The sequence below is a fragment of the Enterococcus sp. S86.2 genome (assembly GCF_059834485.2).
On sequence record NZ_CM206813.1, the window covers coordinates 1209757 to 1325099 of the forward strand.

Consider the following 115343-nt stretch of genomic DNA (forward strand, 5'->3'; position numbering starts at 1 on the left):
TTTTTGCAGGATTGCCTGAAAGATTTGAAGTTATGCGCTACCATTCATTACTTTTAAACAGTTTGCCTTTAAAACTTGAGGTTCACGGTTGTAGTGATGGCTTAATTATGGCGATTAAACATCGAGACTATCCAATTTTTGGCTTGCAGTTTCATCCGGAATCTATCGGCAGCCAATTTGGGCAAGAATTGATAAAAAACTTTATTACAGTTTTGGAGGAAGTAAAATGAAGCAGCTTTTTGAAAAATTATATCAACAAAAAAATTTAGCTGAAGGTGAGATGAAACAAGTAGCACAAGCCATGTTTAGTGGTCAGCTAAGGGAAAGTCAAATCAGTGCCTTTTTAATTGCGCTAAAACTAAAAGGTGTAACCTCTTATGAGATGGCCGCATTGGCTCAAGTGTTGCAACAAGCAGCGTTAAAAATTGACAATACTCCTGTGACGGCAATGGATAATTGCGGTACAGGAGGTGATAACTTACAGACTTTTAATATTAGTACAACGGCAGCCTTTGTTTTGGCAGCAGGCGGTATTCCCATGGCAAAGCACGGTAACCGTAGTATTTCGAGTCGCTCTGGTAGTGCCGATGTTTTAGAAGCGTTAGGAGTGAAGCTTGCTTTGTCAAAACAAGCGCTAAGTTATTTGCTAAATGAAATTGGTATTGCCTTTCTTTTTGCACCAGCGATGCATAAAAATATGTGTTATGTCAGTAAAATACGGCAAGAATTGGCGACACCGACGATATTAAATTTAATTGGTCCGCTTACAAATCCCGTTACATTACAAACCCAATTAATGGGGACATGTGCGGGTGATTTAATCAAAGAAACTTGTGAAACATTAATGCACTTAGGTCGTAAAAGAGCGATTGTCCTTCATGGTTTTGGCGGGATGGATGAAGCAAATTTAAGCGGGGATACCCAATATGCGCTTTTTGATGGTGAGAATGTAACGCAACACGTTGTTAGTTCAAAAGAATTGGGATTACCAACTTATGAAATAGCAGCAATTTCAGGAGGAGATGCCAAAGAAAATAGCGAAATTCTTTTAAGCGTCTTGCAAAACAAAACTTCCCCCTATCTAGATACAGTAATTTTAAATGCTGCTTTTGGTTTTTATGCTAATGGTAAAGTTTTAAGTCTCACAAAAGGCATTGAATATGCACGAAGTATTATTGCATCAGGAGCCGCTTATGACAAATTGCAACAGTTAATTAAATTACAGGAGGTAGCCTGATGGATTTTTTAGCCAATATTTTAGCACAAAAAGAAATTGAAGTTGCAAAAATGCAGGTAGAACCGATCATCTTACGCCAAGACTTAGTCAGCTTTATAAAAATTGTGAAAGAAAATCCCCAGAGAATGCATGTGATTGGTGAGATTAAGCGAGCATCGCCATCAAAAGGTGATATTAATTTAACAGCTGATATCTTAGTACAAGCAAAAACTTATGAGTTAGCGAAAGTTAGCGCCATTTCTGTTTTAACAGATCCAATTTTTTTTAAAGGTAGTGTCACTGATCTAAAAAAAATAGCAAAAACAGTTCAAGTACCGATTCTTTGTAAAGACTTCATCATTTCCAAAAAACAAATCAATCGTGCTTATAATGCGGGGGCTAGCTTGGTCTTACTAATCGTAGCAGCATTATCACAAGTTAATCTAAAAGAATTATTTGACTATGCTAAATCACTCCAATTAGAAGTACTGGTAGAATGTCACAATGCTGGTGAAATCACACGAGCAAAAGCCCTTGGTGCTGACTTAATTGGTGTCAACAATCGTAATTTAACGACATTTGAAGTTAGTATAGATGTTAGCATTGCTTGTGATATAGCAGATGAAGGTATTTATATTAGCGAATCAGGTTTTAAAACGCAAGCAAATGTCAATTTAATCAAGGATAAATTTCATGGTGTTTTAGTTGGCGAGACATTAATGCGCAGTAGTAATCCTAGTGAGAAAATACAAGAATTGCAGGTGAGCTGTCAATGACGAAGGTGAAAATTTGCGGCATTACCGATAAAGAAACGTTACTAAAAATATGTCAATTAAAAGTAGACTACGTTGGTTTTGTTTTTGCCAAAAGTCCCCGCCAAATAACGCCAGAAAAAGCAGCCGCAATAAGCGAAGTGGTACCTAAAACGATAAAAAAAGTCGGTGTATTTGTTTCACCAACAATAGCTGAGGTAATACAAATTGCTACTACCGCAAAATTAGATGTTATTCAAATTCACGGCAAAGTGCCGAAAGGTTCATTACCACTACCTGTCATTATTGCCCAAAGCCCTGACAAAAAAGATTTTAATTGTTGTGCTAATTACTTACTTTTGGATGCTCCAGCTGGAAAATATGCCGGTGGTAATGGTACTATTTTTGATTGGAAAAAAATTGAGGTAGCAAAAATCGACAAAACAAACTTATTTATAGCAGGTGGTTTAAACAGTCAAAATGTAACAGCGGCCATTGCATATTTTTCACCATTTGCTGTCGATGTTTCAAGTGGCGTTGAAACTGGAGGAAAAAAAGATTTAGCAAAAATTACTGCATTTATTCAAAAAGTTAAAACTAATTAAAATTTTTTAGGAGGAATTATATGTATAAAATGCCAAATGAAAAGGGTTTTTATGGTTCTTTCGGGGGACAGTTTGTCCCGGAAACATTGATGTATGCTGTTAAAGAACTGACTAAAACCTATGAAGCATCAAAAAAAGACGAAGCCTTTCAAGCAGAGCTAAGCTATTATTTAAAAGATTATGTTGGACGTAAAACGCCTTTGTTTTTTGCCGAACGTTTAACAAATTATTGTGGCGGTGGCAAAATTTATTTAAAAAGAGAAGATTTAAATCATACGGGTGCTCATAAGATCAATAACGCTTTAGGCCAAGTTTTGCTAGCGAAAAAAATGGGCAAAACTAAAATAGTTGCTGAAACGGGTGCTGGTCAACATGGGGTAGCAACGGCGACAGCAGCAGCGCTATTTGGAATGGAATGCATTATTTTTATGGGAGAAGTAGATGTTAGCCGCCAAGAATTGAATGTTTTTCGGATGGAGCTTTTGGGGGCAAAAGTTGTTAGTGTAACTTCTGGAAGTAAAACCTTAAAAGATGCGGTGAATGAGGCATTACGCTATTGGGTTGCGCAGGTGGAAGATACGCATTACGTGATGGGATCAGTTTTAGGTCCCCATCCGTTTCCTGAAATTGTACGGGACTATCAAAGTGTTATTGGTCAAGAAGCCCGGGAACAATATTTTGCAAAAGAAAAAAAACTACCAGAAATTGCCCTTGCCTGTGTTGGTGGTGGCAGCAATGCTATGGGGCTGTTTTATCCATTTATAAATGATGAATCGGTAAAATTAATTGGGGTAGAAGCCTCGGGTAAAGGACTTGATACCTCACAGCACGCAGCTTCAATAACTAAAGGGGCAGTTGGTGTTTTACATGGTAGCAAAATGTTCTTATTACAAGATGCGGATGGTCAAGTCGAAGAAGCTTTTTCTATTTCTGCTGGACTAGATTATCCGGGGATTGGACCAGAACATTCTTATCTACATGAAATAAAGAGAGCTGAATATGTAAGTGTAACAGATGAGGAGGCAGTAGCTGCTTTTCACTTGCTTTCCAAGTTAGAAGGGATTATTCCTGCTTTGGAAAGTTCCCATGCTATTGCGTATGCTCTAAAACTTGCTCCAAATTTAGCTAAAGATGAAGGAATGGTAATTTGTTTATCTGGTCGTGGCGATAAAGATGTAGCCCAAATCAAAGAAAGAGAGGGAAAATAAGATGAAATCACTAACAGTTTTTTTACAAAAGAAAAGAGAAACCGGAAAAACATTGTTTGTTCCCTATCTCATGGCCGGTGCCAACGGATTAGAAAATTTAGCCCAAGAAATTCATATGTTAGCCGAGTGTGGTGCAGATGCAATTGAAATTGGTATTCCTTTTTCTGACCCAGTTGCAGATGGTCCGACAATTCAAAAAGCGGGCCTAAAAGCATTACAAAAAAAAGTAACACTGGCAAAAATTATCGCTGCCTTAAAAGAGATACACGCACCAGTGCCTTTAATCATGATGGGCTATACAAATTCTTTTTTTCGTTATGGTCTTGAAAAGTTCGTTGAAGATATCGCGCAAACGGATGTAAAAGGAATGATCATTCCCGATTTACCCTTTGAACATCGTGATTTAGTCAAACCAGTATTGGATGAAGATGATATTGCATTATTACAATTGATTTCTTTGACTAGTTCAAAAAAACGTATCACCGAACTTTTAAGTGTAGCAGAAGGCTTTGTCTATGCTGTAACACTTAACGGCATCACAGGAAGTAAGAATGATTATGAAAAAAAATTAGACGACCACTTGGCCTATATCACCAAGCAAAGCAGTATCCCGGTTTTGGCTGGTTTTGGTATTAGTCAAAAAGAACATGTGACACGTTTTAAAGCCAATTGCGATGGCGTTGTCATTGGCAGTAAAATCGTTTCGACTTTGGAAAATGAAGGAATAGCAGCAACCAGGAAAATGATTTCTCAAATTATGCAATAATGAACCCTAACATTCGTTATGAATGACAAAATATTAGAGTTGAGATAGCATAATTAATAAGTAGTGTTAGAATAATCAGTTTATCGCAAATTTTTTGGGAAAAACAGCAAACAATTTTCTGAACAATAAAGAAAGAAAATAAAAAAAATTCTGAAAATTCATTGACTTTACTTAGTGAACACGATATATTTAACAAAATTAATTGAAAATAAGCCTTTTTAAGAATAGGAGAATCCTGTATGTGCAAATTCGACTTGAATCATGAAATCGTCATTTTAATTATCAAGTCCTGGACTTAGAACACGGAAGATGAGTAAAAATCCGGTTGTTTGAGTCCTATTTGCGCTAGCGAGAGGGATTCTTACTAAAGCATCCCAAAACATTGGGATGCTTTTTTTCTTAAATCGATAAAAATGGGAGCTGATGAAATGAGAAGTGATCAAATAAAAAAAGGAATCGATGCGGCGCCAGCTCGCAGTTTATTGTATGCAACTGGACAAGTTAAAAATATTCAAGATATGAATAAACCTTTTATTGCCATCTGCAATTCTTATATCGATATTGTTCCCGGTCACGTTCATTTAAGAGAGCTTGCTGAAGTAGCTAAAGAAGCGATTCGCGAAGCTGGTGGCATTCCTTTTGAGTTTAATACAATTGGTGTTGATGATGGGATTGCGATGGGACATATTGGGATGCGCTATTCATTGCCTAGTCGTGAACTAATTGCTGATGCAGCTGAAACGGTGATAAACGCGCACTGGTTTGACGGTGTTTTTTATATGCCGAATTGCGACAAGATTACACCGGGAATGATCATGGCTTCAGTTAGAACTGATGTCCCTTCAATTTTTTGTTCTGGCGGTCCCATGAAAGCAGGAATTGATCCCAAAGGACACAAAGCGACGTTATCTTCAATGTTTGAAGCTGTTGGTGCTTACAAGGAAGGTCAGATGTCAGAAGCTGATTTTAATTTTTTAGAACAAAATGCCTGCCCGACTTGTGGTTCTTGTGCTGGAATGTTTACCGCCAATTCTATGAACTGTTTGTTAGAGATTTTAGGATTAGCATTACCAGGTAATGGGACGATTTTAGCCGTTTCCAAAGAACGAAAAGAATTAGTCCGAAAATCGGCTCATCATTTAATGGATCTTGTGAAAAAACAAATAAAGCCTCGTGAAATTGTAACAAAAGAAGCAATCGATGATGCTTTTGCTTTGGATATGGCGATGGGCGGTTCAACCAATACGGTGTTACATACCTTAGCGATCGCCAATGAAGCACAAATTAATTACAATTTGGAAGAAGTTAATGCAATTGCTAAACGTGTTCCTTATTTAGCTAAAATTGCCCCATCCTCTGCTTATTCAATGCATGATATCCACAAAGCAGGTGGTGTTTCTGCCATCATTAATGAATTAGTTCACATTGAAGGAGCGATTCATTCCGATCGGATTACAGTGACGGGTAAAACAATTCGAGAAAATGTGGCCCATGCTACAATTCAAAATGAAGCGGTTATTCATCCAAAAGAAAATCCTTATAGTCCAGTGGGTGGACTATCAATTTTATATGGCAATATCGCACCAGAAGGTAGTGTCATTAAAGTTGGTGGGGTAGATCCTAGTGTTAAAGTCTTCACAGGAAAAGCAATTTGTTTTAATTCTCACGATGAAGCAGTTAATGCAATTGACAATCATATTGTTCAAAAAGGTCATGTGGTCGTAATTCGTTATGAAGGGCCAAAAGGCGGACCAGGAATGCCTGAAATGCTGGCCCCAACATCTAGCATTGTTGGACGTGGTTTAGGCAAAGACGTGGCGTTAATTACAGATGGACGTTTTTCTGGGGCAACAAGAGGAATTGCAGTTGGTCATATTTCCCCTGAAGCTGCTAGTGGTGGGCCCATAGCGCTCATTTGTGATGGTGATGAAATCACAATTGACTTAGTAAAACGAACCATTAACGTAGCTTTATCCCAAGAAGAAATGACTTTTCGTGCAGAAGGGTTACCGCAATTTAAACGTAAAGTCAAAAAGGGTTGGTTAGCCCGCTATTCAGCTTTAGTTACCTCGGCTCATACCGGTGGGATCATGAAATTACCAGAAGAAATGGAGTGATATAAATGGCAAGTACGCAAAAAAATGCAAGCGTCGCAGAACAATTTTCAGGTGCAAAATTATTATTAGACTGTCTAGCAAAACAAGACGTTGAAATTATTTTTGGGTATCCCGGCGGCTCGGTCTTGCCATTATATGACGCGCTTTACCACGAAGATATTCCCAATATTTTAACCAGACACGAACAAGGAGCTGTTCATGCCGCACAAGGATATGCTAAGTCAACCGGAAAACCGGGGGTTGTTGTTGTTACGAGCGGTCCGGGAGCAACAAATGTTGTAACAGGGATTGCTGATGCGATGAGTGATTCAGTCCCCTTAGTTGTTATTACCGGGCAAGTGGTGACGCAAGGAATTGGTAAAGATGCTTTTCAAGAAGCTGATATTTTAGGTATCACGCTACCGATTACAAAAAATAATTATCAAGTCCGTAATATCAATGATTTACCCCAAATTTTAAACGAAGCGTTTCATATTGCCACTACAGGTCGTAAAGGTCCAGTAGTAGTTGATTTGCCTAAAGATATGACAGTTTGTCAAACTGATGCGCAACCAGCAAATGAAGTTCACCTAGAAAGCTATCATCCCAATACGCAGCCTTCTGCACTGCAGATAAATCGGTTGATGGAAAAATTAGCAGAAGCAAAACGACCTGTAGTTTTAGCTGGTGGAGGAGTTGTGGCCGCAAATGCAGCAATGGAACTTACGCGTTTTGTTGAAAAATATCAGATTCCCACAATTTCAAGTTTGCTGGGTTTGGGCGTTCTTAAAAGCGATCATGAATTATTCTTAGGCATGGCAGGTATGCACGGATCTTATGCAGCTAATATGGCGTTAGTGGACTGTGATTTATTGATTAACTTTGGTTGTCGTTTTTCAGACCGTTTGGCAACTTCTCCAAAAGATTTTGCCCAAAACGCAACAGTAGCTCACGTTGATATTGATCCTGCAGAAATTGGGAAAATCATTCCAACTGCGATTCCCATCGTAGCAGACGTAAAAAAAGCTCTTTTGAGTATGTTGAATAAAGAAATTAAAGTCCAAGATACTAGAAAATGGCAATCTTTATGCCTGCAGCGTCATCAAGAAAAACCATTTACTTACGATCGTGATAGCACTACAGAAATTAAACCACAAAAAGTAATTGAACTTGTGGGAAAATTGACGAAAGGTAATGCTTACGTGGTAACTGATGTTGGCCAACATCAAATGTGGGTTGCGCAGTATTATCCTTTCAAATTTGCCAATCAATTGGTTACAAGCGGTGGATTAGGGACTATGGGTTATGGTATTCCCGCTGGTATTGGTGCTAAATTTGGAAATCCCGATAGTCAAATTGTTGTTTTTGTGGGGGATGGCGGTTTCCAAATGACCAATCAAGAGTTCGCTATTTTAAATGAACACCAATTAGATATTAAATTTATTTTGCTAAATAATAATTCTTTGGGAATGGTACGACAATGGCAGGAAGTTTTCTATGAGAATCGTCGTTCCCAATCAGTTTTTGCAAGCTCACCAGACTTTGTCATGTTAGCAAAAGCTTACGGCATAAATGGCGTCAAAATTGAAAATCCAGCAACGATGGAAGCTGATTTTACTAAGGCATTTAACAAGCCAGGACCAGGCTTAATTGAAGTTGTTATTTCCCCCACCGAACATGTCTTACCGATGATTCCTCCGGGAAAAGCCAATGATCAAATGATAGGGGTGGACTAAAATGAAACGGATGATTACTGCGATGGTCTACAATCACGTTGGCGTTTTAAGTCGGATTAGTAGTGTTTTGTATCGCCGACAAGTGAATATTGAAAGTATTTCCGTTGGAGAAACTGAAGATAAAGAAATTTCTCGCATGACCTTTGTTATTAATGTTGCGACCTTAGCTGAAGTTGAACAAGTCACCAAACAGCTCAATAAACAAATTGCGGTCGTAAAAGTTTCTGATATTACCGATGAGCCACACCTTGAGCGGGAATTGGCACTGGTCAAGGTGAATGCGCCAGCTGCTACGAGAACAGAGATTAAAACAATGATCGAACCCTTTCGAGCAGACATTGTCGACGTGGGTATCAAAACTATTGCCGTTCAAATTGCCGGCTCATCTGAAAAAGTTGATGCGTGTATTGATATTTTAAGACCATACGGAATTAAAGAAATGGCACGTACAGGCATTACTGGCTTTACTAGAGGTTAATCGCAAAAAATTGCTGTTAATATAATTTTGAATATTTGGAGGGACTTTAATATGGTAAAAGTTTATTACGAAAATAGTGTAGAACAAGATGCATTGCAAGACAAAACGATTACAATTGTAGGTTATGGTTCACAAGGACATGCTCATGCGCAAAATCTGCGAGATACAGGACACAACGTTATTATTGGTATTCGTGAAGGCAAATCAGCTGACGCAGCCCGTGAAGACGGTTTTACCGTTAAGTCAGTAGCCCAAGCAACAAAAGAAAGTGACGTTGTAATGATTTTGGCACCAGATGAAATTCAAGGTGAACTTTACGACAATGAAATCGCCCCGAACCTTGCTGCTGGTAATGCATTAGCTTTTGCCCATGGATTTAATATCCATTTTGATGTTATCACACCTCCGGCAGATGTTGATGTTTTCTTAGTTGCACCAAAAGGACCAGGACACTTGGTTCGCCGTACTTTCACAGAAGGATTTGCTGTCCCAGCGTTGTTTGCAGTGTATCAAGATGCTAGTGGAAAAGCACAAGATATTGCGCTATCTTATGCAAAAGGAATCGGAGCCACCCGCGTTGGTGTATTGGAAACAACTTTCAAAGAAGAAACTGAAACAGATCTATTTGGTGAACAGGCTGTTTTATGTGGCGGTCTAACTTCAATGATCGAAGCAGGTTTTGAAACCTTAGTCGAAGCTGGATACCAACCAGAACTTGCCTATTTTGAAGTATGTCATGAAATGAAATTAATCATCGATTTGATTTATGAAGGTGGTTTTTCTAAGATGCGTCATTCTATTTCAAATACAGCTGAATATGGGGACTATGTTTCTGGACCACGTGTGATCACAGCCGAAACAAAAAAACATATGAAAGAAGTTTTAACTGATATTCAAAACGGTAACTTTGCCAAAGGTTTTATTGATGATAATAAAGCTGGTTTTCCTGAGTTTAAGCAAATGCGAAAAGAAAACGCCGGACATCAAATTGAACAAGTTGGTAATGAACTACGAAAAATGATGCCTTTTGTAACGAAAAAAGATTAGTTTTGGAGGTGAGCACCTTGGATTTGACGACGGATGTACAAATCAAAAGGGCATACAAAGTATTAAAAGAGGCAGTTAGCCATACGCCATTACAATACGATCGCTACTTATCTGAAAAGTATGAGGCAACGATTTTATTAAAGCGGGAAGATTTGCAAAAAGTTCGTTCCTTCAAGTTAAGAGGTGCTTATTATGCCATAAAAAAACTACCCCATGAACAATTAGTTAATGGGGTAGTTTGTGCTAGTGCTGGTAATCATGCCCAAGGAGTTGCTTATACTAGTCACGAAATGAATATTTCTGCTGTTATCTTTATGCCCACAACGACACCACACCAAAAAATTGCACAGGTAGAATTTTTTGGTGGCAAGAAAGTTTCAATCAGATTAGTTGGCGATACTTTTGATGCTTCAGCAAAAGCGGCAAAAGAATTCGCAGTAAAACAAAAAATGGCATTTATTGATCCTTTTAATGATCCAGATATTATTGCTGGACAAGGTACACTAGCGCTTGAAATGATGACCGATGCCCAAAAAGAAGGATTTAAGCCTGATTATATTTTAGCTGCCATTGGTGGCGGCGGGTTAATCAGCGGGATTGCCTCTTATGTAAAAAATACGAGTCCAGCAACAAAAATTATTGGAGTTGAGCCAAAAGGAGCACCTTCTATGCAGGCAGCTTTTGATCATGGTGGTCCAGTTTCATTAAATGAAATTGACAAGTTTGTTGACGGCGCTGCGGTTAAAGAAGTGGGGTTATTAACGTATTTTCATGCCAAAGCTTACCTAGACGCGTTAGCAGTGGTAGATGAAGGTTTAGTTTGTTCGACTATTTTAGAATTATATACCAAGCAAGCGATTGTGGCCGAGCCGGCTGGTGCTGTGAGTGTGGCAGCATTAGAAGTTTTAAAAGATGAAATTAAAGGAAAAACCATCATTTGCGTTATCAGTGGTGGGAATAATGATATTAGTCGCATGGCAGAAATTGAGGAACGTTCTCTTGTTTATGAAGGCTTGCAGCATTATTTTGTGGTGAATTTTCCACAACGTCCTGGTGCTTTAAAGGAATTTGTGAGTGAAGTTTTAGGTCCAAAGGATGATATTACGCGTTTTGAATATACAAAAAAAATTAATCGGGGGACAGGTCCAGTCGTGTTAGGTGTCCTGCTTAAAGAAACCGCTGATTTAACGGCGTTATTAACGCGCTTGGAGCAATTTGATCCAACATATATTAACTTACAAGCAGAACCTTCGCTTTACTCATTATTAGTTTAATTAAGTTTTAAAAATAAAGGAAATAGCAGGCAATCGTTACATTTAATTAAATAGAAATATATCTATTATTTTATGACTATAAAAAATAGCTTTAGCTAAAACTACTAAAAGCAAAAGGTAGAGTAGGGTTAGTTGAAGCTTTTTTTGACATGTAGAATGTATTTGATCCTTCTAAGCTAAGTTATTTGCGGCAAAAGGAAAAACGTGCTATATTAACAAAGCGTAAATATTACGTTTTAAATGCTCAAATAATTGTCTGCTGGCTAAAAAAAGAAAGGACAGCAAAATGGCAAAAAAATCAAAAATTGCAAAATCAAAAAAACAAGAAGCGATGATTGCGCGTTATGCGGCGATTCGCTATGAATTAAAACAAGCCCACGATTATGAAGCGTTGGCGAAATTACCCAAAGATTCTAATCCTAACCGCTTGAAAAATCGTGACCGGATTGACGGACGTCCAAGAGGTTATATGCGCAAGTTTGGCATGTCACGGGTGAAATTCAGAGAATTGGCCCATGAAGGCAAAATTCCTGGTGTAAAAAAAGCAAGTTGGTAATTTAATTGGTCGTAGGAAACTTCTCATTAAAAGTGGGAAGTTTTTTTCTTTTTTTTGAAGGAGAAAATGATGGCGAAATCTTTTGGTTCTCTGCCTTTTAATGATAAACTTATACTAGGAGGAGCTTATGGAGAAGAGCTATCAAAAAGACCAATTAACCACACAGATATTTTATGGCGAAACATTAAATAAAAGTATCAATCCTGCTGCTAGCGATAATTTACACGTGATTATTTTAACAAATCAGAAATATTATGATCGTTCTTTTGAAAAAGTCAGTCAGCTTTTCAAAAATGCCTATGACATTGACTGGTATGTTTGTCGCAATCAAACATATTGTAATAATTTAGAAGAACTAATGAATTTACTCCACTTTTTAGAACGATTTCCGTCAAATCGCAATTATCTATTTTGTGGTTATGGAAATGAAGGTGTTATGCAGTTAACTGGCTTTTTAGCACAGACCACGGTTTTGCCCGGGCATTACTGGTGTCTCCCGGTTTCGGTTCGTTCTTTAGCCAAAGCCTTAATCACAGAACAAGCCGTAATGAAACAAAATAGCCAAGTGTTACTGCAGGTTAAAAATTTGCCACAGGCAGTATATTTTGATCAAACTTTGACAGAAGCACAAACAGAGGGAAAATTAGTTGATCTACTAGTTTTCATACGAATAGGTCTAGTTTGTGACTACGATTTCTTGCAAAATTTATATCAGAATTTTCCTAATCAACAACTAGTATATCGCCGTTCTTTTGCTGCATTAATAACAGAGTTGATTGATTATTATGCTGAATCAGCTGAAATTGAAACCTTCGGGCAGTTATTTGAAGCGGCTTTTTACCAAACCGAAAATGGGCATTTGCTATCTTCTAATATGAAACGTTTATTTGGAATTTTATTCCATTTATTCTGGAGCGATGCCAATGACAAACTGCACTTTAATTTGAAAAATTTTTTAATTTGGTTTCAACGACTAGGCTATCCTATTTATTTACCAAAACAGATTTCTTTAACCGATTACCAGTTGCAAGTTTTAGCTCAAGCGCAAAAAGAGGCACCAATTTTCGTGTTAGCAAAAATCGGCAAAGTTGGTAAGAAAACAAAGGTTACCGTTCAATCATTGCAACAAGCAATTGAAAAATATCAAGCTATCATAAAGGAGATTCGTGAAAGTTAATGGAAAAATCATATAGTGAACAAATGCTAGAAGCCTTAGAAAATGAAGATTTGGTGAGTGCTAATTTAGCATTTAATCAAGCGTTAGCTAAAGATGGTGATAGTCAATTACACGAATTGGCACAATATTTGTTACAGATTGGTTTTTTAGAAGAATCGGAACAGACTTTTTTACATCTATTGGAGAAATATCCTAATAATGAAGAATTATATTTAGGCTTAGCTGAAGTGGCCATTGAAAATGATAATAGTGATCAAGCGTTGAATTTCATTGAAAAAGTTCCCAAAAATAGTGATTATTATGTACAAGCACTACTATTAGCTGCGGATCTTTATCAAATGATTGGTATTCCAGAAGTTAGTGAAGCAAAATTGACTGAAGCTGCAAAAATTTTGCCAGACGAACCTTTAATTCAATTTGCTTTAGCGGAGTTATTTTTCACAACCGAGCGTTTTGGTGAGGCTGCGACGATTTACCAAATTTTATTAAATTCCAATATAACAGAAATGGCAGATATCTTATTAGAGGAACGCTTAGGCACGGCGTTAAGCATGGAGGGCCAATTTGAAGAGGCTGTACTTCATTTGCGTCGCGCACTCGAAACGCAAGTAACCGATGATCGCCTTTTTCAAATTGCTTTTGTGTACCGTCAATTAAAAGAAAATGAACAAGTTATTCAATATCTTGAGCAATTACGCAGTTTAAACCCACAATATCAATCCTTGTATTTGTATTTAGCAGAAGCAATGCAAGATGAAGAGCAGTTAGAAGAAGCCCAAGAAGTAATTGAAGCGGGGATTAAAGAAAATCCTTTTAATGTTGATTTTTATCAATTTGCCTCTGAGAATGTTTACCGACTTCACGATGATAAAAAAGCTGAAGAATATTTGCAAAAAGCATTGGAAACCGGTGATAAATTAGACCAAACACTATTTATGTTGAGTAATCTATACTTAAAACAAGAAGAATACGAAGCGGTTATTACGACGATTGACCAAATGGAAAATCCCGATGACGCCTATGCCCAGTGGAATTTGGCTCAGGCCTATAATCAATTAGAAGACTTTAGCCAAGCAGCAATTCATTACGAAAAAGCTAATATTGAATTGCATCACGAACCAGAATTTATGAAAGAATATGGGATTTTCTTACGAGAAGAAGGTCAGATTCAAGCTGCAAAAGAATTATTGGAACACTATCTGGCTCATGAGCCTGGTGATTTAGAAGTACAGTCGATTTTGGAGGCTTTATCATAAAGAAAAGAAGGTGAGGACGATGTTTATCGATGTCAAAGAAAAGAAAAATTTTCTCAATTGGTTTGTTACCCATGCCTCTTTTAGCCGTCGGGAAGTTTGTTGGATTTTAAATTACTTAGCAAATCATGAAGCAATTTTAAACAATGTTCATTTTGTTGAAAATGCAGATACGACCAGCCGGGGGTTACAGATTCGTGATTTAACAGTCCAAGGTGATCCTATCAAATTGTTTATTTCAGGAAAAGTTTTTGACGACAGCGACCAAATTTTTCATGAAATCCGTTTGAATTGGAAAGATGCGTTATATATTGAATGCCTCTTTGACAATGCGTGGGATAATCCTGGCTATTTGTCGATTTTAGAGGATAATCCTTTCATGAAGTGGAATGAAAACATCGATCCTGATGTAATTGACAGTATTGATCAATTCCTCTTTGAAGAAGAGCAAACGGCACGGATTAAGCAATTGTACCAAGAAATTGATGCAGCGTTAGAAAAAGGTGATGAAGAGACATTTTTACGTTTATCAGAAGCTGTGAACAAAGAGTTAGAGCAATATAAAGGACAAAAAACAGTTGATTAAAATGGCGGTAAAATTTTATTCCTAAGTATTTTAGGATAAGATTTTACCGCCTTTTTTATGAGAGGTTAACTATGATTTTTGACCTTTTTAAAAAAGTTATTTTTGGGGCGTTTGTAAGTGAAGCCTTCACCTGCCACTTCATGGACATTGATAACGGAAATAAAAGCTTGTTCATCAAATTCAGCAATAATGCGTTTTACTTCCATAACTTCTCTGGAAGTAACCACCATGTACAAAATATTTTTATCTGTACCAGAATAGGCGCCCTCGCCTTTTAAAAAGCTCGTACCCCGTCCGGTTATTTCCATTAAGACAGGTGCCATTTGTTTTGTCTCATTGGAAATAACGAGAATGCCTTTAGCTGAATAGCCGCCGTCTAAAATGGTATCTACGATGTTGGCAAAGACATAAGAGAAAATTAACGTATACATCATTCTTTTTAAATCAATATAAGTTAAGGAAGCCAATAAAATTAAAATATCAAAGAAAAATAAAGAGCGACCGACTGAAATCCCCTGTTTTTTTTCTAAAATGCGGGCGATAACATCACTACCACCGGTGGTACCACCGACACGGTAAACGATCCCGCTACCAAAACCGGCGATAATACCGGCTAGTAAAGCTGAAATAAGCAAATCATGTTCCAAGTTAATCGCCAAAGGAACTTTCTGCCAAATAAAAAGCCATACAGACAAGCTGGTGGTGCCAAAAATAGTGTAGTAAAAAGAACGTTTTCCCAAGATTTTACCGCCTAAAATAATAATTGGGATATTTAAAACAAAGGTACTATAGGCTGGGTTAATGCCAAATAATGCCCGTAAAATCAAGGTAATCCCAGTTACGCCCCCTTCAGCGAGGCTGTTTGGGATGTTGATATAAATTAAACCAAATGCATAAATACAGGTGCCAATCAGAATTAAAATTAGATCTTTTAATAAAGGAGTATATTTGTTTGTATTCATGGTCTCACCTTCTTTTTTTATCAATTAGAAACTAAGGAAGATAACGCCTGTTTTCTGCCTTCTCAAATGTAGCACGAAAAAATGACACTGACAATTGGCGCATACTTTGAATTGCAGAATTATTTTGATAAGATAATGACAGGAGTGATCACATGAGTAAAAAAACATTGCAACAGATGCAACATGAAGTAGATGATTATATCGACCAATTTAAAGTAGGATATTTTTCTCCGCTAGCCCAACTTGCGCGTATGACAGAAGAAGTGGGGGAATTAGCTAGAGAGGTAAATCATTACTACGGTGAAAAACAAAAAAAGGCAGAAGAAGCCCCAAATACAGTTGCTGAAGAACTAGGGGATGTATTTTTTGTCTTATTATTAATGGCGAATTCTTTAGAAATTGATTTAACAGAAGTTTTTGATCAAAATATGGCGAAATTTAATCAGCGGGATTATTACCGCTTTGAAAGAAAAGACGGCAAGCGTGCCCCGGAGGATGAAAATGCGATTAGCTAAATTACCTGAAGAATTCCAACGTGCTTTACCGGTAACCAATCAAATTGAGGCAGCTGGTTTTGAAGCTTACTTTGTAGGCGGTAGTGTGAGAGATATTTTGTTGGGACATAAAATTCATGATGTTGACATCGCTACTAGTGCATTTCCGGCAGAGATTAAAGAGATCTTCCCCCGCACAATTGATATCGGCATCGAGCATGGCACGGTTTTAGTTTTGCAGCAAGAGGAACAATATGAAGTGACCACTTTTCGGACAGAGTCGACGTATCAGGATTTTAGACGTCCTGATCAAGTGGAGTTCGTCCGGTCTTTAACAGAGGATTTAAAACGTCGGGATTTCACGATTAATGCCTTTGCGTTAAAAGATGATGGCGAAATCATTGATTTATTTGATGGTTTAATGGATTTAGAAGAACACGTCTTAAAGGCAGTAGGAGATCCTCATGAACGCTTTCATGAAGATGCGCTGCGCATGATGAGAGGCTTACGTTTTGTTAGCCAACTAGGTTTTGCTTTTGAGGTTGAAACTTTTGATGCAATTTTGGAAAACCATGCACTACTCGACAAGATTTCAGTTGAACGCATTTATGTTGAGTTTAGTAAACTTTTGTTAGGTGAATTTCGCAATCAAGCAATTTCATTTCTCGTGGAAACAGAATGTTATTTGTATTGTCCAGGGTTGCGGCATTACGGCGAGGCTTTATTGCGCTTTGCCGACATGAAACCTTTGACTTTCTCCTCAAAAGAACAAGCGTGGACAGTGCTCATTGAGCAAATGGGGATGGGGCAAACATTAATTCGTCCATTTTTAAAACAATGGAAGGCGTCAAATGAGTTAATTCAAAATGTCCAAGCACTTCATTGGGGATTGAAAATACGGCAGGAAAAACCATTAACAAATTGGGAAATTTATCAATTAGGTTTAGAAAATAGTTTGACAGTAGAAGCTTTGGCACCATTTTACAACTTGACTGCTGATTTAAAAAAAATAGAAATGCAATATGAAAAATTGCCGATTAAACAATTACGGGATTTAGCAGTTAACGGTAACGACTTATTACAAACTTTTGATCGAAAGCCTGGTAAATGGTTAAAAGAAATCTTAAGTCAATTGGAATATCAAGTAGTAACACAAGTCTTGGAAAATGATGCTAAAATTTTGTTAAAGACAGCACAAGAAATACTACAAGCAGGTGAGCAGTAATGAGACAAAAACAATTCACAGTCACCAAAGATTTGACAGCAGAAAAAATGGGTTCAGGTGGCTTGGCGGTGTTAGCTACGCCAGCTGTTGTACAAATGGTAGAAAATACCTGTTTTGAATACTTGCAAGAAAAACTAGACAGCACTAAGACAACGGTTGGTGTAAAGTTTGAGCTGGTGCATCTAAAGCCTTCTAAAGTTGGTGCAACAATAACAGTTGAAGTGGATATTGAATTAAGTCAGTCAGGCAAAACGCTCTTTTTGTTTCAGTGTTATGAAGGAAATGTTGTGATTGCAAAAGGGAAACATCAACGCGTCGAAGTGAAGACCGCTGACTTTTTGAATCAGCTGTAAGCATTTTCTTATCCTGCATTTTAAAGTTGTGCTAAACTAATGAGTGGAGTGAAACAAATTGTTAAAGTCACAATTATTGTGTTATCAATCACAAAGGTTGTTGACAATCTGAGGAGGAAGTCAAATGGCTAGAGAAATGACAGCTTTGAAATTTTATTTCCGTAATGGAGAAACTTGGACGATTAACCGTCGCTTTATTGGCGATTTGTGGATTAAACAAATTACCACAAGTTTTGGTCGAATTAATGGCAGTGAATTTGTTGAAATTCATCCATGTGCGGGCTTTAAAATTGAAATTTATCCAGAAGGTGATCATGTTGCAACCCATGATATTAACTTGGGTGGTTTAGAATTGGGGATGTTTGCCCGTGCTTTGAAATATCAAGATATCGAACGGATGGAAATTTTATTTAAAGCCGGCAAACCAGATATGGTCTACTTCCCATATAAAGACAAAGATACAGAAGGTTTGGATAATGTTTACCAAACAACTAAAGTAAGCGAAGAGACAAAGAGCCTTTATATCGTAATTAACCCAGAACAAACAGTAGATGATGTCTACGGTGAATTTTTCGAATAAAAAAAAGAATACAAAGTCTCCCACAAAAATTTTAATTTTGTGGGAGACTTTTATCATAACCATCTGTATTTTTCAATCGTAAGATCGCCATATTGAAAAATACAAGTGATTTTATTGTCATCATCTACCACTCTTTATCGTCAAGTAAAACTACTTAACAAAAATCACTTAAAAGACTAGCATTCAGAGAAAAAACATGCTATCATATTCAAGTCTGAGAGAAATCTTAGAGTACGAATGAGGATATGGGAGGGAAAAACATGCGCGTAAACATCACATTAGAATGCACTTCTTGCAAAGAACGCAACTATTTGACAAGCAAAAACAAACGTAACAACCCTGACCGCTTGGAAAAAAATAAATATTGCCCACGCGAAAGAAAAGTTACTTTACACCGCGAAACTAAATAATCGTTTCAGAAACCCTTTAAGACCAGTGTTTTAGAGGGTTTCTTTTTTTAGCGGAAATCAAAGCTATTGCTTATGATTTTTCTTGTTTATTTTTTCTTTCAACCATTTACCTTCCATAACACTTCCCCAAGCAGCAAAACCAATTATTGCAAAAGTGCCTACTATAACAATGATATCACGCATAGGCTTGTCAGCTCCTTTTTCATATTATATCTTAGTCAAAAGCCAATCGTTTTAATAAAAGACTTTCTTTAGACTAAATATTAGTGAAAGACTTGTATTAACCAACTTAATTTTTTTAAGACCAACAGTTAAGTAACAGTTGAAATCTACTCTTAGTTATTTTTTCTTCCGATTTTTGTTAAAATCTATCAGATTTCATAAAAGTACAGGTTAGAAAAGGGCTGAAGGTGTGTTGTTGAAAAATAATGCACCAAAGTGTTTTCTAACGTGTTAAAAGTTGTACTATTGCGCTATAAGAGGGGAAATGTTTCTTAGAGTTTAATTATTTTACTCAAGTTTCTGAATGCGGAATTTTTTTGACTTTCATAACATCTAAGAAGAAAGTAAAAATTGGGATGCCAACAATTAAGCCCCAAATTCCAAAAAGGCGCTCTGCCACTAAGAGAATCACAAAGGTGTAAAAGATGGGTAATTCTGTACGGCTTGACATGAATTTGGGATTTAAGACATAGGCTTCTAGAATATGGATGCCAAGAATCATGAATAAGATAAAAATTAAGTCCCACATTCCCCCTTGTGAATAGGCAATAAATGACAGCGGAATACTTGAAATAATGGCTCCAGCAACAGGGATGAGACTAAATAAGAAGACCATTAAGCCCAAACTTGGTAGTTGATGAAATCCCATAATGGCTAAGCCGATAACCGTAATGACGGTGTTTACGATAGCAATAAAAAATTGTGCTTCTAAAACGACGCCAAAAGTGTTAATAAATTTTTGGGCAAAGTAAAATATATCTTGAAAAAACCAGCCAAAATCACTAGTAAAAAATAATTTTGAGAAATCTTTTACTTTCTTTAATTCAACGGTAAAAAAGAAGCTCAGTAAAAAAGATAAAGCTAGCGAAACAGCGAGTTTGCCAAAATCGTGGAGGTACCCAATGATAAAGCTGGCGCCGCCTTTTAATTGGTCAAGAAACTCACTCCGTTGGACGTATTGTAAAATCCAGTCGAGGACTTGATTGGAATTAGTCGGTTGGTTGTCGTAGAAGTCTATGACCGTATCGACCATGTGCCAAGTTTGGTGAAATAAGATTGGGATATAGTTGGTTAAGGCAATATACAAAAGTAATAGTGTTCCACCATATAAGGCAACCACGATAAAAATGGGTTTAATTTTGATCAAGCGTTGGACCAATTGTACAAAATGAATAGCCAAATAGGTGAAAATAAAGGTTAATAAGATTGGTGTCATAAGACTACGGGCAAAATAAAGTAAAAAAATGATGCTCAACAACACAACATAGCGTCTTAATTTAAGATTGGCAACAAAATTATGATAAAGTTTCAATTAGACACACCTCGTTTTTATAAATGTTTTCTTTAGTATAGTCGTTTTTGATGAGCAAACCTATTAAATTCAGTTCAACGAACAAAAATGTTAGGCAGCAACATGTTATTCTTAAGGGAGTCTATTTTTTAATGAAGTAAAATGACAGCTTTTTAAACTGTCTTTTTATAGGTGAAAATTTGAGACAAAAGCTACTTCTCGATTACCTTTTAGCCGTAAACAGGAGTTTAGAATAGATGAATGTCTTCGCACCTATCTGAAATAAAAAAGAGGCTTCACTTCGTTAGAACTAGTAAAATTACAGACAAAGGCGGAAAAAAGGATTTATGAATAATCAACAACTTTATTTTGATTCATTTGGTCAACCAGCTAGAGTTATTCAAATGAAAGATAAGCAGCTTACAAGTTTGAATGAAGGGGAAATTTTAGTTGAGATGTTGTATGCACCAATCAATCCATCTGATCTAATCCCAATAACTGGTGCCTATGCCCACCGAACCCCTTTACCCAGCCTTATTGGCTATGAAGGTGTGGGACTTGTCCGACGTGTGCACAATGAGTCAGATAAGCACTTGTTAAATAAACGAGTCTTACCTTTACGAGGAGAGGGAACTTGGCAGAAATTTGTAGTGACACAGGCGGATTATGCGGTCATGGTTCCTGAAGAAATTGATTCCATTACTGCCAGTCAGGCTTATATCAATCCGGTTACGGCCTGGGTGTTGTGTGTGGAGGAATTTAAGTTAAAAAAAGATGATTTCTTAATCATCAACGCTGCAAATTCTTCGATTGGTAAATCGTTTATCCAACTTGCAAAAATACTAGGATTTAAATTGATTGGCGTAGTACGAAATGAGAAGGCGCGAAAAGAGCTAGAAAAACTTGGCTTGTTTTTTGTTGTGAATTCAGCTAAAGAGGATATAAAAGCTACCGTCACAAAAATAACCAATAAAAAAGGGGTTCAGGCTGCAGTGGACTCTATTGGTGGTCAACAAGGCAATATTTTGGCTGAGTGTGTAACAGCAGGAGGAAAGTTTCGTACAATAGGATTGTTGTCAGGAGAGCAGGTTGATTGGCAGTTTTTGACTACCCAGTTGGATATTTCGGTAGAAATTTTTCATTTGCGTCATTGGCTAGACCGTATCACAAATGCCAAATGGCAGCAGACTTTTACAGAAATTTTTTACTACTTGAAAAGTGGACTTTGGCATTTACCACGACCTTCAGCATTTTATTCATTGATACAATTCAAACAAGCAATTGCAGACTTTGAGCAATCAGGCAAAAACGGAAAAGTGCTTTTTGATTTTTGTGATAACATAAAAGCATAAAAAATGGCATCTGCTACTGTAGTAATTTCCCCAAAATTAGCGTAAAAAGCTAATTTTTTAGGCGATACAACAGCTATAGCAGGTGCCATTTTTATTTATTTTAGTTTTGCTTTGACATCTTCAATCATCTTTTGATACGCGATGGGGCCATTATACAACCAGCTTTTTTCAGGGCCGAATTCCCATAAATTCCCATTTTTTACTGCGGGAATATTTTGCCATAAAGGATCTTTGAACATTGCCGCTTTTTTGTCACTATTAACAAGAATTAAATAGTCACAATCAATTTGGGCTAATTTTTCTAGTGAAACCGCCGACCAATCTGAAGTTGCTTTTTCGCTGATTTCTTTGGTTAGATTCGGAACTTTAAAGCCTAATTGTTGATACAACAGATCACCGCTGGAACGTGTGTCAGCAACCATAAAAGCAGAGTTATTGGTTACCCACAAAACAGCGACAGATTTACCTTCTATTTTTTTGGCATAATCTTTTTTAGTTTCAGCTACTAATTTTTCATAGTCCGTAATGATTTTTTTGCCTTCTTTTTGTTTGTTCAAGACATTGGCAACGTCAGTTAATTTAGCTTGCCAAGTAACTTTTTCGCCGTTTTTAACAACATAGGTTGGAGCAATTTTGGCGTATTTATCGTATTTTCCCCCTTCGACTAAACCGTTTGATTCAATTAATAATAAATCAGGTTCATAGGATAAAACATCTTCATAAGGTAAGTCATAATTAATTAAAGGAACATCTTTTAGATCCTTACGCAAATAATCTTGACGAGATCCACCCCCAACAGTCCATTGGGCAACTGGTTTTTCTCCTAATGCTACTAGGTAATCTTCTAAATAACTGCCAATAATTCGCTTGGGATTATTGGGAATTTCAACTTTATGATCCAATTGATCGGTCAGTGTCCGACTTTCTTTTTGAGTGGACTCTTTATTTTCCGTCCCACAACCTGCAAATAATAAAAGACTAGCTAATAATACTAAACCGGTGGTAATTTTTTGATACTTCTTCATGAATGACTTCCTTTCTTGTAAAGCAAATTCAGGTATTTATTTCTTTAAATGAGAATGATTATCAATTAAAGATACTAGCATATTTCTCTTTTTTGTCAATTTTATTTTTATGACAAATGCGATGAAATCAATTTTCCTACTATTGACGAATTGAAAAATTAAAGCGATAATTGATAATCATTATCAATGAAAGTAGAGAATTACAATGACTACCTTGGAAGCAAAAGAGATAACTGTTGGTTATCAAAAACAAATTATTATTGAATCGTTGTCGCTCCAATTACCAGTAGGAAAAATAATTGGGTTAATTGGACCAAATGGCAGTGGCAAGTCGACACTATTAAAAACATTGGCGCGAATTATGCAGCCACAAAAAGGGGTAGTAAATCTAAATGGTGTCAGTATCAAAACGTTACCGACAAAAGAAGTGGCACAGCAGATCGCTTTACTTGCACAAAACACGGAACAAAATCTTGAGTTGACAGTTAGAGAATTAGTTTCTTACGGACGTTTTCCCTATCAAAAGGGACTGCGACAATTGGATCAAAAAGATCAAGAGGCAATTAATTGGGCACTTTCTGCAACCGGTCTTGAAAATCTAGCCCAACGTTCATTACAAGCTCTCTCGGGTGGACAGCGGCAACGTGTTTGGTTGGCAATGGCATTAGCACAAGATACAGATATTTTGATTTTGGATGAACCAACAACTTTTTTAGATCCAGCTCATCAGTTGGAAATTTTACAACTACTTCAAAAAATCAATCAAAAGTATCAAAAAACGATTGTCATGTCGATCCACGATTTAAATTTGGCTTCCCGTTTTTCTGATATCCTAATTGGTTTAAAACAAGGTCAAATTATAGCTAATGGGACACCACAAAACGTCATGACCACTGAAATTTTGGCGCAATTATTTGCCATTAAGGCGGAATTAACAGTAGATATCAAAACGGAAAAACCGCTTTTAATGAATTATGAATTGCAGGAGACAGAAGATGAAGATTAGTCGTTTTGTTTTGGTCTGGGGATTTTTAATAATCGCGGCTTTTTTAGTTCTATTTTTATCATTAACAAATGGAGCTGCTGATATTTCTATTCGTGAAATTATAAGTGCTTTTTTTCACTTTGATAAAAACAATCAAGCCCAACAAATAATCGTGAATTTACGTTTACCTCGCATTATCGGTGCTTTTTTTGTGGGAAGTGCATTTGCTTTAAGTGGAGCAGTTATGCAAGGGGTGACTAGAAATCCACTAGCTGATGCTGGTTTATTAGGAATTAACAGCGGTGCTTCGTTAGGCTTGGCGCTTGTTTTTATTTTGTGGCCCAAGGCTTCAATTAATCAAACAATTTGGTTTTCTTTTGCGGGTGCTTTTTTAGCCGCCTTTTTAATTTTTTTGGTCAGCCGCCGTTCTGTTACCACCTTGACACCAACGCGTCTTGTGTTGGCCGGGGTGGCGATTAGCAGTCTTTTTACCGCACTTAGTCAGGCATTGTCGCTTTTGTTTGATTTGCAACAAGATATTGCCTTTTGGTTTGTTGGTGGAGTCGCCAATATTACTTGGGAGCAATTAAAACAAGTTTGGCTGCTTTACTTAATTGCAGTAACAGGCATTTTGTTTCTTGCCGGGGGCATTAATTTATTACTTTTAGGGGATGACAATGCATTAGCTTTAGGAAAAAAACCGGGGCGTATTCGTTTTTTTACTTTACTATTTGTCGTTATTTTGGCTGGAATTGCGGTAGCACTTGTTGGCCCCATCAGTTTTATCGGACTGATGGTCCCTCATGTCTTGCGCTATTTTACAGGAGATAATTATCGCCGTTTATTGCCATTAGTTTTGGTTGGCGGGGGGCTGTTTGTAGTGCTAGCGGATTTATTAGCCCGCCTTTTAAATCCGCCATTTGAAACACCTTTGGGACTTTTGATTACAATTGTCGGGGTTCCATTTTTACTCCTAAAGATTTGGAGGAGTCGAGCGTGAAAAAAAAATATGTGTATGGCATTGTCCTTGGTTTACTCCTTATTTTACTTTGGCTGAGCGTTATACTTGGACGTCAAATTTTAACTTTGAATGATATTTTACTATTGATCAGAGGAAAGGCTAGTAATGCATTGCAATTAACAGTTTTTGAGTTGCGGCTACCGCGAACTATTTTAGCTGTTTTAGGTGGTGCTGGTCTGGGCGCAGCGGGATATTTATTGCAAGGTGTGACCCGTAACGATTTAGCAGATGCATCTTTACTGGGAATTAATAGTGGTGCCGGTTTTTTTGTACTGATTTATCTTGGTTTTTTTGCTCAAGGGAGTGGCTTTTTGCTGCCGCTATTAGCATTAGCAGGTGGTTTGATTGCGGTCTTTGCAGTATATGGGATTGCCTATCAAAAAGGTCCGTTTTTAACTTTGGATAAATTATTATTGGCAGGGATTGCTGTGAACGCTGGTTTTGGCGCTTTGACTTTATTGGGCACGATTAAAGTGGCACCAGATCGCTATCGTTTTGTAACAAATTGGCTTGCAGGCTCGTTATGGGGGGCAAACTGGAGTTATGTTTTTATTTTACTCAGCTGGCTTATCCTTTTACTTGGGGTCACATTCAGACAGTTGCCTTATTTAGACTTATTGCAGTTAAACGATGAGCAGGCTTTCAGCATAGGTGTAAAAGTTCGCAGCGTTCGCCTTCGTTTTTTATTTTTAGGGGCGGCGATAGCAGCCAGTTGCGTAGCATTTTGCGGAAACTTAGCTTTTGTTGGACTCTTGGCACCTCATATTGCGAAGACCTTAGTAAAAGGGCGAGCGCAACAACGTTTTCCATTAACCTTATTGATTGGTTCTGTAATTGTTTTAGCCGCTGACACCTTAGGCAGATTACTTTTAACTGGTGGTGAATTACCTGCAGGCGTAATGATTGCCATTTGTGGTGCACCTTATTTCTTGATTTTATTGGTGCAAAAGCCCAAGGTATAAGACTATCGGTAATGAATTGCTACTCTCTTTAGAATTACTAGAATTAGGCAAGGAGTAAGGTTTGTTTTTACTTACTACTTGTCTTGTTTTTACTTAAAATGAAAATGCAGGCATTTTGGTATTTTCCAGCCGTTTGCTATTTTTTTATTTTTTCGATACCATGCAATTAGAGTCTTAATTAGTCTGTTAAGATGACGTATCGCGAGATCTCACTTGGAAAATATCCTGAATAAGGAGCGATGGATTTGGATAAAAAAGAGTTACGCCAAAAAGGAATTGCTAAGTTGCAAGAATTAGCTCTTCATAAAGGTAAAAAACAAGAAAAAGAAACCATTATTTTGCAATTGTTATTTGCCAGTCGTCTATGGCAAGAGGCAAATTGTATTGCCGCTATCCGTGCAACGGACATAGAATTAGATACGCAGCCAATTTTTCAACGAGCTTTTCAAGAAGGTAAACAAATGGTTGCCCCCAAAGCTTTACAAAATCGTTTATTGACTTTTCATCCGGTTGTTGAAGATACAAGCTATCACGTTTCTAATTTTGGTGTACAAGAACCACTAGTAACTGATACAGTAGCAAAAGATGAAATTGATTTATTAATAGTTCCTGGCATCGTTTTTTCAAGTCGCGGTTATCGCATTGGTTTTGGTGGTGGGTATTACGATCGCTTTTTAATGGATTATAAAGGACAGACGGTTAGTTTGGTTTTTAATGAGCAGATTGTTGAGGATTGGCAGCCTGAGAAATTTGATCTTCCGGTAAAAAAAATAATTACGGATTATAGAAGTGAGGTTGTTTATGAATAACGAATGGAAAATGACATTAAAACGCTGGCTTAATCGGCCGGTTGTTACGTACAGCTTTTTAGCAATTCAAACAGTCGTTTATTTGCTTATGTTTATTCCCAGTCTACAAATTGAAGCTCGTGGTGTGATGTTTGGACCTTTTGTCGCCTATCTTCACCAATACTGGCGCTTTATAACACCGATATTTATCCACTTTTCACTGACCCATTTTGCTGTTAATTCAATTGTATTATATTTTATTGGGCAGCAAGTTGAAGCCATCTATGGTCATTGGCGTTTTTTTGTCTTGTATTTATTAAGTGGCGTGATGGGAAATGCAGTCAGTTTTGCATTTAATAACGCAGGCATCCGTTCAGCTGGTAGTAGCACTTCAATTTTTGGTGTCTTCGGGGCCTTTTTGTTATTAGGATATTATTTCCGCAATAATCCGGCTGTGCAAGGCATGGTCAGACAATTTGCCCTTTTTGTTGGTCTTAGTTTATTATTTGGTATTTTTGATCAATCGATTGATATCTGGGGACATATCGGCGGTGTTATCGGTGGGCTATTGTTAGGTAATGTCGTAGCGCTACCACAAAATCACGGTCGTTTTTCAATTCATACAAGAGTTATTTGCGGTGTTGTTTTTGTATTTCTTTTCGTGATTTGTCTTTTATATGGTTTAAAAAAATATGGATTGCCTGTATAATATGCGAGGAAGTGTGTAAAATGGAAACTCTTTACGATGTTCAGCAATTATTTAAACGTTTTGGTATTTATATTTATGTAGGCAAGCGCATTTATGATATCGAATTAATGTTAATTGAATTAAAAAATTTATACGATGGTCGTTTAATCGATCACGATACGTATCTAACTTGCTGGCGCATATTAAAACGAGAGCATCGCATTGAAGAAAGTCGGCAGAAAGGATAATTGTACATGGACAAAAAAATTATCGGAATTGATTTAGGCGGGACTACAGTAAAATTCGCAATTTTAACTACCGCAGGAGAAATTCAACAAAAATGGAGTATTGAAACCAACATATTGGATGAAGGTAGTCATATCGTACCAGAAATCGTGGAATCCATTAACCATCATTTAGCCTTATACAACATGAAACCAGCAGATTTTGTTGGAATTGGAATGGGAACACCAGGTAGTGTTGATCGTAATGCAGGAACAGTAATTGGGGCTTACAATTTAAATTGGACGACCTTGCAACCTGTTAAAGAACAAATTGAAGCAGGAACTAAAATTCCTTTTGCCATTGACAATGATGCCAATGTTGCAGCTTTGGGCGAACGTTGGTTAGGTGCTGGGGAGAATAACCCAGACGTTATCTTTATCACCCTTGGTACCGGTGTTGGTGGTGGTATTATCGCTGAAGGTCATTTATTACACGGTGTTGCAGGTTGTGCCGGTGAAATCGGCCATGTCACAGTTGATCCAGCAGGTTTCCAATGTACTTGTGGTAAAAAGGGTTGTTTAGAAACTGTTTCTTCTGCTACTGGTGTTGTACGGGTAGCTCGTCATTTAGCTGAAGAGTACGCAGGGGATTCGAAATTAAAAGCGCAACTAGATGAAGGGTATGATATTTCATCTAAAGATGTTTTTGATTATGCCCAGACAGGTGACGCCTTTGCTTTAATGGTCGTTGACAAGGTCTGCTTTTATTTAGGCTTAGCATGTGGTAATTTAGGCAACACCTTAAATCCATCTGCAATTGTTTTAGGTGGTGGAGTTTCAGCAGCAGGGGAATTTTTACGTAGTCGCGTTGAAAAGTACTTTGCTGAATTTACTTTCCCACAAGTAACTGAAAGTACCAGTATTAAATTAGCACAACTAGGCAACGAAGCAGGCGTTATTGGCGCAGCTTCATTAGCATTAGATTTCGTGAAATAGGAAGGAAAGCAAAAGATGTCTCCAATTATTATTATTGATATTGTTTTAATTGCAATTTTATTAGGAATCGGAATTAATGAATTGTATCTTCGAATTATGGCTAAAAAATCTGCTACAACAATTGATCAAGAGACTTTTCGAGAAGGTATGCGTAAAGCACAAGTCATTGATGTTCGGGAAAAAGATGAGTTTGATGCCGGACATGTATTAGGTGCCCGCAATATTCCCTACTCTGTTTTGAAAAATTCAATTGGTAGTATTCGTAAAGATCAACCAGTTTACATTTATGATCAAAAACGAGCAATTGCAGTACGAGCTGCCAACAAATTGCGTAAAGCCGGCTATACAGATATTTACTTATTAAAAGGTGGATACCAAAGCTGGGAAGGTAAAGTTAAAAAGAAAAACAGTTAAATTTTTGATACTGGAACAAAGGTCACTTCTGGCTTTTAGTCCAGTATTTTTTTTATTGGGTGGTTTTACCAAGAAGTGCTAAACTAAAGAAAGGAGGGATTAATCATGATTACGACAAAAAGAATTTATGCCGACTACGAAAAAAAAGATGGCTTTCGCGTTTTAGTTGACCGAGTCTGGCCGCGGGGCATTAAAAAAGTGGATGCACACTTGGATGAATGGTTAAAAGAAATTGCTCCTTCAACAGAATTGCGAAAATGGTTTGGCCACAAGCCAGAAAACTTTCCGGTCTTTAAAGAAAAGTATATCGCGGAGTTGCAAACTGAGCCGGCTAAGTCTGCACTTGCCCAACTTACGACAATTGTTCAGCGAAAAGAAAAAGTAACGTTGTTATATGGCGCTAAAGATGAAGTGCATAATCAAGCGGTCGTGTTAGCAGAATATTTAAACCGCAAAACATAATTTTTATTTATCAGTAAATAGATTAAGAGAAAAAAGACTACTAAGATAAGCAGTCCTTAGAGATACATTAAAAAAATCACACCATCAACTGGTGTGATTTTTTTATTAGCGGGCAACGCGTTTACGCATTGCTTTTTTTCGGTTTTCTTCAATCATCGCTTCTTTTTCATCGATAGGATCGATTACTTGTTTTTTGACAGTTGCTACAAAAGCACCTGCTGCTGCAACGGTAGCCAAAGTACCGACTAAGACACCTGATACAAATTTTTTCATCCCAATCACTCCGTTCATACTTTTATTATATTATGTAACAAGTCCACTAAAAATAAAAGCTAAACGCTTTTTTTAGTTAGTGACTGGCATTAAGTTCGTAAATAAATAATCATTGAAAATATTTAGTAAATAAATTATAATAAATTTACTAAACAAAAAATGATGAGGTGTTTTTTGATGACAAAAGACTTACAAGAACTTTTTAATGCGAAATTTGGTAATAAATCAACCGGTGAATATTTTGCTCCAGGCCGAATTAATTTAATTGGCGAACATACAGATTACAATGGCGGTTATGTTTTTCCAGCTTCAATTACAATCGGTACTTATGGGTTAGCACGAAAACGTGAGGATAAAAAAGTCCGTCTTTATTCGGAAAACTTCCCGGAAAAAGGAATTATCGAATTTTCAATTGATGATTTGGATTTTCGTAAAGAACACGATTGGACTAACTATCCAAAAGGGATGATGCGCTTTTTAAAAAGTGATGGCTTTCAAATTGAAAGTGGCATGGAAATTCTTTTTTATGGTACTATTCCAAATGGAGCAGGTCTTTCATCTTCAGCATCGATTGAGCTTTTGACAGGGGTAATCTTACAAGATTTATTTGACCTTGATGTCAAAATGATCGAATTAGTCCAAACAGGTAAACGCGTAGAAAATAAATTTATTGGTGTCAATTCAGGTATCATGGATCAATTTGCCATTGGTATGGGAAAAATGGATCATGCCATTTTGCTGGATACAAATACACTTGAATATGAATTGGTTCCAGCGGAATTTGGCGAATACGTTGTGGCGATTATGAATACGAATAAACGACGTGAATTAGCTGACTCGAAATACAATGAACGCCGAAGTGAATGTGAAGAAGCATTGAGTCGCCTCCAAACAAAATTACCGATTAGATCATTAGGTGAATTATCAGAAGCAGAATTTTTCAATAATACGGATTTAATTGGGGATGAGGTTCTTATTAAACGAGCAAAACATGCAGTTACTGAAAATGAACGGACTAAAAAAGCCAAGATGGCATTAGTTAACGGTGATTTAGCAACTTTTGGTAAATTATTAAATGCATCTCATGCGTCTTTGCAGTATGATTATGAAGTGACAGGTATTGAGTTGGATACTCTAGTAGCTACAGCCCAAGCGCAATCAGGTGTATTAGGGGCGCGCATGACTGGAGCAGGTTTTGGTGGCTGTGCGATTGCACTTGTTAAAGAAAGTGAATTTGAGCATTTTACTGAAAATGTAAAAGCTGCCTACAAAGAGAAGATTGGGTATGCTACAGATATTTACAAAGCAAGTATTGATGATGGTGCCCGCAAATTAAAATAAAAAATGGAGGCTTTAAAATGTCAATTTTAGTATTAGGCGGAGCTGGTTATATCGGCTCTCACGCAGTGGATCAATTAATTACCAAAGGATACGACGTGGTGGTTGTGGACAATTTATTAACTGGGCACAAACAAGCAATTCATAAAGATGCGCGTTTTTATGAAGGGGATGTGCGGGATAAAGACTTTTTAGAAAGTGTTTTTCAAAAAGAGAAAATTGAAGGTGTCATTCACTTTGCGGCTAGTTCTTTAGTTGGCGAATCAGTAGAAAAGCCATTGAAATATTTTAATAATAATGTTTACGGAATGCAAATTTTATTAGAAGTGATGCAAGCAAATGATGTAAAAAATATTGTCTTTTCTTCTACTGCGGCAACTTATGGCGAACCAAAAGTTGTACCAATTAAAGAAACGGCTGAAACTGCACCCAAAAATCCATACGGGGAAAGTAAACTGATGATGGAAAAAATGATGAAATGGTGTGACAACGCATACGGGATGAAATACGTTGCCTTGCGTTATTTCAATGTTGCCGGAGCTAAAGCAGATGCTTCAATTGGGGAAGATCACGATCCGGAAACCCATTTAGTACCGATTATTTTACAAGTTGCTTTAGGGCAAAGAGAGGCTTTGCAGATTTTCGGTGATGATTACAAAACACCAGATGGCACTTGTATTCGTGATTATGTTCAAGTAGAAGATTTAATTGCCGCGCACATTTTAGCTTTAGAATATTTAAAAGCAGGTAACAAAAGCAATGTCTTTAACCTTGGCAGTAATAATGGTTATTCCGTTAAGGAAATGCTAGAAGCCGCTAGAGCAGTTACGGGTAGAAAAATTCCTGCCAAAATTGCCCCCCGAAGAAAAGGGGACCCTGCAACACTTGTGGCTGCAAGTGACAAGGCAAAAGAAATTTTAGGCTGGCAACCTGCGTATACCGACATTAAAGATATTATTAAAACAGCTTGGGATTGGCACGTTAGTCATCCTCATGGTTATGAAGACTAGGAGGTAAAATAATGAGTATCAGCCAGACAGTGGTGGATTTTGCGACATTAGCCATTCATGCCGGTGGTTATATGGAATTAGACCGCTTATACTTACAAAATCGGATTATTGCTTTAATTGGGGAGGATAGTCTGGATGAGGTTAAGCCACAAAGTGCGACCCAAAATTCTTTAGAATTATTAGATGCATTAGTAAAAAAAGCAAAAGAAAATGGTGTAATCGGAGATAGTCTAGCCCAAAAAGAAATTTTGGAAGCGCAGTTAATGGATTTTTTGACGCCGCCGCCTTCAGTTGTTAATGCTTTTTTTGCCCAACATTATGCTAAAACACCAGAAGCCGCAACCGAATACTTTTTTAAATTATGTCAAGAAAATGACTATATTAAAACGCGTGCTATTGCTAAAAACATTGTTTTTCCAGCTGAAACGAAATATGGAAAATTAGAGATTACAATTAATCTTTCTAAACCAGAAAAAGACCCTAAAGAAATTGCAACAATGAAAAATGTGACAGCTAGCGATTATCCCAAATGTATGCTTTGTATGGAAAATGAAGGCTATAAAGGACGCCTGAATTATCCAGCGCGGACCAATCACCGCATTATTCGTATGAACTTGAATGGTGAGAGTTGGGGATTTCAATATTCCCCATATGCCTATTATAATGAACATTGCATTGTCTTATCAGAAGAGCATCGCCCGATGCAAATTAGCCGGGCAACTTTTGAACGTTTATTGACCATCATTGAAGTTTTACCCCATTATTTTGTGGGCTCAAATGCGGATTTACCGATTGTAGGAGGATCAATTTTATCCCATGACCATTATCAAGGTGGAAAGCACACCTTTGCGATGGCAAAAGCTCCCCTTGAAAAAGAAATTAATTTAAGTGTTTTTCCAAATATTAAAGCGGGAATTGTAAAATGGCCGATGTCAGTTCTTCGGTTGCAAGGAGCAGACAAAACTGAAATGATAAATGCTTGCGAGTATATCTTACAAGCCTGGAAACACTATTCAGATGAAAGTGTTTGTGTCAAAGCATTTAGTGAAGATGGCACGCCACATCATACGATAACGCCCATTGCCAGAAGAAATGGAAAGTTATATGAGGTTGATTTAGTATTGCGGGATAATAATGTTTCAAAAAAATTCCCCGATGGTATTTTTCATCCCCATCCAGATGTGCAACATATTAAAAAAGAAAATATTGGTCTGATTGAGGTAATGGGACTAGCTGTCTTACCACCAAGATTATTACCTGAATTAGAAGAAGTTGAAAAATATGTATTAGGTAAACCTAATAATATTGCCGACTACCATAAAACCTGGGCACAAGCGATGATGCAAACCCATGAATTTACGCCAGCAAATGCCATGGATATCATACATGGTGAAGTTGGACAAATTTTTGCCCGTGTTTTGGAAGATGCTGGTGTTTTTAAACGTGATAAAGTGGGGCAACAAGCCTTTTTGCGTTTTACTGATACACTTTAAGCGTTAAAAAATCAGCTGCACAAATTTGTTTATCTTTAACTTACAACTCGAGAAATAAAACTAAAGGAGGTGTAGCATGGCAACAATTAAAGATATAGCCCAAAAAGCCAACGTCTCCCCGGCCACTGTTTCGCGAGTCTTAAATTATGATGCTGGACTTTCAGTGGGACAAGATACCAAACGGAAAATTTTTGAAGCAGCAGAAGCTCTCAATTATACGAAATATAAAAACAAGCAAAAAAAAGCAGACCAAGTCTTACGCTTAGTTCAGTGGTATAACGACGAAGAGGAATTGGAAGATTTGTATTATTTGGCGATTCGTTTAGGCATTGAACGAAAAGCAGAAGAATTAAACATACAATTAGTAAAAGAATCTTTATCTGAACTTTCCGAGACAAAAACCGATGGGATCATCGCATTGGGAAAATTTGATGCCAAACATATTAAAACGCTAAAGAAAATGAAGCAACCACTTTTATTTGTGGATTATGATGGAATGTCAGCTGGGTTTGATTCTTTAGTTGTTGACTTTCATCAGGCAGTAGATTTAGTCATTGATCATTTCATCAAAGAAGGGCATGAAAAGATCGCTATTTTAGCTGGTGTAGAGTTTACGAAAGATTATCATAATGAAATTGCTGACCCTCGCTTGCGTTTGTTTACTGAACGGTTGCGGCAATTGAAGCTTTTAAATTCACAGTATGAAATCACAGGGGATTTTACAGTTGAAGGTGGCTATCAAGCCGTTAAAAATTTTTTGCAGTCTGAAAAAGAAATTCCCAGCGCACTATTTGCCGCAAGTGATGCAATGGCAGTTGGGGCATTAAAAGCCATTCACGAGGCAGGCTTAAAAGTACCGGCAGATATTTCAGTTATTGGTTTTAATGATGTTAGCGTGGCCAAATATGTAACGCCTGCTTTGTCTACCATTCAAGTACCGACAGAGTGGATGGGAGAATTAGCTTTAGAAACGATGGTACAAATTGAAAAAGATGAAGCACCCGTGCCACGCAAGATTACAATTGGCACGAAACTGATTTTAAGAGAGTCAACATTACAAACAAACTAGTTGAAAGATGTTACCGCAGTTGTTTTATATCTGACGGTAGCATTTTTTATTGGCTCTACGCAGGTTTATTTAACTTTTTTAAATTTGTGGTAAAATACACTAGAGTTAAAGGAGAGGATAGCACCGTGAAGATATTGGCTTTTGATACATCAAATAAAACCTTAACAGTCAGCGTGATGGCTGAAAACATCGTCTTAGGCGAAATTACAACAAATGTTAATAAAAATCATAGTGTGACGTTAATGCCCGCTATTGCTGAGCTAATGGAAAAAGTTGCATTAACTCCACAAGAAATTGAGCGCATCGTAGTTGCCCAGGGACCTGGATCTTACACGGGGCTTAGAATTGGTGTCACAACAGCAAAAACACTAGCAGATACACTACATTGTGAGTTGGTTGGTGTTTCTAGTTTGGCTTTAATTGCCGCCAATTGCCGTAATTATGCAGGCGTTATTGTCCCATTATTTGATGCAAGAAGAAACAATGTATACACTGGTCTTTATCAATGGGTTGCAGATGAATTGCAAATGATTCAAGCAGATCGCCATATGGCACTAGCAGATTTACTAGTACAGTTGAAAAATGAACATGACATTTTATTTGTCGGAGAAGATGTGGCAAAGTTTGCAGCGGAGATAAGTGAAAGTTTACCCACTGCAAAAATAAATAAAATTTCCCATTGGCAACTTCCCAGTGGGGCAGTTTTAGCAGAATTGGGTGCCAAAAAAGCACCAGTGACCAATATTGACACTTTTTCACCGCTATATTTAAAACGTGTCGAAGCAGAAGAAAAATGGCTGGCTGCCCACAAAGATTGGTCAGGTGACGAAAATTATGTTGAAAAAATTTAAAGCTCTTTTTCCAAAACCACCTTTTAAAAGTGCAGGCTATCCAAAAAGGACTTATCCAGGACATGCAGCCTGGTTTGTTCGCGAAGTGACAAATGACGACATCAAAGCGCTTTTAGCAGTGGAAAGAAATGTTTACCATGGCAAGTTACCTTGGACTAAATCAGCATTTTTGTCAGAATTAATTTCACCGCTACCACATTTGTATTTATGTGTGGAAGCTGAAGCTATTTTAGCTTTTGGCGGATGCCGTATTATTGGCAATGATGCCCATATCACCAATATTGCCGTTGATCCAGATTTTCAAGGAAGTGGCATTGGCACATTTTTATTACAAGAGTTGGAACAGTTTGCTAAAAAAAATGGTTGTTTGACCATGTCTTTGGAAGTTCGGTTAAGTAATCGCGATGCGCAACGCCTATACCGCAAATTAGGATATGTTTCACACGCAATTAAAACCGCCTATTATGATCAAACAAATGAAGATGCATTGGATATGGTGAAATACATTGACTGATTTTAAGATTAAAGAAAAAAAGGACTACAACTTGACGGAACTGGCAGATTCATTGTATAACATTGCAGAGGCTGCCTATCAAACAGGAAGTCCTTGGAAAAAAGAGCAATATCTCGCTGATTTAAAAAATGCTGCAACCAATTATTTTATTATAGAAGAAAAAGGACAAATAGTAGCTTTTTTAGCTTATCAAAAAATTATTGATGAAGTTGAAATTGCCAACGTGGCCGTTCATCCTGCAACACAAAATAAAGGTTACGGCGGTCTTTTAATGAAGTTAGTGGATAAAATTCCGTCAGTAAACCAATTTTTTTTAGAGGTACGGGTAAGAAATTTTTCTGCCAAAAATCTCTATTTAGCGCATGGTTATAAGGTCATTAGTCGACGGGCAGATTATTATCAAAATCCACGGGAAGATGCCTTAATTATGTTAAAGAAAGTGGGGCCAATTCAAACAAATGAGTTCTGAATTAATTTTGGCCGTTGAAAGTAGCTGTGATGAAACAAGTGTTGCAGTGATTAAAGACGGTCATGAAATATTAAGTAATATTGTTGCTTCCCAAATTAAAAGTCACCAACGTTTTGGTGGCGTTGTGCCAGAAGTTGCAAGTCGTCATCATGTGGAGCAAATTACGCTTTGTTTACAAGATGCGTTAAGTGAAGCACAAGTTACACCAAAAGATTTAACTGCTGTGGCGGTAACGTATGGTCCTGGTTTAGTCGGCTCGCTTTTAATTGGAATCGCAGCGGCCAAGGCGTTTGCCTGGGCGCACCAATTACCGTTAATTCCTGTAAATCATATGGCAGGACATATTTATGCAGCACGGTTAGTAAAACCATTAGAATTTCCTTTAATGGCTTTACTTGTTAGCGGTGGGCATACGGAGTTAGTTTACATGGCTGAAGACGGCTCTTATGAAATTATTGGTGAAACCCGAGATGACGCTTGTGGTGAAGCCTACGATAAAGTAGGACGCGTCTTAGGTTTAAGTTACCCTAGCGGTAAAGAACTAGATCAGCTTGCTCATCTGGGGAAAGATACGTTTCATTTTCCTCGCGCAATGATCCATGAGGATAATTATGATTTTAGTTTTAGCGGTTTAAAAAGTGCCTTTATTAATTTAGTGCACAATGCAGATCAAAAAGGTGAAGTGTTAGCAAAAGAAGATCTAGCTGCAAGTTTTCAAGCCAGCGTCGTGGATGTTCTAACTGCAAAAACAATCCGTGCTTGTCAAAATTGGCCAGTTAAACAATTAGTTGTTGCTGGTGGCGTTGCAGCCAATCAGGGGCTGCGAGAACGTTTAGGTGAAGTATTGCCCAAAGAAGCTCCAGGTGTTGAATTAATTGTACCGCCGTTGCGTTTATGTGGAGATAATGCTGCAATGATTGGTGCTGCCGCTCATGTAGAATTAGCAAAACAACATTTTGGCAACTATTTTCTAAATGCTAAACCGGGTTTGGAATTAGCCTGATTTTTTTCAAAAGGAGTTTTTAATCCGTAATTAATTTGAAAAAAAGAAAATTAAAATTACGGTACACTTATTGATGTAAGCTAGAACTAAAACATTTAAGATTCTTGATGGATTTTTGGGGGAAATGAAGTCAAACTTTTTAAGTGGCTTCTTTCTGGCTTACATTTACAAATATAAAAACGGATGATTTGGCATAGGCTAAATCATCCGTTTTTATAATTTGACTAGGCTATTTGATTACATCTTCATAAAAAGTGAATATTTTTTTTTCATAATCAATTAAACCTTTTTCTTTTAGCTTTTTAATGACTTGACCTGCTGTTTCACGGGTAGTACCACTATTAACAGCTAATTCTTTTAAAGTAATTGGAAATGGAATCGTGACTTTGGTTTTGGATTCTGGTTGTCCTAACTCCCGTTTTAATATGTAGAGATTTTGGGTTACACGATCGTGAGCATTTGAAGTTAAGCCCGTTTGTAGGCGTAATTGATGGCTTTCGATAATTTTATTTTGCTTTTTTATAAGGTAAAGTAACTGCTGGTTGTTCTTTTGGCAAATTTGCTCATAAATTTGGGTAGGAAAATAGAAGGTTTCAATGTCAGTCATGGCTTGAGCACTATGGGTGTAAACTTCTGCTTCGAAAACGCCTCCCAAAGGAAAAACACTGTAATTGGTTACGTAATCATAATAGTAGTAAGTTGCACTTTCATCATAGCGTTCAATTCGTACCAAACCAGCAACGACATAATACAGTCGGTCTCTTGCATCCCCTTCGTCAAAGAGTACTTGTCCTTTTTTATAAGAACGTAATAAAACATTGGCCTTTAAAAGTTGGAATTCGTCATCAGTAAGGTGTTCAAAATCTGCTTGGTATCTTAAACGGGAAAATTGATAGTCTACCTTATCGGCATACATAACTGGCTAACTCCTTTTTTACACTTTTTTTCTCTAGTTTATATTGTTGCCTTTTTCCTTTGGTTTGTAAAGGGAAAAATAAGGTGCAGACGGCAGATTTCAGCAAAAAAATAATATGAGAATGTAAGTCGGATTTTTATTGAGTGAAAATGGCAAAAATGAATAAAACAAGGTTTTGCATACCGGAAATATACAAAAAACACTGAAAAGTATGCGTTTTCAAATTATTTAGACCTTTAAAATAAAGAGAATATTCTATATGCAAAAAAAAAATCCAAATGAATAAATATTTTTTTTTCGTTCAAAATGAATAAATATATCTTCTGTTATGATTGTTTCATTCATTAATCGGGTAAATATAAATAACATCTAATATAATGTGAAATATTTCTCCTTTATAATGTTAGATAAATTTGAAAGCCCTTTCTTTTAAGGGTTAATCTATTAATGTAATCAATAACGAGGAGGCAATAAAAAATGGACAAACCAATTCACGTGTTTTCCGAAATCGGAAAACTAAACACTGTTCTATTGAAAAGACCTGGCGCAGAAGTTGAAAACTTAACTCCAGACATTATGGATCGTTTATTATTTGACGATATTCCATATTTGCCAAATGCCCAAGCAGAGCATGACGAGTTCGCCAAAGTTTTACAAGACAATGGTGCAGAAACTCTGTATTTAGAAAAATTATCAACAGAAGCTATTGATGCTGGTAATGTGAAAGAAGAATTCTTAAACCGCATCTTAGATGAATCTCATATTGATTCAGCAGCTGTCCGTCAAGGATTGTTCGAATATCTGCTTAGTATGGAAACACAAGACATGGTTGATAAAATCATGGCTGGAGTACGTACAAAAGAAATCGATGTTAAATCTCGTTCATTACTAGATTTATCTGCTGACGATGAATATCCATTTTACATGGATCCAATGCCTAACCTATACTTCACTCGTGACCCTTCTGCATCAATTGGTAACGGCATGACTGTTAACAAGATGACTTTTGAAGCACGCCGTCGTGAATCATTATTTACAGAATATATTTTAAATCATCATCCACGTTTTGCAGGCAAAGTTGATGTTTGGTTAGACCGTGAAGCTGAAGGCCATATTGAAGGTGGGGACGAATTAGTTCTTAGCCATGAAGTATTAGCAGTTGGTATTTCACAACGGACAAATGCGAAAACTTTGGAAAAATTAGCGCGCAATATGTTTGCTAAACATGCTGGTTTTGAAAAAGTTCTAGCAATTAAAATTCCGAACAACCGTGCAATGATGCATTTGGATACTGTATTTACAATGGTAGATTACGATAAATTTACGATTCATCCAGCTATTCAAGATGCTGATGGTAAAATCGATTGCTTCATTTTAGAACCAAATGGCGACGATATCACAATCACACAAACAAATGACTTACACGGTACATTAAAAGATTTATTACATTTAGATGATTTGGTATTAATTCCAACCGGTGATGGCGATGCAATCGTTGCACCTCGTGAACAATGGAATGACGGTTCAAATACCTTAGCAATTGCACCAGCTGTAGTAGTAACGTATAATCGTAACTATGTATCAAACGAAATTCTACGTAGCTATGGTATTAAAGTGTTAGAAATCCATTCAGGAGAATTATCACGCGGTCGTGGTGGCCCTCGTTGCATGAGTCAACCATTAGTACGTGAAGATCTAAAAAAATAAAGGTATGAATTGGTTCTGCGGGCGGCTGTAAGCCGTCTTGCGGACCAAATGAAAACTAACTAAAGGAGAGCTCAACTTATGAAAGAATCAGTATTCCAAGGAAGAAGCTTGTTAGCAGAAAAAGATTTTACAAAAGAAGAATTACAATATCTAATCGATTTTTCTGAACATTTGAAAGATCTTAAAAAACGTGGGATTCCACATCGCTACTTAGAAGGTAAAAATATTGCACTTTTATTTGAAAAAACTTCTACACGGACACGGGCTGCTTTTACTACAGCTTCAATTGATTTAGGTGCACATCCGGAATACCTTGGTGCAAATGATATTCAATTAGGTAAAAAAGAATCTACAGAAGATACTGCAAAAGTATTGGGTCGTATGTTTGACGGAATTGAATTCCGCGGATTCAGCCAAAAAATGGTTGAAGAGTTGGCTGAGTTTTCAGGCGTTCCAGTTTGGAATGGTTTGACAGACGAATGGCATCCAACACAAATGATTGCCGACTTCTTAACAATTCAAGAAAACTTTGGCACAGTTGAAGATATTACATTAGCTTACTGTGGAGATGGCCGTAATAACATGGCAAACTCATTGTTAGTAACAGGTGCGATTTTAGGTACAAACGTACGTATCGTAGCACCAAAAGAATTACAACCGGAAGAAGAAATTCAAAAAATGGCACAAGAGTTTGCTGAAAAATCTGGTGCTAAATTAATGGTAACAGACGATGTTGATAAAGGCGTTGATGGCGCTGATGTATTGTATGCCGATGTTTGGGTATCAATGGGTGAAGAAGACAAATTTGAAGAACGTATCAAATTATTGCGTCCTTACCAAATCAACATGGAATTAGTTGAAAAAACACATAATACAGATCGCTTAATCTTCTTACACTGCTTACCAGCATTCCATGATACAAACACTGTATATGGCGAACAAATGAAAGAAAGATTTGGCATTACTGAAATGGAAGTTACAGATGAAGTCTTCCGTTCTAAATATGCGCGTCAATTTGATCAAGCGGAAAACCGCATGCACTCAATCAAAGCTATTATGGCTGCGACATTAGGTAATCTGTTTATTCCACGTGCTTAATCGCTACTAAATTAAAACCTACTTTAACTAAGACGAGTCAGTTCTTTGAGCCTTTTGCCTGTCAAAAGAGCTGGCTTGTTTTGGTGTTTCTAAAAACTGTCAAAATTTCTTACGAGGAGCGATAATTATGGCAAAACGTAAAGTCGTTGTAGCTTTAGGTGGTAATGCAATCTTATCTGATGACGCAACTGCACAAGCACAACAAAATGCATTAAAAGAAACTGCAAAATATTTAGTTCAATTTATCGAACAAGGGGATGAATTAATCATCTCCCATGGTAATGGTCCCCAAGTTGGGAACTTATTAATCCAACAAGCGGCAGCGGACTCTGAAAAAACACCAGCTATGCCTTTAGATACTTGTGTTGCTATGACAGAAGGTTCAATTGGTTACTGGTTACAAAATGAAATGGGCGCTATCTTAAAAGAAAAAGGTATTGATAAAGATGTTGTTTCTTTAGTGACACAAGTTATTGTGGCAGAAGACGATCCATCTTTTAATAATCCAAGTAAACCAGTTGGTCCATTCTTCACTGAAGAAGAAGCCAAACAACAAATGCAAGCGGGCAATGCTACTTTTAAAGAAGATGCAGGGCGAGGCTGGCGTAAAGTTGTTGCATCACCAAAACCACTTTCAATTAAAGAAGCACGCGTGATCGAAAGTTTAGTAGATCAAGGTGTGGTGACAATTTCTGTTGGTGGTGGCGGTATTCCTGTTGTGGAAACTGCAAAAGGTTTGGAAGGTCGCGAAGCTGTAATTGACAAAGATTTCGCTTCTGAAAAATTAGCGGAAATCATTAAAGCAGACCTTCTAATCGTCTTGACTGGTGTTGATAATGTGTATGTAAATTATCAAAAACCAGATCAAAAGAAGTTAGAACGCGTGACAGTTTCAGAAATGAAACAATACATTCAAGAAGATCAATTTGCTCCAGGCAGTATGTTGCCTAAAGTACAAGCATGTATTGAATTTGTTGAAGCTCGTCCTGAAGGTAAGGCAATCATCACTTCATTGGAAAATATTGAAAACTTATTGGCTAATGAAGATGGCACGATTGTAGTTGCCGACTAATAGTTAATTTGCTAAAAAATATCTCTGCTGTACATTTTTCTCCTTTAGGGTACAGTGGGGATATTTTTTGAAATCTAATTAGTAAAAATACAATTTTAAACAAAGAAATGAAAGAAAATACTTTTTCATTTAAAATAATGATAAAAAGACTAGCCAGAAAAAAAAGTATTTGTTATAATCAGTGTCAGTTTAATAATTGATTTTGTGAACAAGAGAGTATTGTTTGTTGGAAATTTAGCGAGTTTGGGCGGGTGTGAGCCAAGCAAGAAGACAAATAAGAAACGCACTTGGGAAAATCTGCATGTAGCAGACGGCGATCTACCGTTATAGAAGAAGCTGGTTTGAGTATTCAAACAACAAGAGTGGTACCGCGGGAAGTCTCGTCTCTAACGATTATCGTTAGGGGCTTTTTTTATTGACAAAATCAAGAGTAACTAAAGCTCTAAGTGGCTTTGGTGATCATTAAATTGTAAAATAAGGGTAACTGATGAGTTTTTAGCTCATTTTAATCTAAGGAGGATATCAGATGAACAACAAAGATGTCGTAGCAAAAGCGCTTTATGATGTATTAAAAGATGATTTAACCATGGAGCAAATCGAAAAATTATTGGAAAATCCAAAATCAGCTGATCATGGGGATGTTGCTTTTCCAGCCTTTGCTTTAGCTAAAGCGTATAAAAAAGCGCCACAACAAATTGCACCAGAATTAGCGGAAAAAATTGATGGCAAAAACTTTGAAAAAATCGAAGTAGTAGGTCCATACTTAAACTTCTTTATGAATAAAGGTGCTATTTCTGAAAAAGTTTTAGCGACTGTTGTCAAAGAAAAAGAACATTATGGGGATGCCAATATAGGTGAAAATCGTAATGTACCAATCGATTTGTCTTCACCCAACATTGCCAAGCCGATTTCAATGGGACATTTACGTTCAACGGTTATCGGAAATTCAATTGGTTTTATTATGGAAAAAATCGGCTACAACCCAATTCGTATTAACCACTTAGGTGACTGGGGTACGCAATTTGGTAAATTAATTGTTGCTTATAAAAAATGGGGTTCTGAAGAAGCTGTAAAATCTGAACCAATCAACGAGTTATTACGTTTATACGTGCAATTCCACGAAGAAGTAGAAACACAACCTGAATTAGACGATGAAGCGCGGGCTTGGTTCAAAAAATTAGAAGACGGCGATAAAGAAGCGGTTTCTTTATGGCAATGGTTCCGTGATGAGTCAATGAAAGAATTCAATAAGATTTATGACATGTTGGAAGTGAAGTTTGACTCATTAAACGGTGAAGCTTTCTACAATGACAAGATGGATGAAATCATTGAATTGTTAGAAGAAAAACATTTGTTAAAAGAAGACCGTGGGGCTGAAATCGTTGACTTATCTGCTTATGATTTAAATCCAGCGTTAATTCGTAAGTCAGATGGCGCTACACTTTATATTACCCGTGACTTAGCGGCAGCGCTATACCGCAAGCGCACGTATGACTTTGCGCAATCCATTTATGTTGTCGGAAATGAACAAAGTTATCACTTTAAACAATTAAAAGCGGTCTTAAAAGAAATGGGCTTTGATTGGTCTGATGATATGCATCACATTGCCTTTGGTTTAATTACTCAAGGTGGTAAGAAATTGTCTACCCGTAAAGGTAAAATTGTCTTACTAGAAGAAGTGTTAAATCAAGCGATTGATTCAGCCAAAGAACAAATCTCTGAAAAAAATCCTGACTTGGAAAACAAAGACGAAGTAGCAAAACAAGTTGGTGTGGGGGCGGTTATTTTCCACGATCTTAAAAATGATCGTTTAAATACCTTTGACTTCACGTTAGAAGAAGTTGTTCGTTTTGAAGGTGAAACAGGACCATACGTACAATACACACACGCTCGTGCAATGAGCATTTTGGCTAAAGCTGGCTTTACACCAAATGAAGCGGCTGATTACAAACTAAATGATGAAGCATCTTGGGAAGTTGTAAAATTAATTCAACAATACCCAGAAACAATCTTAAAAGCAGCTGCTAATTATGAACCATCTGTCATTGCCAAACATGCAATTAAATTGGCACAAGCGTTTAACAAATACTATGCGAATGTGAAGATTTTAGCAGACGATGATCAAAAGGATGCTCGTTTAGCTTTAGTTTATGCAGTTACCGTTTTACTGAAAGAAGATTTACGTCTATTAGGATTACATGCACCTGAGAAAATGTAATAAATTACCGTAAAAACAGCGGGAAAAGTCATTAGAAACGACTTTTCCCGCTGTTTTATTTCCCATAGGTTTCAATATAATAAAAAGCTAGCTTATACGTAAAGATGTCATTTACTTATAAGCGTGGATTTTAATAAAAATTGTTGTGACTATTTAAGTAGTAGCCAGCATAATATTAGCAAAAAAGCGACAAAAAACGGCGGAACCACAACAAAGATTAGGTGGCTAATTCTCAGGCCAATTTCCCTTTCTTTTTTATAGGCAGACTTTGTTACGTCTTCTTTGAATTTTTGGGGTGATCGCGCCCAAAAAAGGCCTCTAGTAATTTGTAATAAAATGGCCAGCAAAAGTAAAAAGCCAGTGATGGCTAAACCCACAAACAAAAGTACTGTCAAATGATCAAATCCGGTTAGTGTATTATTCATCACGATTGCTCAAATTGAAGCAATTGTTGCATTTTTTTAATCCCAATTACTTTTATCAATAATGGTATTCGCGGTCCGTGATCTTGATTTAAAGTCAATTGATAAAGGGCGGTAAAGAGTTCTTTTTGTTTGCTGCGTTTCGTTTTTTTATCGCTGGTATCGGATAAATCGTAAATTTTTTGCATGAAATCTGCAGGTGTTAAATCATTTGCTTGCGGAAGTATTTGACGAAATTTTTCTATTTCTTCTTTTACTTCATCTGAAAGTTTTTGATAGGCTGCAAAATTTTTGGTGTCATTGATTGTAATCAGACGGTTTTTGGCATCATTTTCAATCCAATACTGTGCACGAGGCAAGATGTAATCAATTGCGGCTTCTGAATAAGCAGCTTCTTTTTGCAATAATTCCTTAGCTAATGAATCGTTATTGGCGGTAAGGGCTAAGATGCTAACTACATGGCCAAATTCAGGATAATTTTCTTTTAAATTCACACCAGTTAATTGTAATAATTGGTGGCGGGTTTCATCTAGTTGATTATTTTTAGCTTTTGTAACCAGTTGTTCAAATTCTTTGTAGTTGCGCAAAACATCATCATCAAGACCTAGATCAAATTGCGCTTTTGGCTGATATTTTCCGTATAAATAGAAAACCAGCTCTGGTGTATAAATCGATAATAAGTCTGGTAATGTCAAAATATTGCCAGCAGAGCTTGACATCTTTTTGGTTTGACCTTTAATGTTTACAAAATCATAAGGCTGGTACATGGGGGCGTGCCATTCAAAAATTTCAGCAGCAATTGCTTTAGCAACATCAAAACTCCCATTTTTTGAAGAGTGATCTTTACCTCCGGGTTCAAAAGCAACTTTTTCATAACGCCATCGCATTGGCCAGTCGATTTTCCAGTGAAGTTTAACCCGTTGGTTTTGTCCAATTTGTTGTTTGGCAACATGACCGCAATTGTGACAAGTATAAGAAATACGTTGTGTCTTTTCATCATAGTGGGTAATTGTTGTCGTGTCGTGATAGCAGTTGTCGCAGTATAAAGAGATTGGATAATAGCTTTCTCTTTCTAAATCGTCGGCTTTTTCGGTACGGAAACGGCTTAAAATATCATATATTTCTTTACGTTTGCTTAAGGCTAAGGCGATATCTGCATCATAAGCGCCGCTTTCATAAGCCGTTGTTTCAAAGATAAATTCTGGTGTGATATGCATTTGTTTTAAATCATGGATAAACAAATTTTCGAAATAATCACCATAGGAATAAACGGATTCAGATGCCTGACTAGGAGGGGCTATTTTAGTGTAAGGCATTCCAATTTTTTCTGCTGTGACCCCGGTAACATTTTTAGGAATCTTTCGTAAACGATCATAATCATCCCATGATAAAATATAACGGGGAGTAGCACCTAAAAAGTGTAGTGCCTGTGTGACAAAATAGGTGGTGACAATTTCGCGAAAATTACCGACATGAATGTAGCCAGAAGGACTAACCCCAGAAGCACAAGTAATGGGTGTCTTTTTGTCAGGGTATTTTCTTATTAGTGCTTGTGCAATTTGAAAAGCCCAGTGCATAAAAAATTCCTCCTTTATTCTTGTATTTAAATTTTTATTATAGATTAATTGTAGCATTGAAATGTACAAAGTTAGCTTGCAAAAGGTTCTAAGTTAATAAAAAAAAATCCCAATAGTTAATAAAGAAATACAGTGGCAAATTTAGTATAAGCTAAATTTCAGGAGTATATCTTTATTTATGCTATTGGGATTTTTTAGTTAGTTTTAAGCGATAATATGAGATTTAAAATATTCTTCAATTTTGAGTGCGTCTTCTTCTGTTCGCGAGATAACAATGACAGTGTCAAAACCAGCAATAGTGGTGACTTTTTCAGGTACATCGATATCGTCAATTAAAGCACATAAGACTTGGGCGTTATCCGGGATAGTGACGATAATCGTTAAAAATTGAACGCGTTCCACTTTAACAACGACATCTTCGACCATATGAATGAGGCGGCGTTCTTCTTCACGGCCATCTCCTTCAAAGCGGTCTCCTTGGAAAATTTCAAAACGGGCGACACCATTTTCATCAGGTACCTTGATAATTTTTAAATCGCGGATATCCCGCGAAATTGTTGCTTGTGTAGCTGTCACACCATGGCTTTCCAAAATATTTAAAAGCTCTTCTTGTGTACGAACGGTTTGATTGCTAACAATTTGTTTAATTAATAAATGACGATCAGCTTTACGCATCGGTTTGCTCCTTTAATAAAAATTTGCAATCTCATCATAACAAAATAAGTACTTTTAAGATAGTAGTATTAATGATTTTTTATACATCAAAGGAATTGTTAATTTAACTTTATGCGAATTAATGCGATTTATTAAGATATGTTTGAATTATCTGTCTTTTTCAAAACGCTAAATTAACGAAAATAATAACATTTAAAAAGAGAAATACATCTTATTTTAACCGCGAATACGTTACGCTTTTTCACCTTTATCAAGATAAAATTTAAAAAAGGTGATTTCATGCTTGAAACTAAAGACCTTTATCGGTATAATAGCAAATGTTGTGGGGTGAAGACTCTACAGCTAAAAAATCCACATCAAAAACGGATCTGAGACAGGGTGCTTTACAAATAGTAAAGTCTGCCAAAGAGCTTGACGTTTTTGAAAGGGAAAAACCAAATTGGAGGAAACAAAAACATGGCAGTAATCTCAATGAAACAATTGCTAGAAGCCGGCGTACACTTTGGTCACCAAACTCGTCGCTGGAACCCAAAAATGAAGAAATATATCTTCACAGAACGTAATGGTATCTACATTATCGACTTACAAAAAACAGTTAAGTTAGTAGATGTAGCATACGACTACATGAAAAACGTTGCTGAAGAAGGCGGCGTTGCATTGTTTGTTGGTACTAAAAAACAAGCACAAGAAGCTATCAAAGAAGAAGCAACGCGTGCTGGTCAATTCTACGTTAACCATCGTTGGTTAGGTGGTACGTTGACTAACTGGGAAACAATCCAAAAACGTGTAGCTCGTTTGAAACAAATCAACAAAATGGAAGAAGACGGTACTTTTGAAGTACTACCTAAAAAAGAAGTTGTGGGCTTAAACAAAGAACGCGAACGTCTTGAAAAATTCTTAGGTGGTATCGCAGATATGCCACGTATTCCAGATGTAATGTACATCGTTGACCCTCGTAAAGAACGTATTGCTGTTCAAGAAGCTCGTAAATTGAATATTCCAATCGTAGCGATGGTTGATACAAACTGTGATCCAGATGAAATCGATGTTGTAATCCCATCAAATGATGATGCGATTCGCGCCGTTAAATTAATCACAGCTAAAATGGCTGACGCTTTAATCGAAGGCAACCAAGGTGAAGACCAAGTTGTTGAAGAAACTTTCGTATCAGAAGATGCTGAAGGCACTACTTCAATCGAAGAAATCGTTGACGTTGTTGAAGGCGACAACCAAGCTGAATAATTTTAGTTAAATAATTTTTGACACGGAGCTGTTTCAAAGGCTAGGCGGCAAGCCTCACTCTCCTTTGAAACAGCTTTTTTTAAAGAAAATGCAGACTATCTGCAACAAATTTCGAGGAGGAACCACAAAATGGCAGACGTTACAGCTAAAATGGTTAAAGAATTACGCGATATGACAGGTGTCGGTATGATGGATGCAAAACGTGCATTAGTAGAAGTTGAAGGCGACATTGAAAAAGCCGTAGATTTATTAAGAGAAAAAGGTATGGCCAAAGCTGCTAAGAAAAATGACCGTATCGCAGCGGAAGGATTGGCTTCTGTTGCTGTAAACGGTAACGTTGCAGCAGTTGTAGAAGTAAACTCAGAGACTGACTTTGTTTCTAAAAACGAAATGTTCCAAGATTTAGTTAAAGAAATCGCTGAATTAGTAGCAGCAAACAAACCAGCTGACATGGAAGCTGCTATGAAATTAGAAACTGCTAAAGGTACAGTTGAATCTTCATTAATCGAAGCAACTCAAGTTATCGGCGAAAAAATCAGCTTCCGTCGTTTTGAAGTTGTTGAAAAAGATGATAATGCAGCATTTGGCGGCTACTTACACATGGGCGGACGTATCGCTGTATTAACTGTTTTAGATGGTACAACTGACGAAGCAGTTGCAAAAGATGTTGCAATGCACGTTGCAGCTATCAACCCACGTTACGTTGACGAATCACAAATTCCAGCTGAAGAGTTAGAACATGAAAAAAATGTTTTAACTGAACAAGCTTTAAACGAAGGCAAACCAGCTAATATCGTTGAAAAAATGGTTGAAGGCCGCTTGAAGAAATTCAAAGCTGAAATTTCTTTAGTTGACCAACCATTTGTTAAAGATCCAGATATGACTGTTTCCAAATACGTTGCTTCAAAAGGCGCGACAGTGAAATCATTTGTTCGCTTTGAAGTTGGCGAAGGTATCGAAAAACGCGAAGATAACTTTGTTGAAGAAGTTATGAGCCAAGTTAAAAAATAATTCTATTCAATTGAATAGTAGGGAACGCATTTTATGCGCTCCCTTTTTTTAAAGCCAGTTATAAAAATAACGGCAAAGACTGACAAAGGTGCAAAGATTATTCTGATCTATGCTACAATAGTCAGTAGAAGATACGGAGGAAGCAAAATGGTTAAACCAAAATATCAACGAGTAGTCCTAAAATTAAGTGGGGAAGCATTAGCAGGCGATGAAGGCTTCGGCATTAAACCACCAACTATTAAAGAAATTGTCAAAGAAATTAGAGATGTCCATGAACTTGGTGTCGAAATGGCGATTGTTGTCGGTGGCGGCAATATTTGGCGGGGACAAATTGGTGCCCAAATGGGAATGGAAAGGGCACAAGCGGATTACATGGGAATGTTAGCAACCGTCATGAATGCTCTAGCACTCCAAGATACCTTGGAAAACGAAGGGGTACCAACCCGTGTGCAAACTTCAATTGAAATGCGTCAAATTGCAGAACCATATATTCGCAGACGAGCAGAACGTCACCTTGAAAAAGGTCGGATTGTCATTTTTGCTGGTGGAACGGGTAATCCTTACTTTTCAACGGATACTACAGCTGCATTGCGCGCAGCAGAAATTAATGCTGACGTAATTTTAATGGCAAAAAATAATGTTGATGGTGTTTACTCTGCAGATCCAAAATTAGATGATACTGCTGTTAAATATGAAGAATTAACACATTTAGATGTGATTGCAAAAGGTCTTCAAGTAATGGATTCAACCGCAAGCTCACTAAGTATGGACAATGATATTCCTTTAGTTGTCTTCAATTTAAATGAACCAGGAAACATTCGCCGTGTTATTTTAGGTGAGCATATTGGAACTACAGTGAGGGGGAAATAAAATGGCAGATGCAACAATGACAGAAGCAAAAGAAAAAATGCAAAAGGTCGCTGATAATTTACGACGTACGTTGGGACAAATTCGAGCTGGTCGTGCCAACGCAGGCTTACTTGACCGTATCTTAGTACCGTATTACGGCGCACCAACACCACTTAATCAAATGGCTTCAATTCAAACTCCAGAAGCACGGGTGCTTTTAATTACACCTTTTGATAAATCAATGATTAAAGAAGTGGAAAAATCACTATTGACAAGTGATATTGGAATTACACCACAAAGTGACGGTACGGTAATTCGTCTTGTCTTTCCGCAATTAACCGAAGAACGTCGGAAAGAATTAGCTAAAGAAGTAAAAAAAGAAGCAGAAAACGCTAAAGTTGCTGTTCGTAATGTGCGTCGTGATGCGATGGATGCTTATAAAAAACAAGAAAAAAGTAGCGATATCACTGAAGACGACTTGCGCAACTTAGAAAAAGATGTGCAACAGTTAACCGACGATAGTATTAAGCAGTTAGATCAAATCGCTGCTGATAAAGAAAAAGAACTTTTAGAAGTTTAAACCTTTGATGAAAGCCACACAATTTTTGTGTGGCTTTTTTTTATGTCAAAATGACAATCATAAAAAAGCAAATGATAGCAACATTCTTACTGCTTTGTTAGCAAAGCTTTACAGGTAAAGCTTGTAAATTTAGATTGCCCATCGATTAGAAGTGTCTTATGGCCAAAAATTTAAATCTTTCAGTTGTTTTTTTGTGAAACAAAATCAACTGAAAATGCGTATGTTAATCATGTATTTGCACGAAATATATTGCCTACATTCTTTTTGTGAAACATTATAGTGCGTAAAAAAGCGCTTTTCATATCAAATATGTGGATAAAGGCCTTAAGATTTTTACTAAGCCTTACTGCTTTTCATAGGCAAGCATTCTGATTATTGCTATAATGGGGAAGATGATTTATTTTAGAGTGAGAATTAGTTAGGAGGCTTTTTTATGTGGCGTTTTTTCCCACAGAAAAATAAATATGTGCAAGAAGAAGCAGAGTTTACTTTTGATAGTGACAAAGCTGTTCCTAAACATATTGCGATTATTATGGATGGCAATGGTCGCTGGGCACAAAATCGGCGCTTGCCGCGGGTAGCTGGACATAAAGAAGGGATGGAAACAGTTAAGACGATTACCAAGCACGCTTCTAGTTTGAAAATAAAAGTGTTAACGCTCTATGCTTTTTCGACTGAAAATTGGAAACGACCAGAAGAAGAAGTTAGTTTTTTAATGCAATTACCGGTAGATTTTTTTGATAAGTTTGTGCCAGAATTAATCAAAGAAAATGTTAAGGTAAATGTCATGGGCTATACGGAATTTTTACCCGCCCATACGCAAGAAGCAGTCAAGAAGGCAATTGAACAAACAAAAGATAATACCGGCATGGTTTTAAATTTCGCTTTGAACTATGGGAGTAGGGCTGAAATTGTGACGGCAGTAAAAGATATCTACACAGAGCTCAAAAAAAGAGATGCAAAGGAAGAGGAAATTACTGAAGCTCTTATTAGCGAGCATTTAATGACAGGATTTTTACCAAGTGAATTGCGTGATCCAGAGTTATTGATTCGCACCAGTGGTGAAGAGCGGATTAGTAATTTCTTATTATGGCAGATTGCCTATAGTGAACTTTTCTTTACCGATGCTTTGTGGCCAGATTTTAATGGTGAGTTACTGGAAATGGCGATTGCTTCGTTTCAAAATCGCGATCGCCGTTTTGGTGGTTTGAAAAAATAAAGGAACTTTTGAAAACAAAGGAGGAGTAGTTGTGAGACAACGAGTCATCACAGCAGTAGTCGCCTTGGCATTATTTATTCCGATTATTTATGTCGGCGGTATTGCAATCGAAGTGACTGCAGCTGTTTTAGCTGTAGTAGCAGTTTATGAATTATTTAGAATGAAAGAGTTAAACATAGTCAGTTTTGAAGGAATTATAAGTGCCATTGGTGCAGTTTTGCTAGTTTTACCTAAGGAGCGTTGGTTTTTCTTTTTACCCGCTAATGTAGATACTTTTTCACTGTTTTATCTGACGGTACTGCTTTTATTAGGTGCTGCTGTAGTATCTAAAAATATGTACACGATTGACGAAGCGGGCTTTCCAGTATTAGTTAGTTTGTATGCGGGCATGGGTTTTAGAGATTTTGTTAGTGCCCGAGGGGAGAGCCTCATTATTTTATTCTTCGGACTACTAATTGTCTGGGCGACAGATATTGGTGCCTATATGGTTGGGCGTCAATACGGCAAAAATAAATTATGGCCAGAAATTTCACCAAATAAAACTGTCGAAGGTGCCCTTGGTGGTATCGTTTCAGCAGTGGTCGTTGCCGCTGTGTATGTCTTAATTTTTCAAGGCAAACAAGATTTTGGACATTCGCTACCGCTTGTTTTGATTTTCACAGTAATTTTCTCTATTGTGGGACAATTTGGTGACTTAGTAGAATCAGCCGTTAAACGCCATTTCGGTGTTAAAGATTCAGGTAATATTTTACCGGGCCACGGTGGTATTTTAGATCGTTTCGACAGCCTATTGTTTGTTTTTCCAATTATGCATTTGTTTGGTATCTTTTAAAATAATAATGAACTTTAAGCAGTCTTTAAGAGGCAGAGAATACCTGGCTTTTAAAGATTGCTTTATTTTAATGGAACATTTTAGTTTGCGATTTGTAAAATAGAGGATAAAATGACAAAAAGCGATTGGGCATTTTGCCCACAGTATTTCTGTGATAAAATAAATAAGCACAGTTTACGTATGTAAGTAGTTTTTTAGTAAAAAAAGCTATGAATGAAGGGAAGACAGAACATGAAGACACTTATTACATTTATTATCGTGTTTAGTGTAATTGTTATTATACACGAATTTGGTCATTATTTTTTTGCAAAACGAGCGGGGATTTTAGTGCGAGAATTTGCGATTGGAATGGGACCAAAAATTTGGGGACATCAAGGTAAAGATGGGACTACGTTTACCTTACGGGCATTGCCAATTGGCGGATATGTACGAATGGCTGGCAATGGCGAAGATGAAGTAGAATTAACTCCAGGAATGCCAATTGGTTTGGTATTAGATGAAAAAGGGAAAGTGACTCAAATCAATACCAGTAGTAAAGTGCAATTGGTAAATGCTTTTCCTTTTGAATTAGCTGAATTTGATTTAGAAGACAAATTGTTCGTTTCAGGATATCAAAATGGTGATGAGAGCCAATTAGTAACATATGATGTTTTGCACGATGCCACGATTATAGAATCTGATGGTGTTGAAGTGCGCATTGCACCGCGAGATGTCCAGTTTCAGTCGGCAAAGTTATGGCAGCGCATGTTGACTAATTTTGCTGGCCCGATGAATAACTTTTTGTTGGCGATTGTTTTGTTTATTGTTATCACCTTTATTCAAGGGGGCGTAGCAATAACCAATACAAATAAAATTGGCGCAATTAGTGAAAATTCACCAGCGCAAACAGCTAAGTTAAAAGAAGGCGATGCCATTCAAAGTATTGATGGGCAGAAAATTTCTTCTTGGGATGATTTAACAGCTGCTATTACAGGCAGTAAAAAATCAGTTTTGAATTTTACCGTCAAAAGAGAAAATGAAACATTTACTACACAAGTAAAACCGGAAAAAGAAGAAGTTGACGGACAAAAAGTGGTGCGAATTGGGGTACAAGTACCAATGGATACTAGTTTTTTAGGCAAATTCACAGGAGGCATTAAACAAGCTGCAAATAGTTCAGTTCAATTACTGCGCGCGTTAGGTAATTTGATTGCTAAACCAGATATTAATAAACTGGGTGGACCAGTTGCGATGTTTCAAATGTCTTCTGAAGCGGCGAAGCAAGGTCCGCTGACCGTCATGGTTTTAATGGCCGTTATCTCCATGAACCTTGGCGTAATGAATTTATTGCCTATTCCAGCCTTGGATGGTGGAAAAATTGTGTTGAATGTTATCGAAGGACTACGAGGAAAACCCTTAAGTCAAGAAAAAGAAGGAATTTTAACCTTAATTGGTTTTGGTTTCTTATTGCTGTTAATGGTACTTGTGACTTGGAATGATATTCAACGTTGGTTCTTTTAAAAAAAGCGTCCAAACAGTTTTGAATTGTTTGGCGCTTTTTACTTCGTGCAATAATTTAAAATATAGCTTATACTATTTCAGGTATCTTTAAGCAAGAAGGGGGAAGATTTTTTGGCAAATGGAAATGAACGTTTTGCAATTTTATTAGAGCAAATCGATTTGGCGCCAGAACAAAGGCAGCATCCCTTATTAAAAGACGGCGAAATCACGGAGGTTATCGTCCATCGGAAGTCGCGTGTCTGGGAATTCACTTTATCTATAGCAGAGCTTTTACCGGCTGCACTCTATCAAAATATATGGCAAAAACTGCAATTAGCTTTTAATGAAATTGCACAAGTTAAATTGCATATCAATACCGCAAAAAATGAATTTGATGAGACGCTTTTACAAGAATATTGGACGTTGGCTATGCAGCAAAATTGTAGTACTAAAGCGGTTGAACAAGCAGTAAAAGGACAAATGCCCTTTAAAGAAAACAACAAAATTATTTTGCCAGTAGTCAATGAAGCTGTAATTTCTTATTTGACTAGTGAATACTTACCAAAAATGGAAATGAGTTACCAAGACTTTGGGTTTCCTAAATTTCGCATTGAGCCGCGCTTTGATGAGGCAAAAGGGGCACAAGCACTGCAAGAAATGGCACAAAGGCAAGAAGTGCAACATGCGCAATTAATGCAACAAGCCCAAGAGAATATGGCCATACATGTTCAAAAGAAAAAACAAGAAAAAAATCCAGCTGCAGGACCACTTGTTTTAGGCCGCAATATTCCAAGTGATGAGCCTATCACACCTATGGTTAACATTATTGAAGAAGAACGACGTGTTACTTTTGAAGGTTTTGTTTTTGATGCCGAAGTGCGGGAACTACGTACAAAACGTAAATTACTGACAATAAAAGTCACGGATTATACGTCTTCTTTTATTGTAAAAAAATTCTCAAATGGAGAAAAAGATGAACAAATCTTTGAAGCTTTAACAAAAGGCAAATGGCTAAAAATTAGAGGGAGTATTCAAGAAGACACCTTCCAAAGAGATTTGGTAATGATCGCCCAAGATATAGCTGAGGTCAAACATGATCCTCGTAAAGATTATGCACCAGCAGACGAAAAGCGTGTGGAGTTGCATATGCATTCGAATATGAGTACCATGGATGCGACAAATAGCGTCTCTGATTTAGTTGCTCAAGCAGGAAAATGGGGACATCGCGGGATTGCAATTACCGATCACGGTGGTGCCCAAGGATTCCCAGATGCTTATCATGCAGGGGAAAAAGCAGGGGTGAAAGTTTTATATGGCGTGGAAGCCTATGTGGTGGATGACGGTGTACCGGTGGCTTATAATCCAGCCCATGTTTCGTTAACCGATGCAACCTATGTTGTTTTTGACGTGGAAACGACCGGCTTATCTGCAGTTTATGATACGATTATTGAATTAGCAGCTGTAAAAATGCACAAGGGAAATGTCATTGCTACTTTTGATGAATTCATTGATCCTGGCCACCCTTTGTCTAAAACGACAGTAGATTTGACGGGTATCACCGATGAAATGGTACGAGGATCAAAACCTGAAAAAGAAGTTATGGCACTCTTTACGGAGTTTGCCAAAGACAGTGTTTTGGTTGCCCATAATGCTTCTTTTGATATGGGGTTTATTAATACAACTTATAAACGCCTAGAGATGCCAGAAGCTGTTAATCCAGTTATTGATACCTTAGAGTTGGCACGTTATTTGTACCCGGAATTTAAACGATTTGGTTTAGGTGTTTTAACGAAAAAATTTGGTGTTGGTTTAGAACAGCATCACCGGGCGATTTATGATTCAGAAGCTACGGGACACTTAGCTTGGATTTTTGTTAAAGAGGCAATGGAAAAACACGACATGCATTATCACGAGGATTTAAACCGGCATGTTGGTGGAGAGAATTCATTTAAAGCTGCCAGACCTTTTCATGCAACTATCTTAGCGCAAACGCAAGCAGGGCTAAAAAATCTCTTTAAATTAATTTCAATGGGAAATGTAAAATATTTTCATGGTGGTGTGCCCCGCATTCCGCGCTCAGAAATTTCAAAACTACGAGAAGGTTTGCTACTAGGAACAGCCTGTGATAAAGGTGAAGTATTCGTTGCGATGATGCAAAAAGGTGTCGATGAAGCAAAAGAGAGAGCGAAATTTTACGATTACATCGAAGTCATGCCAAAAGCAGTTTATGCTCCTTTGATTGAGCAAGAGTTAGTTAAAAACGAAGCTGATTTAGAAGAAATTATCCGCAATTTAGTAGCGATTGGGCATGAACTAGATAAACCAGTTGTGGCAACGGGTAACGTCCATTATTTAAATGAAGAAGATGGTATTTACCGTAAAATTTTGATCAACTCACAAGGTGGTGCCAATCCGTTAAATCGGCACAGTTTGCCAGACGTTCATTTTCGAACAACCGATGAAATGTTGACTGCTTTTCAGTTTTTAGGTCCAGAAACCGCTAAAGAAATTGTGGTGGAAAATCCTAACAAGTTATTGGATTCCTGTGAAAAAGTAATACCTGTCAAAGATAAACTTTACACGCCTAAAATTCCCGGTTCAGAAGATGAAATTACTAATTTAAGTTATAATCGCGCCAAGGAATTGTATGGGGATCCTTTACCAGATATTGTAGAAAAACGATTGGAAAAAGAATTGAAATCAATTATCGGTAATGGGTTTTCCGTGATTTACTTGATTTCACAAAAATTAGTGCATAAAAGTAATGAAGACGGCTATTTGGTTGGTTCCAGAGGGTCGGTTGGCTCCAGTTTTGTTGCCACTATGACCGGGATTACCGAGGTAAATCCTTTGGCTCCGCATTATTATTGTCCAAATTGTCAGTACTCGGAATTTTATGAAGATGGGTCCTATGGCTCGGGCTTTGATATGCCGGAAAAAGCTTGTCCAAAATGTGGTACGCGGCTAAATAAAGACGGCCATGATATTCCCTTTGAAACTTTCTTAGGTTTTAAAGGAGATAAAGTTCCCGATATTGATCTGAACTTTTCCGGAGAATATCAACCAGAGGCTCATAATTATACAAAAGTTTTGTTTGGTGAAGATTATGTTTATCGGGCTGGTACAATCGGTACAGTAGCTGATAAGACAGCCTATGGTTTTGTGAAGGGGTATGAAAGAGATCACAACATGCAATTGCGGGCGGCTGAAATCGATCGGCTCGCACAAGGGGCAACTGGTGTGAAACGAACTACCGGTCAGCATCCGGGGGGGATTATTGTAATTCCTGATTATATGGATGTTTATGATTTTACCCCGATTCAATATCCTGCTGATGATTTAAACGCGGAATGGAAGACAACCCACTTTGATTTTCACTCCATTCATGACAATATTTTAAAACTGGATATTCTCGGCCATGATGATCCTACCGTTATTCGAATGTTGCAAGATTTATCTGGTATTGATCCTAAAACAATTCCAACCGATGATCCAAATGTCATGCGCATTTTTGACGGTCCGGATGTTTTAGGTGTGACAGAGGAACAAATTTTCTCTCGAACCGGCACGTTAGGTATTCCTGAATTTGGGACGCGTTTTGTACGGGGAATGTTAGAAGAAACGCATCCCGCTACTTTTGCTGAATTATTACAAATTTCTGGGCTATCCCACGGGACCGATGTCTGGTTGGGCAATGCAGAAGAATTAATTCGCCAAGGGCAAGCAACTTTAGCAGAGGTAATTGGTTGTCGTGATGATATCATGGTTTATCTAATGCATGCCGGCCTTGAAAGTGGTATGGCGTTTAAAATTATGGAAACAGTACGTAAAGGACAATGGAATAAAATTCCTGATGATTTGCGGGAGACGTATCTTGCAGCTATGCGGGAAAATAACGTGCCTGATTGGTACATTGATTCTTGTTCAAAAATTAAATACATGTTCCCCAAAGCCCATGCGGCAGCTTATGTATTGATGGCGTTGCGGGTAGCTTACTTCAAAGTTTACTATCCAATTTTATATTACTGTGCCTATTTCTCAGTACGAGCAGATGACTTTGACTTAGTGTCTATGACCCGAGGCAAAGACGCTGTTAAAGATCGGATGAAAGAGATAACTGATAAAGGTTTGGAAGCCTCCACTAAAGAAAAGAATATGTTGACCGTTTTGGAATTAGCAAATGAGATGTTAGAACGTGGCTTAGAATTTGGCATGATTGATTTGTATAAATCAGATGCAGTGAATTTTGTCATTGAAGATAACAAATTAATTGCACCATTTCGAGCTGTACCAAGTTTGGGTATCAACGTAGCCAAACAAATTGTTGAAGCCCGTAAAGATGGTCCGTTTCTTTCCAAAGAAGATTTAGCAAACCGTGGGAAAGTATCCAAGACCTTGATTGAATATATGTCTGAAAATGGTGTTTTAAAAGATTTACCTGATGAAAATCAATTGTCTTTATTTGATTCTATGTTTGATTAAATTAAATCTGAACTAAAGGTATCTACCTTTGGTTCAGATTTTTTCTATACTAAAAATGGCGAAGAAAAATTTAGTGCCAAAAGTAATTTGTGGTAAATTTTTGCTAAAAATTTTTCAACTGTTTCTTTGTTGATTTTTTTGATTACGGCACATTATTTAGCGATAAAAACTATCAATCTCAATTAAAATAGCGTAATATTATTTAAAAGTAGTAATGTTTTACGGAAAGGGGATTGCAGATGTTAAAAGAAGAACGTTTTAATGCAATCGTATCATTAGTTGATGAAAAAGGAACCATTCGGGTAGCTGATATTGTAGAGCGCTTGAATGTCTCAGATATGACAGTGCGGCGAGATTTGACAGAATTGGAAGAGCAAGGCCGTTTAAAACGTGTCCATGGTGGTGCCAAGACTGTTCATACTTATCGGCAAGAAGAATTATCCCATTCTGATAAACAAATTATCAATATGACCGAAAAAAAAGCAATTGCCCAAAAGGCACTAGAATTAATTAAAGAAGATGAAACGATTTTTCTAGGTCCGGGTACCACCATCGAAGTCTTAGCTCAATTAATTCAGCATAACTCACTACGGGTAGTTACAAATTGTCTACCAGTTTTTGAAACACTTAGTAAAAAACAGGGAAATTTGAAAGTATATTTAATTGGTGGCGAAATGCGGATGCGCACGCGGTCATTTTTTGGCGAAATCGCAAATATCGCTTTAGCTGACATGCATTTTCATAAGAGTTTTTTTAGTTGTAACGCACTAAAAGAAGATAAAATTATGACAGCTACCATCGAAGAAGGCCAAACACAGTTAATTGCATTGCAAAATTCTTTTGCCCGCTATTTACTAATGGATACTTCAAAAATTGATAAAGAAGACTTCTATACTTTTTATCGCTTAAAAGATGTGAGTGCTGTTATCACAAATCAAGACGAATACAATAGCAGTCAAATCTTTGAAGATAAGGTTTCTGTTATCAAAGGCTGACAAAACGAAAGCCTGAAACAAACACTTGTAGTCCTACAAGTGTTTGTTTTTTTGTTTCTGTACAAAAATGATACCGTTTAATAAAAAATAAACGCAAAAAATAAAACAATAACCCAATAAAAGTGTTGAAAAATGTTTGTAAATGTTTTATTATAACGAAGGAAGGTGATGAGATGCTCAAAACAAAACGCCAACAAGCGATTATTGAATTGTGTGAAGTGCATGGTGTTGTGACGGTGAAATTTATTCAGGAACAATTGAAAGTTTCTGATATGACGATTCGCCGTGATTTAGATGAATTGGCTTCTCAAAACCGATTGATTCGGGTTCACGGGGGCGCTAAAAGTCTCGACTTTGAAAATGAATGTCCAGTTGAGTTATCCCACGGTGAAAAAAAGCAACTTCATAGTCGTGAGAAAGAATATATTGCCCAACAAGCAGCAGCGGCAATTCAAGAAAATGATACTATTTTTCTTGGGCCGGGTACGACAATTGAGTTAATGACAAAATATTTACCGGCCAAACATTTACGCGTTATTACCAATAGTCTTCCGGTTTTTAATTTGTTAACGGCAAATGAAAAACATGATTTATACTTAATCGGGGGAGAATATCGCAATATTACCGGTGCTTTCGTTGGCTCCATTGCCAATGAAACAATCCAAAAATTAAGTATTCAAAAAGCATTTGTGGGGGTCAATGGTATTACAGAAGAATATGTGTCTACCTTTAGTATCGAAGAAGGAAAGTTTCAACAACTGGTGCTAGACAAAGCCCAACAAAAATTTTTGGTTGCCGATGCGAATAAGTTTAACCATAGTGATTTTTATAATTTTTATAGTTTGAAAGAAATTAATGCTTTGTATACCGATGACACAATTAGTGACAGTGTAAAAAATCACTATGGGCAATATACGAATATTATTCATTAAGGGGAGATAAAATGCGTGTTGTATTAGGTTCAGATGCACAGGCAAAGAAATTGAAGGATATTATCAAAGAGTATTTAGTTGGCGAAGGTTTTGAAGTCGTGGATAAAACAGAAACACCAGCCGCAGATTTCGTTGATTCAACTTTAGCTATCGCAAATGATATTAAAGAAAACGAAGGCTCAATGGGAATTGCTTTTGATGGTTACGGTGCGGGGAGTTTTATGGTAGCCACAAAAGTTAAAGGCATGGTCGCTGCAGAAGTCTCTGATGAACGTTCTGCATACATGACTAGAGAACACAACAATGCCCGTATGATTACGATTGGTTCTGAAATTGTCGGTGAAGAGTTGGCAAAAAATATTGTCAAAGAATTTTTATCTGCTCACTATGACGGTGGCCGTCATCAAATTCGCGTGGATATGTTAAATAAAATGGCGTAAAAGGAGGAATGAATAATGAAAATTGCCATTGGTTGTGACCACATTGTCACAGATACAAAAATCGCAGTTTCTGATTTTTTGAAAAGTAAAGGTTACGAAGTAATAGATTGTGGCACGTATGATTTTACTCGGACCCATTATCCAATTTACGGTAAACGCGTCGGAGAAGCAGTAGCAAGCGGGGCTGCAGACCTTGGTGTGACGATTTGTGGTACCGGCGTTGGGATCACAAACTCTGTCAATAAAGTGCCCGGTGTACGTGCTGCCCTAGTGCGGGACATGACGACTGCCATTTATTCAAAAGAACAATTAAATGCCAATGTAATTGGTTTTGGTGGAAAAATTACTGGTGAATTTTTAATCAATGATATTATTGAAGCTTTCATTAAAGCAGAATATAAAGAAACACCAGAAAACAAAGCGTTAATTGAAAAAATTAATGCCGTTGAAGGATTAAAACCAGAACAAGCAGATGCGCATTACTTCGATGAATTTTTAGCAAAATGGGATCGTGGCGAATATCACGACTAATAATTGATTAAAAAATAAATGGAGGGATTGCTATGATCGTAACGATTACGATGAACCCATCGATTGATATCTCGTATCCCCTTGAAACGTTTAAACTGGACACAGTCAATCGTGTAACAAACGTAAGAAAAACTGCTGGCGGTAAGGGGCTAAACGTAACCCGCGTTTTAAAACAACTAGGAGACGATGTCACAGCCAGTGGTCTATTAGGTGGTTTTTTAGGCGAGAGTATCAAAAAAGATTTAGATGAGGTCAATATTGCCCATTCTTTTAGCCAAATTAATGGTGAAACTAGAAACTGTATTGCCGTCTTACATGAAGGGATGCAAACAGAGATTTTAGAAAGTGGACCAGTTATTTCAGCCGCAGAAGCAGAAGTCTTTTTAACTCATTTTGCTGATTTGGTGAATAAAGCCAGTATCTTATCTTTTTCTGGCAGTTTGCCAGCCGGCTTGCCAAAAGATTTTTACGCTAAAATGATCGCTATTTGTAACGAAAATAACAAGCCCGTCATTTTAGACTGTTCTGGGGAATCGTTAAAATTAGTGCTAGAAAGTGACGCAAAACCACTATTGATTAAACCTAATACAGAAGAGTTAGCCGATTTATTAGGAAAAGAAGTTCCTGATGATATTGATACTTTAAAAGAAACGCTACAAGATGAATTGTTTGCTGGGATTGAATGGATTGTTGTTTCGATGGGAGCAAAAGGAGCCTTTGCAAAACATCATGACAAGTTTTATCGTGTTGAAATTCCAAAAATTGATGTTGTCAATCCAGTTGGGTCAGGGGACTCTACTGTTGCCGGCTTGACATCTGCAATAAACAACGGTGATTCAGATAGTGATATCTTGAAAAAAGCCAATGTTTTGGGTATGCTTAATGCGCAAGAAGCTGTAACGGGGCACGTTAATTTGGATAATTATCAAAAATTATTCGATCAATTAAAAGTGTCTTTAGTATAGAAAAATTTTAGGAGGAATATACAATGACAACAGAAGCAAAAAAAGCCTTTATCAAACAATTAAGTGACAAAAATGGTGTGATCTCTGCCCTTGCGATCGACCAACGTGGTGCTTTAAAGAAAATGATTAATAAATACCAAGATACACAAGCACAAGCAGTTCAAATCGAAGACTTCAAAAAAATCGTGTCTTCTGAATTAACCCAATATGCTTCATCTATTTTATTAGACCCAGAATATGGCTTACCAGCTGCTAAAGTTCGCGACGAAAACGCAGGGTTATTGTTAGCCTATGAAAAAACAGGCTACGATGCTTCAACCCCAGGACGCTTGCCAGACATTTTGTCTATCTGGTCAGTGAAACGTCTAAAAGAAGCAGGCGCAGATGCATGTAAATTCTTACTTTACTACGATGTAGATGAAAGTGATGAAATCAACGATCAAAAGAAAGCCTTCATGGAACGAATTGGCTCTGAATGTGCCGCAGAAGATTTGCCATTCTTCTTGGAATTGGTTTCTTATGATGCCAATGATGCGGATGCCAGCACCAAAGAATACGCGGTTAAAAAACCACATAAAGTAATTGAAATGATGAAAGAATTTTCAAAACCACGTTATGGCGTTGATGTTTTAAAAATGGAAGTTCCGGTTAATATGAACTATGTAGAAGGTTACGCAAAAGGTGAAGTGGCGTATACAAAAGCAGAAGCTATGGCTTACTTCAAAGAACAATCAGAAGCAACTGACTTACCATTTATCTTCTTATCAGCTGGTGTTACAGCTGAATTGTTCCAAGAAACATTGAAGTTCGCCAAAGAAGCAGGCTCAACATTTAACGGTGTTTTATGTGGTCGCGCGACTTGGGCAAACGGCGTAGAACCTTTTATCACAGGTGGAGAAGATGCAGCGAGAGAATGGATGCAAACACAAGGCCGTAAAAATATTGAAGAATTAAACGAAGTACTCCAAGCAACTGCAACACCGGTTAAATTATAATTTTATCAACTTTTAGAACCGTCATTTTGGCGGTTTTTTTCTGCATAAAAAAAGCGAGACTAAATTCGGATTACGACATTTAGTCTCGCTTTTTTAAATAGTTTCTGGTTGGTTATTCTGTTTAGTCAATTAGGATAAAGGCTATTTTTTTGTCATTTTTACCACGACTTCACAACGAGCTGTTTGTGGGAACATGTCGACAGATTGTAAATAATGAATATTATAAACCTGAGCCAAACTAACTAAATCTCTGGCCAGAGTCGAAACATTACACGAAACATAGACGAGTTTTTTTACTGGTTGTTGTGTTAACGCGCGTAATAATTTTTGATCTAATCCAGTTCGGGGGGGATCGACCACGATTGCATCGGGTTGAAACCCTGTTTTTAACCATTTCGGTAAAAGCTCTTCAGCTGTGCCGGTTTCATAATGCGTGTTCGTAACCCCTAAGCGTTTGGCATTCCGTTTGGCATCTTCAATCGCTTGTGGGATGGTGTCCATGCCCCGAACTTCTTTGGCAATTTTAGCCATGGATAATCCGATAGTTCCTACACCGCAATAAGCATCCACTAACGTTTCTTGTGGTGATAGTGCTAAAGCACGCCGGGCTTCAGCATATAAAATTTTTGTTTGGTAGGGATTTAATTGGAAAAAAGCTCGCGCTGATAAATCAAATTTTAAATCATCTAATGCTTCAGCGATACTTTCTTTTCCCCATAAGAGTTCAGTTGTATCCCCCATAACCAAAGAAGTCTTCTTATTTTGTACATTTTGCATGATAGAAACAAGTTGGGGCACACGTTGCGTCAATTCGCGAATTAAACTATTTTTTTGGGGTAATTTATTCGTGTGGGTAATCAAGACGAGTTGAATTTCGCCAGTTTTAATTCCTTTACGTACCATTAATGTTTTTAAAATACCACTATTCTTCTTTTCGTCATAAATAGGGATTTGATATTTGTTAATGAGTTGGACAGCAGTATTGATGAGTGTTTGGGTATCTGGTTCTTGGACAATACAATTATCAATTGCTACTAAGTTATGGGAGGCAATTTCATAAAGACCAGCCTCTGCTTTTTGTTTTTTAAAATTATAACGTAATTGAAACTGTGCTTTATTGCGATAGCGCCATGGCTCTTGCATCCCAATGGTTTCTTTTAACTCGTAATTTTTATAGCCAGCTGGTTTAAACTTCGTTAAAGCTTGCTGCAATAAATCGCGTTTAAAATCTAATTGTTTATTATATGATAGGTGCTGTAATTGACAGCCGCCACAACGATCATAAAAAACACAAGGAGCAGTAATGCGATCTGGGCTTTTTTTGATTATTTGAATAATCTGCGCTTCAGCAAACTTTGCAGTGACGTTGGTAATTTTGGCTTGGATCTTTTCACCGGGTAAAGCTTTGGGGATAAAAATAATTAAACGTCTGAAATATGCAATTCCTTCGCCGTTAATGCCTAGACGCTTAATCGTGACGTTGATTTTTTGACCATTTTTCACAACTTGTTCCATAAAAGACTCCTTGTTTTAGCGGTAAAAATAAGCTCCGCGTTTCTGTTGGTTTTACTGTAGTTATCTTAACACACTAATTCATGAAACAAAACAATCCAGAAAGCTTTGGCCCCACGGTATTTTGTGATACACTACAAACGTACATTCGCTTGTTAATTTGTAGAGTTGACCTGATAAAATATTGAAAGAGGAGGCGTCTGTATGCTTACCGTTGCAAAAGTAGCCAAGGCAAAACATGGTTTTTATGAAGTCGACTTATCAGACGGCAATTCACTAAGAGTCTCAGAAGATTTATTAATCAAATTCCGCTTATTAAAGGGAATGGAATTAGATGAAAAAGATGTTGAAGAGATAAAAAAAAATGCCCATTACGATATCGGTGTTCAATTTGCGCTAAATTATATTAGTTACCAGTTGCGTTCTGAAAAAGAAGTGCGCAGTTACTTAAAGGAACGTGAAATTCCAAGTTTTGATCGAGAAAAAATCATTCGTCATTTAAAAGACTTAAGTGTGCTCGATGATAAAGTCTATGGTGAGAGTTATGTTCGGACACAAATGCGACTAAGTGATAAAGGTCCCAGTGTATTAAAACAACAGTTGCAACAAAAAGGGTTAAAACCAGAAGTAATTGACGCTGCACTTAGTCTTTATAATGAGAAAATACAGTTTTCAGTAGCCCAGCGTGCTGCTGAAAAGGCTCTTAAGAAAATCCACAATAAAAGTTTCAAGGAAACAAAACAAAAATTACAGCTTTCCTTAAGACAAAAAGGTTTCAGTGGCGATGTAGCATCAGCTGTATTGGATAGTCTAGAATTAGAGATGGATGAAGAAACGGAAATAGAAGCCCTAAAAAAAGCTGGTGAGAAACTGTGGCGGCGTCATCAAAATAAAGCGCCCCACATTCGTAATCAAAAAATTAAACAAAGTCTTTATCAAAAGGGTTTTGCATTAGAGGAGATTCAGCAGTTTATCGATGAGCAGACAGAATGAGTACTTAAATGAAAAGCAAATAAAAAAGCTTCAAACAGACTTTATCTCGTGGTATGAAAATGAGCGACGCAACTTGCCGTGGCGGCAGACAAATGATCCGTATTTTATTTGGATTTCAGAAATTATGTTGCAACAGACCCGAGTGGATACGGTAATTGCCTATTTTTATCGGTTTACAAAAAAATATCCCACAATAAAAGCATTAGCCCAAAGCGATGAACAAGAACTTTTAAAAGTTTGGGAGGGACTGGGGTATTATTCTAGAGCACGTAATTTAAAAAAAGCGGCCCAACAAATTATGACAGAATTTGACGGTGTTTTTCCAAGCGACATTGAAGCTATTCGTTCATTAAAAGGAATTGGACCGTATACCGCCGGCGCGATTGCCAGCATCGCTTTTCAAAAAGCAGAACCGGCAATTGACGGCAATGCAATGCGTGTAATCAGTCGCTTGTACGGTGTCGACTCAGATATTGCCAAACCAGCTAGTCGCAAGATTTTTGATGAAATTTTGCGTAAACTGATCCCAACCAGTGCACCAGGAGATTTTAATCAGGCTTTGATGGATCTTGGATCAGGGGTTTGTACGCCTAAAAAGCCAGAGTGTCTTAGTTGTCCTTTAAAAAACTTTTGCTTTTCCTATAAAACACAACAACAAGAAAAATTTCCGGTTAAAACTAAAGCTACTAAACCAAAAGACGTATATTACGTTGCCGTTGCCGTTGTTAATGATAGTGGAGAATATCTTTTAGTACAGCGGCCTGATGAAGGACTCTTAGCAAAAATGTGGACATTTCCTTTAATTGAAGTAAGTCGGCAAGACTTTGAAATAACACAAAAAAACTTTGCAAAAAATGCTGCCCCTATTGATCTTTTTAGTGTGGCAGAAGAGGTGCCGCTACCAGCCAGCTTGCCGCAAAATGTCGTTTGGCAAAAACGACATTTAGGCGAAATCAAACATATTTTTAGTCATTTAAAATGGCATGTATTGCTTTTTTATGGCGTAGCCCAATCAAATTTTGCCAAGCCTTTAAGGGGGCGATTTGTCCCAATCAAAGAGTTTGACACCTATGTATTCCCGAAACCGCAGCAAAAGTTAGTAGGCCTATTGGAAAAAAGCAAACAGTGAATAAACATTTCTAGTCAAGCTTTGTTTTTATTGCTATAATAATTACGATGTCGGTGTAAAACATACCCAACATACCATCACGGTTAAAAGGGAAGGTTAGAGTATGCAAATTCCAAAAGAAGGCGAGTTTGTAACAATCCAAAGTTATAAACATGATGGCAATTTGCACCGTACGTGGCGAGATACAATGGTTTTAAAAACCAGCGAATATTCGATGATTGGCGTAAATGACCACACACTGGTGACAGAGTCTGACGGTAGACGATGGGTGACTAGAGAACCTGCAATCGTTTATTTTCATAAAAAGTGTTGGTTCAACGTCATTGCCATGATTCGCGAAAAAGGTGTCTCTTATTATTGTAATCTAGCTTCACCTTATTTATTAGATGAGGAGGCCTTGAAGTATATTGATTATGATCTTGATATCAAGGTTTTTCCTGATGGTGAAAAGCGGCTACTAGATGTGGATGAATATGAGCAACATAGTAAACTCATGCATTATCCCAAAGACGTTGATTATATTTTAAAAGAAAACGTCAAAATATTAGTGGATTGGATTAATAATGGTAAAGGTCCTTTTTCAGAAGGCTATATCGATATTTGGTATGACCGCTACAAGCAATTGTCACGAAAATAAAAAAACTATCCTGCATTTTTGTGTGGGATAGTTTTTTTAGGCTCATTTAAGTAAATTAAGGTACAATAAAGATATCAAATAAATCACAGGTTGGATAATAGATGAAACGAAAAATTAAGTTTACAATCATCATTTTAGTAATCGCCATAATCAGCGCTGGCGCTCTAATTGGACAATATAATATAAAAAGTGAAGCACAGCCAACAGTGAAGAAAAAAGAACAAGAGTCTTTTGTTACGATTGTAGATTCTAACCCGTTAACCGTAAGCACAAAAAAAGTGCAAGTTTATGTTGATCCGGCGTTATACAGTACCACCGCTGAAACGGCAAATGACTATGTTGCCTTAAAAGAGTCCCCCAACGCAAAAAGTGCGACTTTAGTTAATTTGTACCGCGGAGAATGGGGCGTATACTTAGCAAGTCAAAATGATTGGATTAAAATCAATAGCAATGACGGAAAAATCGGATGGTTAAAAAAAGAAAACACCCAAATTATGACCAGTACACGTAAAGTGAAACCGACATTAACGCAATTTAAAGTGGTCTTGGATGCCGGTCATGGTGGAATTGACACTGGTGCAGAAAGTGACGATGGTACACTTACTGAAAAAGAATTAACACTTCAGACCGTAAAAAAAATTGGTGTGGCGTTAGAAAAAATCGGTGTTAGCGTTGCGTATACCCGGACCCAAGACAACTATTTGGCGTTGGAAGATATTACCAAAAAATCAATGGCAGAAAGTGCGGATCTATTTATCAGTATTCATTATGACAAATACGACTATGATAACGGCATGAATGGACAAACGACCTACTATTACTATCAAGATGATAAATTTGCCGCAACGAGTATTAATACAGCACTTCAAAAAAACTTAGCCTTGAATAATAACGGCATTAGGCTGGGCAATTACTTTGTGTTACGCCAGTCTAATCGCCCCAGTCTATTATTAGAATTGGGCTATTTAAACAGCGACAGTGATTTAGCACTAATCAAGCAAGCAGACTTTCAAGACAAAGTAGCTACAGGGATTGTAGCTGGGATTCAGACTTACGTTAATGAACTGAATTTGAACCAATAAACAAAAGCCCAAAGAAATAGTAATTGTTTTAACAACTACTGTTTCTTTGGGCTTTTTAGTCTATATGCAAGCTTGTTGTATTAAATTTTTTCAAGATCAACTTGATTAAATAAACTAGATTTTAGTCTGCTAATTTTTTTATCATGGTGACGTGTTTAATGCCTGCTTCTGTAAAAGGTTCCCCGGTCGCCTTAAAACCCATTTCTTGGTAAAAAGCGCGTGCTTGCCATTGTGAGCCTAAGGTGATTTCTTTAAAATCATGTTCTTTTGCAAAATCTTCTGCCCCTTGTAACAAAATTTTTCCTAAACCTTTACCCCGATATTCTTTTAGCACAGCCATGCGTTGTACTTTTACTGTAGTATCATCTAGTGGCAAAAGACGGACGGTTGCCAGTGGTTTTTTTTGGTCATCATATAAGACAAAATGGATTGCATAGGCTTCGTTACCATCAATTTCAATGGATAAAGGAACTTTTTGTTCTTTTACAAAAACTTGGTTACGGATTTTCACCGTAGCTAAATAAATCTCACTCATAGTATCTCTAGTTTGGAGGATACGCAAAAAAATCGCCTTCTTTCAATATTTTTTCAATTCTTGCAAAAATAATTGCAAATACCTTTGTTTTAAGTTTGCAAGTCAGTTATTTTTTGATAAGATTAGTAACAACTAAAATTAAAACAGAATGACGAAATTGTAAACTGTTTTGTTTAGCTGAAGGAGTGATAATTTGTTAGAAAAACTAAAAAATTCAAAAATCATGTTTTGGTCATTAGAATTACTAATTTTGGCTACCTTGATTTTTGTTTCAACCAAAATCGATTTCATTTTTAAACCAATTGGAACTTTTTTCTCAACCCTTTTTGCACCAGTTCTAATTGCGGGGTTTTTGTATTATTTATTAAACCCAATTGTGAACTTATTGGAAAAAAGAGTCAAACTAAAACGAATTTATGGAATTATTTTAGTTTTTATTCTTTTAATCGGTGCGTTGGTCTTAATTATCGGTAGTGTTATTCCAAGTCTTGTCAGCCAAATTACTTCGTTGGCTGAAAGTATCCCTTCATTTATTGCAAGTGTGGAGGACTGGATCAGAGAAATGGCACGTAGTCCGTTTTTCAAACAAATCGATCTGCAAGCGCAATTTGATAAATTGGACATTTCCTATGGTACGATTATTCAACGCTTTTTAAGTAGCCTTTCCAATAGTATCGGTTCAATTGTTGGTCAAGTCGCAAATGCCACGATGATTATTGTAACTGCGCCCTTTATTTTATTTTACATGTTAAAAGACGGAAATCGTTTGGTGCCAAATATTCAACGTTTCTTTCCCGTTAATCGGCGCCAGCAAATTGTGGATCTCTTAGGAAAGTTAAATTATACCTTATCGAAATATATTAGCGGACAAGCCATTGAATGTGTTTTTGTTGCTACGTTTACTTTTATCGGGTATTTGGTCATCGGGGTGGATTACGCCTTCTTATTTGGTGTGATTGCAGGGGTCACCAACTTAATTCCTTACTTGGGTCCTTATTTAGGGCTGATGCCAGCTGTTTTAGTGACTGTTTTTGATTCACCACTAAAAGCATTGCTGTGTTGTGTTGTCGTCTTAATTGTACAACAATTAGATGGAAATATTATTTATCCTAACGTAATTGGAAAAACATTGTCCATTCATCCTTTGACGATTATTTTAGTTTTATTAGTAGCCGGAAACATTGCAGGGTTATTAGGAATTTTCTTAGGGGTGCCATTTTACGCTGTGTGCCGGGTTTTAGTCACCTTTATTGTGAAGTTAGTGAAAGAAGATAAAAAAATCCATGAGGATGAATTAGTAAAAGATGAGATACAACAAACGGAGTAGTATTGTTTTTATTGCAAAGAATTTACCTTTGTGATACGATTTTAGCGTGGCAAATGCCACGCTTTTTTTCTATTTAAACATGAAAATATAAGGAGAGAAAGAAATTATGAATTCTGACCCCGAGAGTCAGTCGCTGATCGCCCAGTTTTTATTATTAATTGTTTTAACGCTGATTAATGCCTTTTTGGCTGCTTCAGAAATTGCCGTTGTGTCAATTAACAAAAACCGGGTGGAACAAAAAGCTGAAGAAGGCAATGTCAAGTCGCAAAAATTACTCAAAATATTGGAAAACCCAACTAACTTTTTATCCACCATCCAAGTGGGGATTACGTTAGTAAATATTTTATCAGGGGCATCCTTAGCTGACACGCTATCTAGCCGTCTGGCACCTGTTTTAGGTGGTGGAGCTGCCGCTAAAAGTATTGCCAATATTATCGTTTTAGCGATTTTAACTTATGTGTCCATCGTTTTTGGGGAATTATACCCTAAGCGAATTGCCTTAAATAAATCAGAAGAAGTTGCGACTTTTACTTCTGGTGTTATCCGTGTCATTGGCACAATCGCAAAACCTTTTGTGTGGTTATTATCGGCATCAACCAGTCTATTGGCAAAAATTACGCCGATGGATTTTGATGATGAAGACTCAAAAATGACCCGCGATGAAATGCGTTATATGTTGGAAACAGAAGGTGTTTTAGAAGAAGACGAATTGGAAATGTTACAAGGGGTCTTTTCACTAGATACAAAAGTGGCGCGCGAAGTCATGGTACCTAGAACAGACGCTTTTATGGTAGACATTAATGATCCAATCGCTGAAATTGTAACTGACGTGTTATCAGAAAATTATTCCCGTATTCCAGTCTATGATGAAGATAAGGACAAAGTAATTGGTGTCTTGCATACTAAGAATCTTTTGAAAGCGGCTTATCAATTTGGCTTTGAAAATATTGATATGCATAAGATTTTACAAGAGCCTTTATTTGTACCAGAAACAGTTTTTATTGACGACTTATTATATGAATTGAAAAAGACCCGTAACCAAATGGCGATTCTTTTAGATGAGTATGGTGGTATGGTAGGGGTTGTGACATTAGAAGACTTGTTGGAAGAAATCGTAGGTGAAATTGACGATGAAACCGATGAAGTAGAAAAACTATATGAACAAGTAAATGATCATGAATATATTATTCAAGGTCGCATGCTAATTGATGAGTTTAACGAAGCCTTTGACACGGACTTGCATATGAGTGATGTGGATACAATGGCTGGATACCTAATCACAGCTTTGGGAACTATTCCAGATGAAGGTGAGAAACTTTCTTTTGAAGTGGACAACTTGACTCTGATTTCTGAAGAGATGGAAGGTTCGCGTGTATTGAAAATCCGCGTTATTTTCCGCGACCCGGAAATTGAAGTTCAACCAGAGGAAGAAAGACGTCATTTTCGTAAAGAGTTTGAAGATGACGAGCCAAGACGTTAAAAAGTGGAGGTGATGTGCTGAAATTTTGGCACATCACTTTTTTATCGTTTATGAAATTTTCATTCCATGCTATACTAGCATAGTTGTTTACTATTACCCTAAGCCAAAATACAAGTTAATGGCTACTGCCATTTTTAATTTTACGAAATAAAGGAGAACACAATGGATAACCCAAATTTACGAAAAGAAGTCGATAGCCGACGCACGTTTGCAATTATTTCCCACCCGGATGCGGGGAAAACAACAATTACCGAACAATTATTACTTTTTGGTGGTGCCATTCGCCAAGCAGGGACTGTTAAAGGAAAAAAAACAGGTAATTTTGCCAAATCTGACTGGATGGAAATTGAAAAACAACGGGGGATTTCCGTTACAAGTTCTGTGATGCAGTTTGATTACGATGATAAACGCGTGAACATCTTAGACACACCCGGACATGAAGATTTCTCTGAGGATACGTATCGGACATTGATGGCGGTGGATAGTGCTGTTATGGTTATTGATAGTGCCAAAGGGATTGAAGCACAAACCAAAAAATTATTTCAAGTGGTAAAAAAACGAGGAATCCCGATCTTCACTTTTATTAACAAATTAGACCGTGATGGCCGTGAACCACTGGAATTACTGGAAGAATTAGAAGATTTATTACAAATTGAATCATTTCCAATGAACTGGCCAATTGGGATGGGAAAAGGTTTAGAAGGTTTATACGATATTTATAATGAGCGGATTGAATTGTATCGACCAGAAAATTACGGTGGAAAACGTTTAATTCCTCTAGATGAAGAAGGCGAAATTCCAGCAGACCACCCTTTTCGTGGCAGTGGTCAGTATGACCAAGTCTTAGAAGAAGTTGAATTAGTTAAAGAAGCCGGCGATAGCTTTGATCGCAAAAAAATCGCCAGTGGCAAACAAACTCCTGTCTTCTTCGGTTCAGCTTTAACTAATTTTGGTGTTCAAACTTTCTTAGAAACATTTTTAGAATTTGCGCCATCTCCTTATGCCCATAAAACCGAAGAAGGAGATGAAGTCAGTCCATATGAGCCAGAATTTTCCGGTTTTGTCTTCAAAATTCAAGCGAATATGAATCCAGCTCACCGTGACCGGATTGCATTCGTTAGAATTTGTTCAGGAACCTTTGTTCGCGGGATGGACATCACCTTAGAACGTACTGGTAAAAAAATGAAATTAAGCAATGTTACTCAATTTATGGCAGATGCTAGAGAAAATATCCAAGAAGCTGTTGCTGGCGATATTATCGGGGTTTATGATACTGGTAATTATCAAATCGGCGATACGCTTTATGAAGGAAAATTAAAAGTTGCGTATGAAGAATTGCCATCTTTTACGCCAGAGCTATTTATGAAAGTACAAGCCAAAAATGTGATGAAACAAAAATCATTTCATAAAGGCATTCAACAATTGGTGCAAGAAGGCGCTATTCAAATGTACCGTACTTATTTAACTGACGAATATGTCATTGGTGCGGTGGGCCAATTGCAATTTGAAGTTTTCCAATATCGGATGAAAAATGAATACAATGCCGAAGTTGTTATGACACCGATGGGACATAAGATCGCTCGCTGGATCGATCCTGCCCAACTTGATGAAAAAATGAGCTCTAGTAGAAATATTTTGGCTCGTGACCGTTTTGATCAACCTTTATTCTTATTTGAAAATCAATTTGCGATGCGCTGGTTTGCTGATAAGTATCCGGATGTGGAATTAAAGAGCTTGATGTAAGTGATAAAAATAGACACCTTACTTAAAAAAGTAGGGTGTCTATTTATTTAATAACAATATATTCATCTAAAGCAATAAGTTTATTTGTAAATAAAACCCAAAAATTATGCTAGTAATCAATTGAAATTGAGAATTTTTTTTTTTGAAATATAATCGCCTAGCCAAAGATTATTCCTTTGTGCTATTATGAAGTATAAACTCAAAAGGGGAAGTAAGATGTTAGAAAATATTTTGTTAGACGATCCAGCTCAAAATAAATTGATGCTCTTTAAGCACATGCTAGAACTTGATCGCGGTTTATACCCAATTCATTATTTTGAAAAATACACTGGTTTTTCTCATATTAAAACAGCTAATCTGCTAAACCAAATGAATCAAGATTTAAAAGACTTAGAAACTGGATATGTGTTGTTTACAGAAAAAGAAAAAGTACAAATCGATGGGAATTTACCCAAATTTCACAGCTATCAACAGTTTCTTTTTCAAAGTAGTGTACCTTATCGCGTCTTAGTGGCTACCTTGCTTCAACCGGAAATGGATTTAAAAGATTTTGGACAACAAACAAATTTAAGTCAATCTTCTTTAATGCGGCGACTAAAACCCTTAGTTGCTTATTTAAAAGATAAAGGAATTCGATTAAATTGTCTACAAATGGAAGTGACTGGACGAGAAGCGCTGGTACGAATTATGTACTTCAATTTTTTGTGGATGGTGGATTTTGGCACAGAATTATTCCAGCATTTTGAAAATCTAAATGTTGATTTGAATGCGTTGTTTGATGAAGATGACTTAGCTTTTCTAAAATACGTAGAACAACGGGAATTTACGGTCTATCAAGCGATTAGTTTGTTACGGACTCAATTAGGCTATTATGTCGACGAACCAGAGATTAACCATTATTTCTATCCAACAACAATTAATGGCCGCTTTAAACAAAAGCTAGCGCAAAGTGGTGTAGCTGAAACATACCAAGAAAGAGAAGCTAATTTTGTGTCTTATATGATTTTTTATTGGCCACAGTATTTTTCAGAAGATGATCCCCGTCTGTCTTTTGTACGGAAAAATTATAAGAACCTGACAACTTCAAAGGAAAAGGCAAAAGTCTTTTTTGATAAAATGCTGCCCTATTTCCAAAGCTTTTCCCGTAGCAAGCAGGAATTAATTCTGCTAAATTATCAAACGATTTTTCTACGCCAAGAATTATTTGACGGTAAAGCACCGAAAAATCTAGATTTCATTTTGGAAAGCTTGAAAATTCAACATCCCAATTATGAAATTTTACATGGACATATTGCCAGTGCAATAGAAGCAGAGGAAAGCGCTGATTTAATTAATCTTTTAACTTTAGTCAGCTTGCCACAAGTTGAACGCAGTGAGAAGACAGAAAAGATTAAAGTAGGAATTATTGGCTTTCCTAACCACTTCTTATTATATTCTTTGATTAATCGTATCGAGGACTTGCCATTTGTCGAATATTCTTTAATGAATACCGCCTCTAAAGAAAAATACGACGCAGTAATTACATGTTCTAACTCGCTCGTTCCGTTAGAGAACTCAAATTACTGGATTGTTGAAGGTGAAGATTCTTTTGATGCAACAGATGATTTTTTATTTCATATTTTTAAAGAAAGACAAAAAGATCAAAAAGTTCATTTGAATATTGGTTAAAGCTAACCCGTAAAAATCTGCCCAGTCTAAAACTTAGGTAAAAAGGGATGTTGGAAAATTCAGAATTACTGAAAAACTTTAGAGAGGCTCTTAACGAGTTATGGGTCAGCTATATAAAAAAATCTGGGATAAAAAGGCAACGTGGCTTTTTATCCCAGATTTTTTTATGATGCATTGTTACTTAGTTGGTTTGTTTTAATTGAAATTTCTACAAGACCTGGTAGCTCAATTTGGGTAATTGTATCAGGCTCATAACTGCCAGAGGGCATTTTTTTCAAAAAGTATTCTTTTACTTCATTAATTTCACGTTCGTTAAGGTTGCGCTTTTTATTAATCAGCAAAATTTCGTTATGATGCGGGGCAACTGTATAAACGATGGTCGAATTGCCCGCCGTATAAACTTTCACCAATTCGGCGTCCGTATTTTCTAACTGATTGCGTACCAAACGCGAATGGCTATTGGTAACGTTGATTAATTTCATCTGGTTCACTCCTTCAAGGCAAGTTTGAACTAACTCAATTATTATTATACGGTTCCGGACTTATTTAGCAAAGTGATTACACTTGAAAAATCAAACAAAATTTGTTAATTTTGGTAGTTTTCTAAACTATTTTTTTGTATATGAGCTAAAAAGCAGAGGTCTAACTTTTATTAAAAGTTAGACCTCTGCTTTTGTTAATTTAATTATTCTTCTTTTGTTTTGTCTTGATTACTTAAATCTTCTTTTGAATCTTTTGTCTCATTAACCTGTAAGGCGGTAACTTCAATTTTACCGTCTTTGGTTAAGTGGGCAGTGAGTTCTTTAACTGTTGGATGATCTAAGAAGTATTCGGCAATGCCATCTTCAATTTGATCTTGAATAGTACGACGTAATGGGCGAGCACCCATTGCAGGGTTATACCCCAAGTCGACTAATTTTTCTTCTACATCTTTTGGTACAGTGATGTGTAAGTGTTGTACAGCCAGCATATCGTTTACTTCATTTAACATTAAGTCGACAATGTGAAGTAAATTGTCTTTACTTAAAGCTTTGAATTCGATAATACCGTCAAAACGGTTCAAAAATTCAGGTGAGAAGTAATTGTTTAATTGATTTAAGACAGAACGTGTCACGCCTTCTCTGGTTGCGCCAAAACCAACGCTGGCTTCGACATTACCTGTGCCGGCATTACTTGTCATAATAATCAATGTATCTTTGAAGCTAACTGTTCGCCCTTGGGCATCGGTTAGACGTCCATCGTCTAAAATTTGCAAGAACATGTGCAAAACATCTGGATGGGCTTTTTCGATTTCATCTAACAAAATCAAGCTGTAAGGATTACGACGAACTTTTTCTGTTAATTGACCAGCTTCTTCATAGCCAACATAGCCTGGAGGAGAACCGATTAATTTAGCCACACTATGTTTTTCCATGTACTCAGACATATCAAAACGAATCATAGAATCTTCAGAACCAAACATTTCATAAGCTAATTGTTTTGCTAATTCAGTTTTACCAACACCAGTTGGTCCAACGAATAGAAAAGAGCCGATTGGACGATTTTTCTTGCCCAAACCAACACGATTACGGCGGATAGCCTTAGCAACTTTATCAATTGCTTCATCTTGACCAATAACATGTTCTTTTAAATCGTGGCCGAGATTTTTCAATTGTGTTTGTTCTTTTTCTTTTAATTCGCCAACGGGAATACCCGTACGTTCTTCAACAATTTGTTCCATATCTTTTTCAGAGATGGTAGGTGTTTCTTCATCGCTGATTTGTTTATTTTTCATTTCTTCTAATTTATTGATTTGATCGCGATAATACGCTGCTTTTTCAAAATCTTCTTCCTTAGAAGCTTGTTGTTTTTGTGCTTCGGCATCCGCCAGCTTTTTCTCAATGGCTTTTGGATCAACTAATTGAATCGTTAAGTTTTTCTTGGAACCTGATTCATCTAATAAATCAATTGCTTTATCAGGTAAAAAGCGATCTTGGATATAACGATTTGAAAGGATAGCCGCCGCTTTGATTGCATCATCGGTATATTTTACATGGTGATAATCTTCATAACGTGGTTGCAAACCTTTCAAAATTGCGATGGTTTCTTCAACGGAAGGTTCATCTACTCGAACTGGTTGCATCCGACGTTCTAAAGCAGCGTCTTTTTCAATGATGCGGTACTCGTTTAAAGTAGTAGCACCAACCATTTGCAATTCTCCTCGAGCTAAAGCTGGTTTCAAGATATTGCCTGCGTCCATATTGCCATCACCAGCCGCACCGGCACCAACAATTTCGTGTACTTCATCAATGAACAAGATAACATTTTCAGCTTGTTTAATTTCATCGATTAACTTTTGCATCCGTTCTTCAAATTGCCCTCTTATACCTGTTCCTTGAACTAGAGAGGCTACGTCTAAACGGATAACTTCTTTATCAAGAAGTTTTTGTGGAACATCGCCGTCGACTATCTTTTGAGCCAAGCCTTCAACGACAGCCGTTTTACCCACACCGGGTTCTCCGATTAAAACAGGGTTATTTTTTGTTCGACGATTTAAAATTTCAATAACACGTTTAATTTCTTCGTCACGACCGACAACTGGATCGATATCACCATTACGGGCTTGTTCAGTGATGTTGATACCATATTCACCTAAAAGACCGTTAGCTCCTTGGTTTTGGCGAGGAGGTTGTCCGCCGTTAAAGTTATTGCCACCACCAAATTGCGTAGGGGGCGTTTGTTCACCAGCATTTCTTGGTTGCATTTGTTGCGACATTTGACGGAATAAATCGTCAAGACTTCCAAAGCCAAATGGATCTTGGGCCATCATACTTGTTTGACTACCAGTTTGATTTTTTAGTTTTTGGTAGCAGCTTTGGCAGTAGTCCAGTTGCTTTCTTTGGCCATTTACATTTGCGTATAAATGAATGGTTGCTTCATTTTTGCCACAGTTTTGACAAAGCATAAATAATTCACGACCTTTCATGGATTTACTTACATTTATTATTGTAACGCGCTTTTTTTAATCAGTAAAAAGATACACCTAAAAAGCGAGGTCTAGTCAAAGTTATCTTTGACCTTTATTGACCATAACTGTATTATACTAAATTTATTTATTGGTGCAAGTAATTTGTCTGATTTGAAAATCAGTGACTTTTTTTCATTTTGTTACTGGATTAAATATTTTTTTAGTATAAATGCCCAATAACTTGCCTCAAAAAGATTGGAATAGAAATTATTCTGCTAATTGGACTAGATATCTTTTGTTCTATTATGAGAGAAAACGGTTGTACGATTGAAAAAAAAATGGTAATCTTAACAGTTGAAAGGGCCTTTTTTGATGGTTTATTTGGACTGTTAAAAAAGAAAACCCTCACAAAAAACTTGTTTCACAAAGGAGACCGATTAATATGGAAAAAAAAGATTTTCACGTAGTAGCAGAAACTGGGATTCACGCACGTCCAGCTACATTATTAGTACAAACTGCTAGCAAATTTAACTCTGACATTAACTTAGAGTACAAAGGTAAATCTGTAAATCTTAAATCTATCATGGGCGTTATGTCTCTTGGTGTTGGCCAAGGTTCTGATGTAACAATCACTGCTGAAGGTGCTGACGAAGCTGACGCAATGGCAGCAATCGTTGAAACAATGAAGAAAGAAGGATTATCTGAATAATGGTTGAAATGCTAAAAGGGATCGCCGCAAGTGACGGAGTTGCCGTTGCAAAAGCTTACCTGCTAGTTCAACCGGATTTATCCTTTAACAAAATTTCTGTAGAAGATACTGAAGCAGAGGAAAAAAGAATAGACGATGCTTTAGCAAAATCTACCGAAGAACTACAACAAATTCGGGAAAAAGCAGCGCAAAGTTTGGGCGAAGCAGAAGCTCAAGTATTTGACGCTCATTTAATGGTTCTTTCAGATCCTGAAATGATCGGTCAAATTAAACAAAACGTGAAAGATAACAAAGTCAATGCTGAATCAGCATTGAAAGAAGTTACCGACATGTATATTGGCATGTTTGAAGCAATGGACGACAATGCTTACATGCAAGAACGCGCAGCTGATATCCGTGACGTTGCCAAACGTGTCTTAGCACATTTGTTAGGGGTTACTTTACCAAACCCTTCAATGATTAATGAAGAAGTTGTTGTGGTTGCCCACGACTTAACACCAAGTGATACTGCACAATTAGATCGCAAATTCGTTAAAGCCTTTGTTACTGACATCGGCGGACGGACTTCTCACTCTGCAATCATGGCACGTTCTCTTGAAATCCCAGCAATTGTTGGGACAAAAGAAATTACTGCCAAAGTAAAAGCAGGGGACATTCTAGCTGTTAATGGTATCATTGGGGATGTCATCATTGATCCAACTGAAGACCAAAAAGCACAATTCCAAAAAGCTGGTGCAGATTTTGCTGCCCAAAAAGCTGAATGGGAAAAACTAAAAGAAGCAGATACTGTCACAGCTGACGGTAAACACTTTGAATTGGCTGCTAATATTGGAACACCAAAAGATTTAGAAGGTGTTCACAATAATGGCGCTGAAGCAATCGGTTTATATAGAACTGAATTTCTTTATATGGATTCTCCTGATTTTCCAACTGAAGAAGATCAATTTGAAGCTTATAAAGCAGTTTTAGAAGGTATGGGTGAAAAACCTGTCGTTGTTCGTACCATGGATATCGGTGGTGACAAGGAATTACCTTACTTGACTTTACCGCATGAAATGAATCCTTTCTTAGGTTACCGCGCATTGCGTATTAGCTTGTCAGAATTAGGAGACGACATGTTCCGTACACAGTTACGGGCATTGTTACGTGCTTCTGCTTTTGGTAACTTACGTATTATGTTCCCAATGGTAGCAACTTTGAAAGAATTTAGAGCGGCTAAAAAAATGTATGATGAAGAACGTCAAAAATTAATCGACGAAGGTGTAACAGTATCTGATACAATCCAAGTCGGTATTATGATTGAAATTCCAGCGGCGGCTGTCTTAGCTGACAAGTTTGCCAAAGAAGTTGACTTCTTCAGTATTGGTACTAATGATTTGATCCAATACACAATGGCAGCAGACCGTATGAACGAACGCGTGTCTTATCTTTACCAACCATATAACCCATCTATTTTGCGTTTGATTAAAAACGTAATTGATTCAGCTCATGCTGAAGGTAAATGGGCAGGTATGTGTGGTGAAATGGCCGGTGACCAAACTGCTGTGCCAATTTTGATGGGAATGGGCTTGGATGAATTCTCAATGAGCGCAACATCAATCCTTAAAACACGTAGCTTAATGAAACGTTTGTCTACTGAAGATATGAAAGTTCTTGCTGATAAAGCATTAAATGATTGCGATACAATGGAAGAAGTCATTGAATTAGTAGAAGAAGCTGTTAAATAAAAAGTTTTTAACCTCAGAGATTTTCTCTGAGGTTTTTTTGTCGTACATAATAATACCTAGCTGATAACTTACAAATTTAATTTTTGACAGCGTCAAAAAAGAAAAGCGTTTTCTAATATGCTATGCTAAAGAAAAGGGTTAGGAGTTGGCGAAATGCATGAGTATGATCTGACAACGTTCGAGATAATTGCTAGATTGTCTTTGGCAATTGTAATGGGCGGGACAATTGGCTTCGAGCGAGAATATAAGAGTCGTCCTGCCGGCATGAAGACGCATATTTTAGTTTGTGTGGGTGCGGCATTAATTGCGCTGATTCAAGATGAAGTCGCTTCACAAACGGTGGAATTTGCGCAACAAATGCCAAAACTTGCTAATGTGATGACGGCAGATCAAACCCGTTTAGTCGCACAAGTCGTTAGCGGCATTGGTTTTTTAGGGGCGGGAACAATTATTATGACAAAACAAACAGTCAAAGGGCTGACAACAGCGGCGTCTGTTTGGGCAGTCGCATCAATTGGAATTGCTTTGGGAATGGGATTTTATCTAATTTCTCTCACTGGCTTTTGTTCTATTATGATAGCGCTAGCCTTGATTTCATATTTAGTACCGCTACCAAAAGTAAGACGTCTACAAGTTGAAATCGCCCATGGTGATCAGACCGTGGCTTTTATTAAAAATTATTTGGCTAAAAATAAAGTAATCGTGGAAAAATCTGACCTTAAAATCACGCGGGAAAACCCAAAGTCAAATCGTAAATATTTAATTATGTTCACATTGACAGTGCCAAAGGATGTAGACGAAGAAGATTTAGTGTCTGAGCTTTCGGATAATTCAGATATTTTAATGATTCAGATTGTTGAATAGTCTAACGAGTTTGTCACTTGCACGTTTTTTTATTGCTATTTTAGTCACACAAACGCTAAAATATAAGATGAAATAAGACTATAGTTTGATTTAAGTATATAAGAGCTATGATACACTATAAAAAAGTTGTTGGTTAACTGTATTAGTTACAGCGAAATAGTTTGGAGGAAAGACTGTGAAAATCGGGTTTTTTACAGATACCTATTTCCCGCAAGTAAGCGGGGTTGCAACGTCAATTAAAACATTGAAGACCGAGTTGGAAAAAAAGGGGCATGAAGTCTATATTTTTACTACAACAGATCCTAATGCAGTTGGTATTGAAGAAGATATTATTCGAATGCCAAGTGTTCCTTTTGTCTCGTTTAAAGATCGCCGTATCGTTGTGAGAGGGATGTGGTATGCGTATTTAATTGCCAAAGAGCTAGAATTAGACTTAATTCATACCCATACTGAATTCGGGGCGGGTCTTTTAGGAAAAATGGTCGGCAAGAAATTGAAAATACCAGTAATCCATACGTATCATACAATGTATGAAGACTATTTACATTATATTGCCAAGGGAAAAGTGGTTCGACAGTCTCATGTGAAATATTTTTCTCGTTTATTTGCCAATCATACAACCGGAGTAGTGTGCCCTAGTGAGCGCGTGATTGATACTTTAAGAGGGTACGGGGTTACTTCGCCGATGCGGGTAATTCCAACTGGGATAGAATTAGAGAAATTTGAACGCCCCGATATAACAGAGGCTATGAAAAAAGAATTACGGCAAGACTTAGGCATTTTAGATGATGAAATCATGTTATTGTCTTTAAGTCGTATTTCTTATGAAAAAAATATTCAAGCAATTGTTCATGGACTTCCTGCTATTGTAGAAAAATTACCACAGGCTCGTTTAGTAATCGTTGGGAAAGGTCCTTACATGGAAGACTTAAAAGAGTTGGTGGCAAGCCTGTCTTTAAGTGATTGTGTTCATTTTGTCGGTGAAGTCCCTAACGATGAAGTAGCGCTTTATTATCATGCCGCGGATTATTTTGTTAGTGCTTCTACTTCAGAGACACAAGGTCTTACTTACACAGAAGCAATGGCAGCAGGGACACCGTTAGTGGTTGAGGGAAATGACTATTTAAACAATTTAATTGATGATCCATCTTTTGGCGTCACGTTTGCGACTGATGATGATTTTGCAGCTGCTTTGATCCAATATATCAATAAAGGATTACAAGTAGATTCTAAAAAACTTTCAGCTAAACTGTATGAAATTTCCGCAACGCATTTTGGTGAGGCGATGTTAGATTTTTATCATGATATGATTGCTTATTATGCTAATTTATCTTTAGAAAAAGAAACTGAACCAGCGATAAAAAAAATCAAAGTGAAATTATATTCCTTTAAACGTACCTCCAATTAATTTGTAGACATATTGCAAGAAAAAATCACAACTTTAGCTTATACTAAAGTTGTGATTTTTTTACGTGTTTAATACGTAGAGAGGATGGTAAAAATGAAAATTGGTTTTATCGGTATCGGTGTCATGGGGCATTCCATGGTATCGCATTTAATGGATGCAGGCAATGAAGCGTATGTCTATAATCGAACAAAAAGTAAAGCAGATAAGATTGTTGAAAAAGGTGCCATTTGGAAAGATACGCCAGAAGCAGTTACGAAAAGTGCTGATGTAGTATTTTCAATTGTGGGCTATCCTAATGATGTAAAAGAAATTTACTATGGCGAAAATGGTATTTTTTCAGCGGATGTAAAAGGGAAAATTTTAGTTGATATGACAACAAGCACACCTTCTTTAGCAGAAGAAATTGCCAAAACAGCTGTACAAAAAGGTGCGCAAGCGCTAGATGCACCTGTTTCTGGTGGTGATCTGGGTGCCAAAAATGCAACCCTGACCATTATGGTAGGTGGAACTAAGGAAGCTTATGAAAAAGTGCTTCCGCTTTTTAAAGCAATTGGTAAAACCTATGCACTACATGGTGGTCCTGGTAAAGGCCAACACACAAAAATGGCCAATCAAATCATGATTGCTGGCACAATGACGGGTATGACAGAGATGCTGGTTTATGGTAAAGCAGCAGGATTGGATTTGCCAAAAGTTATTGAAACAGTAGGTGGGGGTAGTGCCGCCAATTGGTCACTAACAAACTATGCACCGCGTATTTTAAAAGAAGACTATACACCTGGCTTTTTTGTAAAACATTTCATTAAAGATTTGAAGATTGCACTAAATGAAGCTGAAAAAATGAAGATTGATTTACCAGCGACAAAAGAAGCGACACGTTTATACGAATTGTTAGCTGAAAAAGGTTATGAAAATGATGGTACTCAAGCTTTAATTAAACTATGGTGGGGAAACTAAGGTTTTTACAAAAAAATATGATTTTTTTGTAAAAATCAATGCAAGCTGCTATCGCTTTTGATACAATATAACAGAAGTTGAGAAAAAGGAGGCTTTCCCCATGACAAGTTCACAATTAGTTGCCATTATCAGACGGCTAGAAGCAATGACTGAAGCAACCGATAATGAAATTCAAGTCCGCCGCTTTGAAAAAGAAGGCGTTGAAAAATGTACCGTGACTTACGATAAATCAACTGAAACATTTGAATTGACTGAAACAGATACCCAACAACACTATCAATTCGACAATATTGATATCGTGGCAATGGAAATCTATGATTTAATTCAATAATCGGCATAAAAAAACACGAGAGGAATTTTCTCTCGTGTTTTTTTGACGGCAAAAAGTATAAGTTTTTCACAAGTAAAAACAGTGATCTGACTGCTTTAGCATGGTTCAACCCTTTGGTCAAAGCTTAAATTTACGAAAATGAAAAGCTATTTTTCGCAAATTTTGGTTTTATAGCTCAGGACTGAAGGATTCCTTTAGCTTTTTTGTTACAGTTTTATTCGCTTAATTCTTTCATTAAAGCTGGGACAGTCGTCATTTCATTAACCTTAAAAACATTACTGCCAGCAAAAACCAATCCGCAATCAGGGTTTTCAGTGACACTATTTAATAGCATTTCTGTAATACAATAAGGAATTGTCTTACGATCGCAATGATCATATGACAGACAACTACGGCATTTTGCAATCGGGATTTGTTTTGTTTTAATCGTTTCGGTAAATTTATTTTCTATAGCTCTACCGGGCATGCCAACAGGACTTTTAATGATTTTAACATCTTCTTTTTTGGCATTTAAATAGCGTTGTTTGTAATCGCTAGGGGCATCACATTCTTCTGTTACTACAAACCGGGTTGCCATTTGGACACCGGCGCAACCAAGTTCAAGGTAATGGTCTATATCAGCGCGATCATAGACGCCACCAGCAAAAAATACGGGAATTTCACATTGAAATTTTTCGCCATATTCTTTTGCAACAGCAATGATTTTTTTGACTTCTTCATCCATGTTCGCAATCGCGTTTTCTATACCGTCGTACTTAAACCCTAAGTGACCACCTGCTTCTGGCCCTTCAATAACTAAAAAATCGGCAGTACGGGTATAACGTTTTGCCCAAGTGCGTAAGAGTACTTTCGCTGCTTTTTCAGAGGAAACAATAGGGGCGATTTTAGTTTTTGAACCTGCCACTAATTCTGGTAAGTGAATCGGTAGACCAGCGCCAGAAATAATCACATCGGCACCGACTTCTACGCAACGTTGTACATATTTTTCATATTTAAAAGTTGCGCACATGACATTAAATCCCACGATACCGTTTCCTGCAATGCTCTTTGCCATTTCGTATTGATCTTTGATCGCTTTCATATTGGCTTTAAAAGGGGCCCGTTCAAAAAGAGGGTCGTTAAATCCAATCTGGGCACAAGAAATAATGCCCATTCCGCCATTCTTTGCTACACTGCCGGCTAAACGAGAAAGGCTGACACCAATACCCATTCCTCCTTGAATAATTGGAACTTCTAAAGTAAGGTCACCAATTGTAACGGGTGTTAATTTCATAGTCGTCTCCTTAATAAAATACTTTGATTTTCAAACTAAATTAAATATTAGCTTCCGCATAGAACCTTGTCAATCAAATTTTAGAATATCGGCAATAAACTCAGAAATTGTTAACTGTTAGTTTAGAAAATAAAAAAATTTATAAAAAAGTATTGCATTTTCAAAAAGTATATAATATATTTTGATAGTCAAATGATTTGATAATCAAACTAATTTGGATGGTGAAAGTGTGGATAAAGATCTTGAAACAGTCAATGACTATCTCGTCAGCGTCTTCAATGATATTTTAACAATCGAAGAATCGGAGCTGCAAAAATCCCAATTCAATGATTTGAGTATTACTGAAATGCACACGATCGAAGCTATTGGCATGTATAAAAAAAAGACTACTTCAGAAGTAGCAAAAGAACTTTCCATCACGGTGGGGACATTAACGACCGCCATCAACCGGTTAGTTAAAAAAGGCTACGTTGAACGTATTCGTAGTGAAGATGATCGACGGGTTGTCAAACTCGGTTTGACAAAAAAAGGCAAGTTATTATTCCGAGTTCATCAATATTTTCATCGTCAAATGATTAAACGTGTCCTAACTGGCATGGATAGTGATGAGGAAGCAACTTTGTTAAAAGCTTTAAAAAATCTCCATGATTTTTTACAAGAGTATAAGTGAGTGTGAAGATGAGAAAATACGGAAAAATTACAGCTACGGCTAGCTTTGTTCCGCCACAAATCATTAAAAATGATGACTTGGCTAAAATTATGGATACTTCAGACGAGTGGATTAAAAGTCGAACGGGTATTTTAGAACGCCGCATTGCTACAAGTGAGAACACTTCTGATTTATGTATCGGTGTTGCTGAAAAATTATTAGCCAAAAGTAAAGTTGCTGCTGATGAATTGGATTTCATTATTGTCGCAACGATGACACCTGATTATGCGACGCCTTCTGTTGCATGCATAGTGCAAGGGGCAATCGCCGCACGTAATGCACTAGCCTTTGATTTATCAGCTGCGTGTTCAGGTTTTGTCTACGCCTTATCATTGGCCGAAAAGCTACTGCAAACAACGGCGCAAAAGGGTCTGGTCATTGGCGGCGAAGTTCTTTCAAAAAGTATAGATTGGCAAGACCGCACAACTGCTGTTTTGTTTGGCGATGGTGCTGCCGGTGTTTTACTTGAAACAAGCATGCTCCCAATGATTAATAAAGAAAAATTACAAGCCGATGGCACTAGAGGTGCAGCACTGACCTCAGGTTATGTACAAAATGGTAGCCCGTTTGCCGCTGAAAAAGGACAAGTTTCACCTTATTTGCAAATGGAAGGTCGGGAGATTTTTGATTTTGCAACGCGTGATGTTGTAAAGGCAATTGATAATTTAGTAGCCGAAGATAAAGATGAAATTGACTTTTATCTACTACATCAAGCAAATTCCCGTATTTTAGACAAAGTGGCAAGGAAACTAAAAGTCCCACGGGAACGCTTTTTACAAAATATGGACAAGTATGGTAATACGTCTGGAGCAAGTATCCCACTTCTTTTAGACGAAGCTGTAACAGATGGAAGTATTCGTCTGGATGGCACACAAAAATTGGTGTTTTCAGGCTTTGGCGGTGGTTTAACTTGGGGAGTTATACAAGTGACACTGTAAAACCTGTTTGCAATATAAACTTAAAAATAATTCATTTAATTGGAGGAAATACACATGGTATTCGAAAAAATTCAAGAAATCGTAGCAGAAGAATTAGGTAAAGAAAAAGATGAAATTCAATTAACAACAAACATTCAAGAAGATTTAGAAGCTGATAGCTTGGATTTATTCCAAATTATTAATGAAATCGAAGACGAATTCGATGTGAAAATTGAAACTGAAGAAGGCATCGCAACTGTTGCTGATCTTGTAAAATATGTTGAAGCACAAAAAGCTGAATAATTACTCTTAAGCTGGGCGGTAGTCTGGCTTTTCTTATAATGAAAGAAATTTTTTCTTTCATTATAAGAAAAGCTAATCAAATGAAATTGAAAGCTTAGAAAACTGTAAAATAAACTGTTTTAAGATGACGACTTGAAATGAAAAGACGGAGGATAATGAATGAAAACAGCTTTTTTATTTAGTGGTCAAGGAGCGCAATATACTGGCATGGGAAAAGAGTTATATGCTAATGAGAAAATCGTAGCGGAAACTTTTGATCAAGCTAGCGAAGCGTTAGGGTACGATATGGCGGCATTGTGCTTTGATGAAGATCAAGTGGATAAATTAAATCAAACTGAATATACGCAACCGGCAATTTTGACAGTTAGCATCGCATTTTGGCGTCTCTTGTCAGCAAAAGGTTTTACAGCAGATGCAGTTTGTGGTTTGAGCTTAGGAGAGTACTCTGCTTTAGTTGCAAGTGGTGCAATTGATTTTAAAACAGCAGTAGCTTTAGTTGCAAAACGTGGTCACTTTATGGCTAACGCCGCCCCGGCTGGCAGTGGCAAAATGGTAGCAGTTATGAATACACAAAGTGAAATCATCGAACAATGTTGCCAAAAAGCCAGCGATATTGGCATTGTTTCACCGGCAAACTACAATACACCACAACAAATCGTGATTGGTGGTGAAGTAGCTGCTGTGGATAAAGCATGTGAATTATTAATGGAAGCTGGTTCTAAACGTTTGATTCCATTAAATGTTAGCGGTCCTTTTCATACTGCATTATTAAAACCAGCGGCTGAGCAATTAGCAGTAGAATTGGTAAAAATTAATTTTGCGCCAATGACAGTCCCTGTTATCAGTAACACAACAGCGCAAGTGATGCCACAAAGTGAAATTAAATCACTTTTAGAGCAACAAGTAATGTCACCTGTTCATTTTTATGAAAGTGTAGATACATTAAAAAAATTAGGGATTACTCAAATGGTGGAAATTGGACCGGGAAAAGTGTTGAGTGGTTTCTTAAAGAAAATAGATAAAACAATTGCAACAACACGAGTAGAAGATAGCAAAACATTAAATGAAACAATTGCATTCTTGGCGGACGAATAGTCGCCTTTTTGGAGGAAGAGATGGAGCTTAAAGGAAAAAATGTCTTAATTACAGGTAGTACCAGAGGAATTGGTTGGGCAATTGCAGAAGCCTTTAGTCAAGAAGGTGCAAATATTATTTTGAATGGGCGACGCCCGGTTCCACAAGAACTAATTGACACAATCAAAGCTCATGGTGTTTTTTGTATGGGCGTTACTGGTGATATCAGCGACTATACAACAGCTAAGAATTTATTAGCAGAGGTTGAAGAACAATTAGGAAACGTTGATATCTTAATCAATAATGCAGGGATTACCAATGATAAGCTGTTATTACGCATGACACCAGAAGATTTTGAGAGCGTTATGAAAATTAACTTAAGCGGAACTTTCAATATGACGCAATTGGTTATGAAAAAAATGTTGAAAAAACGTTGTGGTGCAATTATTAACATGTCTTCGGTCTCAGGTTTAATCGGCAATGCGGGCCAAGCAAATTACGCTGCAAGTAAAGCAGGGATGGTTGGGTTTACCAAATCGGTGGCAAGAGAAGTAGCACCTAGAGGAATTAGCTGCAATGCAATTGCACCAGGTTTTATTGCCACTGATATGACAGAAGTTCTTTCTGATAAAGTCAAAGAACAAGTGACACAAAATATTCCAATGCAAAAATTTGGTACAGTAGCAGATATTGCCCAAACAGCAGTTTTTCTAGCTAAAAGTCCGTATATCACTGGTCAAGTTATTAATGTTGACGGTGGTTTAGTGATGCATGGCTAGATGTGGCTGTTTGTTTGAAGAAAAACAGATTTAACAAGGAGGACAATATGAATCGCGTAGTCATTACAGGTTACGGTGTCGCTTCGCCAATTGGTAACGATGCCCAAACATTTTTAGATAGTTTAAAAGAAGGAAAAAATGGGATTGGTGAAATCACGCAATTTGATGCAAGCCAGACTGGCATTACAGTCGCAGCGGAAGTAAAAGACTTTCCGTTTGATAAATATTTCATCAAAAAAGATGCCAAAAGAATGGATAAATTTTCATTGTTTGGAATTTATGCAGCTTTAGAAGCTGTGGCAATGTCTGGTTTAGACACAAAACAAATGGATGTTGATCGTTTTGGGGTGATGGTAAGCTCTGGTATTGGGGGTCTACAGACAATTCAAGATCAAGTTATTCGTATGCATGATAAAGGTCCAAAACGTGTTTCACCAATGTTTGTACCAATGTCGATCGTTAATATGGTCGCAGGGAATATCGCCTTAAAAGTTGGTGCCAAAGGTATTTGTACCAGTACTGTAACAGCTTGTGCTTCTGGTACCCATTCAATTGGCGAAGCTTTTCGTAATATTAAACACGGCTATGCAGATGTTATTTTAGCCGGTGGTGCTGAGGCATCCATTAATGAAATTGGTATCTCTGGTTTTGCAGCTTTAACCGCTCTAACTAATGAAAGTAATCCAGATAAAGCTTCTGTCCCATTTGATGAAAATCGTAGTGGTTTTGTTATGGGTGAAGGCGGGGGTGTCGTTGTTGTAGAATCATTAGAACACGCACAAGCACGGGGTGCAAATATTTTAGCTGAAATTGTTGGCTATGGTGCAAATTGTGATGCTTATCATATGACTGCGCCAAATCCCGATGGCTCTGGCGCTGGCAAGGCGATGAAATTGGCAATGCAAGAAGCAGGTATTACACCAAAGGATGTAGATTATATTAATGCCCATGGAACTAGTACTCCTGCTAATGATGTAGCCGAAGCTAAGGCCATTCAATATGGCTTAGGTGAAGGATACAAAGATACGTATGTTAGCAGTACGAAATCTATGACCGGCCACTTATTAGGTGCTGCTGGTGGTGTAGAGGCAATTGCTTCAATTTTGGCATTACAACATCAATTTGTGCCGCCAACCATTAATGTCACAAAGCAAGATCCTGCAATTGATTTAAATGTTGTTACCAATCAAGCAAAAGAGGCAGAATTAAAATATGCTATGAGTAACTCATTAGGTTTTGGCGGTCACAATGCTGTGATTTGTCTAAAACGTTGGGAGGCGTAGTTTACGTGAATATCAATGAAATTAAGGACTTATTAACACAATTTGATCAATCTACATTGACGGAATTTGATTTGAAAGATAATAACTTTGAATTGTACTTTAATAAAAATCAACAAGTGCGAAGTCAGAATACTTCTGCACCACAAGAAATTAAATCACCAGGCACAACGCCACCAGCAGCAAATTTTGGTTTGGACAATGAGTCTTTAGATGCTGCCGCTATTACACCCATAGCACCTTCACCTTCAGAAGATATTAAAGTAACAGGTACAGAAATTGTCTCTCCATTAGTAGGTGTCTGCTACTTACAAAGCGGTCCAGATCAGCCAGCTTTCAAAAAAGTTGGCGATAAAGTGGAAAAAGGCGAAGTTCTTTGCATTATTGAAGCGATGAAAGTCATGAATGAGATCGTCAGTGACATTACTGGCGAAATCGTTCAAATTTTAGTGGAAAATGAACAAGTGGTGGAATTCAATCAGCCATTGTTTGTTGTGAAAGAAGGTTAAATCATGTCAGTGATGACAATTGAAGAAATTAAAGCAATTATTCCCCATCGTTATCCTTTTTTATTAATTGATCGAATAGAAGAATTAGAAGAAGGTAAAAAAGTTGTTGCTAAGAAAAATGTGACCGTAAATGAGCCTTTCTTTCAAGGTCATTTTCCGCAAGAGCCGGTTATGCCAGGGGTATTAATTATTGAAGCCTTGGCCCAAGCAGGTGCAGTGGCATTACTTTCTTTAACAGATTTTAAAGGAAAAACAGCTTATTTTGGTGGGATTGATAAGGCGAAATTCCGTCGTAAAGTCGTACCTGGAGATACATTAATGTTGGAAGTTGAGATCTTAAAAGTTAAAGCTTCAGCTGGAATCGGCAAAGGTATCGCTTATGTTGATGGAAAAAAAGCTGCTGAAGCAGAATTAACCTTTATGATTGGATAGGTGAATGTATGTTTTCAAAAGTTTTAATTGCAAATCGTGGTGAAATTGCGGTACGCGTTATTCGGGCGTGTCGTGAACTAGGAATTCAAACGGTTGCCGTATACTCTGAAGCAGATAAAAATGCACTCCATGCCGAAATGGCAGATGAGGCAATCTGTATCGGTCCTGCCAAGGCCAGTGATTCTTATTTGAATGTTCAACAAATTTTAAGTGCTGCAATTGTCACAAAAGCAGAAGCGATTCATCCGGGCTTTGGCTTTTTATCTGAAAACAGTCGCTTTGCTGAAATGTGTGAAGAATGCAACATTACTTTTATTGGACCTAAAAGTGAGACAATTGATGCCATGGGAAACAAAATTAATGCACGACAACTAATGATAAAAGCAGACGTTCCGGTTATTCCAGGCAGTGAAGGTGCATTAGATACTGTTGCTGAGGCATTGGCATTGGCTGATGAAATTGGTTATCCAGTAATGTTAAAAGCAGCTGCAGGTGGTGGTGGTAAAGGTATCCGTAAAGTGATGACACAAGAGGAATTACCGCAACATTTTAAATCCGCCCAACAAGAAGCAAAAGCAGCTTTTGGTAATGATGCTATGTATTTGGAAAAAATTGTCTACCCAGCTCGTCATATCGAAGTTCAGATTTTAGGTGATGATTATGGCAATATTATTCATTTAGGTGAGCGAGATTGCTCGTTGCAACGTAATAATCAAAAGGTTTTGGAAGAAGCACCGTCTGTTGTGATTTCCAAGCAAAAACGCTCAGAATTAGGGGCAGCGGCTGTACGGGCTGCAAAAGCGGTTAACTATCGTAATGCAGGTACAATTGAATTTTTAATGGATGAGGGTGGTTCTTTTTATTTCATGGAAATGAATACCCGAATTCAAGTCGAACACCCAATTACTGAAATGATTACGGGGATTGATCTTGTAAAAAAACAATTGGAAATTGCCGCTGGTGAAAAATTAACTTTAAAACAAAGTGAGATAACAATCAGTGGCCATGCCATTGAATGTCGAATTAATGCAGAAAACCCTGCTTTTAATTTTGCGCCAGCTCCAGGTACAATTCACAATCTCTTTTTACCTAGTGGTGGACTAGGCTTACGTGTTGAAAGTGGGATGTATTCTGGATATACAATCCCGCCTTATTATGACTCCATGATTGCAAAAGTTATAGTTCATGGGCAAACACGTTTTGAAGCATTAATGAAAATGCAACGGGCACTAGGAGAATTAGTCACAGATGGCGTGACGACCAACGCCGAATTTCAAATGGATTTAATTTCTCATCCGAATGTGATTGCCGGTGATTATGATACTGCCTTTTTACAAACTATCTTTTTACCAGAGTGGACACCTGAAGCATAGGAGGGATTTATTTGGCTTTATTCAAAAAGAAAAAATATATTCGGATCAATCCCAACCGCACGCAAGGGACAAATCAAAAACCACAGGTTCCAGATAATTTGTGGGCAAAATGTCCGAATTGCAAACATATGCTTTATACCAAAGATATTGGGGTAGAAAAAATCTGTCCATATTGTGGTTATAATTTTAGAATTAGCGCTTGGGAAAGAATCGCAATTACGATTGATGAAAAAAGTTTTGATGAGTGGGACGTTGATATTTTTACTAAAGATCCACTGAATTTTCCAGGTTATAAAGAGAAAATAAGACAGACGCAAAAGAAAACCGGCTTACATGAAGCGGTATTAACCGGCGAAGCAACAATCAACGGTCTGCCTTTAGCACTAGGAATTATGGATCCGCATTTTATTATGGGGAGTATGGGGACAATCGTCGGTGAAAAAATCACCCGTCTATTTGAAAAAGCACTTGAAAGAAGATTACCTGTAGTGATTTTTACAGCTTCGGGGGGAGCCAGAATGCAAGAAGGGATTTTTTCTCTAATGCAAATGGCAAAAATTTCAGCGGCAGTAAAACGCCATAGTAATGCTGGACTATTTTACTTAACGGTTTTAACAGATCCGACAACAGGTGGCGTGACGGCGAGTTTTGCCATGGAAGGGGATATTATCTTGGCAGAACCACAAAGTCTAATTGGTTTTGCTGGTCGTCGCGTAATCGAACAAACGATTAAACAAGAATTACCCGAGGACTTCCAAAAAGCAGAATTTTTGTTAGAACATGGTTTTGTCGATCAAATTGTTCCGCGTATCGAGTTAAAGAATAAAATTGAACATTTGTTGAAATTACACACGACAGAAGGGTGGTTGGCTAAATGACCGCGGCTCACGAGATTGTGCAGTTGGCCCGCGGCAAAGAACGGCTGACTGCTCTAGAATTTTTTGATTTAATTTTTGAGGACTATGAAGGATTCCATGGGGACCGACTCTTTGCAGATGACCAAGCAGTGGTCGGTGGCATCGCGACATTAAATAAAAAACCGGTCACGGTTATAGGGATTCAAAAAGGGCGGGATCTGCAGGAAAATTTGCAAACCAATTTTGGTTCGCCCCATCCTGAAGGTTATCGTAAGGCCTTGCGATTAATGAAACAGGCGGAAAAATTTCAGCGTCCGGTGATTACTTTCATTAATACTGCTGGTGCATATTGTGGAATCGGTGCTGAAGAAAGAGGCGAAGGTGAAGCGATTGCCAAAAACCTGATGGAAATGTCTGATTTGAAGGTTCCGATTATTGCGATTATCATTGGCGAAGGTGGTAGTGGAGGTGCCTTGGCCTTGGCTGTGGGTGATGAAGTATGGATGATGGAGCATTCTATTTATGCAATTTTATCGCCGGAAGGTTTTGCTTCTATTTTGTGGAAAGATGGTAGTCGCGCTAACGAAGCGGCTGCATTGATGAAAATTACAGCCCAAGAATTATATGATTTAAATGTAATTGAAAAAGTTATTCCCGAGACAAAAGAGGGAATAACTTTGCCACAAGAAACGATAGTTCAGTACATGCAGCAGGAGCTTGCTGCAAAATTAACTGTCTTAGCACAAAAGGACGTCGAAACTTTATTGACCGAGCGCTATGAACGCTTCCGTAAGTATTAAAAAGACGTATCATTTCCTAAAACAGGAAATGATACGTCTTTTTGCGGTGATAGTAATGAAGACAGAAGCTGTATAAATAAAAAATATGATAAAATCAAGTAAATAAAATCTATAAAGGAGTACACCATGGAAGCAATTATCGCTGCAATTACAGCCTATCAACCAGCTACGACACAAGAAGTTGCGGATAAGAAGTTATTTATGGAACAAATTCGATACCAAGAAAACTTGCTCACGCGAGAAAATTTGGACTATCATTTTTCGTCTTCTGCTTGGGTAGTTAATCCAGAATATGACAAGACCTTAATGATTTATCACAATATTTATCAATCTTATGCATGGACAGGAGGGCATGCAGATGGGATGAGTGATTTATTACAAGTCGCAAAAAAAGAATTGGTGGAAGAAACGGGAATCAAAAATTATCAAGTAGTTACTGAAAAGTTATTTTCTTTTGATATTTTACCAGTACCTGCACACTATAAAAATGGAAAATTTATTAAAGAGCACAATCACATCAACACCACCTATCTTTTTGTAGCACCAGAAACACAAAATTTACAAATTAAACCGGATGAAAATAGCGATGTGAAGTGGATTGCTGCCGATAAATTAGAACAAGCAGTGGCAGAAGTTGCGATGCATCCTTATTATCGCAAACTAATGAACAAAGCTAAAAAATTTAAAGAATAGACCCGCTTGAAAATAGAAGACTGAAGGAGGTAATTGAGATATCCTGAGGAGCAAATGAAATTTATCTTTAGTGTCTTGAAAAACTTTCAGTCGTTGCTGTTTGATTATAAATAGATTTAGGATGAAAATTAGGCGATTTTTGTTCTAAATCTATTTTTTTGCATAAAAAATGTATATTTTAAAGTTGAGGGAAATTTCTCTTAAAATTATTTTCATTGGAAATGCTGAAATAATGGGATTTCTTTGACAAGGATAAAAAAAGTTGAATTTAGCTATGAAATAATATACGTATCTTTAGTGAAAAAATTCAGAAAAAGCGTGCATTTGAAAAAACCTTGTGCTAATATGTATATATTCTCAATAAAGAGATTAAAAGTGAATATATATTTATTAGGAGTGATTGGATGAAAAAGTTTTTGACAAGTTTAGCAATTGTAGGGATCTGTTTTTTATTAACGGCCTGTGGCAGTAAAAAAGAAGAGGATAAATTGGCTGCCATTAAAGAAAGTGGTGTACTAAAAGTTGGTACTTCAGCTGAGTTTGCGCCGTTTGAATTTCATACGATGGTTGATGGTAAAGATAAAATTGTCGGGGCAGATATGGATTTGGCACAAGCGCTTGCTGATAAATTAGGCGTGAAATTAAAAATTGAAGATATGGAATTTAATGCGGTCTTAGCTACCTTAAAAGAAGGTAAAGTTGATCTTGGTATTGCCGGCATCTCTGCTACACCTGAACGTCAAAAATCCTTTGACTTTTCGGCCAACTATTATAATCCCCCTCAAAAAGTTGTCATTAACAAAAAAAATGCCGCCAACTATAATTCTATCGCCAGTCTAAAAGGAAAGAAAATCGGAGCACAAAAAGGCTCCATTCAAGAAGATATCGTCAAAGAACAAATGCAAGACCCACAAATTGTTTCTGTAGCAAAAGTTCCCAATTTAATTTTAGAAGTAAAACAAGGTTCAATTGATGCATTAGTTGTGGAGGAAACTGTAGGTGCTGCTTATATAGCGCAAAATCCGGAATTGCAATTTGCGACAATTGATTTAAAATCCAGCGAAGATGAAGCTTATGCGATTGCAATGCAAAAAGGCAGCGATACTTTGAAAAGTGAAATTGACAAAATTATTAAAGAATTAATTGATTCAGGGGAAATCGAAAAATATGTCAATGAAAATACAGCGATCGCAAATAAAACAACCAAAGAATAAAAATGGGGAATGAAAATGGATTTTTCTTTTTTAACTGAATATTATCCGTATTTCTTATATGGAACGGTTATTACGCTAATCATCTCAGTAGTAACAATTATTATTGGAACCATCATCGGAGTTCTAATGGCATTGGCCAAACTTAGTTTTGTAGCGCCATTAAGATGGCTGGCAAATATTTATATTGAAGTATTCCGCTGCACGCCAATGCTTATTCAAATTATGATTGGTTTTGTCTTGTTGCAAGGAACTTTTTCTGCACCGACAATTGATATTGGTATTTTAAAATTAGATTTTACTCGTCTAATTCCAGGGATTATTGTTATTTCCTTAAATTCGGGTGCTTATGTCGCTGAAATAGTGCGGGGAGGCATTCAATCGGTGGACAGCGGCCAAAGTGAAGCGGCAGGCTCTTTAGGGTTAAAACCGATGCAGGCAATGCGTTATGTTATCTTTCCACAAGCTTTACGAAATATTTTACCACCAATGGGAAATGAGTTTATTATTTTGATTAAAGATTCATCATTACTTTCTACAATTGGCATTTATGAGCTGATGAATACTGCCCAAATTGTTATTACTAATTCTTATATTCCACTGGAACCTTATTTTGTAGCAGCCGCCATTTATTTTGTTATCACTTTTTCAACGGGGCGAATTTTGGCCTGGTGGGAACAAAAGATGGGCGTTGGCTATAGTCGATAAGTGGAATTTAAAGGAGGAGGAGTATGTCTGTTTTAATTGATGTCAAAGGTCTGCAAAAGTCTTTTAAAAATAACAAGGTTTTGAAAGGAATTGATACACAAATTCAAAAAGGAGAAGTTGTGGTCGTCATTGGGCCATCAGGTTCAGGCAAAAGTACTTTTTTACGTTGTTTGAATTTATTAGAGACGCCGACACAAGGTGAAATATTTTTTGAAAATCAAAATATAACCGATTCAAAAAATGATTTGTACCAAATGCGCGAAAAGATGGGGATGGTGTTTCAAAATTTTAATTTATTTCCTAATATGAAGGTTTTAGATAATATTACGTTAGCACCTCGGAAAGTTAAAAACATCACCAATGCTAAAGCTGAAACAATTGCCCGAGAGTTATTACGAAAAGTTGGTTTGGCTGACAAGGCTATGGCCTATCCCCAGTCGTTATCCGGTGGTCAAAAACAACGAATAGCTATTGCCAGAGCGTTAGCCATGCAACCAGATGTCATGCTTTTTGACGAGCCAACCTCAGCGCTTGATCCAGAAATGGTGGGTGAAGTTCTACAAGTTATGCAAGACTTAGCTAAAGAAGGGATGACAATGGTGATTGTTACCCATGAAATGGGCTTTGCTAAAGAGGTAGGCGATCGTGTCTTGTTTATGGACGAAGGAATTATTCGAGAAGAAGGAACACCGACAGAACTTTTTGATCATCCGCAAAATAAACGGACCGCTGATTTTTTATCAAAAGTTTTATCCTAAATAAAAAAACAAGGATATGTTTCAAGTAAGTTGCCAGAAATAACTAGCACTTGCAAGAAAACATATCCTTGTTTTTTTAAGGTTGTTCGTCAGTTTTTGTATCTAATTCAAAAGGTGAACCGACATAGATGTAGCGTGTTGTGACAACGCCATCTGGATCAGTAGAACAAATTTCTTGTTTGAAAGGAAAACAAATTCGTTGGCCTAGTTTTGTTTCATCGCTAGTTGCAATAATTTGGAAATTAGGTGCAGTAGGCAATGCTTCGGCTACTTTATCTATGATCATTTCGTCAGTCATATCTTTAGTCTTAACAATTCGTTTGTAGTCCTCCAAAAAAGCAGCTTGATTTCCAAAGATTTCCATATGCTTCGCTCCTTCATCTGAAAATTAAAATTAAAATACCAATTACAAATAAAAATAAAATGAGATATAAAAAGAAAGTCCATAATCCTGCAAGAAATTTTCGCATGAATATCACCTTTTTTTAGTATAACATAACTTGTGATATTCGACAGAAATGACATTTTTTAAATGAGAAGTCTATCAGTTATTTTGAATCTAATAAAATTTGCTGCAACGTATACGCTGCATTGGCTGCAATTTTCGTATTTGGATTACGATAGGTTATCAGTGCTTTCCAAAGTGCCCAGCCCTTGGCCCGATTTATGAGCTCTTCATCTAAATTTGCGAGAAAAACCGAGCGGCTATCTTTTTCAAAAAAGCTCCAAGCCATAGCGTAATCACAAGCAGGGTCGCCAACGGCCATGATGCCAAAATCAATGACGCCATGAAGTCGACCTTTTTGTACAATCAAATTTCCTGGTGCGATATCACCGTGAAGCCAAACAGGTGCGTGTTCCCAAGAAGAAGTAATGGCATTTAGCCAAATTTTTTCTAATTGCTTTACGGGTAAATCGTTTTGCAAAGTGATGAAAGTACTTATAACTTCGTCATGATAAACACTAGGACTGGCACCTCTAAAAAAATTGTGATTACCTGCAGCTGGTGCAGTTGTAACAGGTACTTTTTGCAACTCCACTAAAAATTTAGTTAAGTCCAAGGCCAATAAAGAAAGATTGGCAACGTTTTTTCTTGTAAGTGTTTCTCCGGAGATGAACTGGTTGACTGACCAAAAAGAAGGATATAAGACACTAGGATGGCCTAAACCAAGTGGGTTGGAATATGAAAACTCAAGTGTTTAGCTAAGACAGGTAGCCAAACACTTTCTTTTTTTTATTTGCGGTTCATACTTTGCTGAACGTGGCAGGCGGGTTGTCATATTTTGACCCAAATGAAAGGTTTGGTTATCATGTCCGCTATTTTTGACAAAGGTAATCTCGAGATTTTGCCATTGGGGAAATTGGTGTGAAATTAAATTTTTAACTGAAGCAAGCGTTAGCATCGGGGTTCTCCTTTAAAAAAGCTGATTTTGACCCATTAATTGTTAGTGAGTCAGGCAATTACGAGTGAAGAAATCGATAAAATTCATATATAAAGCTGAGACTATAAAAAACTTTGGGTACTTTTTGTGCAATAAATAAAAAAAGCTTACAAATCTGTATGAAAACACAGTTTGTAAACTTATAATAAAAGCGGGTGACGAGAATCGAACTCGCGACGGAAGCTTGGGAAGCTTCTGTTTTACCACTAAACTACACCCGCAAGACAAGAAATAGTATATAGCTTTTTTTATTTTCCGGCAAGTGATTTGTTAGCAATTAAAAAAATTATTTTTATACTCTCAAAATTATCGACTATTTTTTTAAATTAGACGTCTATTTTTAATAAAGTTTGAAATAATGAGGATGAAAATTACGAAAGCTAGAATTATGACACATTTTATAGTATAATTTCGGTTTGAGGAGTACACGGTACTCCTTCATTTTTTGAGTAAAGGAGCACCTATGTTTCAGGAATATAAACCAACGTGGATGGTTTCGGCCATCTATCAGATTACACCGGAACAATTAAAAAAACATGGCATTAAAGCTGTTTTAACAGATTTAGATAATACTTTAATCGCTTGGAATAATCCCAATGGGACCGAAGAGTTACGCCAATGGCTAAAACAAATGGATGCTGCTAAAATTCCTGTTGTTGTTGTTTCTAACAATAATCATGAACGCATTGCCCATGCATTAGCACCTTTTGGTTTAGATTTTGTTTCCAGAGCTTTAAAACCTTTTGCAAGAGGGATTAAGGCGGGCTACCAAAAGCTGGGAATGAAAAAAGAAGATGTCGTAATGGTGGGCGATCAAATTATGACAGATATTCGTGGAGCTAATAGAGCAGGCGTTAAAAGTATTTTGGTGAAGCCAGTTGTGGCAACAGACGGCTGGAATACGCGGATCAATCGCTTTTTTGAACGGAAAATCATGAAGCATTTACAAAAAAATAATCCGGATATGAAATGGCAAGGTGAATTAAATGACTGAAACTGAAACAATTTATTGTATTGGCTGTGGTGCCGAAATTCAAACACAACATCCAGGTGAGTTAGGTTATACGCCACAATCAGCGCTAGATAAAGGGCTTGAAACGGGTGAAGTGTATTGTCAACGTTGTTTTCGCTTGCGACACTACAATGAAATTCAACCAGTCGCTTTAACAGATGATGATTTTCTACGCTTATTAAATGAATTGGGGCAAAAAGATGCTTTAATTGTAAATGTCGTTGATATTTTTGATTTTAATGGCTCACTTATTCCCGGGTTACATCGTTTTGTCGGTGATAATCCCGTGTTGATGGTGGGAAATAAAGTCGACATTTTACCAAAGTCGTTAAAACGCGGGAAAATGACACAATGGATGCGGGAAAGAGCTCACGAAATGGGTCTGCGTCCCGTGGATGTTTTATTGACGAGTGCCAAGAAACCACAAGAGATGACAGAACTGTTAGATACAATCGAAAAATATCGTGATGGACGGGATGTTTATGTTGTCGGTGTGACGAATGTTGGAAAATCAACGCTAATCAATCAAATCATTAAGCAGACTGCTGGTGTCAAAGACTTGATTACAACTTCACGCTTTCCAGGCACAACGTTAGATAAAATTGAAATTCCATTAGAAGATGGACACTTTTTGATTGATACACCAGGGATTATTCATCGTGAACAAATGGCGCATTACTTAGGTGCGCAAGATTTAAAAATTGTTGCACCACAAAAAGAAGTTAAGCCTAAAGTTTACCAGTTAAATCCTGAGCAAACGCTCTTTTTGGGTGGTTTGGCACGTTTTGATTTTATTAAAGGTGAGCGTAGCTCATTTGTAACATATGTTTCAAATGATGTGGAAATTCACCGGACAAAATTAACAAATGCTGACGCTTTTTATGAAAAACACGTGGGGGGGCTATTACAACCGCCACGCCCAGAAGAAGTAGCAGATTTTCCACCTTTACAACGTTTTGAATTTTCAATTAAAGAAAAAACAGATATTGTCTTTGCTGGGCTGGGCTGGATTACAATTACTAATCCATGTGTTATTGCCGGTTGGGCGCCTAAGGGTGTTGCGGTCTTAACCAGAAAAGCATTGATTTAGAAAGAAGGCAACTATGGAATTACGAGGAAAACAAAAACGCTTTTTAAGAAGCAAAGCGCATCACCTACAGCCGATTTTTCAAATAGGAAAAGGCGGCATTAGTGGTCCAATGATTATCCAAATTGGAGAAGCGTTGGAAAAACGGGAACTAATTAAAGTTTCTTTGCTACAAAATACAGATGAGATTGCAACTGATGTCGCACATATTTTAACAGAGGAAGTACACTGTCAAGTTGTTCAGATTATCGGCCGTGTTTTAGTCTTATACCGACCAAGCAGCAAAGAAAAATATCAAAGAATTTCAAAAGAAGTAAAAGCAATTTAGGAGGTTTGGCAGATGCAAAAAGTGGCAGTTGGTGTCGTACCGCAAGTAAAAATGGCACCGCTAAACAACAAGCGTCGTAAACAAGTTGGTATTTTAGGTGGGAACTTTAATCCGGTACATGTGATGCATTTAATTATTGCAGACCAAGTAGGACAACTTTTAGGCTTAGATGAAGTACGTCTAATGCCAGAGTATCTGCCCCCTCATATTGATGCAAAAAAGACAATTTCAGCCCACCATCGCATAGAAATGTTAAAGTTAGCTGTTCAAGATAATCCACGCTTAAAAGTAGAGGATGTTGAAATTAGACGGCAAGGTGTTAGTTATACGATTGATACCATGAAGATTTTAAAAGAACAAAATCCAGATACTGATTTTTATTTTATTATTGGTGGCGATATGGTGGCTTATCTACCGAAATGGCGTCAAATTGATGAGTTGGCTGACTTAGTTCAATTTGTAGGCGTTAAGCGTCCTGAGTACAGTCAAGAAAGTCCGTATCCAATTATTTGGGTGGACATTCCACAAATGGATTTGAGTTCGTCTCTGATTCGTAAAAAGATTGCTCAGGGGTGCTCGGCGCGCTACTTTCTACCAGATCCTGTGTTAAACTATATTTTAGAAAAGGGGCTGTATCTTGATGAAATATAGTGATAATTATACGGCGATGGATCGAAAATTACTGATGCAAAAAGTTCAGATGCAAATGAGTGAAAAACGCTTTAAACACGTTTTGGGTGTGGAAGAAACTGCGATTGCCTTGGCAAGTAAATATGGTGCTTCACCAGAAAAAGCAAGTATTGCTGCTTTGACGCATGACTACGCTAAAGAAAGAAGCGACGATGAATTTCAATTGGTTATTCGTCGTGATGGTTTTGATTTGGACTTGTTAAACTGGGGTAACGCCATTTGGCACGGCATTGTGGGGGCTGACTTTGTCCAGCGAGAGTTAGAAATTGATGACGAAGAAATTTTAACAGCGATTGCGTTGCATACTACCGGTGCAGCTGAAATGTCACTTTTGGCAAAAATCATTTATGTAGCGGACTTTATTGAACCTGGACGAGACTTTCCAGGGGTTAAAAAAGCACGAGAAATAGCATTGATTAATTTAGATGAGGCTGTTGCTTATGAAACAAAGCATACACTGACCTATCTAATTGAACAAAACAAGCCCATTTATCCAAAAACAATTGAGACATATAATAAGTGGGTCGCAAATCACGCTTAACTAAAATAACGTAACACCAAATATAGGAGGGAACTACCATAGAAAGTGAAAAGATTTTACAAACAGCAGTAGAAGCTGCTGATTCAAAACATGCGCAAGATATTATTGCATTAGATGTGCGAGAAATTTCCCTATTGGCAGATTATTTTTTAATTTGTTCTGCAAATAGTGAACGTCAGATTAATGCGATCATTGATGAAATCGTCGAAAAAGAAGAAACACAAGGAGTTGCCATCAAAAGAATTGAAGGTAAAGACGGAGCTAAATGGGTTTTAATTGATCTAGGGGATGTTATTGTCCACGTATTTAGCACAAGCGAGCGGGAATTTTACAATTTAGAAAAATTGTGGTCTGACGCACCTTTAGTTGACCTAAATGCATGGCTTGTATCTTAAAATGACATATGAAACATTTGCTTTTGTTTATGATGAAGTGATGGATAAAAGTCTATATGAAAAATGGTATGAATTTTCAAAACGCCATTTAAAGCAAAAAAAACAATTACTAGAATTGGCATGTGGTACCGGGGCACTAGCCTGTCGCTTTGCCAAAGACGGTTATGATGTGACGGCTTTAGATTTATCGGAAGAAATGTTAATGATTGCAAGCCAACGAGCTTTTGAAGCAGATGTTTCGGTACAATTTATTGAAGGTGATATGCTGGATTTAAATGATATCGGCGAATACGAAGCTGTTACCTGCTTTTCAGATTCACTATGCTATATGCCAGATGAACAAGCCGTTCAACAAGTTTTTGATGGTGTCTATCAGCTGTTAAAAAAAGAGGGAATCTTCATTTTTGATGTTCACTCTCTTTATCAAATCAATGAAGTTTTTCCTGATTATAACTACCATTATCAAACCGATGAGTTTGCTTTTTTGTGGGAAAGCTATCAAGGAAAGCTACCTGATAGTATTGAACATTTTCTAACTTTTTTTGTCGCGCAAAACACAGAGTGCGATTTATTTGAACGCAGAGATGAGTTGCATAAAGAACGTACTTACTCATTGGAACTTTATCAAAGAATGTTGGAAAATGCTGGGTTTAATCAGATAGAGTGCTTTGGTGATTTCACCGATAGTCAGCCAAATGAAAAAACGCGCCGTTGGTTTTTTGTTTGTCAAAAATAAGTGAATACAAAATTATCCGGACGCAAGATATGGAACGTTTTAACATATCAGTCCGGTTATATTTGTTTATGTCATAATTACCTGTTTTAAAAAGAAAGGAAAGAAAAATGAAAGCTTGCGGTGTTATTGTTGAATACAATCCCTTTCATAATGGCCATCTTTATCATATCAAAACAGCCCGCAAGAAAAGTCAGGCGGACGTTGTCATTGCTGTAATGAGCGGAAATTTTTTGCAGCGAGGAGAGCCAGCGGTGGTGGATAAATGGCAAAGAGCAGATGCTGCACTGGCTCATGGTGTGGATTTAGTAATTGAATTACCCATTCAATACGCTTGCCAAGCAGCGGATATATTTGCAAAAGGCGGTATCAAAACGCTGGCAGCATTACAATGTGATAGTTTGTGCTTTGGAACTGATTATGATGCAACGTTTGATTATAATGCCTTTGGACAACTGTTGAATCGGCAGTCTGCTGAAATAAAGGCACTGTTTCAACGAAAGGCGGATCAAAAAAAGACGTATCCACAAATTATGCAAGAAGTTTATCAGGAACTGTTTAACCTACCGCAAGTTAATCAAATGTTGCCTAATCATATTTTGGGTTTGAGTTATGCCAAAGAAAATGCGCAGCTGAAAAATCCGATGAATTTAATTGCTATTAAAAGACAAAAAGCAGGTTATCACGATATTCAAATTACAGATGGAAAAATCGCCAGCGCTACAGCAATTCGCAAGCTACTTCAAGAAGATGGCGATATTTCTAATTTTGTACCAACCAAGACAAAACAAAGTGTAGAAAAATATTCTGTTGATTGGCATAACTTTTGGCCTTATTTACGTTACCGCTTAATGAGTAGTAGCCTAGAAGATTTATTAATCCTCTATCAAATGGAATCAGGGCTTGCCTTGAAAATGCAGCAAACTGCACTTAATACCACAGATTTTACGGATTTTTTGTCTCAAGTAAAATCAAAGCATTATACATTAACCCGGATTCAAAGACAGCTATGTTATATTTTGTTGAATATCACACGTGCTGAAATGCAGCTTGCTTGGTCAGATAATTATTTGCGTATACTCGGGTTTAACCGTAAAGGACAAAAGTATTTGAATCAACTTAAAAAAGTGACACCTTGGCCACTACTTGCAAAAATCGGCAAAAGTGGTGCCAATCAAGTCCCCTTAACTTTAAGAGCCGATGAAATTTATCGGTTGGCAAGTAAAGACATTAGCGAACAAAATTTTGGTCGAAGGCCTTTGAAATTGAATTGAGACTAAAAAATACTTCACAGGAAGCCTTCACACAAGTATAATGGAAAAGGACGTTTTTTCGTCAGTTGAATAATATAGAAACGGAAGTGAAAGTATGGGTCGTAAGTGGGCAAATATCGTCGCGAAAAAGACCGCAAAAGACGGTGCAAATAGTCGTGTTTATGCAAAATTTGGGATTGAAATCTACGCAGCAGCAAAATCAGGTGATCCTGATCCCCACGCCAACCAAAAATTACGTTTTGTTATCGAACGGGCGAAAACGTATAATGTGCCAAAACACATCATTGATCGTGCGATTGAAAAAGCAAAAGGATCTGGCGATGAAAATTATCAAGAGTTGCGTTATGAAGGCTTTGGGCCAAATGGTTCAATGGTAATCGTAGATGCCTTAACCAATAACGTTAATCGTACTGCTGCTGATGTTCGCGCTGCTTTTGGTAAAAATGGCGGGAATATGGGAGTATCTGGAGCTGTTAGTTACATGTTTGATAATACTGCGATTTTTGGTTTTGCCGGCGAAGATGCCGATGAAATTTTAGAATACCTAATGGAAAAAGACATTGATGTTCGCGATGTTACAAAAGAAGACGATCAAATCATCGTTTATGGGGAACCAGAGGACTTTAACAGTATTCAAGCAGCATTAAAGGAAAAAGGAATTGCTGAGTTTTCAGTAGCAGAAATTCAAATGATGCCTCAAAATGAAATCCAATTAACAGGCGAAGATTTAGAAAAATTTGAAAAAATGATCGATGCCTTAGACGATTTGGAAGATGTACAACAAATCTTCCACAATGTAGAATTGGACGATTAAGATAGTTAACATAGAATATAAAAGTTACGAATAGTTAAAAAGAGGACTACTAATTGATATGCTCCAATAACTAGAATTTAATTTTTCTTTGACCTAGTTAGGGGAGCTTATCAAAAAGTAGCTCTCTTTTTTTGTTTATTTAAATTTGCGTAACTGTTTTCCTTAATTGAAACTAAAAAAATTAAAAGGCTGTTAGCCAACCGATGCTAACAGCCTACAAAGGAGAAAATTTCAATATCATACCATGGAAAAAGAATAGCACGACAATTCGATGGATTCAACACTTCTAAGTTAAAAGAACAGCATTAGAACAATAAAAAAGTACATGCTTAGTGGTGTTATCCACAATAAGTACAAAAAGGCTAATTCATTTATAGAATTGATTTGAAAGAGGAGATTCTTGTCATATTTTTCTATCAAAGTGGTATGCTTTTACAAGGGGGAAAGATGATGGGAATAAAAAGTGTTCCGATTTTAGTTTTTGTTTATCTTGCATTTGCGATAGCGGGTAGATTTTTTAATAGTAGTGAAAAGAAAAAGGCTTTACTTGCAACGATTATCGTTAGAATAGCGCTATTTGTATTAGCTTTGTTTGCTACCTTTATAAAAGATATTCCAGAATTGGCCAGTGTATTTTTGAATGCCGACCTTAATTATGTCTCACCGCCAGATCTTGCTGTTTTGATTGGGATACCACTTTTACTGGTGGATATTGTCGATAGTGGGTTTAGTTGGAGTGATTTAAAAAAAGAAAAATAAAACGGCTCGTCAGATCAAATATTTGAAGCTAAAAATAAGTAAAAGACCGCTCCTGTTTGATTAAGTTAAAATAATTTGGACGCTATTTTAAGCTGATTTTTTTCAAGATAAAATCGCAAAAAGGAGGCAAACTCTAAATTAGCATATTTAAGCTTAATTTTTGACAACTTTTCCAAGCTTTGGGATAGTGGAATAGGAGGGGATAATATGATTCAAGCATATAAAGAATACTGGCATAATATGACTGTAATGAATGCCTCTGCAAAAAGAGGGCAATATTGGTGGCCACAACTCGTGAATTATTTGGTATTGGCACTTTACTCCATTCTAACTGGTGTTAGCCGTTATATAGAAATTACACCAGATGATGTGACGGTCATCAAAGAGTGGAACACGATTACGATCATTTTTATTTTATTAAATGCATTAATCTGGCTCGCTAATTTTACTGTACGAGCAAGACGCCTACATGATCGCAATCACAGCAATTGGTGGATTTTGTTTTACTTAATTCCAATAATCGGTACGATCGTTATTTTTATTACCCTAATTTTGCCAAGTAAATCCAATACACGTTGGCCTCAGAATCAGTCAGAATTTTAGGATGAAAAGCTAAAAAAAGCACCTGCAACATTTCACAGAGAAGTGTTGCAGGTGCTTTTTTGGTCTGGCGGCATAGAAGTATCCATTTTATTTTTCACAAGAAAAAATATTAATAGGACTACTTTAGCCCTTTTAAGCCCCTCAAACTGGCTTCTAAGCCTTAAGTCGAAATTTTTTATTGTTAGCAAGGCAACTGAGTGCAAGTAACTTTTTTATTATGCTGACTTGGTAAAAAGACTTTGTAGCGCGGCAATAAAATATGGCAAATATAAAAACCATAAGTTGAGCCGTTGCCATAATCCCCGGTGGGAAACTTGGAAGTGGCTAATAATTGGGATTTTTGGCATTGCAAATAAAAACATAAAAATCAAGGCGGCAATAAAAATAAGTGGTAATAAAATAATCATTACTGAATTTTTTTCTTTTTGATAGAGGAGAAATAAAAGTAATGTTCCCACTAAAAGTGCAACAAATCCTGCTCCTGAAGAGTAATTGTGAAGCAGTGAGGTGAAGTCTACTTCGCTGGAGTTAGCTGCTCGGTCGAAAATACCGGTAATAATACAGTCGCCAATACCAAACAAAATTACCATCAAAGAAAGAACAAACGCCAGTTGAGAATTTGTTTCTTTGAACCGCTGAAAGATAGCTGGGCCACTTAAGACAAAGAGAGTACCGTTAATAATTTCCCAGATTTTAAACGCCCATTTTGTCGGGCTGTCGGTTTCACCAAAGGTTGAGATGAGATCATTAATTTGACTATAATTGGGATAGTACTTCGCCAAAATAAAAGGGAGTGCGATCTCACTGACAATGGCTAATAACAATAAATAAAAGCCATATTCTTTTAACAATTTCATGTTAATCACTCCAATAATTCAATTTACTTACAAATAATATTTTAATCTTATTTGGTTAACTTGGAAACTAAAAAGACTTTGCGTAAGGGCTACCAAATCCTAATCGGAAAATTGTCAAATTGTGCTATACTATTAATGCTTTGAAGATAGAAAGAAAGAGGTTAATCGTGTGAAAGCAAAATACATTTTAGCGTTGGACCAAGGAACAACTAGTTCTCGGGCCATCATTTTTAATAAAGCAGGAAAAGCTGTGGTTAGTGCACAGCGGGAATTTCCTCAGATTTTTCCTAAAGCCGGCTGGGTAGAACACAATCCGGTTGAAATTTGGAATTCAATTCAGTCAGTGATTGCAGACGCCTTAATCGATGGCAATATTAAGCCGCATCAAATTGCAGCAATCGGGATTACCAATCAGCGGGAAACGACAGTAATCTGGGATAAAGAGACAGGAGAACCAATTTATAATGCGATTGTATGGCAGTCAAAGCAAACAAATGAAATTGCGGCAGCTTTAAAAGAAGCAGGTCATAGCGAAATGATTCAACAAAAGACTGGCCTTTTGATTGACTCTTATTTTTCGGCGACAAAGGTAAAATGGATTTTAGATAACGTTCGTGGTGCAAGAAAGCAGGCAGAAGAAGGTGCATTGTTATTTGGAACAATTGACACGTGGCTTTTGTGGAAATTAACTGGCGGTAAGGTTCACGTGACCGATTACACGAATGCCAGTCGAACAATGATGTTTAACATTCACGACTTGGGTTGGGATGAAGAAATTCTAAGTCTTTTGGATATTCCCAAAACATTATTGCCTGAAGTCCGTTCAAATTCTGAAATTTATGGTTACACAGACGATTATTTATTTTATGGTCAAAAAATCCCAATCGCAGGTATGGCCGGTGATCAACAAGCTGCGTTGTTTGGGCAGCAGGCTTTTGAAGTTGGCAATGTCAAAAATACGTATGGAACAGGTGCCTTTATCGTTATGAATACCGGCAGTGATGCAATCACTTCTCAAAATGGATTGCTGACGACCATTGGTTATGGAATTAACGGCAAAATTACTTATGCATTAGAAGGGAGTATTTTTGTTGCAGGTTCTGCTATTCAATGGTTACGCGACGGACTGCGTTTGTTTGATCAAGCGCCAGATTCTGAGACTTATGCCAGTCGCGTTAAAGATAGTGATAATGTGTATGTTGTTCCGGCTTTTACTGGATTAGGTGCACCTTATTGGGACCAAGAAGCGCGCGGTGCAATTTTTGGTTTGACTCGTGGTACAACAAAAGAACATTTAATTCGTGCAACACTGGAGTCATTAGCTTATCAAACTTGTGACGTTGTCAAAACGATGGCAGAAGATGCCAAAACACCGATTACCATTTTAAAAGTTGACGGTGGCGCCTCAAAAAATGAGCTGTTATTGCAATTTCAAGCAGATATTTTACAAACGCCAGTTGAAAGAGCCAGCTATCTAGAAACTACGGCTTTAGGAGTAGCTTATTTAGCCGGTCTTGCTGTTGGTTTTTGGCAAGACTTAGATGAATTGCAAACATTTCAAGCGCAGGGAAAATCCTTTGAACCAAAAATGGCAAAAGAAATTTGCGAAAATTTATATGCAGGGTGGCAAGAGGCAGTAAATGCTACTATGGGCTTTAAGCATCGACCATTAGAAAAATAACGTTTTTTTCCCAGACTAGTTAGCAAGTACTTGTATTTGAAAAAAATATGGTATACTAATTGAGTGGAAACGTTATCTTTAAGGTGGTGGAAATCTTTGGAAAAAATTAGTTTAGAACCCTTTGATCGCATTTTAAGTGATTACCAACAAAAGGCAGAATTAGCCGTCTCGGTTAGTGATTGTTCAACTTTAGCACGGAGGTGTCAAAGTTTTGGTGTCGATGGCTATCGCTTGGGGGATTTTCGAGGCGCGGGTTATTTAAATCGTTATGTTTACTATTCTGTAACCCAAGCACCCATGTTAATCTATCGTAAAAAATATTTAATTCCCTTAGTATTCCGCCATAATCCAGAAAGTTATGAACTTTTTTCGGAAGAGTATCGTTTGGAGAGTTTTTTCATTTTATTAGCATGGTATTTAAAAAATGAACCGCAAAAAGTCATCTTACAGGATTACGAAAAGGTAAAAAATAAGCGTCTGTATCATGAATTTACTGTAATTGACAGTGCTTTTTTAGTTTTTCGTCTATCGGAGATTTTAGATGCGGCTGGTTTGCCAATAAGTCATTGTGCTAACCTTTCTACCTTTAAAGAATGGAACAAGCAACATCGACTATTAGATAACGGACTGGTTGGTCGCCACGCAAAAATCTTTGATGAAGAAGATAAAAAGCAATACTCAGAATTAAAAATGATTTTGCAATTAATTCAATTGAAATATCCCAAAACGAAATTATTCATATAAAAAAACCCAAACCTATTGCTAGCAGCTGCGAAAAATTTCGGCAGTGCTTTGTCATTGGTTTGGGTTTTTACGGCTAAAATAGTTATAAGACGATTTTATTAAAGGTTAAAGGATCGGCTGTATCAAAAAATGGCGAGAGAACTTCCGGGCTTATCACCGTTAATTCATGCATTGCCCGCGTTGCAATCGTATAGAAAATTAAACGATCTTGTGGTGTTTTGAAACTTTCATCTACTTGCCAAGCATAGACGCGATCAAATTCTAATCCCTTTGCCAAATAGGCCGGAATAATCATAATACGACGTTTCATAAAGTCTTCTTCAGAAACAATTAATTGAATTTCTTTTTGTAAATCTTGATCTAGCGCATGATACAAGTTCACGCAGTCTTGACTAGTGCGGCAAATAATGGCGGTACGCCAGTATTTGGCTTTTGCTTCATTTGCTTTTAGATCATTTTTTAAATAAGTCAAACATTGCTGTTCATTAAAGCCTGTAACAAGCGTCGGTAGATCACCTTTTCTGGCGGTCAACTCCACAGTATCATCTTCAGATAAAAACTGATTGGCAAAATCGGTAATTTCTTTGGTTGAACGATAACTAGTGGTTAGCTGATAACGGGTAACTGCTTGATCTGAAAAAAGATCAGCTAAATTTCCCACAATTGTTTCATTACCAAAAACTTTTTGATTTAAATCACCACATAAAGTCAGATTAGCCTGCGGGTATAATTCTCGCAAAAGGGCTACTTGCGCAGGGGGAAAGTCTTGCATTTCGTCAATAAAAATAAAGCGTGCTTGTACAGGTAAGTCGACTGGGCGCAATCCTTTTAACAATAAAAAGAACAAAACTGCGTCTTCTTGTTTTAAAAGACGATTTTTTAACAGCCTGCGCGTTTCTTCAATGCTTTTTTGCCACTGGGTTAGATCAACGTGGTGAGCTGATAAAACTTTCTTTGGAATACTTTGTAAAAAGTGGAGGTATTGCTTTGAAAAGTTAATAAATTGAAATCGCTTGATGCTTCTTACCATGCTACGAAAATGGCGCTTAACAATTTGCTTTTTGATTTGATTCCGTAATTTTCGTTCATTTTCTTCAGAATCGGTTAAATTCGGATGGTCAGCAAAGTATTGTTGTAATTCTTCTTCTGCAGCATCTTTCACCCAGCTTTTTTTCGCTTCATCTTTTTGTAAACCGCCAACTTTTTTTAGCAGTTTTGTTTGTAAAAGTTGTGTTCGTTGATAAAGCGGTAAGTTAGGATTTGTTTCTTCGTACCAATTGCGCATTTGTTTTGTGGAAATTAAAGTTTGCCCATTAATTTTAAGATTGCGGAACAAAGGACCTAATTGTGTAATTTTTTGAATGTAATTCTTACTTGCTTTAACTAAGACCAAACTACTTTTAAGGCGTTCACTTTGTTTTTCATTACCAGTTAAAAAGACAGTTTCTTGTTCTGCTTCTTTTTCAATTGTAAAATTTGGTAATAATTGATCCATAAAGGCACGAAATGTCCGCGTTGGAACTGTACTTTCTCCTAATGAAGGCAAAACCATAGAAATATAGTCAGAAAATAAGTGATTTGGTGAAAACAAGAGTACCTGTTCATCAGCTAACCATTTGCGATTGCGATATAATAAAAATGCAATTCGCTGTAAGAGTGCTGACGTTTTACCGCTACCAGCAATTCCTTCAATTAACATTATCTTACTGGTGGTATCGCGGATAATTTTGTTTTGCGCTTTTTGAATGGTGGAGACAATATTTTTCATCTGAGAAGAAGAAGCTTCATCTAGAATTTCTAATAAAAACTCATCGTTGATTACTTCTGATGTGTCTACCATCGAAAGCATTTTACCCGCTTGAATTTTAAATTGCCGCTTAAGTAAAAGTTCTACTTCATAACGATCGTGGTCAGTTTCGTAAAAGGCAGGCCCTAATTCACCTTCATAGTAAAGATTGGCAATTGGCGCGCGCCAATCAATGACGATGGTTTCTTGGTTTTTATCCCGTAAAGAAGCGATTCCAAGATAAAGTGTTTCTTTGCCTACTTTGCCCTCAGTAAAATCTATTCGAGCAAAGTAGGGATTGTCTTTCATAGTAGCCAAAGTTTTTAAACGTTTTCCTTGGCTTTCAGCAGTGTGGTATTTTAATAATAGTTCTTGTTCATGTTGGCGATATTCAATTGCAGATTCGTAAAATGCTTCGTCTGAGCCACCACGAATTTGATGGTCGGCTACTTCTTTTAGTTCGGCTTGCATTTTGCCACTTAATTGTTGTTGTTGTTCTTTAATTAATTGTTGCTCGTTGTAAATAAGCGCAATTGTCCATTCGACATGTTGCTGCTCTTTGGCACGTTCATCCATAAAACAAGCCTCCGTTTCGTAAAAGTGTGATAAAAAATCACGCCATAAAATTATAGCACAGTTTTCGGGTTGAAAAAAAGACTGGGCATTGGAAACTTTGAAAAGAAAGGATAAGAAAATGCGTACTGAAAAAGAAATGTATGATTTGATTTTAAATATTGCCAAATCCCAACCACAAGTTAAAGCCGTAGCGCTGACTGGTTCCAGAGTAAATCCCAATGCTACAAAAGATAGCTTTCAAGATTATGATGTTGTTTATTTAGTTGATGAAAAAAAGGCACTACTGCGTGATAGAAGTTGGTTAGAAAATTTTGGTAAAAGATTAATTATGCAATGTCCTGAAGAAATGACCTTATTTCCTGCCACATTAGGGGCTTGTTTTACATTTTTAATGTTGTTTTTGGATGGGAATCGCATCGATTTAACTTTGTGTCCCATAAAAAATAAAGAGGAATGGTTAACCCAGGAAAAAATCGTAAAAACGCTTTGGGATCCCACGCATCTTTTGCCTACATTTTCACAAAATAGTAAGACACCTTATTTTGTAAAAAAACCTACTCAAGCAGAATTTTTAGATTGTTGTAACGAATTTTGGTGGGTATCTACTTATGTGGTGAAGGGACTGTGGCGCCAAGAAAATCTTTATGCAATCGATCATCTCTATGGAACTTGTCAAAAGGAGTTACGCCGCTTACTCACTTGGCAAGTTGCCTTAAAGTACAATGATAAAATTGATACCGGTAAAAATGATAAGTATTTACTACATTTTTTACAAGCGGATGTTTCTCAAAATTTAATGGGATTATTTGATTTTACTACGCTGGCAAAAACATGGGAGAGCCTTTTTGCAACGCAACAATTATTTCAACAAAATGCAATAAGCTATGCAGAGAAATGTGGCTTTTCATATGATTTACAAACTGCTGAAAATGTCTTAGATTACTGTAAACAATGGTATCCTGGTAATTTATAAATCTAATTGTAAATGATTATTTGTTTCAGTTAGCACTTTTTCATTTCTATTTTAAGCTAAGAAAGCTATCCTTTAATTGAGGCTTACAGTAGTAAGTGGGAAGGTGGGGAATGAAAATGAGTCATTTTAAAAAATTTTTCTTAACATTAGTAGTAGGTGCGTTTGCCCTCTTCTTTGAATTTATTTTAAAACAAGGGCAATGGGCTTATCTTTTAGTCACGATTGTAGGTGGCGTTATGGCCTTGACCATGTTAATTGAAATGATTAAGACCTTGCGCTCTGGTCGTTACGGAGTAGATATTTTAGCGATTACTGCGATTGTTGCAACATTAGCAGTTGGCGAATATTGGGCTAGCTTGATGATTTTGATTATGTTAACAGGTGGCGATAGTCTAGAAGATTACGCGAGTCGGCAAGCAGGACGGGAATTACAATCTTTATTAGACAATTCGCCGCAAATCGCTCACCGTAAAATTGGTGAGCGCTTAGAAGATTTAACGTTAGATAAAGTGCAAGTCAACGATGTTTTAGTTGTAAAACCACATGAAATCGTACCTGTTGACGGAGAGGCATTACAAGCTGGAAGTGTTGATGAATCTTCTTTAACAGGAGAATCCCGACCAGTTGATAAAAATATTGGGGATGAAATTATGTCAGGTTCTGTGAATGGAGAAGGCACACTGCTCTATAAAGTAACCTCATTAGCAGAAGACTCCCAGTACCAGCAAATTGTCAAGCTGGTGAAAGAATCTCAGGAAAAACCGGCTCATTTTGTCCGGATGGCAGATCGCTACGCAGTTCCGTTTACGGCGGTTGCCTATTTAATTGGAGGTATTGCTTGGTTTGTGACCAAAGATCCGGT

The 115343-nt window shown here is 37.1% G+C and carries 116 protein-coding genes, 1 tRNA gene, 1 pseudogene and 1 other annotated feature (2 of these 119 only partly in view); of the genes and pseudogenes, 100 read left to right on the top strand and 18 right to left on the bottom strand.

Annotation, left to right across the window (positions count from 1 at the left end; genetic code table 11):
- From AC6R0T_RS05635 to AC6R0T_RS05705, 15 genes are all read left to right on the top strand, one after another.
- Window positions 1-230, top strand: partial view of an anthranilate synthase component II gene (locus AC6R0T_RS05635; protein WP_303753462.1) — the 3' end only. Its footprint begins 331 nt before the window's first position; the window shows 230 of its 561 coding nt (coding positions 332-561); its start codon lies off the left edge, out of view; it ends in the stop codon at window positions 228-230.
- Window positions 227-1237 (top strand): anthranilate phosphoribosyltransferase, encoded by a 1011-nt coding sequence (trpD, locus tag AC6R0T_RS05640; RefSeq protein ID WP_206905628.1) that lies wholly within the window; start codon window positions 227-229, stop codon window positions 1235-1237. The genes AC6R0T_RS05635 and trpD overlap by 4 nt, the downstream gene beginning before the upstream one ends.
- Window positions 1237-1992 carry an indole-3-glycerol phosphate synthase TrpC gene (locus tag AC6R0T_RS05645; RefSeq protein ID WP_303753461.1) on the top strand — a complete coding sequence of 252 codons (756 nt, stop codon included), beginning with the start codon at window positions 1237-1239 and terminating at the stop codon, window positions 1990-1992. The genes trpD and AC6R0T_RS05645 overlap by 1 nt, the downstream gene beginning before the upstream one ends.
- A complete protein-coding gene (locus tag AC6R0T_RS05650; protein ID WP_303753460.1) occupies window positions 1989-2573 on the top strand; it encodes a phosphoribosylanthranilate isomerase in 585 nt (194 codons plus the stop codon). Before AC6R0T_RS05645 ends, AC6R0T_RS05650 begins: the two co-directional genes overlap by 4 nt.
- A gap of 20 nt (window positions 2574-2593) precedes the next feature.
- The gene (gene trpB / locus AC6R0T_RS05655; protein ID WP_303753459.1) at window positions 2594-3781 is read left to right on the top strand and encodes a tryptophan synthase subunit beta; all 1188 of its coding nucleotides are present in this window, start codon (window positions 2594-2596) and stop codon (window positions 3779-3781) included.
- Window position 3782: 1 nt separating this feature from the next.
- Entirely contained in the window at window positions 3783-4547 is a 765-nt protein-coding gene (gene trpA / locus AC6R0T_RS05660) for a tryptophan synthase subunit alpha (protein ID WP_303753458.1), read from the top strand.
- Window positions 4548-4975: 428 nt separating this feature from the next.
- Window positions 4976-6664, top strand: coding sequence for a dihydroxy-acid dehydratase (ilvD, locus tag AC6R0T_RS05665; RefSeq protein ID WP_303753457.1), 1689 nt, complete (start codon window positions 4976-4978; stop codon window positions 6662-6664).
- A 5-nt stretch (window positions 6665-6669) separates the two neighbouring features.
- On the top strand, window positions 6670-8379 hold the full coding sequence (gene ilvB / locus AC6R0T_RS05670; protein WP_303753456.1) for a biosynthetic-type acetolactate synthase large subunit: 1710 nt from the start codon (window positions 6670-6672) through the stop codon (window positions 8377-8379).
- Between the two features lies 1 nt (window position 8380).
- Window positions 8381-8857, top strand: coding sequence for an acetolactate synthase small subunit (gene ilvN, locus AC6R0T_RS05675; RefSeq protein ID WP_206905647.1), 477 nt, complete (start codon window positions 8381-8383; stop codon window positions 8855-8857).
- 51 nt (window positions 8858-8908) lie between these two features.
- Window positions 8909-9904, top strand: coding sequence for a ketol-acid reductoisomerase (ilvC, locus tag AC6R0T_RS05680; protein WP_230708680.1), 996 nt, complete (start codon window positions 8909-8911; stop codon window positions 9902-9904).
- A 17-nt stretch (window positions 9905-9921) separates the two neighbouring features.
- The gene (ilvA, locus tag AC6R0T_RS05685; RefSeq protein ID WP_303753455.1) at window positions 9922-11178 is read left to right on the top strand and encodes a threonine ammonia-lyase IlvA; all 1257 of its coding nucleotides are present in this window, start codon (window positions 9922-9924) and stop codon (window positions 11176-11178) included.
- A gap of 286 nt (window positions 11179-11464) precedes the next feature.
- Window positions 11465-11734, top strand: a complete 270-nt coding sequence (gene rpsN, locus AC6R0T_RS05690) for a 30S ribosomal protein S14 (protein WP_206905659.1) — start codon at window positions 11465-11467, stop codon at window positions 11732-11734.
- A gap of 127 nt (window positions 11735-11861) precedes the next feature.
- The gene (locus AC6R0T_RS05695) at window positions 11862-12911 is read left to right on the top strand and encodes a hypothetical protein (protein WP_282461292.1); all 1050 of its coding nucleotides are present in this window, start codon (window positions 11862-11864) and stop codon (window positions 12909-12911) included.
- Window positions 12911-14167, top strand: coding sequence for a tetratricopeptide repeat protein (locus AC6R0T_RS05700; RefSeq protein ID WP_303753453.1), 1257 nt, complete (start codon window positions 12911-12913; stop codon window positions 14165-14167). The genes AC6R0T_RS05695 and AC6R0T_RS05700 overlap by 1 nt, the downstream gene beginning before the upstream one ends.
- Window positions 14168-14186: 19 nt before the next feature.
- Window positions 14187-14750 (top strand): ReoY family proteolytic degradation factor, encoded by a 564-nt coding sequence (locus AC6R0T_RS05705; RefSeq protein ID WP_206905662.1) that lies wholly within the window; start codon window positions 14187-14189, stop codon window positions 14748-14750.
- A 65-nt stretch (window positions 14751-14815) separates the two neighbouring features.
- Here AC6R0T_RS05705 and AC6R0T_RS05710 read toward each other — a convergent pair whose 3' ends face one another.
- Window positions 14816-15712 carry a YitT family protein gene (locus AC6R0T_RS05710; RefSeq protein ID WP_206905663.1) on the bottom strand — a complete coding sequence of 299 codons (897 nt, stop codon included), beginning with the start codon at window positions 15710-15712 and terminating at the stop codon, window positions 14816-14818.
- A 152-nt stretch (window positions 15713-15864) separates the two neighbouring features.
- On the opposite strand from AC6R0T_RS05710, the gene AC6R0T_RS05715 reads away from it, so the two are divergent.
- The 5 genes from AC6R0T_RS05715 (at window position 15865) to rpmG (ending at window position 18774) form a co-directional block, all read left to right on the top strand.
- A complete protein-coding gene (locus AC6R0T_RS05715; RefSeq protein ID WP_206905664.1) occupies window positions 15865-16227 on the top strand; it encodes a nucleotide pyrophosphohydrolase in 363 nt (120 codons plus the stop codon).
- Window positions 16214-17431, top strand: coding sequence for a CCA tRNA nucleotidyltransferase (locus AC6R0T_RS05720; protein ID WP_303753452.1), 1218 nt, complete (start codon window positions 16214-16216; stop codon window positions 17429-17431). The genes AC6R0T_RS05715 and AC6R0T_RS05720 overlap by 14 nt, the downstream gene beginning before the upstream one ends.
- A complete protein-coding gene (locus tag AC6R0T_RS05725) occupies window positions 17431-17784 on the top strand; it encodes a thioesterase family protein (protein ID WP_303753451.1) in 354 nt (117 codons plus the stop codon). Before AC6R0T_RS05720 ends, AC6R0T_RS05725 begins: the two co-directional genes overlap by 1 nt.
- Window positions 17785-17908: 124 nt before the next feature.
- A complete protein-coding gene (locus tag AC6R0T_RS05730) occupies window positions 17909-18364 on the top strand; it encodes a hypothetical protein (RefSeq protein WP_206905669.1) in 456 nt (151 codons plus the stop codon).
- Between the two features lie 260 nt (window positions 18365-18624).
- Entirely contained in the window at window positions 18625-18774 is a 150-nt protein-coding gene (gene rpmG / locus AC6R0T_RS05735) for a 50S ribosomal protein L33 (RefSeq protein WP_016172256.1), read from the top strand.
- Between the two features lie 514 nt (window positions 18775-19288).
- On the opposite strand, the gene AC6R0T_RS05740 is transcribed toward rpmG, so the two are convergent.
- A complete protein-coding gene (locus AC6R0T_RS05740) occupies window positions 19289-20308 on the bottom strand; it encodes an AI-2E family transporter (RefSeq protein WP_206905671.1) in 1020 nt (339 codons plus the stop codon).
- A gap of 326 nt (window positions 20309-20634) precedes the next feature.
- Between AC6R0T_RS05740 and AC6R0T_RS05745 the strand changes: the two genes are divergently transcribed.
- A complete protein-coding gene (locus AC6R0T_RS05745; protein WP_303753450.1) occupies window positions 20635-21639 on the top strand; it encodes a zinc-dependent alcohol dehydrogenase family protein in 1005 nt (334 codons plus the stop codon).
- A gap of 95 nt (window positions 21640-21734) precedes the next feature.
- On the opposite strand, the gene AC6R0T_RS05750 is transcribed toward AC6R0T_RS05745, so the two are convergent.
- On the bottom strand, window positions 21735-22664 hold the full coding sequence (locus AC6R0T_RS05750) for an ABC transporter substrate-binding protein (RefSeq protein WP_230708577.1): 930 nt from the start codon (window positions 22662-22664) through the stop codon (window positions 21735-21737).
- A gap of 205 nt (window positions 22665-22869) precedes the next feature.
- Between AC6R0T_RS05750 and AC6R0T_RS05755 the strand changes: the two genes are divergently transcribed.
- The 9 genes from AC6R0T_RS05755 (at window position 22870) to AC6R0T_RS05795 (ending at window position 29204) form a co-directional block, all read left to right on the top strand.
- Complete coding sequence (locus AC6R0T_RS05755; protein ID WP_230708575.1) at window positions 22870-23670, top strand: ABC transporter ATP-binding protein; 801 nt, start codon at window positions 22870-22872, stop codon at window positions 23668-23670.
- Entirely contained in the window at window positions 23660-24649 is a 990-nt protein-coding gene (locus AC6R0T_RS05760; RefSeq protein ID WP_206905679.1) for a FecCD family ABC transporter permease, read from the top strand. Before AC6R0T_RS05755 ends, AC6R0T_RS05760 begins: the two co-directional genes overlap by 11 nt.
- Entirely contained in the window at window positions 24646-25632 is a 987-nt protein-coding gene (locus AC6R0T_RS05765) for a FecCD family ABC transporter permease (RefSeq protein WP_303753449.1), read from the top strand. Before AC6R0T_RS05760 ends, AC6R0T_RS05765 begins: the two co-directional genes overlap by 4 nt.
- A 245-nt stretch (window positions 25633-25877) precedes the next feature.
- Entirely contained in the window at window positions 25878-26441 is a 564-nt protein-coding gene (locus tag AC6R0T_RS05770) for a 5-formyltetrahydrofolate cyclo-ligase (protein ID WP_206905684.1), read from the top strand.
- Window positions 26434-27129, top strand: a complete 696-nt coding sequence (locus tag AC6R0T_RS05775; RefSeq protein WP_206905686.1) for a rhomboid family intramembrane serine protease — start codon at window positions 26434-26436, stop codon at window positions 27127-27129. Before AC6R0T_RS05770 ends, AC6R0T_RS05775 begins: the two co-directional genes overlap by 8 nt.
- 20 nt (window positions 27130-27149) lie before the next feature.
- A complete protein-coding gene (locus AC6R0T_RS05780) occupies window positions 27150-27356 on the top strand; it encodes a YqgQ family protein (protein WP_173102792.1) in 207 nt (68 codons plus the stop codon).
- Between the two features lie 6 nt (window positions 27357-27362).
- A complete protein-coding gene (locus tag AC6R0T_RS05785) occupies window positions 27363-28328 on the top strand; it encodes an ROK family glucokinase (protein WP_206905698.1) in 966 nt (321 codons plus the stop codon).
- 15 nt (window positions 28329-28343) lie between these two features.
- Window positions 28344-28742 carry a rhodanese-like domain-containing protein gene (locus AC6R0T_RS05790; protein WP_206905699.1) on the top strand — a complete coding sequence of 133 codons (399 nt, stop codon included), beginning with the start codon at window positions 28344-28346 and terminating at the stop codon, window positions 28740-28742.
- 105 nt (window positions 28743-28847) lie between these two features.
- Window positions 28848-29204 (top strand): DUF488 domain-containing protein, encoded by a 357-nt coding sequence (locus tag AC6R0T_RS05795; protein ID WP_206905700.1) that lies wholly within the window; start codon window positions 28848-28850, stop codon window positions 29202-29204.
- Window positions 29205-29309: 105 nt separating this feature from the next.
- On the opposite strand, the gene AC6R0T_RS05800 is transcribed toward AC6R0T_RS05795, so the two are convergent.
- The gene (locus AC6R0T_RS05800; protein WP_206905701.1) at window positions 29310-29477 is read right to left on the bottom strand and encodes a DUF3042 family protein; all 168 of its coding nucleotides are present in this window, start codon (window positions 29475-29477) and stop codon (window positions 29310-29312) included.
- A 177-nt stretch (window positions 29478-29654) separates the two neighbouring features.
- Between AC6R0T_RS05800 and AC6R0T_RS05805 the strand changes: the two genes are divergently transcribed.
- The 8 genes from AC6R0T_RS05805 (at window position 29655) to tsaD (ending at window position 37224) form a co-directional block, all read left to right on the top strand.
- Window positions 29655-30818, top strand: coding sequence for a galactokinase (locus AC6R0T_RS05805; protein ID WP_303753448.1), 1164 nt, complete (start codon window positions 29655-29657; stop codon window positions 30816-30818).
- A 17-nt stretch (window positions 30819-30835) separates the two neighbouring features.
- Complete coding sequence (gene galE / locus AC6R0T_RS05810; protein ID WP_206905703.1) at window positions 30836-31825, top strand: UDP-glucose 4-epimerase GalE; 990 nt, start codon at window positions 30836-30838, stop codon at window positions 31823-31825.
- 11 nt (window positions 31826-31836) lie between these two features.
- On the top strand, window positions 31837-33318 hold the full coding sequence (gene galT / locus AC6R0T_RS05815) for a UDP-glucose--hexose-1-phosphate uridylyltransferase (protein WP_303753447.1): 1482 nt from the start codon (window positions 31837-31839) through the stop codon (window positions 33316-33318).
- Between the two features lie 76 nt (window positions 33319-33394).
- Window positions 33395-34387, top strand: a complete 993-nt coding sequence (locus tag AC6R0T_RS05820) for a LacI family DNA-binding transcriptional regulator (protein WP_303753446.1) — start codon at window positions 33395-33397, stop codon at window positions 34385-34387.
- 125 nt (window positions 34388-34512) lie between these two features.
- Window positions 34513-35238, top strand: coding sequence for a tRNA (adenosine(37)-N6)-threonylcarbamoyltransferase complex dimerization subunit type 1 TsaB (tsaB, locus tag AC6R0T_RS05825; RefSeq protein WP_282461280.1), 726 nt, complete (start codon window positions 34513-34515; stop codon window positions 35236-35238).
- The gene (gene rimI, locus AC6R0T_RS05830) at window positions 35222-35752 is read left to right on the top strand and encodes a ribosomal protein S18-alanine N-acetyltransferase (protein WP_303753445.1); all 531 of its coding nucleotides are present in this window, start codon (window positions 35222-35224) and stop codon (window positions 35750-35752) included. The genes tsaB and rimI (AC6R0T_RS05830) overlap by 17 nt, the downstream gene beginning before the upstream one ends.
- Entirely contained in the window at window positions 35745-36221 is a 477-nt protein-coding gene (gene rimI / locus AC6R0T_RS05835; protein WP_303753444.1) for a ribosomal protein S18-alanine N-acetyltransferase, read from the top strand. The genes rimI (AC6R0T_RS05830) and rimI (AC6R0T_RS05835) overlap by 8 nt, the downstream gene beginning before the upstream one ends.
- Window positions 36211-37224 carry a tRNA (adenosine(37)-N6)-threonylcarbamoyltransferase complex transferase subunit TsaD gene (gene tsaD / locus AC6R0T_RS05840; protein WP_206905727.1) on the top strand — a complete coding sequence of 338 codons (1014 nt, stop codon included), beginning with the start codon at window positions 36211-36213 and terminating at the stop codon, window positions 37222-37224. The genes rimI (AC6R0T_RS05835) and tsaD overlap by 11 nt, the downstream gene beginning before the upstream one ends.
- Before the next feature lie 229 nt (window positions 37225-37453).
- Here tsaD and AC6R0T_RS05845 read toward each other — a convergent pair whose 3' ends face one another.
- The gene (locus AC6R0T_RS05845) at window positions 37454-38140 is read right to left on the bottom strand and encodes a Crp/Fnr family transcriptional regulator (RefSeq protein WP_206905728.1); all 687 of its coding nucleotides are present in this window, start codon (window positions 38138-38140) and stop codon (window positions 37454-37456) included.
- A 477-nt stretch (window positions 38141-38617) separates the two neighbouring features.
- Between AC6R0T_RS05845 and arcA the strand changes: the two genes are divergently transcribed.
- The 4 genes from arcA (at window position 38618) to argS (ending at window position 44235) form a co-directional block, all read left to right on the top strand.
- A complete protein-coding gene (arcA, locus tag AC6R0T_RS05850; protein ID WP_206905730.1) occupies window positions 38618-39847 on the top strand; it encodes an arginine deiminase in 1230 nt (409 codons plus the stop codon).
- Between the two features lie 78 nt (window positions 39848-39925).
- Window positions 39926-40945 (top strand): ornithine carbamoyltransferase, encoded by a 1020-nt coding sequence (gene argF, locus AC6R0T_RS05855; RefSeq protein WP_206905732.1) that lies wholly within the window; start codon window positions 39926-39928, stop codon window positions 40943-40945.
- 127 nt (window positions 40946-41072) lie between these two features.
- On the top strand, window positions 41073-42017 hold the full coding sequence (arcC, locus tag AC6R0T_RS05860; protein ID WP_230708549.1) for a carbamate kinase: 945 nt from the start codon (window positions 41073-41075) through the stop codon (window positions 42015-42017).
- Between the two features lie 195 nt (window positions 42018-42212).
- Window positions 42213-42408: a binding site (T-box leader), on the top strand.
- A gap of 135 nt (window positions 42409-42543) precedes the next feature.
- On the top strand, window positions 42544-44235 hold the full coding sequence (gene argS, locus AC6R0T_RS05865) for an arginine--tRNA ligase (protein ID WP_303753443.1): 1692 nt from the start codon (window positions 42544-42546) through the stop codon (window positions 44233-44235).
- A 149-nt stretch (window positions 44236-44384) separates the two neighbouring features.
- Here the strand turns inward: argS and AC6R0T_RS05870 are convergent, their stop codons facing one another.
- The 3 genes from AC6R0T_RS05870 to AC6R0T_RS05880 form a co-directional block, all read right to left on the bottom strand.
- Complete coding sequence (locus AC6R0T_RS05870; protein WP_303753442.1) at window positions 44385-44660, bottom strand: hypothetical protein; 276 nt, start codon at window positions 44658-44660, stop codon at window positions 44385-44387.
- Window positions 44660-46234 carry a lysine--tRNA ligase gene (lysS, locus tag AC6R0T_RS05875; protein WP_303753441.1) on the bottom strand — a complete coding sequence of 525 codons (1575 nt, stop codon included), beginning with the start codon at window positions 46232-46234 and terminating at the stop codon, window positions 44660-44662. Before lysS ends, AC6R0T_RS05870 begins: the two co-directional genes overlap by 1 nt.
- Window positions 46235-46438: 204 nt before the next feature.
- A complete protein-coding gene (locus tag AC6R0T_RS05880) occupies window positions 46439-46909 on the bottom strand; it encodes an arginine repressor (RefSeq protein WP_206905742.1) in 471 nt (156 codons plus the stop codon).
- Between the two features lie 456 nt (window positions 46910-47365).
- Between AC6R0T_RS05880 and rpsB the strand changes: the two genes are divergently transcribed.
- From rpsB to lacD, 14 genes are all read left to right on the top strand, one after another.
- A complete protein-coding gene (gene rpsB, locus AC6R0T_RS05885) occupies window positions 47366-48151 on the top strand; it encodes a 30S ribosomal protein S2 (protein ID WP_206905744.1) in 786 nt (261 codons plus the stop codon).
- A gap of 129 nt (window positions 48152-48280) precedes the next feature.
- On the top strand, window positions 48281-49162 hold the full coding sequence (gene tsf / locus AC6R0T_RS05890) for a translation elongation factor Ts (RefSeq protein ID WP_230708544.1): 882 nt from the start codon (window positions 48281-48283) through the stop codon (window positions 49160-49162).
- Window positions 49163-49309: 147 nt separating this feature from the next.
- Window positions 49310-50032 (top strand): UMP kinase, encoded by a 723-nt coding sequence (gene pyrH, locus AC6R0T_RS05895; protein WP_206905747.1) that lies wholly within the window; start codon window positions 49310-49312, stop codon window positions 50030-50032.
- Between the two features lies 1 nt (window position 50033).
- A complete protein-coding gene (gene frr, locus AC6R0T_RS05900) occupies window positions 50034-50591 on the top strand; it encodes a ribosome recycling factor (protein WP_206905748.1) in 558 nt (185 codons plus the stop codon).
- Window positions 50592-51024: 433 nt separating this feature from the next.
- Window positions 51025-51810 carry an undecaprenyl pyrophosphate synthase gene (gene uppS, locus AC6R0T_RS05905; protein WP_303753440.1) on the top strand — a complete coding sequence of 262 codons (786 nt, stop codon included), beginning with the start codon at window positions 51025-51027 and terminating at the stop codon, window positions 51808-51810.
- Window positions 51811-51841: 31 nt separating this feature from the next.
- Entirely contained in the window at window positions 51842-52642 is an 801-nt protein-coding gene (locus tag AC6R0T_RS05910) for a phosphatidate cytidylyltransferase (RefSeq protein ID WP_230708540.1), read from the top strand.
- Window positions 52643-52873: 231 nt separating this feature from the next.
- Window positions 52874-54142 carry an RIP metalloprotease RseP gene (gene rseP, locus AC6R0T_RS05915; RefSeq protein WP_303753439.1) on the top strand — a complete coding sequence of 423 codons (1269 nt, stop codon included), beginning with the start codon at window positions 52874-52876 and terminating at the stop codon, window positions 54140-54142.
- Between the two features lie 111 nt (window positions 54143-54253).
- A complete protein-coding gene (locus AC6R0T_RS05920) occupies window positions 54254-58603 on the top strand; it encodes a PolC-type DNA polymerase III (RefSeq protein WP_303753438.1) in 4350 nt (1449 codons plus the stop codon).
- A gap of 239 nt (window positions 58604-58842) precedes the next feature.
- The gene (locus tag AC6R0T_RS05925; RefSeq protein ID WP_206905755.1) at window positions 58843-59598 is read left to right on the top strand and encodes a DeoR/GlpR family DNA-binding transcription regulator; all 756 of its coding nucleotides are present in this window, start codon (window positions 58843-58845) and stop codon (window positions 59596-59598) included.
- 173 nt (window positions 59599-59771) lie between these two features.
- Window positions 59772-60530, top strand: a complete 759-nt coding sequence (locus AC6R0T_RS05930) for a DeoR/GlpR family DNA-binding transcription regulator (protein ID WP_303753437.1) — start codon at window positions 59772-59774, stop codon at window positions 60528-60530.
- A gap of 11 nt (window positions 60531-60541) precedes the next feature.
- The gene (gene lacA, locus AC6R0T_RS05935) at window positions 60542-60970 is read left to right on the top strand and encodes a galactose-6-phosphate isomerase subunit LacA (protein WP_230711246.1); all 429 of its coding nucleotides are present in this window, start codon (window positions 60542-60544) and stop codon (window positions 60968-60970) included.
- 15 nt (window positions 60971-60985) lie between these two features.
- Window positions 60986-61501: a galactose-6-phosphate isomerase subunit LacB gene (gene lacB / locus AC6R0T_RS05940; protein WP_311925401.1), complete on the top strand. Its 516-nt coding sequence runs from the start codon at window positions 60986-60988 to the stop codon at window positions 61499-61501.
- A 32-nt stretch (window positions 61502-61533) separates the two neighbouring features.
- Window positions 61534-62466: a tagatose-6-phosphate kinase gene (locus tag AC6R0T_RS05945; RefSeq protein ID WP_303753219.1), complete on the top strand. Its 933-nt coding sequence runs from the start codon at window positions 61534-61536 to the stop codon at window positions 62464-62466.
- A gap of 23 nt (window positions 62467-62489) precedes the next feature.
- Entirely contained in the window at window positions 62490-63461 is a 972-nt protein-coding gene (lacD, locus tag AC6R0T_RS05950) for a tagatose-bisphosphate aldolase (protein WP_230708532.1), read from the top strand.
- A gap of 141 nt (window positions 63462-63602) precedes the next feature.
- On the opposite strand, the gene rlmD is transcribed toward lacD, so the two are convergent.
- A complete protein-coding gene (rlmD, locus tag AC6R0T_RS05955; RefSeq protein ID WP_303754296.1) occupies window positions 63603-64976 on the bottom strand; it encodes a 23S rRNA (uracil(1939)-C(5))-methyltransferase RlmD in 1374 nt (457 codons plus the stop codon).
- Window positions 64977-65177: 201 nt separating this feature from the next.
- Here rlmD and recX point away from each other — a divergent pair, with 201 nt between their 5' ends.
- The 4 genes from recX to AC6R0T_RS05975 all read left to right on the top strand — a co-directional run bounded on the left by recX (window position 65178) and on the right by AC6R0T_RS05975 (window position 68814).
- A complete protein-coding gene (gene recX, locus AC6R0T_RS05960) occupies window positions 65178-65966 on the top strand; it encodes a recombination regulator RecX (protein ID WP_206903968.1) in 789 nt (262 codons plus the stop codon).
- Window positions 65950-67095, top strand: a complete 1146-nt coding sequence (mutY, locus tag AC6R0T_RS05965) for an A/G-specific adenine glycosylase (RefSeq protein ID WP_303754295.1) — start codon at window positions 65950-65952, stop codon at window positions 67093-67095. The genes recX and mutY overlap by 17 nt, the downstream gene beginning before the upstream one ends.
- A gap of 103 nt (window positions 67096-67198) precedes the next feature.
- Entirely contained in the window at window positions 67199-67732 is a 534-nt protein-coding gene (ntdP, locus tag AC6R0T_RS05970; protein ID WP_071864770.1) for a nucleoside tri-diphosphate phosphatase, read from the top strand.
- 101 nt (window positions 67733-67833) lie between these two features.
- Complete coding sequence (locus tag AC6R0T_RS05975; RefSeq protein WP_303754294.1) at window positions 67834-68814, top strand: N-acetylmuramoyl-L-alanine amidase; 981 nt, start codon at window positions 67834-67836, stop codon at window positions 68812-68814.
- Window positions 68815-68935: 121 nt separating this feature from the next.
- On the opposite strand, the gene AC6R0T_RS05980 is transcribed toward AC6R0T_RS05975, so the two are convergent.
- Window positions 68936-69376, bottom strand: coding sequence for a GNAT family N-acetyltransferase (locus AC6R0T_RS05980; RefSeq protein WP_303754293.1), 441 nt, complete (start codon window positions 69374-69376; stop codon window positions 68936-68938).
- Between the two features lie 166 nt (window positions 69377-69542).
- Here AC6R0T_RS05980 and AC6R0T_RS05985 point away from each other — a divergent pair, with 166 nt between their 5' ends.
- The 4 genes from AC6R0T_RS05985 (at window position 69543) to AC6R0T_RS06000 (ending at window position 75567) form a co-directional block, all read left to right on the top strand.
- Entirely contained in the window at window positions 69543-70676 is a 1134-nt protein-coding gene (locus AC6R0T_RS05985; protein ID WP_206903972.1) for an AI-2E family transporter, read from the top strand.
- A gap of 106 nt (window positions 70677-70782) precedes the next feature.
- Window positions 70783-72156, top strand: a complete 1374-nt coding sequence (locus AC6R0T_RS05990; RefSeq protein ID WP_206903973.1) for a hemolysin family protein — start codon at window positions 70783-70785, stop codon at window positions 72154-72156.
- A gap of 162 nt (window positions 72157-72318) precedes the next feature.
- Window positions 72319-73899, top strand: coding sequence for a peptide chain release factor 3 (locus tag AC6R0T_RS05995; RefSeq protein WP_206903974.1), 1581 nt, complete (start codon window positions 72319-72321; stop codon window positions 73897-73899).
- A gap of 216 nt (window positions 73900-74115) precedes the next feature.
- Window positions 74116-75567: a helix-turn-helix domain-containing protein gene (locus AC6R0T_RS06000; protein ID WP_303754292.1), complete on the top strand. Its 1452-nt coding sequence runs from the start codon at window positions 74116-74118 to the stop codon at window positions 75565-75567.
- Between the two features lie 164 nt (window positions 75568-75731).
- Here the strand turns inward: AC6R0T_RS06000 and AC6R0T_RS06005 are convergent, their stop codons facing one another.
- Window positions 75732-76049 (bottom strand): DUF1827 family protein, encoded by a 318-nt coding sequence (locus tag AC6R0T_RS06005; RefSeq protein WP_206903976.1) that lies wholly within the window; start codon window positions 76047-76049, stop codon window positions 75732-75734.
- A 203-nt stretch (window positions 76050-76252) separates the two neighbouring features.
- Complete coding sequence (locus tag AC6R0T_RS06010; RefSeq protein WP_206904193.1) at window positions 76253-78511, bottom strand: ATP-dependent Clp protease ATP-binding subunit; 2259 nt, start codon at window positions 78509-78511, stop codon at window positions 76253-76255.
- A 445-nt stretch (window positions 78512-78956) separates the two neighbouring features.
- On the opposite strand from AC6R0T_RS06010, the gene AC6R0T_RS06015 reads away from it, so the two are divergent.
- The 6 genes from AC6R0T_RS06015 (at window position 78957) to AC6R0T_RS06040 (ending at window position 84510) form a co-directional block, all read left to right on the top strand.
- Complete coding sequence (locus AC6R0T_RS06015) at window positions 78957-79223, top strand: phosphocarrier protein HPr (protein WP_016172193.1); 267 nt, start codon at window positions 78957-78959, stop codon at window positions 79221-79223.
- On the top strand, window positions 79223-80950 hold the full coding sequence (gene ptsP, locus AC6R0T_RS06020; RefSeq protein WP_206903977.1) for a phosphoenolpyruvate--protein phosphotransferase: 1728 nt from the start codon (window positions 79223-79225) through the stop codon (window positions 80948-80950). The genes AC6R0T_RS06015 and ptsP overlap by 1 nt, the downstream gene beginning before the upstream one ends.
- A gap of 153 nt (window positions 80951-81103) precedes the next feature.
- A complete protein-coding gene (locus AC6R0T_RS06025) occupies window positions 81104-81814 on the top strand; it encodes an MgtC/SapB family protein (RefSeq protein ID WP_303754291.1) in 711 nt (236 codons plus the stop codon).
- Window positions 81815-81989: 175 nt separating this feature from the next.
- Window positions 81990-83222 (top strand): glycosyltransferase family 4 protein, encoded by a 1233-nt coding sequence (locus tag AC6R0T_RS06030; protein ID WP_303754290.1) that lies wholly within the window; start codon window positions 81990-81992, stop codon window positions 83220-83222.
- Window positions 83223-83315: 93 nt separating this feature from the next.
- Window positions 83316-84179 (top strand): NAD(P)-dependent oxidoreductase, encoded by an 864-nt coding sequence (locus AC6R0T_RS06035; RefSeq protein WP_303754289.1) that lies wholly within the window; start codon window positions 83316-83318, stop codon window positions 84177-84179.
- A gap of 100 nt (window positions 84180-84279) precedes the next feature.
- The gene (locus tag AC6R0T_RS06040; protein WP_071864753.1) at window positions 84280-84510 is read left to right on the top strand and encodes a YkuJ family protein; all 231 of its coding nucleotides are present in this window, start codon (window positions 84280-84282) and stop codon (window positions 84508-84510) included.
- A 214-nt stretch (window positions 84511-84724) separates the two neighbouring features.
- Here the strand turns inward: AC6R0T_RS06040 and AC6R0T_RS06045 are convergent, their stop codons facing one another.
- Window positions 84725-85783 carry an NAD(P)H-dependent flavin oxidoreductase gene (locus AC6R0T_RS06045; RefSeq protein ID WP_303754288.1) on the bottom strand — a complete coding sequence of 353 codons (1059 nt, stop codon included), beginning with the start codon at window positions 85781-85783 and terminating at the stop codon, window positions 84725-84727.
- Window positions 85784-86012: 229 nt separating this feature from the next.
- On the opposite strand from AC6R0T_RS06045, the gene fabT reads away from it, so the two are divergent.
- The 15 genes from fabT (at window position 86013) to AC6R0T_RS06120 (ending at window position 98186) form a co-directional block, all read left to right on the top strand.
- On the top strand, window positions 86013-86453 hold the full coding sequence (gene fabT, locus AC6R0T_RS06050) for a fatty acid biosynthesis transcriptional regulator FabT (RefSeq protein ID WP_016172187.1): 441 nt from the start codon (window positions 86013-86015) through the stop codon (window positions 86451-86453).
- A gap of 8 nt (window positions 86454-86461) precedes the next feature.
- The gene (locus AC6R0T_RS06055) at window positions 86462-87430 is read left to right on the top strand and encodes a beta-ketoacyl-ACP synthase III (RefSeq protein WP_303754287.1); all 969 of its coding nucleotides are present in this window, start codon (window positions 86462-86464) and stop codon (window positions 87428-87430) included.
- A gap of 54 nt (window positions 87431-87484) precedes the next feature.
- Window positions 87485-87712 (top strand): acyl carrier protein, encoded by a 228-nt coding sequence (locus tag AC6R0T_RS06060; RefSeq protein WP_071864750.1) that lies wholly within the window; start codon window positions 87485-87487, stop codon window positions 87710-87712.
- A gap of 159 nt (window positions 87713-87871) precedes the next feature.
- The gene (fabD, locus tag AC6R0T_RS06065) at window positions 87872-88807 is read left to right on the top strand and encodes an ACP S-malonyltransferase (RefSeq protein ID WP_303754286.1); all 936 of its coding nucleotides are present in this window, start codon (window positions 87872-87874) and stop codon (window positions 88805-88807) included.
- A gap of 20 nt (window positions 88808-88827) precedes the next feature.
- A complete protein-coding gene (fabG, locus tag AC6R0T_RS06070; RefSeq protein ID WP_303754285.1) occupies window positions 88828-89565 on the top strand; it encodes a 3-oxoacyl-[acyl-carrier-protein] reductase in 738 nt (245 codons plus the stop codon).
- Between the two features lie 47 nt (window positions 89566-89612).
- Entirely contained in the window at window positions 89613-90848 is a 1236-nt protein-coding gene (gene fabF, locus AC6R0T_RS06075; RefSeq protein WP_230708510.1) for a beta-ketoacyl-ACP synthase II, read from the top strand.
- 5 nt (window positions 90849-90853) lie between these two features.
- Window positions 90854-91354, top strand: a complete 501-nt coding sequence (gene accB / locus AC6R0T_RS06080; protein ID WP_303754284.1) for an acetyl-CoA carboxylase biotin carboxyl carrier protein — start codon at window positions 90854-90856, stop codon at window positions 91352-91354.
- A 12-nt stretch (window positions 91355-91366) separates the two neighbouring features.
- Window positions 91367-91786, top strand: a complete 420-nt coding sequence (gene fabZ / locus AC6R0T_RS06085; RefSeq protein WP_206904203.1) for a 3-hydroxyacyl-ACP dehydratase FabZ — start codon at window positions 91367-91369, stop codon at window positions 91784-91786.
- Between the two features lie 8 nt (window positions 91787-91794).
- Entirely contained in the window at window positions 91795-93159 is a 1365-nt protein-coding gene (locus tag AC6R0T_RS06090; protein ID WP_303754283.1) for an acetyl-CoA carboxylase biotin carboxylase subunit, read from the top strand.
- Between the two features lie 11 nt (window positions 93160-93170).
- A complete protein-coding gene (gene accD, locus AC6R0T_RS06095) occupies window positions 93171-94037 on the top strand; it encodes an acetyl-CoA carboxylase, carboxyltransferase subunit beta (protein ID WP_206903986.1) in 867 nt (288 codons plus the stop codon).
- Entirely contained in the window at window positions 94034-94816 is a 783-nt protein-coding gene (locus AC6R0T_RS06100) for an acetyl-CoA carboxylase carboxyl transferase subunit alpha (protein WP_303754282.1), read from the top strand. Before accD ends, AC6R0T_RS06100 begins: the two co-directional genes overlap by 4 nt.
- A 126-nt stretch (window positions 94817-94942) precedes the next feature.
- Window positions 94943-95509: an NUDIX hydrolase gene (locus AC6R0T_RS06105; RefSeq protein ID WP_303754281.1), complete on the top strand. Its 567-nt coding sequence runs from the start codon at window positions 94943-94945 to the stop codon at window positions 95507-95509.
- 404 nt (window positions 95510-95913) lie between these two features.
- Window positions 95914-96723 carry a transporter substrate-binding domain-containing protein gene (locus AC6R0T_RS06110; RefSeq protein ID WP_230708502.1) on the top strand — a complete coding sequence of 270 codons (810 nt, stop codon included), beginning with the start codon at window positions 95914-95916 and terminating at the stop codon, window positions 96721-96723.
- 15 nt (window positions 96724-96738) lie between these two features.
- Window positions 96739-97428: an amino acid ABC transporter permease gene (locus AC6R0T_RS06115; RefSeq protein WP_206903990.1), complete on the top strand. Its 690-nt coding sequence runs from the start codon at window positions 96739-96741 to the stop codon at window positions 97426-97428.
- Window positions 97429-97451: 23 nt separating this feature from the next.
- Window positions 97452-98186, top strand: a complete 735-nt coding sequence (locus AC6R0T_RS06120) for an amino acid ABC transporter ATP-binding protein (protein WP_303754280.1) — start codon at window positions 97452-97454, stop codon at window positions 98184-98186.
- A 76-nt stretch (window positions 98187-98262) separates the two neighbouring features.
- Here AC6R0T_RS06120 and AC6R0T_RS06125 read toward each other — a convergent pair whose 3' ends face one another.
- The 3 genes and pseudogenes from AC6R0T_RS06125 to AC6R0T_RS06135 all read right to left on the bottom strand — a co-directional run bounded on the left by AC6R0T_RS06125 (window position 98263) and on the right by AC6R0T_RS06135 (window position 99849).
- Window positions 98263-98550: a hypothetical protein gene (locus AC6R0T_RS06125; RefSeq protein WP_206903992.1), complete on the bottom strand. Its 288-nt coding sequence runs from the start codon at window positions 98548-98550 to the stop codon at window positions 98263-98265.
- Window positions 98551-98734: 184 nt separating this feature from the next.
- Window positions 98735-99349 (bottom strand): annotated as a pseudogene (locus tag AC6R0T_RS06130) (phosphotransferase); the annotation flags it as partial.
- 429 nt (window positions 99350-99778) lie between these two features.
- Window positions 99779-99849: transfer RNA gene (locus AC6R0T_RS06135), tRNA-Gly, on the bottom strand.
- Window positions 99850-100091: 242 nt separating this feature from the next.
- Between AC6R0T_RS06135 and AC6R0T_RS06140 the strand changes: the two genes are divergently transcribed.
- From AC6R0T_RS06140 to AC6R0T_RS06190, 11 genes are all read left to right on the top strand, one after another.
- Window positions 100092-100622 carry a YqeG family HAD IIIA-type phosphatase gene (locus AC6R0T_RS06140; protein WP_206904002.1) on the top strand — a complete coding sequence of 177 codons (531 nt, stop codon included), beginning with the start codon at window positions 100092-100094 and terminating at the stop codon, window positions 100620-100622.
- The gene (gene yqeH / locus AC6R0T_RS06145; protein WP_303754279.1) at window positions 100615-101730 is read left to right on the top strand and encodes a ribosome biogenesis GTPase YqeH; all 1116 of its coding nucleotides are present in this window, start codon (window positions 100615-100617) and stop codon (window positions 101728-101730) included. Before AC6R0T_RS06140 ends, yqeH begins: the two co-directional genes overlap by 8 nt.
- A 13-nt stretch (window positions 101731-101743) precedes the next feature.
- On the top strand, window positions 101744-102055 hold the full coding sequence (gene yhbY / locus AC6R0T_RS06150; protein ID WP_303754278.1) for a ribosome assembly RNA-binding protein YhbY: 312 nt from the start codon (window positions 101744-101746) through the stop codon (window positions 102053-102055).
- 51 nt (window positions 102056-102106) lie between these two features.
- Window positions 102107-102706 carry a nicotinate-nucleotide adenylyltransferase gene (locus tag AC6R0T_RS06155; RefSeq protein WP_230708983.1) on the top strand — a complete coding sequence of 200 codons (600 nt, stop codon included), beginning with the start codon at window positions 102107-102109 and terminating at the stop codon, window positions 102704-102706.
- Window positions 102696-103286 (top strand): bis(5'-nucleosyl)-tetraphosphatase (symmetrical) YqeK, encoded by a 591-nt coding sequence (gene yqeK, locus AC6R0T_RS06160; RefSeq protein ID WP_206904017.1) that lies wholly within the window; start codon window positions 102696-102698, stop codon window positions 103284-103286. The genes AC6R0T_RS06155 and yqeK overlap by 11 nt, the downstream gene beginning before the upstream one ends.
- 53 nt (window positions 103287-103339) lie before the next feature.
- Entirely contained in the window at window positions 103340-103681 is a 342-nt protein-coding gene (rsfS, locus tag AC6R0T_RS06165) for a ribosome silencing factor (protein ID WP_206904208.1), read from the top strand.
- A 1-nt stretch (window position 103682) separates the two neighbouring features.
- Entirely contained in the window at window positions 103683-104417 is a 735-nt protein-coding gene (locus AC6R0T_RS06170) for a class I SAM-dependent DNA methyltransferase (protein ID WP_206904020.1), read from the top strand.
- A 107-nt stretch (window positions 104418-104524) separates the two neighbouring features.
- The gene (locus tag AC6R0T_RS06175) at window positions 104525-105688 is read left to right on the top strand and encodes a nucleotidyltransferase (RefSeq protein WP_303754277.1); all 1164 of its coding nucleotides are present in this window, start codon (window positions 104525-104527) and stop codon (window positions 105686-105688) included.
- A 94-nt stretch (window positions 105689-105782) separates the two neighbouring features.
- Window positions 105783-106502, top strand: a complete 720-nt coding sequence (locus AC6R0T_RS06180) for a YebC/PmpR family DNA-binding transcriptional regulator (RefSeq protein ID WP_206904022.1) — start codon at window positions 105783-105785, stop codon at window positions 106500-106502.
- A gap of 450 nt (window positions 106503-106952) precedes the next feature.
- On the top strand, window positions 106953-107261 hold the full coding sequence (locus tag AC6R0T_RS06185) for a hypothetical protein (RefSeq protein ID WP_206904023.1): 309 nt from the start codon (window positions 106953-106955) through the stop codon (window positions 107259-107261).
- A gap of 207 nt (window positions 107262-107468) precedes the next feature.
- A complete protein-coding gene (locus tag AC6R0T_RS06190; protein WP_206904024.1) occupies window positions 107469-107864 on the top strand; it encodes a DUF805 domain-containing protein in 396 nt (131 codons plus the stop codon).
- Between the two features lie 215 nt (window positions 107865-108079).
- Here AC6R0T_RS06190 and AC6R0T_RS06195 read toward each other — a convergent pair whose 3' ends face one another.
- Entirely contained in the window at window positions 108080-108721 is a 642-nt protein-coding gene (locus tag AC6R0T_RS06195) for a DUF998 domain-containing protein (RefSeq protein ID WP_303754276.1), read from the bottom strand.
- Between the two features lie 169 nt (window positions 108722-108890).
- Between AC6R0T_RS06195 and glpK the strand changes: the two genes are divergently transcribed.
- Both glpK and AC6R0T_RS06205 read left to right on the top strand, forming a co-directional pair.
- Window positions 108891-110402 carry a glycerol kinase GlpK gene (glpK, locus tag AC6R0T_RS06200; protein WP_303754275.1) on the top strand — a complete coding sequence of 504 codons (1512 nt, stop codon included), beginning with the start codon at window positions 108891-108893 and terminating at the stop codon, window positions 110400-110402.
- Between the two features lie 96 nt (window positions 110403-110498).
- Window positions 110499-111146 carry a hypothetical protein gene (locus tag AC6R0T_RS06205; RefSeq protein WP_303754274.1) on the top strand — a complete coding sequence of 216 codons (648 nt, stop codon included), beginning with the start codon at window positions 110499-110501 and terminating at the stop codon, window positions 111144-111146.
- 82 nt (window positions 111147-111228) lie between these two features.
- On the opposite strand, the gene helD is transcribed toward AC6R0T_RS06205, so the two are convergent.
- Window positions 111229-113508, bottom strand: coding sequence for an RNA polymerase recycling motor HelD (gene helD / locus AC6R0T_RS06210; RefSeq protein ID WP_303754273.1), 2280 nt, complete (start codon window positions 113506-113508; stop codon window positions 111229-111231).
- 118 nt (window positions 113509-113626) lie between these two features.
- Between helD and AC6R0T_RS06215 the strand changes: the two genes are divergently transcribed.
- Entirely contained in the window at window positions 113627-114481 is an 855-nt protein-coding gene (locus AC6R0T_RS06215; protein WP_303754272.1) for an aminoglycoside 6-adenylyltransferase, read from the top strand.
- A 116-nt stretch (window positions 114482-114597) separates the two neighbouring features.
- Window positions 114598-115343, top strand: the 5' end (the start) of a protein-coding gene (locus AC6R0T_RS06220) for a heavy metal translocating P-type ATPase (RefSeq protein ID WP_303754271.1). 1063 nt of this gene lie beyond the right edge of the window; 746 of the gene's 1809 nt are visible here — the first part of the coding sequence; it begins with the start codon at window positions 114598-114600; its stop codon lies off the right edge, out of view.

What these genes read in the sequence shown, in the direction of transcription:
- trpD (WP_206905628.1), top strand. Translation starts at nt 227, where the DNA reads ATGAAGCAGCTTTTTGAAAAATTATATCAACAAAAAAATTTAGCTGAA.
- AC6R0T_RS05645 (WP_303753461.1), top strand. Translation starts at nt 1,237, where the DNA reads ATGGATTTTTTAGCCAATATTTTAGCACAAAAAGAAATTGAAGTTGCA.
- AC6R0T_RS05650 (WP_303753460.1), top strand. Translation starts at nt 1,989, where the DNA reads ATGACGAAGGTGAAAATTTGCGGCATTACCGATAAAGAAACGTTACTA.
- trpB (WP_303753459.1), top strand. Translation starts at nt 2,594, where the DNA reads ATGTATAAAATGCCAAATGAAAAGGGTTTTTATGGTTCTTTCGGGGGA.
- trpA (WP_303753458.1), top strand. Translation starts at nt 3,783, where the DNA reads ATGAAATCACTAACAGTTTTTTTACAAAAGAAAAGAGAAACCGGAAAA.
- ilvD (WP_303753457.1), top strand. Translation starts at nt 4,976, where the DNA reads ATGAGAAGTGATCAAATAAAAAAAGGAATCGATGCGGCGCCAGCTCGC.
- ilvB (WP_303753456.1), top strand. Translation starts at nt 6,670, where the DNA reads ATGGCAAGTACGCAAAAAAATGCAAGCGTCGCAGAACAATTTTCAGGT.
- ilvN (WP_206905647.1), top strand. Translation starts at nt 8,381, where the DNA reads ATGAAACGGATGATTACTGCGATGGTCTACAATCACGTTGGCGTTTTA.
- ilvC (WP_230708680.1), top strand. Translation starts at nt 8,909, where the DNA reads ATGGTAAAAGTTTATTACGAAAATAGTGTAGAACAAGATGCATTGCAA.
- rpsN (WP_206905659.1), top strand. Translation starts at nt 11,465, where the DNA reads ATGGCAAAAAAATCAAAAATTGCAAAATCAAAAAAACAAGAAGCGATG.
- AC6R0T_RS05695 (WP_282461292.1), top strand. Translation starts at nt 11,862, where the DNA reads ATGGAGAAGAGCTATCAAAAAGACCAATTAACCACACAGATATTTTAT.
- AC6R0T_RS05700 (WP_303753453.1), top strand. Translation starts at nt 12,911, where the DNA reads ATGGAAAAATCATATAGTGAACAAATGCTAGAAGCCTTAGAAAATGAA.
- AC6R0T_RS05705 (WP_206905662.1), top strand. Translation starts at nt 14,187, where the DNA reads ATGTTTATCGATGTCAAAGAAAAGAAAAATTTTCTCAATTGGTTTGTT.
- AC6R0T_RS05710 (WP_206905663.1), bottom strand. Translation starts at nt 15,712, where the DNA reads ATGAATACAAACAAATATACTCCTTTATTAAAAGATCTAATTTTAATT.
- AC6R0T_RS05715 (WP_206905664.1), top strand. Translation starts at nt 15,865, where the DNA reads ATGAGTAAAAAAACATTGCAACAGATGCAACATGAAGTAGATGATTAT.
- AC6R0T_RS05720 (WP_303753452.1), top strand. Translation starts at nt 16,214, where the DNA reads ATGCGATTAGCTAAATTACCTGAAGAATTCCAACGTGCTTTACCGGTA.
- AC6R0T_RS05725 (WP_303753451.1), top strand. Translation starts at nt 17,431, where the DNA reads ATGAGACAAAAACAATTCACAGTCACCAAAGATTTGACAGCAGAAAAA.
- AC6R0T_RS05730 (WP_206905669.1), top strand. Translation starts at nt 17,909, where the DNA reads ATGGCTAGAGAAATGACAGCTTTGAAATTTTATTTCCGTAATGGAGAA.
- rpmG (WP_016172256.1), top strand. Translation starts at nt 18,625, where the DNA reads ATGCGCGTAAACATCACATTAGAATGCACTTCTTGCAAAGAACGCAAC.
- AC6R0T_RS05745 (WP_303753450.1), top strand. Translation starts at nt 20,635, where the DNA reads ATGAATAATCAACAACTTTATTTTGATTCATTTGGTCAACCAGCTAGA.
- AC6R0T_RS05750 (WP_230708577.1), bottom strand. Translation starts at nt 22,664, where the DNA reads ATGAAGAAGTATCAAAAAATTACCACCGGTTTAGTATTATTAGCTAGT.
- AC6R0T_RS05755 (WP_230708575.1), top strand. Translation starts at nt 22,870, where the DNA reads ATGACTACCTTGGAAGCAAAAGAGATAACTGTTGGTTATCAAAAACAA.
- AC6R0T_RS05760 (WP_206905679.1), top strand. Translation starts at nt 23,660, where the DNA reads ATGAAGATTAGTCGTTTTGTTTTGGTCTGGGGATTTTTAATAATCGCG.
- AC6R0T_RS05775 (WP_206905686.1), top strand. Translation starts at nt 26,434, where the DNA reads ATGAATAACGAATGGAAAATGACATTAAAACGCTGGCTTAATCGGCCG.
- AC6R0T_RS05780 (WP_173102792.1), top strand. Translation starts at nt 27,150, where the DNA reads ATGGAAACTCTTTACGATGTTCAGCAATTATTTAAACGTTTTGGTATT.
- AC6R0T_RS05785 (WP_206905698.1), top strand. Translation starts at nt 27,363, where the DNA reads ATGGACAAAAAAATTATCGGAATTGATTTAGGCGGGACTACAGTAAAA.
- AC6R0T_RS05790 (WP_206905699.1), top strand. Translation starts at nt 28,344, where the DNA reads ATGTCTCCAATTATTATTATTGATATTGTTTTAATTGCAATTTTATTA.
- AC6R0T_RS05795 (WP_206905700.1), top strand. Translation starts at nt 28,848, where the DNA reads ATGATTACGACAAAAAGAATTTATGCCGACTACGAAAAAAAAGATGGC.
- AC6R0T_RS05800 (WP_206905701.1), bottom strand. Translation starts at nt 29,477, where the DNA reads ATGAAAAAATTTGTATCAGGTGTCTTAGTCGGTACTTTGGCTACCGTT.
- AC6R0T_RS05805 (WP_303753448.1), top strand. Translation starts at nt 29,655, where the DNA reads ATGACAAAAGACTTACAAGAACTTTTTAATGCGAAATTTGGTAATAAA.
- galE (WP_206905703.1), top strand. Translation starts at nt 30,836, where the DNA reads ATGTCAATTTTAGTATTAGGCGGAGCTGGTTATATCGGCTCTCACGCA.
- galT (WP_303753447.1), top strand. Translation starts at nt 31,837, where the DNA reads ATGAGTATCAGCCAGACAGTGGTGGATTTTGCGACATTAGCCATTCAT.
- AC6R0T_RS05820 (WP_303753446.1), top strand. Translation starts at nt 33,395, where the DNA reads ATGGCAACAATTAAAGATATAGCCCAAAAAGCCAACGTCTCCCCGGCC.
- rimI (WP_303753445.1), top strand. Translation starts at nt 35,222, where the DNA reads ATGTTGAAAAAATTTAAAGCTCTTTTTCCAAAACCACCTTTTAAAAGT.
- tsaD (WP_206905727.1), top strand. Translation starts at nt 36,211, where the DNA reads ATGAGTTCTGAATTAATTTTGGCCGTTGAAAGTAGCTGTGATGAAACA.
- AC6R0T_RS05845 (WP_206905728.1), bottom strand. Translation starts at nt 38,140, where the DNA reads ATGTATGCCGATAAGGTAGACTATCAATTTTCCCGTTTAAGATACCAA.
- arcA (WP_206905730.1), top strand. Translation starts at nt 38,618, where the DNA reads ATGGACAAACCAATTCACGTGTTTTCCGAAATCGGAAAACTAAACACT.
- argF (WP_206905732.1), top strand. Translation starts at nt 39,926, where the DNA reads ATGAAAGAATCAGTATTCCAAGGAAGAAGCTTGTTAGCAGAAAAAGAT.
- arcC (WP_230708549.1), top strand. Translation starts at nt 41,073, where the DNA reads ATGGCAAAACGTAAAGTCGTTGTAGCTTTAGGTGGTAATGCAATCTTA.
- argS (WP_303753443.1), top strand. Translation starts at nt 42,544, where the DNA reads ATGAACAACAAAGATGTCGTAGCAAAAGCGCTTTATGATGTATTAAAA.
- AC6R0T_RS05870 (WP_303753442.1), bottom strand. Translation starts at nt 44,660, where the DNA reads ATGAATAATACACTAACCGGATTTGATCATTTGACAGTACTTTTGTTT.
- lysS (WP_303753441.1), bottom strand. Translation starts at nt 46,234, where the DNA reads ATGCACTGGGCTTTTCAAATTGCACAAGCACTAATAAGAAAATACCCT.
- AC6R0T_RS05880 (WP_206905742.1), bottom strand. Translation starts at nt 46,909, where the DNA reads ATGCGTAAAGCTGATCGTCATTTATTAATTAAACAAATTGTTAGCAAT.
- rpsB (WP_206905744.1), top strand. Translation starts at nt 47,366, where the DNA reads ATGGCAGTAATCTCAATGAAACAATTGCTAGAAGCCGGCGTACACTTT.
- tsf (WP_230708544.1), top strand. Translation starts at nt 48,281, where the DNA reads ATGGCAGACGTTACAGCTAAAATGGTTAAAGAATTACGCGATATGACA.
- pyrH (WP_206905747.1), top strand. Translation starts at nt 49,310, where the DNA reads ATGGTTAAACCAAAATATCAACGAGTAGTCCTAAAATTAAGTGGGGAA.
- frr (WP_206905748.1), top strand. Translation starts at nt 50,034, where the DNA reads ATGGCAGATGCAACAATGACAGAAGCAAAAGAAAAAATGCAAAAGGTC.
- uppS (WP_303753440.1), top strand. Translation starts at nt 51,025, where the DNA reads ATGTGGCGTTTTTTCCCACAGAAAAATAAATATGTGCAAGAAGAAGCA.
- rseP (WP_303753439.1), top strand. Translation starts at nt 52,874, where the DNA reads ATGAAGACACTTATTACATTTATTATCGTGTTTAGTGTAATTGTTATT.
- AC6R0T_RS05925 (WP_206905755.1), top strand. Translation starts at nt 58,843, where the DNA reads ATGTTAAAAGAAGAACGTTTTAATGCAATCGTATCATTAGTTGATGAA.
- AC6R0T_RS05930 (WP_303753437.1), top strand. Translation starts at nt 59,772, where the DNA reads ATGCTCAAAACAAAACGCCAACAAGCGATTATTGAATTGTGTGAAGTG.
- lacA (WP_230711246.1), top strand. Translation starts at nt 60,542, where the DNA reads ATGCGTGTTGTATTAGGTTCAGATGCACAGGCAAAGAAATTGAAGGAT.
- lacB (WP_311925401.1), top strand. Translation starts at nt 60,986, where the DNA reads ATGAAAATTGCCATTGGTTGTGACCACATTGTCACAGATACAAAAATC.
- AC6R0T_RS05945 (WP_303753219.1), top strand. Translation starts at nt 61,534, where the DNA reads ATGATCGTAACGATTACGATGAACCCATCGATTGATATCTCGTATCCC.
- lacD (WP_230708532.1), top strand. Translation starts at nt 62,490, where the DNA reads ATGACAACAGAAGCAAAAAAAGCCTTTATCAAACAATTAAGTGACAAA.
- rlmD (WP_303754296.1), bottom strand. Translation starts at nt 64,976, where the DNA reads ATGGAACAAGTTGTGAAAAATGGTCAAAAAATCAACGTCACGATTAAG.
- recX (WP_206903968.1), top strand. Translation starts at nt 65,178, where the DNA reads ATGCTTACCGTTGCAAAAGTAGCCAAGGCAAAACATGGTTTTTATGAA.
- mutY (WP_303754295.1), top strand. Translation starts at nt 65,950, where the DNA reads ATGAGCAGACAGAATGAGTACTTAAATGAAAAGCAAATAAAAAAGCTT.
- ntdP (WP_071864770.1), top strand. Translation starts at nt 67,199, where the DNA reads ATGCAAATTCCAAAAGAAGGCGAGTTTGTAACAATCCAAAGTTATAAA.
- AC6R0T_RS05975 (WP_303754294.1), top strand. Translation starts at nt 67,834, where the DNA reads ATGAAACGAAAAATTAAGTTTACAATCATCATTTTAGTAATCGCCATA.
- AC6R0T_RS05990 (WP_206903973.1), top strand. Translation starts at nt 70,783, where the DNA reads ATGAATTCTGACCCCGAGAGTCAGTCGCTGATCGCCCAGTTTTTATTA.
- AC6R0T_RS05995 (WP_206903974.1), top strand. Translation starts at nt 72,319, where the DNA reads ATGGATAACCCAAATTTACGAAAAGAAGTCGATAGCCGACGCACGTTT.
- AC6R0T_RS06000 (WP_303754292.1), top strand. Translation starts at nt 74,116, where the DNA reads ATGTTAGAAAATATTTTGTTAGACGATCCAGCTCAAAATAAATTGATG.
- AC6R0T_RS06005 (WP_206903976.1), bottom strand. Translation starts at nt 76,049, where the DNA reads ATGAAATTAATCAACGTTACCAATAGCCATTCGCGTTTGGTACGCAAT.
- AC6R0T_RS06010 (WP_206904193.1), bottom strand. Translation starts at nt 78,511, where the DNA reads ATGCTTTGTCAAAACTGTGGCAAAAATGAAGCAACCATTCATTTATAC.
- AC6R0T_RS06015 (WP_016172193.1), top strand. Translation starts at nt 78,957, where the DNA reads ATGGAAAAAAAAGATTTTCACGTAGTAGCAGAAACTGGGATTCACGCA.
- ptsP (WP_206903977.1), top strand. Translation starts at nt 79,223, where the DNA reads ATGGTTGAAATGCTAAAAGGGATCGCCGCAAGTGACGGAGTTGCCGTT.
- AC6R0T_RS06025 (WP_303754291.1), top strand. Translation starts at nt 81,104, where the DNA reads ATGCATGAGTATGATCTGACAACGTTCGAGATAATTGCTAGATTGTCT.
- AC6R0T_RS06035 (WP_303754289.1), top strand. Translation starts at nt 83,316, where the DNA reads ATGAAAATTGGTTTTATCGGTATCGGTGTCATGGGGCATTCCATGGTA.
- AC6R0T_RS06040 (WP_071864753.1), top strand. Translation starts at nt 84,280, where the DNA reads ATGACAAGTTCACAATTAGTTGCCATTATCAGACGGCTAGAAGCAATG.
- AC6R0T_RS06045 (WP_303754288.1), bottom strand. Translation starts at nt 85,783, where the DNA reads ATGAAATTAACACCCGTTACAATTGGTGACCTTACTTTAGAAGTTCCA.
- AC6R0T_RS06055 (WP_303754287.1), top strand. Translation starts at nt 86,462, where the DNA reads ATGAGAAAATACGGAAAAATTACAGCTACGGCTAGCTTTGTTCCGCCA.
- AC6R0T_RS06060 (WP_071864750.1), top strand. Translation starts at nt 87,485, where the DNA reads ATGGTATTCGAAAAAATTCAAGAAATCGTAGCAGAAGAATTAGGTAAA.
- fabD (WP_303754286.1), top strand. Translation starts at nt 87,872, where the DNA reads ATGAAAACAGCTTTTTTATTTAGTGGTCAAGGAGCGCAATATACTGGC.
- fabG (WP_303754285.1), top strand. Translation starts at nt 88,828, where the DNA reads ATGGAGCTTAAAGGAAAAAATGTCTTAATTACAGGTAGTACCAGAGGA.
- fabF (WP_230708510.1), top strand. Translation starts at nt 89,613, where the DNA reads ATGAATCGCGTAGTCATTACAGGTTACGGTGTCGCTTCGCCAATTGGT.
- fabZ (WP_206904203.1), top strand. Translation starts at nt 91,367, where the DNA reads ATGACAATTGAAGAAATTAAAGCAATTATTCCCCATCGTTATCCTTTT.
- AC6R0T_RS06090 (WP_303754283.1), top strand. Translation starts at nt 91,795, where the DNA reads ATGTTTTCAAAAGTTTTAATTGCAAATCGTGGTGAAATTGCGGTACGC.
- AC6R0T_RS06100 (WP_303754282.1), top strand. Translation starts at nt 94,034, where the DNA reads ATGACCGCGGCTCACGAGATTGTGCAGTTGGCCCGCGGCAAAGAACGG.
- AC6R0T_RS06105 (WP_303754281.1), top strand. Translation starts at nt 94,943, where the DNA reads ATGGAAGCAATTATCGCTGCAATTACAGCCTATCAACCAGCTACGACA.
- AC6R0T_RS06110 (WP_230708502.1), top strand. Translation starts at nt 95,914, where the DNA reads ATGAAAAAGTTTTTGACAAGTTTAGCAATTGTAGGGATCTGTTTTTTA.
- AC6R0T_RS06115 (WP_206903990.1), top strand. Translation starts at nt 96,739, where the DNA reads ATGGATTTTTCTTTTTTAACTGAATATTATCCGTATTTCTTATATGGA.
- AC6R0T_RS06120 (WP_303754280.1), top strand. Translation starts at nt 97,452, where the DNA reads ATGTCTGTTTTAATTGATGTCAAAGGTCTGCAAAAGTCTTTTAAAAAT.
- AC6R0T_RS06125 (WP_206903992.1), bottom strand. Translation starts at nt 98,550, where the DNA reads ATGGAAATCTTTGGAAATCAAGCTGCTTTTTTGGAGGACTACAAACGA.
- AC6R0T_RS06140 (WP_206904002.1), top strand. Translation starts at nt 100,092, where the DNA reads ATGTTTCAGGAATATAAACCAACGTGGATGGTTTCGGCCATCTATCAG.
- yqeH (WP_303754279.1), top strand. Translation starts at nt 100,615, where the DNA reads ATGACTGAAACTGAAACAATTTATTGTATTGGCTGTGGTGCCGAAATT.
- yhbY (WP_303754278.1), top strand. Translation starts at nt 101,744, where the DNA reads ATGGAATTACGAGGAAAACAAAAACGCTTTTTAAGAAGCAAAGCGCAT.
- AC6R0T_RS06155 (WP_230708983.1), top strand. Translation starts at nt 102,107, where the DNA reads ATGGCACCGCTAAACAACAAGCGTCGTAAACAAGTTGGTATTTTAGGT.
- yqeK (WP_206904017.1), top strand. Translation starts at nt 102,696, where the DNA reads ATGAAATATAGTGATAATTATACGGCGATGGATCGAAAATTACTGATG.
- AC6R0T_RS06170 (WP_206904020.1), top strand. Translation starts at nt 103,683, where the DNA reads ATGACATATGAAACATTTGCTTTTGTTTATGATGAAGTGATGGATAAA.
- AC6R0T_RS06175 (WP_303754277.1), top strand. Translation starts at nt 104,525, where the DNA reads ATGAAAGCTTGCGGTGTTATTGTTGAATACAATCCCTTTCATAATGGC.
- AC6R0T_RS06180 (WP_206904022.1), top strand. Translation starts at nt 105,783, where the DNA reads ATGGGTCGTAAGTGGGCAAATATCGTCGCGAAAAAGACCGCAAAAGAC.
- AC6R0T_RS06185 (WP_206904023.1), top strand. Translation starts at nt 106,953, where the DNA reads ATGGGAATAAAAAGTGTTCCGATTTTAGTTTTTGTTTATCTTGCATTT.
- AC6R0T_RS06190 (WP_206904024.1), top strand. Translation starts at nt 107,469, where the DNA reads ATGATTCAAGCATATAAAGAATACTGGCATAATATGACTGTAATGAAT.
- AC6R0T_RS06195 (WP_303754276.1), bottom strand. Translation starts at nt 108,721, where the DNA reads ATGAAATTGTTAAAAGAATATGGCTTTTATTTATTGTTATTAGCCATT.
- helD (WP_303754273.1), bottom strand. Translation starts at nt 113,508, where the DNA reads ATGGATGAACGTGCCAAAGAGCAGCAACATGTCGAATGGACAATTGCG.
- AC6R0T_RS06215 (WP_303754272.1), top strand. Translation starts at nt 113,627, where the DNA reads ATGCGTACTGAAAAAGAAATGTATGATTTGATTTTAAATATTGCCAAA.